Genomic DNA, 107,863 nt, shown 5'->3' with positions numbered 1-107,863 from the left:
CTAGCGTAACCTTGATACCGTTCGGCATTTTTTCAACTGAAGTCACTTTAGTATTTAGGAAAACTTTCCCCTTCAGGCTTTGCTGAATATTTTTTAAATAAACGTGAATTCCACCTTTTAGCTTCCGCCAGTGGGAAGGCGTAAAAAAAGAAAGTAAATTCATATTAAAAGATAAAGCAAAATAGGTTAATGAATAATCAAGCGATACTTTCTTACACCCTGAAAAAGTACTCATTAACGCCAATAATGCTTTTTCTCTAAATTCATTGGAATATCCTCGACTATCTAAAAAATCTTTCATACTCATTTCTTTAGATTGCTTATCGTTTATGACTTCAATCATGTCTAAGTGAAAACGATTCATTTCATCATACAATTTACTTTTGAGCTTTCCGCCACAATGATTATTACTCCAGTAATCGGTATTAGGTTCGAGAGGATTAAATGCTCTAAACGAAAGTGGTGCGATATAGCTTTCAAGATTAAAGTATTTCAATAACGCTGAAAAATTTGGCGATAAACGCTCATGGTAATATTCAACACCCATATCAACTGATATCTTTTCACCATCAATCGTTAATTCATGCGTATAAGCATGCCCACCCAGATAAGAACCTGCTTCATAAAGTGTGACATCATATTTTTTATTTAAAATCCAGGCAGCAGCACTGCCGGCAGCACCGCCACCAATAATCGCAATTTTTTTCACGCTTCAAATCCTTTGATTATATTTTTCGCAATTAAATTTTTGTCTGTGAGTCTATTTATTAGTTTATTTGATTGTTTAGTCTATGAAGTACAGCCCCGGGACCTATCTCTTTAAATTCTATTGATTGCCATTTTTTCTTAAGATAGGAAACTACAGGCTGCCATCGCACCGGCAATATCAACTGATAAGCTAATTCCTCGATTAAATGACTCGTTGTTAATACCTCACCATTAATTGAGGAGATAACTTGCAATTGAAAGTCATTAAATGTTTTTTTAGATAAATAATCTAAGAATGCAACTGAAGCAGGTCTCATATAACGCGAATGAAAAGCCCCACTAACCGGTAATAAAACAGCTTTATAGGATAAATTTTCTAAAAGCGGCTGCAGTTCAATCAGTCGCGCTTGACTTCCGCTTAAAACGATTTGATTGTCAGAATTATAGTTCGCAATATCAATATCATAAAATTCTAGTTTTATTAATTCATCTTCAAACTTGATAAGATCATCGCCCATCACAGCCATCATAGAACCGTTATTGGCTTCCGACATCAATTTCGCTCTTTTAAGCACGATTTCTAAACCTTCTTCAAGTGAAAATACACCTGCGGCCATCAGTGCAGCATACAAACCTAGACTATGTCCCAATAAACAATCCGGTTTATCATCTTCAGAAAGAAAAGTGAGTGCCGAAACAAAATAAAGCGCTGGCTGAGTATAGTAAGTCTGGTTAAGTTGATTATTGCTATCATTCAAGCATAGATCAACGATATCATATCCTAATAGCTTAGAAGCACTATCACACTGTTCTGGAAAACGTCCAAATACTGATTTTCCCATTCCTTTTGCTTGTGAACCTTGGCCTGGAAACATGTAAATACGCATCAATACATCCTAATTAAGCTCATAGATTTGTGCTTCCATCATAGACGTTGTATCGCTAAGCTTATTCATAAAATTATTGATTGACGTCTGCACAGAAGTCACTCCTAGCAATTGAATGAGAATCCGTCCATAAACATCACTGAGCTCAATATCAAAGATAAAACTGAGATCACTCATCTGTTTTTTAGGTTTACAGAGACAATAAATAGGTTCATTTTCAGGAAAGCGAAAAATAATGATCTTTTCAATATAATAAGGCACCATGATCGTATTATTTTTGTCGTGCGATGGTTTCCTAGATAAAATCGCGCTTTGCAACCCCGCATCAATAATAACGGGTGATAATTTGTAGTTCCAATCTTGATTGACTTCAATTAAAGAATAAATATTATCTTGACTCACATAGGCCCATTTAATCGCTTGAAAGTAATTTCCATAGTCATAACCCATTTCATGGAAGTATTGATATATCTCTCGATTCGTCATAAATCTGCTTTGATTGTCATAGTGACTATTAACTCTATAATCATTCAGTATTTCTTTGCTTAACAGGCCTTCACAATAAATTTTCGTAGCGACTCGTTTATCTTTCAATTGAAAACTAGAATCAGTTATCGATAATTCAAATTTATTTATATCTAAAATGATATTTTTCCATGTGACGGATTGTAAAACATTCGCACTGCTAGTTTCAAGCAATTTTGTAATTGAAAAAGCAGCGGGGGCCATAGGTTGGCCTAAAATAGTATGCTGGCTAACAATACTTTCGTGACGATTAAAACCCGATTCTTTAGCGTCAACCCAATGCCGATGTGTGTCAAAAGCATAGTTTGGAATAGTTGCAATCATTCTATTGGTAAAAAGTTTATCAAAAGGAATAGAATTTCCAGCAACATAAGCATTCATTAATCGCTTTGCTAAAGATAGATCGCTTCGCTGACGATGTAAAAATTCATTCAACACCTCATTACAATCTATAGTCTCAAAGCGTGTACGATCATTATAGAGTTGCTGTAGACTGACATTTAAATTTGAAATTAAGCTGGCTTTGTCCTTCGCTATGAAACCTGTACGATACTTCAGTTGGCTGCGCACATTACAATAACCGTAACTGATTTGAGCTATACTCGCCTGAGTCGTTAAAACAAATTGCCGTAAATCATTAATTTGTGTTTGCAATGACTTCATGCTATGCGCTGAGAGTGGGAATAAATAATAAGATTCTTCTTCTTGTATCGTATTTATAGCATCGCACGCTTCGATGATGACATGTGCATTAGCCCCGCCTGCACCGAATGAACTCACACACGCTCGCATCGGTAAGGTTTCTGGCCAGGTTGTTAGCGATTTGTTGACATAAACAGGACTATCACTTAATTGAAGATGAGGATTTTCGTTAGCACACGCAATACTCGGCACAAGCATTTTATTTTTAAATTGAAGTAATACTTTAACAACCGCTGCCAACCCTGCCGCTGATTCTAAATGACCTAAATTACCTTTCAGCGATCCTATCGGAATAGATTGTTTTTTAAGCTTAGAAAACGCTTTTGTCAAACCACGAATTTCAATGGAATCACCTAATACTGTCCCCGTACCATGCGCTTCGATATAGCCAATATCACTTTCCTCAAGCTTAGCGCGTCGTAACGCTTTTTGAATCATTGTCGCTTGCGCATCTGGATTGGGAGCCGTATAACCATTTGCTTTGCCACCCGCGTTTACAGCGGAACCCCGTATGACGCCATAAATTTTATCTTGGTGAGCTATCGCATCTTGATACCGCTTGATAACGATAGAAACAATACCTTCTCCATCCACCATGCCATCACTACTTGCTGCAAAAGGTTCACACTGTCCACGAGGTGATAACATATGTAGCTGACATAAATCTTCATATTGCCGCGGATGCACAATTAAATTAACTCCTCCCACGACAGCTATTTCACAGTCACTATTTTTTAAACCTAATATTGCGGTATGCAATGCAGTAAGCGATGAAGAACAGGCGCTATCGACTGCAAAACTGGGACCATTCCAGTTAAATACATAAGAGGCTCGATTGGCAATAGACCAAAACAATGAACTAGGGTTCCCTTGTGTTTTATCGAGCAATGAAAACCACGAATACCCGTGATTCATGACACCAACATAACAACCGACTTCTTTTCCAGATAAAGATTCTAGTGATAAACCGGCATCTTGAATGGCATGATAAACGGTTTGTAAAAATAACCGCTCTTGGGGATCCATACGCTCTGCTTCAATGGGCGTAATATTAAAAAATGCATGATCAAACGCATTGATATCCTCAAGAAATGCACCCACTTGGGTATAGCATTTATCACTTAACGATTCATGCCAGCGTTCTTTCGGTACGTCTGTAAAAGTGCATTTTCCTTCTTTCAGTAAAGACCACAAAGTGTCACAATCTCTCGCCATAGGAAATTGCCCAGAAATTCCTATTATGGCTACATCGTCCTTTAAAAACGCATGCTTTCCCTCATCAATCATTTTGTTTGTAGCCGTGACTTGTACCTTATCCAAAGCTTCAGAGGTTTTAGCTTCATTGCTCGTTGACTCAATTTTAATCTGGGATAAATAATCCGCTAATAGGTTAATAGTTGGGTATTCGAATAATAACGTCGCTGGGACATAACCAAATTTTTTACTCATCGGTGTAATCAGCTCAATGGCAATCAACGAATCAATACCATATTGATTAAACGGCAAATCATCTTCAATTTCATTGGTTGGTAGCAACATAACCGTAGAGATTAATTCTTTTAACCAGGTTTTAATTGGATGCTGATCGATAGTTTGATGTTTGTTGGTAAGCGGTTTATTTACGTTGCTTAAGAGTGAATAAGCGATATCATGATCTGTTTTTATATTTTTTTTATCGACATAACCTACAATAATATGCTGTCCGTTATCGCCGTGTGTTGCAAGCTCATCAAAGCAACAAGAAGTTAAAACTTCTTGCCATGTCTTTATAGTCAGTAATGGACTATTGGGGATTCGAAAGGGATCATGACTTAACCACCAACCTTCTGTGAGACCAAAAGTTAGCGTCGCAAAATCTTGACATTCCGTAATTTCATTTAAAATAAGAATACCTTTACTACGTAAGGCATGATAAAGATTAGTGATGGTCTTATGGATATCACGAGTCGCATGAATAACGTTTGTCGCAATGATAATATCAAAATAGTTACTTTCTTTATAAGGTTCTTCAACATTATAAATTTCATAATTAATAAAATTATAATTAGAAAAGCGACGCATCGCCTTATTTAAGAAGGCTGCTGATAGATCGGTGTAATAATAACTGACCTTATAGTCAGCAATGGTGGGTATGACGATTTGACTCGTACTGCCTGTGCCTGCACCTACTTCTAATATTCTGATCGTTTTATCGCTTAACTTTATTTTTTCACGAATATAATTAAGCACTGTCTCCGCAACTTGAACATTATAATAATCCGCAACCGGATTATTACGATAAATAGGCTCTACGAGCTCAAAGCTCCCGCCAGGAAATAGAATGGATAAAGCATCTTGCTCCCCTGTGAGTATTCGCGGTAAATGAGCTAAACACTTTTCAAGCAGTGCAATATGCGGTTTCAGTTCAGGATAGGAAGCTAAGACGGATGTTATAGGAGGCGAATAGGCTGAATCCATTATTGAAATAGCCGCTTGCAATGGTTTATAGCGCGGAATAACCTGTTCGGGTAACACCAATTGTTGCAATCGGTATTTAGTATAATTATCCAGCGCTTTTATTGAGTTTTTATTACGTATGACATCCGCATTAGTCGGATTATATTTATTTACTACTGAGGAGATAAATTGCGACGTATTATCATGGTTTGATTTTGTATCCAACAGAAAATGGCTTTGAAGATGTTCATCACTCAATTCAATCCCTAAACGCTGTAAGGCGGCACGCGAACCCTTCACAACCGAGATTTGACGAACATCACTTTGCAAAAAGCTTTCGATAATACGCATTCCTTCTTGAACTTCAATGGAAGCAATTTCAAGTTCTTTCATACGGTTACGATAAAAATCATCCGCAACAATACCTACACTTCCCCAAAACCCCCAATTAATTATTTTACTATTTACTAAAAATGCATCATTTAATAAATGCGCCATGGCATCTTTGCAAACACAAGCCGCTGTGTAATTGGCCTGACCTGAATTCGCGATAAAAGATTGGATCGACGAAAAAAATAAAACAAAATCAAGTTGTCGAAAACGAATGGCATTCATCAAATTAAAAGTACCTTGCACTTTAGGCGCAATAACCTTAATTAATTGCGATTCTGTCATTGTCAAAATAGAAGCATCATCGAGTACTAAAGCAGAATGGATAATGCCATTAATAGTAGAATGTCGAGAAAAAAGTTTATCTACGCAAGGTGACGAGCAAATGTCTACTGTTTCAAAAATAACTGAATGATCTTTGTAACGTACCTTTTGCTCTGGACTAGGTTCAGACCGACCCACTAAAATGAGATGGGCATGGTAACGTTGTATAAGATAATCTGCTAACGCAGAACCAATGCCCCCATTTCCACCGATAATCAGGTAGGTCCCTTTTTCTTTAAAATCTTTTTGCGCTAAATTGGGTTGGAATGTAAATGCCTCTAAACCACTGATATAGTATTTATTATTAACGATATGAATAGGTCCAGTTACACTTTTTTCAAACGTTTGATAAAGAATTCTATTAAGGTTTTCTTGATTAAAATGATCTAAATTAAATACTCTAATGGTCCAGTGTAGCAACTCTTTTTGCATGGTTTGAGCAAAGCCAATATAGATACCATCAAAAGGATGTACCACATGACTCCTATAGGGATTATAAAGTGCGCTAGTTGCGACAATATCAAAATGCAATGCGACTCGTTTATTAGCCAATTTTTGTATCAAGGCAAGAAACAAACGATAAGCGGTTTCATCGATCCCTTGGTGCCAACTGGTTTGGCAAGCAAAGAAAACATGAACTGCTTCCGTTTTGTCGATATGCTGTGAAATATCTAAAATCGATGATTCATTCGCTAATAAAAAAATAACCGCATTAGGTAATATTGTGGAAAGCCGATCTTTTAGATGAAACTGATCTCGAGGAATAATAAAAATTAATTCTTTATTGACAGATTTCTTATCTGAAGAAAAAGAATAAGCGGTCCATTTAGGCGTGAAAATGATCTTATCTGAACACTCAAAGTTCAGTATTAAATTATCAGTTACATTGTCCATTTTGATTTAATTTTTTGTCCATTATTTGTATTATTAAATCACAGTCTTGTAGAACCTGTCATCCTTTTATTAAAGTATTTAAGCAGTTGATGTGAACTAATTGTCCCTGTATTATTAAAATTAATTATATACTCTTCGCACTTGAATTTTTGTCTGCGTTGCCGATCAACTCGCAATCCTCATGTATCTTGCAATACACTCCGGTTGCTCATTTTCACAGCGCCTTGCCAAAAATCCAATTGCTCTGAGTGCATCCTGTTTAGCATGAGTAATAATTAAAAATGGAACATTTAATTAATAATATTTTAGGTGAACGATTCACTCCTTGTGATTTAATAACACCTCCACCTTTTTCAGCCACATTTTTTTTTACCAATGATGAAAATCTCTATAACCAATCTAAAAAAGCAACACCGACTTTAACTCGTTTTTATGTCAATGATACGGATGTCTTCTCTAGGGAAAGCCTGCATATTGCTTTAAAAAATTTTCTTTCTTCGCTTGGAAAAAATATAATCTTTGCTTACAAAGAGCAAACCTTGAATCAAAACACATGGCTATCTGCCGCAAAATTTAATTATCAATTACTCGAAATCTTACAATCATTTGCTTGTCGGCTATTATTAGTTTCATCTTCCGATAATATGGCCGCTAGTTTATTTCATGGCAGCGCATTATCTCTAACACAAGAAGTCCCGACGTTTCAGTATTGTCACTTAGAGATTGATAATAGTTTCTGGCAAAACTTCCCTACTTATTTTGAGACGTGTTTCTCGCACGGCTATAAGCAATTTAAATTACAACAAAATCAATTAGTTTACACACAATGGTCTAGTATCGCATTAGAACCCATTCATCCTCCCTTTCTTCAAGGAAATGTGATTATAACCGGTGGAAATGGTGCTTTAGGACAAATCTTAGCGACGTATTTAAAAAATGAATTTAGCTGTCGAGTTTTTTTAACCGGACGACGTGAATTAGATCCTGTCTTTTCTAAACAGCTAAAAATAACCGGCGCTAAAGCTTACTTTAAAGTAGATTGCAGCGACTTTGTTGCAATGAAAGAAATAGCGACTTACCTAGAAAAAAACTACGGAAAAATTACCGGAATCTTCCATCTTGCCGGAACGCTCAACGATAGTTTGTTTAGATCAAAAAAAATAGAAACTTATGTAAAAACATTAACACCAAAAGTCGGTGGTACTTTAGTCATAGAACAATTAGCCAAAGACTTTAAATTGGATTGGGTGATATTATTCTCTTCTCTTTCCGGCATCATTGGCAATATAGGTCAAACCGATTATGCCGCAGCTAACGCTTTTTTAAACGCCATCACCCGCCATAACAACAAAACTAATACGCTAAGCAAATGGTACTCCATCAATTGGGGACTCTGGCAATCAGAGTCAGGCATGCAAATGGAAAACACATCCTTGCTGGAAGCCATGTTACCTCAAAAAGCGTTAGCATCGATGTGCCAGCTATTAGCACAGCACGTTGAAATAGCCGCTATATACCAAGGAGCCTATAGTCTTGTTGACCAAACAAGTAAAAAAACAGCTTTAACATTAAAAACACAAGCGGATTCTAAATCGCTATCCTTGAAATCAATTGAAGCATGGGTTCACGAAATCATCGTAAAATGTACTAAGCTACGTGATTTAAAAAATCATGACTATCTCTTAGAAAAAGGGGTAGACTCAATCATTGCGATTAATATCGCTGTTCGCATTTCTCAATCACTTTCTCATCGCGAGAATCAAATCAGCATTACTAAAACCTTAGTATTTCAATATGGAACGATAAGCGCTATCGCACAATTTTTAATTGAAAATTATTATTCTGCTTTAAACGACGTTTTAATACCCACCAAGATGACGGATTCTTTCATAAGTAAGAAAAAAAATAGCTTGCAACCTTCGCTATCAGAAACATTAATAACCGACGATACGGATCGCGAAGAAGATATTGCTATTATTGGTATGGCCGGAGAATTTCCTAAAGCAGACAATATTATTGAGTTGTGGCAGCTCCTTAAGGAAGGTCAATCCGCTATTCAAGAAATTCCTTTTTCTCGATGGAATTGGCGGAATTACTTTACTAACGATCCACAAAAATCTGGCGCTAATTATGCAAGACATGGAGGATTCATCACACACGCTGAGATGTTTGATGCTCAGTTTTTTAAAATTTTACCGATCGAAGCAGAAAAAATGGATCCGCAAGCACGCCGTTTATTACATCAAAGCTATTTGGCACTCGCTGATTGTGATTTTTTTTCGAATTTTACCTCTAACGTCGGTGTCTTTATTGCGGCTATGTATGGCCATTATCAAATTTTAGAGTCTCAACAAAAGTTAATTAATAGCTCTTTTGCAGGAATAGCCAATCATCTTTCTCATTACTTTGATTTTAAAGGGCCCAGCCTATCCGTTGATACCATGTGTTCTGGTTCTTTAAGCGCACTACACCTAGCCATTAATAGTTTACGTTTAAAAGAATGCAAAGCCGCTTTAGTAGGTGGCGTCAATATCATGTGCCATCCGGGTAAATTTCGATTCTTGAGTGAGGGGAAATTTTTAAGCCCTACCGGTCGCTGCTATAGTTTTGGTATCGGCGCAGATGGCTATGTCCCTGGTGAAGGTGCCATCGCATTAGTCATCAAACCATTCAAACAAGCCCTCGTTGATGAAGATAAGATTTATGGGGTTATAAAAGGGAGTGCATTAAATGCAGTGGGTCGCGGGAGTGCTTTCACCGTTCCTTCTGCTCAATCCCAAGCCATCGTCATTTCTAACGCATTGGAACAAGCCAAACTTTCTGCGAATAAAATCAGCTACGTTGAAGCACATGGCACAGGAACTTCGTTAGGCGATCCGATTGAAATTGAAGGCTTGAATACCGCCTATGGAACAGAAACGCAAACACGATGTGGTATAGGCTCACTGAAAAGTAACATTGGTCATTTAGAATCAGCGGCAGGTTTAGCCTCTATTGTAAAAGTTCTTCTACAAATGCACTACCGCACATTAGTCCCTTCTCTTTTTTGTAGCATTGAAAATCCACAGTTACCTTTAAAAAATAGTCGTTTAAAGCTACAAAAAGAATTGTGTGAATGGAAAACTGAACAGAATTGTCTTTATGCAGGAATTAGTGCCTTTGGTGCAGGAGGATCGAATGCTCACGTCATTTTAAAAAGTCCGCCCCCGTCACATCAACGTAAAGTATTAGCAAAACCCAACAAACTATTTAATCAACAAGCTTATTGGGCAATCGGAATTTTTGATAAAACCGATCCTGTGACTATTAGGGAAAACATAAACATTAACCCACTATTGCTAACGCCAAATCGTAGCGAATGCCATACTCCCTTAGCGCTTGAACAGGATTCGCCAAAAATATATTTATGTCTTGCGGGTCAAACAGCAACTATCGAAGCGATACTTAATAACACTCATCATCACTGCATCCTATTGGATGAAAATAACGATTGGGAAAAAACATTACGGTCTCGTATAGCCAGCATAGATTCGCTCAATGTCTTTATTGTTAACCTATGCGCCTACGAAACCCAACCCGATATAAAACAATTTTTTAAATTACATTTTGAGTTCGCTCAATTTGTTTATTCTTTAAATCAAACCTTATACTACCAACATTGCACGCCCTATCGTAGCAATGCCGAACTTGCACACCTTAAATCACTCTCAGCTTTGTTCAGAGTCATCTCTTTAGAGAAGTCTAATTTCCATATGCTGTTGATAGAATCCGATAACTTATTAGCTGACTTAATAGAAAACACTCAAGGTTGCTTCAAAAAAAATGATATTCCTTATCAACACACTATTTTTTCAGAAAAAAGCTGGTATGAGCATCAGTACACTGAAATTCATGGGGTAGATACACATCCGTCAATAAGCTTACTTAAAAAAGGCGGTATTTATTTGCTCGCAGGAGGTCTAGGCGCTATCGGTCTATTAATTAGCGAAATGCTTTTAAAAAATTATCACGCAACCGTTATTATTATTGGCCGATCCAACCTAAGCACTCACAAACAGAAACTGTTTGCTCAATTAAGCAAGTCGCAAGGAAAGCTTGAATACTATGTCACTGACATTACCCAGCTTGCAAAAGTCGAACAATGCATTACCCATATCCTACAATCACATGGGCGCTTAGATGGGGTCATACAAAGCACTTCTGTATTGAACGATGGTCTTTTCAACAAAAAAAGTTTTGCTGATTTTAACGCCGTCATAGGCAGCAAAATTGATGGAACTATTCATCTTGATGAAGCAACAAAAAATTTAGCACTCGATTTTTTTATCTGTTTTTCTTCTGTATCAAGCGTATTTGGTAATGTCGGTCAAGCGGATTACTGTGTCGGTAATACCTTTTTAGATTTATTTTCAAATAATAGAGTCCAGCAGGTTAAGACCGGTTTACGATCAGGGACTAGCATTTCAATTAATTGGCCTATCTGGCAAGTTGAAGGCTTAGCCATTGATCAAGCGACGGTTGATTATATTACTGAAACCACAGGATTACGCCCATTGAAAAAAGAAGAAGGCGTTCATTTATTTGATAGCTTGTTAAATAAACAGATCCCCTCACAAATAATTCCCTTGCTAGGAAACCATCAAAAGATAAAAGATAATTTAATTTATAAATCAGTGACTTCTTCAGCGTCTGATAATCACACATTAGATAAAGAAAATGTACTTGAAAAATTAAAACAGATCATAACAAAAATAACAAAAATGCCTGCTGAAAATTTAGATTTAAAGATGCAAATAAGTGATTTAGGCTTTAATTCCCTATTGTTAACTGAAATGGCAAGCGAAATACGCCATTACTTTGACATTGTTATGGCACCCAGTGCATTCTTCACTTACAACAGCTTAGAAAAAATCACTGGCTATATTGTCAAAAAATCAGACTCTGCTATTAAACAGACTGCTCTTAACCGTGAATCCATACTAAGTACCCCTTCTATTTATGGTGAGTCAGAGGATGATTTTGCCATTATTGGTTTAGATGGTTTATTACCAGGAGGACCTGATATAGCCAGCTTTTGGCAAAGTCTACTGAACAATCAATCTGCGGTTAGAAAAGTAGAACGTTGGAAAAATGGAAACTATTATGCAGCAACGCTAGCCGATATACGGGGTTTTGATGCTAAATTTTTTGGTATTTCTAAGCGCGAAGCCACGTTAATGGATCCTCAGCATCGATTATTTCTACAAACGGCTTATAATACTTTATTAAATGCCGCTTATACTCCCTCACAACTACACCATGTCGGTGTATTTGTGGGTGTTCAATTTAATGATTATCAAGGCCTATTGCAGCAACAACAACGAAGTAATCATGCTTATGCAGCGACCGGTAACGCTCATGCGATGCTTGCAAATCGTATTTCGTATCTATTTAATTTTGATGGGCCCAGTCAAACGATTGATACCGCCTGTTCTAGCACCTTAGTTGCTATTAATCGTGGCTTGATCGCTTTAAAAAATGGTGAATGTGAAGCGGTTTTAGCAGGTGCTGTCAGCTTGCTCATTGACTCTGTCGTGACCGATGCTGCAAGCAGTATGGGGATATTATCTCCTAACTATCGATGTGCTACGTTTGACAAAAATGCCGATGGTTATGTCCGAGGTGAAGGGGTTGGATGCTTTTTGATTAAACGGCTAAAAGATGCCAAAAAAGCAAATGACCCTATCCACGCGATAATAAAAAGTTTTGCTGAAAATCACGGTGGTAAAGCAAACTCGCTGACCGCACCTAAACCTTTAGCACAAAAACAATTACTACTTAAAGCGTATAGTCCCTCATTAGCGAGACAAGTGAGTTATATTGAAACACATGGTACAGGTACCAAACTGGGCGATCCTGTTGAAATTGATGCATTAACTCAAGCTTTTGCTATTCTTAATCCTGATGCTGAAAAAGGATCCATTCAGCTGGGTGCCGTTAAAACCAATGTAGGGCATTTAGAACCCGCAGCGGGTATTCCCGCATTAATGAAAGTTATTTATGCATTAAAAAACAAAAATTTACCTGCAAATATCCACTTTAACCAGCAAAACCCTTACATTCAATTAGAAAATACGCCCTTTGAACTACTAACAGAAAATAAATCATGGCAGAGTAAACATCCCCTCGTAGCAGGAATTAGTTCTTTTGGTTTTGGCGGTTCCAATGCGCATTTAGTCATGATGCGCTATGAAGCAACGCCGACATCTGATCAATTGACAGAAACTAAACGCTATTTATTTACTTTATCGGCAGTTTCTGAAAATTCATTAGCTAAAATGCGGCAACAACTTGCCATTTTTTTAAAAAAAGAAGGGGGCAACTACTCACTGCTCTCCCTTTCATTTACGCTAAATACAGCACGAGAACATTTTAGACATCGCATGGCGGTAGTCAGCGATAATCTTAATGACTTCATTGAGGCACTAACGAATAGTCATTATAGCGGTATTGTGAATACCACGCTCAAACCCAATGATTTCTCTTCTCAAATGAATGCAGACGATGCAATGCAAGCTTATTTGCAAGGTAAACAATTAGACTGGTCTAAATTATACGGAAATACTTCTATAAAAAAACACCATCTACCGGGATATTGTTTTGACCTTAAACCTTATTGGTTTGATGATGAGATACCTGTTGCATTAAATGACATCGCTGAATTGACGGAGAACATTTAATGACGGCATTAGCAAAAGAACCCACTACTTTAGACACTTGGACAGAAAAAGATTTAAACAAAACCTGCATTGTTGGCATGGCATGTAAACTACCTGGCTCTGAATCTCTAGATACTTATTGGAAAAATTTAACTACAGGCAATGAATGCGCCAATCAAGTAAGAAAATGGCAGGATGGGTATGAGGCTAAAGCTGGATTTTTAACTGACATTAAATGTTTTGATCCTGCTTTTTTTAATATATCCCCTTACGAAGCCCTATGTATGGATCCCCAACAACGATGGTTAATGCAAGTATCTTGGCAAGCCATTGAATCGAGCGGGCTATCCATTGAAACATTAAAATCAATCAATACCGGTATTTTCACTTCTAGTCTTCCTAGTGATTATAAGAATTTATTACTATTAAACAAAAAAGCCTCTTCCAATACCTATAGTTTTTTAGGTAACGCGCCTTCCGCTTTATCAGGACGTCTTTCCTATTTTTATGATTTTAATGGCCCTTCAATTACCATAGATACCGCCTGTTCTTCTGGTTTGTCGGCATTAAATATTGCGCGTTTATCTATCGAAAGTGGTGAATGCAAGGCCGCATTAGTGGGTGGAGCGACACTCTTTTCTACGTCTGAATTTCATCAACTTGCATCCCAGGCAGATATGATTTCAGCGAATCAGCATTGTGCTGTATTTGATGAGAGCGCGGATGGATTTGTTCCTTCTGAAGGCGCTGTCATGCTTGTCATCATGAAACTCGAACAAGCCATTGAATTAAAACTCCATGTCTATGGTCTTATTGAGTCATTGTGCTGGAATCATGATGGTTTAAGTAATGGTTTGATGGCGCCCAATTCACGCTCACAACAATCTGTCATACAACGGGCGTTACAAAGCGAGCTTAGCTTCAATGATTTAGCCATGATTGAAACACATGGAACAGGGACTAAACTAGGTGATTTAATTGAGCTTAGAGGATTAGCTGGCGCTTTAGGCGATACAGTCATCAAAGGATCCTGTTATCTAGGCTCTTCAAAAACTATTATCGGCCATACATTAGTATGCGCAGGTCTAGCTAGCCTCATTAAAGTTTTGCTCAGCTATCAACACGCACTTATTCCACCTAACCCCTTATTCAAGAAAGCAAGTGAGCATGCCTCGATTGCTCCTTTTACGATTAATCAAACCACTGTCAAATGGCCAGACGATAAATACTATGCGGGGATCAGTGCATTTGGCTTTACCGGCTCAAACGCTCACTTAATTCTAAAGTTTCCCCATAAAAAAACCGTCAACCCATCTCATCTTTTCGAACATTTTTTTATTTTCAGTGCTGAAAATAATGAAAAACTTGAAATTATTATTAATCATCTACGCGATTTCTTAATCACAACCACTGAGATTTCGCTTGCTGATATGAGTGCTCGCTTGATTAGAAAACCGAAATATTTTTCACATCGAATAGCGGTCTATGCAAAAGACCATCATAGCTTAACTTTAAATTTGCAAAATATCTCTCTGCAATCATCAATCGTTCAATTTTATGCAGAGGGACAAGATAATAGTGCTCACGCTATTATCCAAGCATGGTTAAAGGGTGATAATACGCAACTCTCAACGTTATCTTTACACTTAAGCCCTCATGTATTACCTAGCTATCCTTTTTTAAAAGAGGAATATTGGATAACTCACTCGCTCACCCTCCCCGATGAAAAAAATGAACCGCTCGAAGCAATCTTAGAAGTCATTAAATCTATACTTTCTTCTTTACTACATTATGAAAAGCTTGCTATTGATGAAAATAAGTCACTGCTTGAATTAGGCATCGATTCATTAACGGCGATTCAACTTATTGACGCATTACGTGAGAAAAATATTGATGTCAAAATAGAATCCGTCTGGAATGCTCCTTCGCTAGCAAAATTTGCTGATAGTCTGAAAAAAAATAAGGCGATAATATCCTATAGCCCCTTTAGTGAAAAAAACTTAAACTCACTAGGCTTATCTTTAAAAGAATCACCACCCTCAGCGCTATGTTGGGTAGTCAGTCAGAAGCCTGGTATACCTATTATATTATTGCCACCATTAAATACGAATTACCTCGCTTGGTTAAGACAAATTCCCTTATTACATGCTCAAGCTTATCAGTTACATATTCCCCACTATCCCGGTCACTACCCTTCTGTATTCGATCCTAATCAGCCCTTTTCCTTGCAAAATATCGTTAATCAAATTATTCATTATCTCGATAAAAATAAGCTTCGTGCACATTTTATTGGTTGGTCTCTAGGCGGCATACTCAGTTTACTGCTTGCATTAACGAAACCAGATTTGGTGCAGAGTATGACTTTAGTCAGTAGTGCAACCTATTTCGATAGTGAATTATTTGGTAAAACCATAGCGATACAAAATGAACTTCAATCCCTACAAAATTTCCTTTCGATTGTCTATCAAACACAAGACGATATTGATAAACACATTGGTGCAAAATCTGAAATGAGTGTTTTAAGTTATTACTACCAGTCGTTGATGGAACTAAATATTTCAGCTTTTGATTTGCAAAAGATCAATATACCCACACTGATTGTCTATGGTGAAAAAGATCCCCTATTAAGTACAGAGCAAAATAAATTTCTCGCTTATATTAAAGGATCAAAAGTTAAGCCCTACGTTGATAGCGGCCATTTTATTCCTCTTACTGAAACCCATCAATTTAATCCTGATTTATTAGCATTCCTCTTAAAGGTCGAAAAACCCTATGCCTAAACTGAATCATGAAATTCTACATGCCAGTGAGTCGGAAAAATTAATCTTTGATAGCATGAAAAAAGAGGGGAATTTAGTATCCAATACCTTGTCATATCAGTTTCATATCACCGCTGCGATGAAAATAGACGAACTACAAACCGCCATTTATTTATTATTAACCGAAATTTGCCCAGGATTTACATATCGTTTTTTTGAAAAAGATTTGATTTTATTAAAGCAGCGGCAAGATCCCTCGTTAAATCCTGTGAGCTTAATTTTAGAACCTATTAAACCTGTAAAAAAACTTTTTACTATCCATAGTATTCCATTGTATTGCTTCGAGTGGAAAAAAAATTCTAAAAGTGGTTCGCTTATTGTTCATTTAAGCCATTTAATTTTTGACGGGGCTTGTTATTCTGATTTTTGTAAAGCCTTATCCTGTGTATTTGCTAATAAGCTTAATCAAATAAACTTTAACTCCGATTTTCAGATACAGGAAAATCAAAAAAATGCTATTAATTACTGGCAGAAGCAACTGAACTATAAATCGGTCTATCAAGCACTCCCCTTTTTACCAAAAATAACTAATAAAGCGTTTATAGCGACACGTTGGAATATTAGCCCCGCTTGTTTTTCACGCTTAAAAAAGTTCACAGAGCAACATAAATTTACACTCTTTCAAGTGATCACAGCGGCAGTCGCCATACTTATTCATGTTTATTCGACTAATGAAGAAACTACAGAGAACAATTTAGTGCTTTCTTACTGCGCTAGTCAGAGACTGCCACATCAAGCCATTGCCTGTTATCTTACCCTATTACCGTTATTTATTACCTGTAATAAAAAAAGCAGCGTATTAACCGTGCTAGAGGAAATTAAAACACAGAGAAAACAACATCGTTTAGCGGGAAGCATTTCCTTTTCTAAATTAATCTCAATGCTTGATGAAAAACTCAATCACCATCCCAATTTATTTAATGTACTTATCAATCATTCTCCGGGTCTATTGCCATTAGAAAGCCCTCGTATTAAAGGAAAACCTTCTTCAGTCACCCCTATCAATAGTCAAAGCAGCCTTAAATGCTTCTCACTAGTTTATAATTTTAATGAAAAAAAAATGGTCATTCAACTTGAATCAAACCGTGGTGAGTTTGCCATTGAATTATTCAATCAATTAGCTAAAAATTTTGAAAAAACGATCGATTTCATCACACAAAACACTCATAATTACATTAGTTCACTTAAATTTTCTACTCAAGCAACCCCTATCTCAGTGGGTCGTATCACTGCTCTGCCAAAAATAACACTCGCGGAACAATTGTTTACAATAACTGAACAATATGCATCAAAAATAGCGATTCAATCTGAAACACATCAAATGAGTTACTATGAGATTGCCTGCGCTGTGCAATGTATTGATCAAGAATTAAAAAAATTTGATGGCACAATACGAGATAAAGGCATAGGCATTTACCTGGCGCGCGAATATTATTTACCTGTCGCCATGCTATCTTGTATTTTTTCTTCTACCTTATTTATCCCTCTTGCCATCGAATTACCTGACTTTGTTATTAATGAAATAATTCATGATACCGATTTAAAACTTATTATTGTTGATGACCAAACATTACATCGAATCAAGAATGACACGGGTCAATACCAATTAATCCATATCAATGCGATCTTAAAATTAAAAACACAACAAAAACTTAGCAATGAGTCTTTTAATTCTACTTCTAAACAAGATATTGCCTATACACTTTTTACTTCTGGCTCTAGTGGTAAACCGAAAGGGGTAAGGGTCACGTATCAAAATCTTTTCAATTTTTTTAGATCCATGGCGTTTAAACCCGGTTTAACGGCAGTTGATTCACTCTTAGCGATGACACCTGTTAGTTTTGACATTTCTATTGCAGAATTGTTATTACCTCTTTTTTGTGGGGCTTCGCTTTATATCGTTAGCGAAAAATTAAGAAAAAATGCGGCGGAGTTAGCAAAAATAATAGAGACGCAATTTATCACGGTTATTCAAGCTACTCCATCAAGCTATCTACTCTTAAAAAACCATCAATGGTTTAGTAAAAAACGCTTAATACTCTGGATTGGCGGCGAACCATTGCCCTTTTCTCTTACAGAGTATTTTTTAAATCAAGGGCATACCCTTTTTAATATGTACGGTCCTACAGAAACGACTATTTGGGCTTCCGTCAATAGAGTAAAAAAAAATGAGCCTATTTGTATTGGTGCCGTTGTAGACAATAGCGAAATTTATGTTATCGATGAAGAAGGAAAAACACCTGCCTTAGGTATGCCTGGTCAATTACTCATAACCGGCGAGTGTGTAGCAAAAGGCTATAGCAACCGTGAGAGTAACGCGTTTACTATCTCAAAAGCAGGGATAAAAGCTTATTTAACGGGAGATAAAGTTGTTGCATTTGGTCAAGATAAAATTCAATACCTCAATCGAATGGATGAACAAGTTAAAATAAGAGGGCATCGGGTAGAACTCAATGAAATTAATGAAAAAGTTAGAACTATCTTACCAGGTATTGATGTTGTTACAGTCATGCGAGCACAACCCGAGACACACCTATGTTGTTTTTATACTAACAGCGAATATCGTTTAATTGATAATAACCACGTCTTATCTCAACTAAAACTCCAGTTACCTGATTATAAGTGCCCACACGCTTTAATCTACCTCCCTGCCTTTCCTATGACCCGCAGTGGTAAAATTGAAAAAAATGCTTTAGCCAATATGCCCTTATCGCAACTGGAACCACAAGTTCATTCTTCTAGAAAACAATTCACACCCGCACAGAGTGATAGTCAGGTGAACCGCTTGTGCAAGCTTATTAAAGATCATTTCGATATACTTATCGATGATACGAGCCTATCACTCACTGCTTATGGTTTCAATTCATTGAGTTTTACGCGTTTATCGATGTTGATAAAACAAATATTTTCTGTAGATTTTCCTGCACATCAGTTTTATAGAACAAACCATATCGCTGATATTGCTAAACGATTGCAAAATCAAGATAACATTGAACGATCAAGCTGCCATTTACCACATAAAAAGCGTTTGTCGAAAAAAATAGCGATTATTGGTTATGACTGTTTAATGCCTGGTGGACTGGATGCAAAATCATTTTGGCATTCACTCATCAACCACGAAAATCGAGTCTCCTCACACCATAGAAATTGGCTTAATAGTACTGATAAAGCAGGCTATATCGATAATATTGAACGCTTTGACAGACGTTTTTTTAAACTCTCTCCGCTTGAATCCGCTAGAATGGATCCAAGGCAACGTTTGTTATTACAATGTACCTGGAAGACACTTGAACAGGCGGGTTATTCCGCCGAAGCGTTGCGATCCTCTCCCATCTCCTGCTTTGTCGCTGCTACTGGCATGGATTATTTACTCGCACAAATTAAAGACTCACTGCAAGCAAACCCTTATTCGTTATCGGGTAATTCCACTGCCATACTTGCTAACCGTTTATCTTATTATTTTAATTGGCATGGGTTATCCATGACGCTGGATACCGCCTGCAGCGGCTCGCTGACTGCACTCATTCGAGCCTGTGATCAACTTTGTTTAACCCGCGATAAGATGGCATTTGTTGCTGCGGTTAATTTGATAGCGGATAATCATTTGAGTGAAGCACTGCAAGCCGGTAATTTTTTATCCGAACATAGCCGTTGTGCGAGCTTTTCGGAAGAAGCCGATGGCTATGTTCGAGGGGAAGGTGTTATTGGGTTCTTATTAAAACCTCTAGCGGATGCTGAAAAAGATAGAGATACCATTCACGCAGTCATTGAATCGGTTGCAGAAAACCATGGCGGAGAAGCACAATCGCTTAGTGCGCCAAATATAGAGGCACAATTAGCCTTATTATTAGAAGCCTACGATTCTAGCTTAGCTAATAAATTAAGTTATATTGAAACGCATGGCACAGGCACAAAACTGGGGGATCCTATCGAAATTGATGCATTAAAAGCATTTGCAAACAGTGCTCTCACTCATAATCCTAATCGGATAAAACTCGGAGCAGTAAAAACAAATATCGGTCACCTGGAAGCGGCCGCTGGATTTGCATCACTGCTAAAAATAATATTAGCTATGAGTCATCGACAACTCCCAGCTAACTTACATTTTAAAAAACTAAACCCGCTTATCGATCTTAGTGCTTCCTCTCTAGAAATTTTAAGCGAAAACCAAGCTTGGGTTGGTGATGAATTGGTAGCGGGAATAAGTTCGATGGGCTTTGGAGGATCGAATGCTCACGTGGTCGTATCCAATTTATCGATCCCTTCACAAAGTGAAACACCAAAAGATGAACAGGCATCACTCATTATTCTTTCAGCAAAAAATGAGAAGTCATTAAAAGCACGGGTTCTAAGCTTAATAGAAGACTTACACTCCTTATCGCCGTCAATTAGCTTAAAAGATATCGCCTATACCTTAGCCATAGGACGTGACCATTTTGTGAATTATCGCTTAGCATTTATCGCTTCGAATCGCGAAGAATTACAAAAACAGTTGTCGACAATAGAAAAAAAAGATAAGAAATTGACTGATTTTACTAAATTTCCCGAATTAGCCGCTTATTATCAGGCCTATCTCAATAAAGAAATTGTTAATTGGAAAACTTTATTCACAGATAACACATTCCAACGTATCAGCTTAACGCCTTATACATTTGATGAGCAAAATTACTGGTACACAAATTTATTAAGCAATAAAACTACCGTCAAACCTTTACTGACAAATATTAGTTTACATAAATTAAGTCCTCATGAGTACCGATTAACTATAGCCAATAACCACCCGTTTTTAGAGGATCATCGTGTTTTCAAACAAAAGATATTACCGGGGGTTGCTCATATTGAATTCGCCATGATGGTACTTCAACGCGCTGGCATTAAATCGCCATTAACTGCTGTAGAAAATTTTTATTGGATAAGGCCTATCACTATCAAAGCGGATGAGGTCAATTTATCTTTATCTATCACATTAAAACCCATACAAGAGGGGTACCAAATTGAGTTCAAGGACTTACAGGAAACAAGCTTTTCATTCGGTAAATTCATTGAAAAAAGTTCTTTAGTTTTGCCAAAATCATGGTTAGAGGAGGTAAAACACACATTAAAATCTAACCCTTTAACCCGATACTCTGCGTTACAAGTCTATAATGCTTTTTCTGAATTAGGCATTGATTATGGTCCCTACTTTCAATGCATTGACTACGTCGATGTGTATAAAAATACTTCTCGAGCAAAACTCTCTTTAAACACACAAGGAAGCATTGTCAGCTTATTAGACTGTGCACTACAAACAGGCATGGTTATTTCACTTAAATCTAGCGAAGCGGGATTAATGCCGTTTACATTAGGATCAATGGTTCTTAATGAGAGATTAAATATAGAATCTTTAAATAGTGTTCAAGTCTATACGAAAAAACTATCTTCCTTTCGAACCCATATACTCGTTTGCGACCCTAATGATATTCCACTGTTATCATTCATTGATTTAGGTGTAAAAGCAGCCAAATTTAAAATTGAAATTCCGGTACCTATAACTGAAAAATAAAACTCAAACCCTACTGAGAATGACTGTGTTATTCATGTAATATATTTAAATCAAAACCAGTTAAATAACATTGAAAAGCCGTTGCAACGACCGCAACCATGTAAGCATTACGCATATCCAACGTAAAAAGTTTCCATTGGGTATTCTCTGTTTTGCTAAGCGTCGGAACCTGTAACCAATCTTGCACTGAAAATTCGCTTAAATCCACAGAAATTTTAGAAATATCCTGCGTTAATCCAGTTCCTATGGCTTTTAAGTAAGCTTCTTTTCTGGTCCAGCAACGAAAAAAGACCTTCTTTCTCTCTTGCTGGCTTTTCAATTCTGAAAAAAATTTCCTTTCGAGAGGTGAAAAAATAATTTCAGCTAGACTCTCTATCGATAGTTTTTTTTTGTAATATTCTATATCGATACCTATCGAATCTGCTCGTGTTACCGCTATAAGAATAAGATTATGTGAGTGAGATAGATTGAATTGAATATTCAATGCGTTTTGTAAGCTAGCGAGTGATGGTTTTCCATAATTTCCAACTTCAAAACGTAAGTATTGTGCATCACAATCTAAATAATTGCCTAGAATCAAGCGTTTCATGCTATGTGTCACTTGATAGCGATAACTGTCACGCTCAAAAATAAATCGTTCGGATCGCTTTATCTCTTCGGGCGAAAGTAGTGAGATAAGATATTTATGTTGATCCTTAACCTGATCCAGATGGACTCGCCAAACATGTAACTCTGAGCGCGAAATCGATAATTTGGCGGGTGGTTTTTTCCATAAAATCGGATTCATATTATTGCATAAGCTAAAAAACATTGGTGTCGGTGGTTCGATTCCATTTTCGGCTACCCGAATAAATTAAACACTGACGCACTCTCTAATAAAAAGAATGCGTAAGTTAACTTAATAAAACTTAAGTGGTTTGTTTACAACTAAAATCTATAATCGTTGTGCCAGTACATTTTATTTTTGCTCCCAGACCTTGAATAGGCGTGGGCAAATGAAAAAAAGTAATAGATTTACCTAATACCGCTTTAAACTTTACTGGTTTATTGTATTCTACTGACACCAGTTTTTCACTATTCTTTAGCATATAAGTATTTTTTGGACCACATGGATTATTTTTTTGTGATACATCTAATACGTACCATCCTTTATTGGTGACTTGGAGATTATAACAAAAACCGATATCTGTATTTGCTCGGCTTAGATTAAAATGACTGTGTATATAGTTTAAAAGATGTTGAAAAATTATAAAATGTCCTTTCTTGGTAGGGTGTAAGGTATCCCAAAATAAATAACTATTACCACATTTTTTATCGACAAACTCTTTAAAACCACCGCTTCTATAATAATTGGGGCCCGATAAAGCGTCTCTGAATACAGGAATAACCGCATACATGGATAAAGGATTGTAACGATCCAGTGCCATAGATTCCCAAATAGCCTGCGGTTCCTGATTACGATACAAGCATGAATGAACAACATCGGTAATTTTGTCTTGAGCTTGCTCTGCTTTATTGTGAATCAACCCTTGTAAAAGCTTGTTTAAATCATAAAAGAGAATAGCATGACCTTGCGCTTGATTTTCCTTCACGAAAGTTTTTAGTTTGTCATTATAAGATTTAACATCGGCTTTTTTCAAAGCGGCTATTGCAGGTTGTTGAAAGATATATCGGGGAACAATCGAGAAGTCAGGTAATCCTATTAAAATAATGTGTTTTGCCCCATCTTTTTCCATCTTTTGCACTTGCCTTTGTACAACATGGGCTGCCCTTTGAACGATGATAGTTTGATCAGGCTTCTCTACCTGACCTTCAATACACGCTTTGGTCAGTTTTCCACAAAAATACATGTCCCCTGCCCACAATAAATCGTTCGCACCTATCCATACAATCACTAAATCATCCGGTTCAAATTTATGATAAGTTTTAGTAAATTGGTAAAGTTGGTTACCCAGAGAACCTACCAAATAATAGCCCCAATGAAAAATAGAAACCTGATTGACATAAGGAAACGCCGTGGCTCCTCCCACGGCATAATTTTTGATAAATTGGTTATCTTGGACGGTCGTGTGATAATTTTCTGCTAAATCATCAATCCACAGATAACCGTCAGAAAATCTACCCATAAAATAATTATTCGCATTGGGTAAAAAGGACAATGTGGCTGCTTCAAGATTCCCCGTATCTGATAAACTATCGCCGAATACATATATTTTGTGGATGGGCGGGAGTAACTTAATTGGCGTATTTAATTCCTGAGCAGCCGTGCTGCAAAAATAAAGATTGGTTAATAAAGGGAGCCCTATTAATACTATTTTTTTCATTTTTTATTTCTTCTTACTGTTAAGTACCACCATTCTAACGTTGCGACGTGAAAATTATTGTTTCTTGACAGAGGGGAAAGACAAGATAGATTCCAACATAAAATGGTCCGATAAATCTAAGTCACCAAACGGATTATGAAAAACTTGTAAACCACCATCATACATGAGGGGTATCGCTGGCTCACGAATCACTCTTATATGTGATTGTTGTGTCGTAGGCACCAAATACCCGATAGAAACCGGCAAAACATAATCTTCCATCTCACCATTCGGGTCAGTATTCATGAGGTTTTTACTCGGATCGCTACCAAAAGGTACGGTATTGATATTATTCCAACGAGGATAATTTTTATCCACCGACTGAATCGTTTTTTGATATTCTCCACAATCTTTATTCAGAAAACAGGCTTGATAATCAATATTGAGATCGCCCGCAATAACGACCGCTTGATTTTTATTAATTTTTTGCTTTTTTATAAATTGACGCAGCTGAATAAATTGTTGATCACGTGCTGCCCTATCCGCAGCAGCCGTACTAGCTCCCTCCGTTGCCTGTAAGTGGGTTCCAAAAATATTGTAAACGGTATTTCCTTTTTTTATTTTAATATAAAGCGCCCCTTTAGCCGCACCACAGTCAAGCTTATTACAATCCTGATAAATGATAGAATCTTTTTTTAGGATAGGCCAATGACTATAAATAACCGTCCCTCCACTTAAGGGTGCATAATCCATCGTCGGACCATATTGATATGGATAGTCCCTTTTCATGAGTGTATTCACCGTATCGCGATACTTCTTATCCATTAATTCTTCTAATACAACAACATCGTAATGCGTAAGGTTTAACGGGATAAGTTGTGCGCGCATTTTGGCTTCATTCATACGCATAGACGAATTGGCATAAAATGGCCATAGCTGAACATTGTAAGTCCCTATGGCAAGTTGATTGTCATGGTTACTTCTAAAAAAACGCGTTTGCGGTAATGAAAGTACATAATCTATTTCATTAGTGGATTGATCAGAAAAAAAATAGTGGATAGCCGCTGCATAAAAAGAATAATTCGAATCACCACCCAATTTTAAATTATTTAGTTGAGCTAAAGCCACTGGATGGGGATAAGGTTTTGAAGCAAACAATGGATAGTCTTGCTTATTTATAGTCAAGGATACTGATTTAATCTCTGAGCCCACTGAAGCGCCGGAAATCCGAGCTGTTGTTGTGGCACTGGAAGGATTATTTTTAGATTGGATAGTAAAATGAGATTGTAGGCAAAACAACTTTCCTTTACTCATGCCTTTACCATAATCAATGTCAAACAGTTTGACTTTTTGATACGGGTTCGCAATACCCGAATACGCATGATAATAATGCGGATCTAAACCAGAACAAATTGCGTTTTGTTTATTAAGCTTAAGAAAAGAACGATAGTTAACTTTGTTTGCTGTATTATTGTTAAAGTAAATCCCATAACTTGCTCTTGCAGCGGATCCATACAAAAGAAATGAGATAGAAAAAATAGAGGCCACTAAATAAGTTGTCCGCCATTTATCAATAGATTTTATTTTTCTAAGCTTATCTGATTTTGTTATTTTTTTCATAAGTAACCCATTTATTTATTAGAATTTTTGATACTTATTCGTCAACAACTCCCTCATTAAAATAAAATAGTTAAACCACACTAAAAGGAATAGGATTTCGGAAAAACCATGTCTTTAGTCACAGAAATATTAAATTCATATCCAGGTTGCACCTCCAGAGTAGGTTGAATGTTAAGATTTTTGGCAGTAACGCTCGAACTGATATTCACTAAATTGCTATTCAAACTTTGCGCTAACGCTTGTTTTACCGTTAGGGGCGTCAGCACATTATCGGGGATAGGCGCAGCAAGTTGCGCTCCTGTCCCAATAATGCTCATCAAGATGGCTGAGCCAAAAAGACGTAAATAATGATTATTTACATCGCCTTTAAATCCCGCATAACCCTGCCTATCGATACCAGGCATGCCTTGAAGATCAATGCTTTGCCCATTCGGAAAAATAATTCGCTTCCAAATAATCAAAATTCGTTGCTGACCATAGGTAATTTGTGAATCGTACTGACCGGTTAAGCGCGAACCTTGTGGAATTAATAAATATTTACCCGTAGGAGAATCATAAATATTTGATCGTACCTGTGCGATAATTTGCCCAGGCAAATCCGAGTTAACTCCTGTTATCATAACCCCTGGGATAATACTACCCGCTTGTAATTCAAAGGGAGTATCCAAATTTTGCAACCGAGAAACTAAAGAATTACTGACATTACTATCTGTCGCTTTGATTTGTATAAAAGCTTTTTTTTCACTTTGCCTATTCTGAACCGTACCGGATTTTTCTGTCGTACTATTTGTTGTGTTAGTCACAGAAGGTAGCGCCGCTTTGAGTTGATGACTGCTAATGGGTTCGGACATCGCTTTTAAATCCGCTTCAGAAAATTCGTTTTCCTGTTTCAGAATAGGCATTGGCAAGATGACCGGTGGAGTAGGTAACTCCGCAACCGTTTGTTGTTGATACCAACGGGTATTAGCGGGGCTGGAAGCCACCAATGTTTTATCCACCTCGGTGGATCGGTGAGATTGATGAGACGCTCGGTATAGGTTATTTAGGATTAAAGAGATAATGACGAGCAATAAAATAGTGGCAATCAAGATCCAAGTTTTTCTTAGAACGACTGTTTTTGGATGCTGTGGTGACATGTTATAGGGCTCTTGCATACATTTTATTAGTAATAAGTAATCGGGTTTGCGCTCTACCTACGCCCAATATCAATACGGCCTGTTTAAATAATTTATCTACAACAAAATAGGGTGATTGATAACGGTAATTAACTAATTCATTGCTTTTACCACGCAACACAAATAAAACGGGCATATCTGTGCTAGCCATCGTCGCTGGAAATTGAATGTACGTATGTGTTCCATCATCAAAGATGCGTGTGGGTTTCCAACTCGGTAGAGAGTGTCCTCTTGTACTACTTAACTGATAATCAAAATTCAAGTGGTTTAATGCAACATCCGCTGCCGTACTCATTGCATCACTTGTGCCTGCTGTCGCCGCTGCCTGCATTTCAGCCGGATACCAAAAGCGCACCATGCGCATGCTATTGCTGTCAGGATTGGATCCGGAGAGTAAACGCAAATTATAAATGCGTTTATTTGTTGTAATCACCATGTTAGTACTAATTCCAGGCGCAGAGGGTTTAATTAAAATATGCTGTTGCTGTAACGACCCCTGCCCCGATGTCGCTATCGCATAGGACCAACGACTTGGATCACCGGTGGAAATATTCTCAAATTTTTCTCCTGGTTCCAGTGAAACCACCGTTTCTTGTAAAGGGATGGTATTAATGATCGGCTCATCATTATCGCTATACGCAAAATTAACAAACCCTTTACTCACAATGTTAGGTGCTTTACCTGACTTTAAATAACGAGCAAACGCTTGTTCTAAAGCGGGATCAGTACCGTAACTTAAGTGATAATTAGACTTTTTTATTATCGCTGGCTGAGGTTGTAGCTGATTTTTTTTTGCTGGAATAAAAACCGGGGCGGGCTCAGCGAGGCTAGCACAGCCTGATATCAACATGAACAACAAAATGCTGCCAATCATTTTAATTTGCATTATTAGCTCCTATCTCATTCTTCGACCAAGTAATATGGGTGATATACAACCCAAAGGGATTATCATTAATAAAATTAGGATTAATTTTTCCGAATTGATGGGTTAACTGCGCCACCCAACGCGTGACATTGAGAATATGATGATCAAGACGACTATATTGAGTTTCATCCCATGTAACTTGCCAGGTATGCGGACTGAGCGGAAAGGAATTAATAATCTGGACGGCCACCGTATAGTGTGCACTTAAACGAAACGGATCATTTTTTTGGTAATAATCTTGTAGAAAAGGGATCGCTTGATCGGCCGAAAACGCATAAACCTTGTTCAGTAAACTTTTTTCTGCGGTTGTATCGTGAATAATACTACGTGCATTGATGATGTATTGATTGACTGCAAAATTAATAATGCGCGGATCGGAGGTAGAAACATTCCGCAGTGCACTTATCGCATAAGGCATACCGCGATTGGTCTCAACAATGAAAGGTTTTATCTGTGACTGTGTCGCAATCTTGGCAATGACCAGGGCAAAAATAATATTGATCAGTATGGAACAAAAAAACGCGCGCTGCCAATAACGACTGGATTGTTGCAGGTTGCTATAACGATCATTCCATTCTTTACGTCCTTCCGATCCTTTGGTATAAGGATTTTCTGCATCAGAATTAAGCATACATTATTTATTAACCTTAGATTTTTTATTATTTTTATGCGGATTTGTCATCCTTGATCGCGTTGCTAATTTACGAACAATCTGTCCAAATTGGGTCGATAAATTTCCGTTAGAAAGCGTCGTATGAAGGGTTGTAGACATAGGACTCAACTGGCTGCTTTCCGCTTGGACCAAAGATGGAATAACTATAGAGCCCGTTGTTTCAGTAGCGGGAGTCTGTAGTGTTTGCAACGTCTGACTACTGCTAGTCAGATTCGTCGTTGATGTTGCCGTGGGTGTTATCTCAATAAACCCAATTATAATGGCACTCAATTGTCTTGGCACATTTTTTGATAAAAGCCAGAACAGTAAGACCACTGCACTGATCCAAACATATGGATCGAGCTGAGTATATTGCATCGGTACGATGGCAGTTAATGGCTTCATGGCTTGCAAACCTACTGCGATCACTACATATAAGCCAAATAACTTCATACAGTTACGCAATATCGCATTCAAAGCTTGACGTCCCACCGTCTCACTTTGTGGAGCTAAGCCCAGAAAAAAACTAGCCATCGAAATTAATAGCGTGGCTGTAATCAAAGTCACCAGCAGATCTAAGCTCACCATAAGAAATACAAATAAAACCAGTAAAGAAACCAATAACGCCACGATAAATCCAACGCCACCGGTTAATAAATTCCCGCCTGCTAGTGGTATCATTATTTTATTACTGAGCTTAATACCCGCGAGAATAATCGCTTGTGGTGTTAAACTTATTTTTGTTAATGTTCCCCCCATATACTCTGACGTTTGGAGTAATTGTGTTAACCACTCAGGATGGATCATGATGGTGTAAAAAACACTAATAACAAAAAATCTTCTGATAAAAGTAGGCATCGTATGCGAAAAAGTATCCTGATCAAACGCATGCCATAAAGCCATCCAAACGAGATTAATAGTTAATAAGGATAGGAATAACCATTGTCCCCAATGTAACAATGGATTAATGTAACTATTAAAACTCGTTAAATAGTGTGTGATCGCTGTCGCAAAGAGCTTCATTTGCGCATAGGCAATAGCCCCTCCTGTTGTAACCAATGGTTTAACCAGTGACTGTGATAAGTTGCTTTACATTGCAGAAGTGCCTTGGTTTTTTCACGCGACAAACCCACCAACGCTAAAGTCAAATCTTCTAGAACTAAATCGAATAAACGGTTACCTTCTGGGCTAACTAAATAATAGTGTTGTTTAGGGATAGCATTAATGATAATTTCCAATTGCCGTTCAGATAATCCGATCTTTTGATACAAGGTTTTAATTTCTGCTTCCATACTGGGATGAGGTAAATAAATCTTGGTTGGGCAGGATTCCATAATGGTGGCGGTGGTTTCTGTCAAATTTTTGTTAGTCGGATCATAGAGATCCGCCAAAGATTGGGTCGCAAACACCACACGCGCATTCTTTTTTCTACAGGTTTTTAACCAATCTTTAAGTTGGCGAGAAAATAATTCATGCGAGACATAAAGCCAAGCTTCTTCTAATACGATTAAGCTAGGCCCGCATCTATTACTATCTTCTAAACTCGCGGTAATACGATCGAAAATCGTTCTTAATATCGGTACATAAACTTCCGGCTTCTGCGTTAAAACCCAAGACATCTCAAATGTCTGTAAATAAGCATCGGTACGCACGACGTCGTCACTTGCATCCAATAATTTAAGCGGGCCTTCGAGTGTGTAATAGTTTAAAGCGGAACGTACCGCTTCGTTTTGTACCTCGGCACGAAATACCGTCAACGTACGGCTCTGTGCATGAATATCGTCTGCTAATGAAACAATCGCACTTTGAATCGCTCTACGTCTCTCTGGAGTTAAGCTGACATTTTGTAAAAAAACGAGGTCTTCAATAAACTGTATGGCACGTAACTGTTTTGTTTCAGTGGATAAATCGGCTAAAGGACAAAAAGATAATGCTTCACTATGCCCTATATCATAATGATACCCTTCCAATGCAGCCGTTAATCCTTGCTGAGAATAATCTTTATCAAAAACAAAAATTTGTGCCCCTGGATAACGTAAAAATTGTGCGATTAAAAAGCCTAGATACGTCGATTTACCTGAACCAGTAGGCCCTAATATGACTTGATGTCCAACATCAGCAACATCCATATGAAAACGAAAAGGAGTTTTCCCCGTTGTTTCGGCATAAAACACCGGTGGAGAATCCGCAGGTAATAAAGATTCCGGAGAGCTATAGAGGGCTCCCGCCCATAAGGTATGCAAAGGTAAAACATGCGCCAAATTAATTGAATTAATAAATACACGACGCAGATTACAACTCCCATGGCCTGGAATAGTCCCCAACCACGCATCAAAAGCATGAACATCTTCACGTATACAAGAAAAACCGGATTGTTCTAAATAAGCAGATAGGTCTCGAGCCGCTTGTTCCAATAATTGAACCTCGGTGTGCATTAATACTAATGTACTCGACCAATAACCAAACCGCGTACTCCCACTGCTATTCAGTGTACTCGCTGTAGTGGCTTGTTTACTCATTTGCAACGCATCGTTGTTCACTTTATTGGATGGCTTACCAAAGATGGCTTCTTTGAAAACACCCGAAAATCCTTTAACTTTGTTGTTCCAATTGCGGACATAACGTTTTATTTCTCGTTCTGCGGTAACATCACTTAAAGGGATAAAACGATTCGACCAACGATAAATCAAAGGATAAGTACCTAATTCGTCTAATAATCCCGGCAAAGTTTCTTCATTGAGGTAGCCTACAATCGATAATAAATAAATAAAATTATCACCCACACGCGGTAAATACCCCGCCGTCACATTACGACTCGCTAATACCACATCCAGAAAACAACCTTCAGGAGGAACTGCTGCAGGGGCAACATCCCCGGTAATGCATAATTTTAAATAACTTAATAAATCAGCACTATTCAGTTTTTCTAAAATAAATTGCGTACTTAGTAAACTGATACAACGATCCGCCTGATTCAGGAACTGTTTTAATAATTGTGTGAGATCATGTTGTTGCTCATCAGGTAAGCCATCAATAAACCAATGTCGTGTTGTTTTTACGACACTTAAAGGAAATTTCCAAACTAAGCTTAAAAACTGTAGATTTTCATAATGGTTGCCTGCCGTTTCATACGTACGATGACGTTCTTGATCAATTAAGTCAGCAGCAAGATTAGGAAACGCACCTGCATCGGGATAATCTAAACTAGGAATACGTATTTCATCGACATGCAGCATCCAACCATCTTCTAAAAAGCTCGCCATACGATTAATAGTTGCCGTCAACGCATCTAATTGGGCACGACTGGCAGAATAAAGATCGGGGCCACGAAAACGATAGGCTAATAAAAAGGCACCGTCTTTATTAATGATAACGCCATCATCAATGAAGTGTGCATAATTTAATAAATCAGAAAATCCAGCTAAACGCTGGTAACGTTTATTATTCCACATTGAAAAAACCTCGTTTTCCTTGATAGATAGGGACGCTGGGTTTAATCAGAATGTTTTTGGCAGAGACACTCGGATGTGCTGGATAATAGTCTTGATAATGAATATGTCGGCGATAAATCGCTAACATTTGCTTATCAATCCGAGTGATATACACTCCCACTAGGTAAAGAATCATAAAAATAAATAACGCAATCAGATCCATTAACCAATTAAGATGGGCAGAAACTGCGATCGGCAGACATAAACCCACAAATAAATAAAATAATTGTCTATCAACGCCAAAAACGTGGAATTCACGATTAAGCGCTTTGAAATACACTGTCGATGTGCCCTGCATCAACAACTCACTTAAGCGCCGAACAAAGTGGTAACAAAACTCGTTGCGGAAAAGGCAATCGATAACCACAAAACGATATTGATTAGTTTTTTAAACCCATCACCCCACTCTCCAAAAGCCAGCATTAAACAGGTTACAACGATCATAATGATCGAAACCGACATGAGAAAAGGTCCGGTAATCGAATCTTTTAAAAGATTCATGGTTGAATTAAAAGGAAGATCAGAACCTGCATCAGCATCGGCTAGATTAATCCAACCTATGCTACCTCCAATAATTAATGACTTAAGCCAATTTCGTAAACGTAAATTGTTCATTTTGATAGGACCCTAAAGTTAATATTTCGTGAATAAAACCTTTTTGATGTCCCTTTCGATTGATTGAAACAATGGTATTAATGGTTTGAGAAACTAATTGTAATGGTGGGGCAGTGAGTCTATTTTCCATAGCCAGATCTAAAATCCGTTGGATCGCTTCTTGTGCTGAATTAGCATGAACGGTACACATACCGCCCGGACAACCGGTATTCCAGGCCTTTAACATATCCAACGCCTCGAAGCTACGTACCTCACCGAGCAAAATACGATCCGGTCGCATACGCATCGCCATACGCACTAAAGCCGTCATGGTAACCGACGAACTCGTCAACATGGCTACTTTATTCGACGAAGGACATTGTAACTCGGGTAAATCCTCTAAGATGAGCAAACGTTGCTTATCATCTTGGCGTAAAGCTTCTAAAATTAAGGCATTGATCAAAGTGGTTTTCCCGGAACCTGGTCCGCCACAAATCAAAATATTTTTTCGCTTTTGTACTAAATCACGTAACACAAAATCTTGTTGTTGGGTTAGACGTCCGCTATGCAAATAATCATTTAAGGTAAAAATAACCTCTGATTGTTTACGAATAGTAAAACTGGGAGCCGATACGATTGGTGGGACTTGTGCAATAAAACGTTGACCTTGCATGCTTTTAAAAAAAGGTAATCTCGCTTCAAGCTGTGGATTATGTTGCGTAATGACAAAATTATGAAAACCCGCTACCGCATGAATAATTGAAAATGCTTGTGTAGAAGGTAAATGAGCAACCGATAATAAACCGTCCTCATGGCTGTCCGTCCAAAGCTGACCGTCTGGATTGAGCATGATTTCATGAATTTTCTTATCATTTAAACAAGCAACGATAGCCTCACCTAAATCATGGTAAAGCTTTTCACACAAACGTCGCTGTGATTCAGGACTATTCATGGAGATATTTGTGGATTTTTACCGACACAAAGCCTTGCATTAATCAATAAATAACGATGGGATATAAAACCAAGCTTAAGCTTTTTTATGACTTGAGAAATGGCCTGAGTGCCAATAATAAGAAAAGGAACCGCAGGTAAGATAGCCTTAGAAACATACATAGAGTCGCCCCCTATTGTTTTTATTCTGACAGCGCACTAAAAAGAATTAGCCTAAACTAAATTTAAAATTTATGCAATAAGTAAAAATTCACGGAGTTTCAGTGCATATTATAGGAGGCAAGCCCTATAAAACTTAAAAAAACTGCATGCCCACTGAAAAAAACCTTCCTTCATTTCGAAATCAGTCTATTTTTTTAGGAAACTCACGAAAAATTGCTTTAGCCTAAGTAAAACACCTCCTATTATCCATCCACATTTTTTTCTGCTAATTAACAGAAATATTATCTGCCCTACTGACTGATTCTAATCACAAAACCCTTAGAAACCTCTATTTATCTGCAAAAGAGTGATGTAAAATTGACCCTATCAAATCACTTATTAAGGGTATTTATTATGTCCATCCTAGATTCAAAGGATAAACGTCATACTACCCTCCACTCCCAACAATATACTTGCCCCATGCATCCCGAAATTATTCGCGATCAGTCTGGGAGCTGTCCGATTTGCGGTATGTCCTTAGAGCCACGAATTCTCTCAAGCAAGATGACTCACCATACTTGCCATCATGAGTTAAATGACCTGACACGACGATTTTGGTTGAGCGTTATATTGACGTTACCGATTTTATTCCTGACCATGGGTTTACATCTTCCAGGACTCAAATCCCTCGTAGCATCTATCTCAGAAATTTTTTCTGCTTGGCTGCAGTTTATTTTAGCGAGTGTCGTTATATTCTGGTGTGGTTCCCCTCTTCTAAAAAAAGCTTGGCATTCCCTTAAACATCGGCATTTGAATATGTTTACACTCATTGGTTTGAGTATCAGCATTGCCTATGTTTATAGTGTTATTGCCTTATTATTTCCAAATCTGTTTCCCGCAGCATTTCAATCGGCTCATGGCCAAGCTAATCTTTATTTTGAAACGGCTACTGTGATAACAGCTTTAGTATTGATGGGACAAGTTTTAGAATTAAAAGGTCGCGAACAAACCGGTGGAGCTTTACGTGCACTACTGGATTTATCTCCAAAAACCGCACGAAGAATAACTGATCAAACAGAAAATGAAATTCCTTTCGATGAAATACAAATTAATGATGAATTAAGAGTACGGCCGGGTGAAAAAATTCCTACCGATGGTGTCATTATTCAAGGCCATAGTTCTATTAATGAATCCATGATTACTGGTGAATCCATTCCGGTTGAAAAACAAATAGGATCAAAAGTCATTGGCGGTACTTTAAATATGTCTGGCAGCTTTGTGATGCGCGCCGAACATATTGGAAAAGAAACTCTATTGGCTCAGATTGTCCAACTGGTTTCTGAAGCACAGCGATCGAAAGCACCTATCCAAAAACTTGCTGATCGCATTTCTAGTTATTTTGTACCGAGTGTACTCGTGATTGCGCTTATCACTTTTGTTGTTTGGTCAATTTGGGGTCCCTATCCCGCCCTGACTTACGGTTTAATTGCTGCCATTTCAGTGTTAATTATTGCTTGTCCTTGCGCCTTAGGTCTAGCAACTCCGATGTCGATTACGGTCGGCATGGGCAGAGGTGCGCAAGCAGGAATTTTGATAAAAAATGCTGAAAGCCTAGAACGCTTTGAAAAAGTCAATGCGCTCCTCGTCGATAAAACTGGAACACTGACCGTAGGAAAACCCATGGTCAATCACATCGTTGCCCTACCCGGCTTTACCGAAACAGCTATTTTATTAGTCGCTGCGAGTTTAGAACACCATAGTGAACACCCTTTAGCCAGCGCTATCATGAATGCCGCTGAACAAAAACAGCTTCATTTAGAAGAAATTGAAAATTTTTCTGCTGAAGTGGGTAAAGGCGTAACCGGTCTTTGGCAAAATAAACCTGTTGCTTTAGGCAATGAACAATTATGTAAGGATCTCAACATTTCCACCGCCGTTGTAGAAGAAAAAGCGATAAAATTACGTCAAGCTGGCGAAACAGTGATGTATTTACTCATTGCAACACAATTGGCCGGACTCATCAGTGTCAGTGATCCTATTAAAGATTCAACCCTACCTGCTCTAAATAGTTTAAGAAAGCAAGGCGTAATGATTGTTATGCTAACTGGCGATAATCCAATAACTGCCATGGCAGTGGCTAAAAAATTGGCTATCCATCAGGTACAAGCTGAAGTATTACCTGCGAAAAAAAGTATGATTGTGAAACAATTACAAAAACAAGGCTATATCGTTGCGATGGCAGGAGATGGGATTAATGACGCTCCCGCTTTAGCCCAAGCAGATATCGGTATCTCCATGGGAACAGGAACGGATGTGGCTATCCAGAATGCGGATGTTACGTTAGTTAAAGGTGATTTAATGGGAATAGTCCGCGCACAACAACTCAGCAAACACGTCATGAAAAATATTCGTGAAAATTTATTGCTAGCCTTTATTTATAATATTCTTTGCATTCCTATCGCCGCAGGTGTTTTATATGCCTGGAATGGTCGCTTACTTGATCCTATGCTTGCCGCGCTCGCAATGAGTTTAAGCTCAGTTTCGGTGATCGGGAATTCTTTACGCTTACGTACATTAAAAATTGATCGCTAAAAGTTGAGTGCACAAATCAAAGTGCGAAGAATATAGATTTATAGCCGCAAAGTTGACATAATGTTCCACCGTTTAAAAAGCATTGATGAATGCACAAGGTAGTTTTTAATTTATAACTAGGAAGGACTATGCTTTCCCCCCTGACAAAAAAACAATACGACTATCCAACTGTTTTTCAACTCTATCAGCACTTTAAAAATCCAACCCGAACTTCCCAAGCTATTTTCCAAATTACCTTAAAACAATTAAACATAAAAACATTTGATTTTGCGACTGCATTAAGCAGAATTCGTGATAAAGGCATGCTTAATTTAGAGAATTTCTCTCTCATCCTTCTACATCCTTCACCCTTTGAAATGGCCTCAGGCTTAATTCAACTGCAGAATTCAAACCTTTTAAATGTTGAGAATAAAAAAACTTTAGAAAAACATGCGTGTCCTTCAGGTGTTGCTTTAGTGCTACGTTTACTCCAGAGTGTTAAATTATTAACTTCAGAAAATAGAGCCGCCATTCAAGAAAAAAATGATCTACATTCGATAGCCAGTGTGCTGTTTAAGCTTTATTATGCGGGTCTTTTTACACAGAAAAATTTTGATCACGTTTTAGCACATTCTCATTTAATACCCATAAACAACTTACTGCGTGGATTTGATAAACATCCTATTTTGACACCGCTGATATTTGAAAAGCTCATGCACTCCCCACAAGAAAAAATTTCTTTATGCTATGACACAAACGAATTAAAAAAATTAACCCCTCTATCCAATCTATCCAAAAAAATTTCAAATTTATCTATTTATTCTTGTGGTCCTGCAAGCTTCTTTCCTATTCACCAGTGCAAAGAGGATAAAAAACCTCAAACTAAAATCGCCGAACTTAATAGGTAAATTGGCAAAAATTAAACTTATTTTTTAATTACTATTTTTCCAATTTACTGATTACATCCTATTAAAATTTTTGCTTCACTTCTGAAAAGACATGAATATCTAATTTTTTTAATTCTGCCAAATAACTTTCCAGTGAAATTAACTGCGTACAAGGTATCGCCCCTGTTTCAATAATTTCTTCTTGTAATATTCTTTTTGCTAACAGTATCGCCGGAATTGTCGGGATATAGAGACCGTCACCACTTTTGGCTACCATAAACCATTTGATACTTTTATGATTTCCTTTATGATCGGTACCTGACATCAGCATATGCATTCCGCCCGCGTCGCTACCAAAGGAATCAAAGTAATGGCTAAATTTTAATAAGGCTTCCGCATGTTTTTCTAATTTAATTGGAAACTTCAGTCGGATTAGCCAAGATAAAAAGCATAAACCAAGATGGGCTACATTACTTTCGATTCCCGCAGAAAATCGAATCGATTTAATAGGAAAAAATGCAGGTAATAAATCGAGATCCGGAACATCACAATTTGCCATCCACCGTTTTCCCAATAACGGATATTCTTGTCGATATAAATCTTGCCATCCATACATTTTCTTGGATATACCGCGAAAATCTTGTAACCGATGTCCTGCATAACTGAGGATAGATTTGAAGGTAGCTAACCCTCTTTCCGTTTTTTGGCCGATCGTAATTCCATACACCAATGAATCTATCGTTTTAAATTCGTCTTTATAATAGTTCAACACAGCCGATGATAAACAAGGAAGCGTACTTGCACCGGTAATCGCAATACAATTTTTCTTAATCGCTTGCTCTTCTAATATTGAAAAATCATTCACATATTCTCGCGCATCAGCTAAATCAATATAATTTACGCCTAAAAGAATACAATTAATTGCCGTAGTAAAGTCAGCTGTTTGAAAAGGGCCTGAAGCATTGATAACTAAGGGGGGTCTGAGTCGTAGTAATTCTTGTGATAATCGCTTTTTAAAATCAAAACAAAGTATATCAATGCATGTGTGCACAGCCGCTTTAGAAAGTTGTTTTTTTAAAGCGCATAAAGGTTCTTCATGGCGGCCTGTAATAATAATAGCAATATTCTTTTTCACTAACCCTTTTGCTATTTTCCTACCAAAATTTCCAGTAGCACCTAAGATTAAAACTTTATTATCTTCATCAGGTTTCATCAGTTATCATCCCTTTATTATGGTAAAAGCTTAAATAGTCATTATTATTTTCTTATTCATACTCGTCGCACTTTTAATTTTGGTTTGTTTTAGTGCTTATTCGTTCTGTATGCGATATACACTCCGATTGCTTCATGACACAATCCACTCCCCAAAAACTACGCTATGAATCTATGTTCTTTGAAAAATTTATTCGTTATTATTCTTTAGTGGTATTGATAATCTTCAGCAAATTTTTCTGAGTAGGTATAAGAAACAAATTTTGTCTTTTTTAATTTTTTGATTATTTCTGAATCTATTTTTTCTTTTAACACAGACTGTATTTTTCCTCTTGCAATTGGTATTCTTTTAGAAAATAAATGAAACCCATGCTTCTGTAATACACGACCAGTGGAATTCAGCCTAAAATCGATGAATGCAACAAAACCTCTTGAAAACAAGCTCGTTGACTCAAGATTTTCTAAATTTTTTTTCAAAGGCGCTTTTGTAGTAACCATTATTATTTTTAATAATTATTAAATTTTTTTGATGACTAATTTAAAATAAATTATAACATAATTATCATTTTTGATAATACCGATCAAAAAATCTAGTGCATAAGAATAATTAAAATAAAGAGTTTATTTTGAATTAAGGCGGGTCAATAATTTTTTACCTATCCCTATTAAGGTATGGCGCATCAGGAAAAACTGCCAACGCGAACCCCCTAATTGGCGCCATAATACGGCTGATCGAACTCCGGCTAATAGGGCAGCACGAATCTTACTGACCGTTTCAGCATGAGTTAAGTATTTGCTTTGTCCGACGACATGCAAACGAAAAGGTAATGAACCTAATGTAGTGACATAGATATCGGCTAAACTATTGATAATAAGCTGCGGTGAGGATGCGAAATAGTTAGCTTGGGAAATAGCATGCTTAATGCGTCGACTTAAATTTGTTTTGGTTTCTGGAGAACGAAGGAGTTTACGCTCGAGGTGTATTAATCCAATCAAGTAGCGTGTTAATTCGCGATCCTGCTTAATTTTAGTATAAGCCAGTAGATTAACGAGCTCTTGTAGACCTAAGCGTAAACCATCAATCGTACCACCATAGACTTGTTCCACTGTGTTGACGTCAATGGTGTAAATACTTTGAATACTCGTATCAAACGCAAGCTTTTCTGTTTTTCCAGTCCTAGCCAGATCGCGAACCAAAGCAGCCGATTGGAAAACACCCGCTAGAGCTAAACTTCGTTCGACATTTTTTTTTTCGTTATTGTGCATGACCCGTTAAAAATAAGTAAAGGAGGATACTTGTGAAAAAAAATATTAGCGTAATTTCAAGGTGGCTAAACCAAATAACACCAATATAAAAGTAATGATCCAAAACCTTACAATAATTCTCGGTTCTGGCCAACCCTTTAACTCAAAGTGATGGTGTATGGGCGCCATACGAAAAATACGTTTCCCCGTTAGTTTAAAGGAAGCAACTTGTAATATAACCGAAATCGTTTCCAATACAAAAACACCACCCATGATAAGTAATACAAACTCTTCTCTTACCACAACAGCAATGCAACCTAACGCGGCGCCTAAACCTAAAGCACCCACATCTCCCATAAATACCTGTGCAGGGTAGGTATTAAACCATAAAAAACCTAAGCCCGCACCGACAATCGCGCCACAAATGACCACCATTTCACCTGCGCCAGGTACAAAAGGAATCGCTAAGTATTTGGCATAAGTAATGTTTCCGGTGAGGTAGGCAAAAATACCTAAACCACTCCCCACTAATACGGTTGGCATGATGGCTAAGCCATCTAATCCATCGGTTAAATTCACTGCATTGCTGCTACCCACAATAACCATATAAACCCAAGGTATATAAAATATTCCCAAGGGAATCAAAAGATTTTTAAAAAAAGGTACCACTAATTGCGTTTCTATCGGTAATTCCGCGTTCATATAAAGCAGTATGCCAATGGTTAAGCCTAACAGCGATTGCCATAAATACTTCCAACGAGGAATTAATCCTCTGCTATTTTTTAACATCAGTTTTAGATAATCATCCGCAAATCCTATCAAACCAAATCCAACTATGCCTAATAACACTATCCAAATCATATGATTATTAAGGTTCGCCCAGAGTAAAGTCGTCATCACAATAGCAATTAAAATTAAAGCCCCCCCCATCGTTGGCGTACCCGCTTTGCTTAAATGCGCTTGTGGTCCATCATCGCGTATTGATTGGCCGATTTGCCGATGACTTAACGTACGTATCATTTTAGGGGCTAATAAAAGTGAAATAAGAAAGGCCGTTAAAGTCGCTAAAATAGCTCTTAAAGTTAAATATTGAAAAACATGAAAGGCACGATAATAATTTGATAAAAATGCAGTTAACCATAACAACATGCGTTTCGTTTTCTCCAGAAAATTAATGAGAGTTTAGGAAGTTATTGTTCACACATTATTAATCCATTAAAGCACGGGCTACTTTTTCCATTTGCGCAGTACGCGAACCTTTAATTAAAATGGTCACCTTCTCTTGCAAACGCAATTTTAGAGCTAAAATTAATTTTTGATGATTGGAATAATGCTTTCCATTGGCACCAAATGCCTTAGCCGTTTCTTTACTTAAATCACCGTAAGTATAGACCTCATCGATGTTTAATTCTTTGGCTAATTCTCCGATTTGACGATGATAGTCCACCGCATTTTTACCTAACTCACCCATATCACCCATAACAAAAATTCGTAGGCCTGTGTAATGGGCTAATAATTTCAAGGCCACGGCGACTGAGCTCGGATTGGCATTATAACTATCATCTATGAGTGTCACACCTATTTTTGTTGTACTCACTATCGCTCTTCCTGGTACCGGCTGAGCTTTTTCTAAACCTGATTTGATAAACGATAATTCAATGCCCACTTGACTTGCCGCGGCCACAGCCGCTAAGGCATTCATCACCTGATGCTGTCCAGGTAAGTTTAAGCGAATCATCATTTCTTTTCTGCAGGGAGTATGTAATAAAAACGTGGCTTCCCCGTCCGTATTTATTTGAATATTAGTCGCAAAAAAATCATAGGTCTCGGATAAACCAAAACTAACACAACGAAAATCGGTACAGGCTTTTTGTAATACGTCAGTAAACTTATCATCCGCATTAATAATAGCGACACCCTTCTTAACTAAACCAGAAAAAATCTCAGCTTTAGCTTGGGCAATACCGGCCATCGATCCAAATCCTTGCAAATGTGCCGGTCCAATATTAGTGACCAACGCAACATTTGGTTGGGTAATCTGGGTTAAATACTCAATTTCTCCCGCATGATTAGCACCCATTTCGATGACAGCATAATGGTGTTCGGCATTTAAATTCAGCAAGGTTAAGGGTAAACCAATCTCATTATTGAAATTTTTAAAATTAGTTAATACTGGACCCACTTCAGCCAAAATAGATCGGATCATTTCTTTGGTAGTGGTTTTTCCACAGCTACCCGTTAAGGCGATAACTGGAATAGAAAATTGACTACGATGTTGCTTAGCTAATTCACCTAAGGCTTTTCGTGTATCCTGAACGAGTACTAAAGGCAAATCAGTCTCTATAACCTGATCAACAATAGCCGCTGCAGCGCCGCTTTGTTTGACTCGTTCAATAAAATGATGTCCATCAAACTGCTCCCCGCGTATAGCAACAAAAAGTTCATGTGGTTTAATGCAACGCGAATCCAAACTTAGTCCGATATAATCGCCATCGGAACCTAATAGCTTTCCCTGAAGTCTGTTAGCCACTGTCGATAATTTCACTAAATTAACCATAAAAAAAGATAACGCTATATTAATCGATAGCTATAGATATTGCACTGATAAAACTGATAAATACATTTACATTTAGATAGTCAGGTTAGTGAATGAAAAGTTACTGATTTAAAAAACGTTGCACTTCGATAGCATCATCAAAAGGATACTTAATGCCATTTATCAACTGGTACGCTTCGTGTCCTTTACCCGCCACTAAAACCACATCAGTGGGCTGGGCGGTTGCTAAGGTATAAGCAATAGCACGCTGTCTATCCGGTTCACGATATACCGATTTTTTACCTGTAAACCCTTTTTGAATCGCTTGCAAAATTTGTAAGGGATCTTCATCGCGCGGGTTATCATTGGTTAGTATGATGTGATCCGCTTCCTGTTCAGCAATCTCAGCCATTAAGGGCCGTTTACCTTTATCTCGATCACCACCACAACCAAATAAACAATATAACTCACCAGCACAATGCGGTCGTAAAGCACGCAACACTTGCTGCAAAGCATCCGGCGTGTGCGCATAATCTACGACAACTAAGGCTTTTCCAGGTACATGAAAAGCTTGCATACGCCCTTTTACACCTTTTAACTTCGAGATCACTTGCGAAATTTCTGCTAAAGAAAAATGTAAATTTTTCAATATCGTCAAAACCAATAACAAATTACTTAAATTAAACGGTCCCATTAAAAATCGATTTTCGATAAATACTTCGCCCCAGGGCGTATCAATTTCTGCCCGTAAACCTTGCTGATTAAAATCAAATTTTTTTACTGTGATCTGTGGAATATGTGGCCATGCCGCTTGTGGCTTATGTAAAGAATAAGTATACACCGGTAATTGTTCAGCAAGCTCAGTTAACCATAATTGTGCGTAAGGATCATCGGCATTTAATATTGCCTGCTGCACACCCGGCAAATCAAAAATAGAACGTTTAGCTTGGGCATAAGCACTCATCGATTCATGATAATCAAGATGATCACGTGTCAAATTGGTAAATGCGGCAACAGAAAATTCTGTTCCATTTAAACGCTGTTGGGCTAATCGATGTGAAGACACTTCCATCACTACGGCTTGTGCTTGCTTATCCCGAAAATTTGCCAGCAATTGCTGTAACTCAATGGCATCCGGTGTGGTTAATTGACCCGGCTTTAAATCACCATAAAAACCATTTCCTAAGGTACCGATGACACCACAAGGTTTTTGTAACTGCTGCAAACTATCCGCTAAAAAGTGAGTACAGGACGTTTTACCATTCGTACCCGTAATGCCTATTACCGGCAAATAACGACTCGGATAATCATAAAATCGGGCGGCTATAGGTCCTAATTGTGCGGTTAAATGATTAAGCGGTAATATAGGAATGAATGACGAACTCCGCTCCACAGAATTCCCCTCCGATTCAAATAGAATAGCCGCCGCACCTTTAGCAATCGCCTCGGGTATGAAGTGACGGCCATCACGATCCAATCCAGGATAGGCAAAGAATAGATCGCCTGGCTTTACTTGACGACTATCTTGGCAAAGCCCTTTAATAATAGGATCTGCCGTTACTGAAAGACCAATCCCTATTAATAGTTGACTTAAATGCATAAAAAATACGAATGATAAGATGGCTGATTTAAATAGGTTGCTCGATCACGTCTATTCCCGAATGCATTTATTTCATGAGCCACTAAGTCTTGCTTCGCCACTAAAAAACCTCTATTATAAATAGTAATGATTCTCATTTAAAATATTTATGATCACGGAGTCTATACCCCTCACTCAATTGCGTCCGGGACAATCTGCGACTGTCGTAGGCTTCAGTTCTGATATCGCACCACCCTGTCGCAAACTATTACAACATTTAGGCATTACTCGACAAATTACCATTACCTTAATTCGACGTGCCCCACTGGGAGATCCCCTACAATTACAAATATTAGGTAGCCAATTTAGTTTACGCGCTAGTGAAGCCTGTCATATTTACGTAGAATATTCAAACTAAACTAAAAACTCATGCAAAAAAACAAGATCATTGCGATAGCCGGCAACCCAAATTGCGGTAAAACCGTTATTTTTAATGCACTCACCGGTAGTCGACAAAAAGTCGGGAATTGGGCTGGCGTTACCGTTGAACAAAAAAGCGGTTATTTTAAGGTCGGTGCACAAATTTATGAAATCGTTGATCTTCCAGGCACCTATTCCTTGAGTGTTGTTGCTAATCATTGTGCCATGGATGAAAGCATTGCCTGTCGTTATCTGGTCAATAATCGCCCTGACCTTGTCATTAACGTATTAGATGCAAGCAATCTTGAACGTCAACTGTATTTGACCGCGCAACTACTCGAAATGCAGATACCGGTTATTATCGCATTTAATATGATGGATATTGCTAAACGCCGAGGTATAAAAATTAATATCCCGCAGCTGAGCAGATTATTAAAGTGTCCTATCATCCCTTTAACTGCAATCCGTGGTATTGGAATGGCTGAATTACGCCAAGCTTTAACCACAACTCTCTCGACACAGACGACTCTTCCTTATTCTTTTAAACCTTTATTGCAAAGCGCCATACAAACACTTAACGAAAAATTATCTACAAAAACGGTACCCCGTCATTGGTTAGCGTGTCGATTATTAGAAGATGATGCACTCGCCCGTCACTATGCCACAGCAGAAGAACTTAACTTTGCACAATCATTGATTGAGATACTCAAAACACAATTAGGTGAAGAAATTGATTTGTTGATAGCCGATGCACGTTATACATGGATACAAACCATACTAAAGCAAAGCTTAATTACACACACGCCGGGCATAACTTTTACCGCGCGCATCGATCGTATTATTTTAAATCGTTGGCTAGGTATTCCTATTTTCCTTTTAGTAATGTACACACTCTTTTTATTTGCTATTAATATCGGTGGTGCTTTTCAAGATTTTTTTGATATCGGTAGCACTGCTTTGTTCATACACGGGAGTATCCATGTATTAACCCAATGGCATTTACCGGTTTGGTTGATTGCATTAATTGCCAATGGTTTAGGTAAAGGTATTAATACCACGATTAGCTTTATACCTGTCATTGGTGCGATGTTTTTATTTTTATCCTTATTAGAAGACTCTGGTTACATGGCACGCGCCGCGTTTGTGGTCGATAAATTAATGGGCGCTATCGGTTTACCCGGTAAAGCATTTGTACCGTTAATTGTTGGTTTTGGTTGTAATGTCCCTACAGTAATGGCTACGCGCACCCTAGCTTCGCCACGGGATCGTATTTTAACTGTCATGATGGCACCTTTTATGTCCTGCGGGGCACGTCTCACTGTTTATACCTTATTTGTTGCCGCTTTTTTTCCACAAGGCGGTGCTTTGATTATTTTCGCATTGTATGGCCTAGGCATACTCACAGCGATTTTCACCAGTTTATTATTACGTTCAACAACTTTAAAAGCCGAAATAACACCCGTGATCTTAGAATTACCCACCTATCATTGGCCGCATTGGGGTACTATTTTTAGAAGTACCTGGCAACGTTTGAAATTATTTTTATTTAAAGCTGGCCGTTTTATTATTCCTATTTGTATGCTGATCGGTTTTTTCAATACGATTAGCATCCATGGCAAACTCATCACCGGCGAAGCCAATCAACACTCTTTATTATCCAGTATTGGAAAAACCGTCACTCCAATCTTTGCTCCGATGGGCATACAAAGCGATAATTGGCCCGCCACGGTCGGTCTAGCGACTGGTTTATTAGCGAAAGAAGTGGTTGTCGGAACCTTAAATACGTTATATTCCCAAGTAGGTCAGCTGACAGAACAAGCCGATCAATCCACACTGCGCGACGAATTAAAAACCGCCGTATTATCTATCCCTAAAAACTTACATGCGTTGGGAAAAACCCTAATCAATCCCATGGCGCTTAAAGCACAAGCACCTGAAGTAACGCAAGGAGTTTACGGTGTGATGTCGCATTATTTCGATGGCAAACTCGGTGCTTTTGCTTATTTACTATTTATTTTATTGTACTTTCCCTGTATTTCGACCATGGCAGTGATGCAACGCGAAATCAGTCGAAGTTGGACTTATTTTTCGATGGCATGGAGTACCGGAATTGCCTATGCTATCGCTACTTTATTTTATCAAACAGGCACGTTTAGCCAACATCCCTTATCCACTATTTTATGGTATCTCATCGTTGCTATAGCGCTTTATGCTACCTATCTTTTCTTGCGTTTTAAAACAATCCCGCTAACTGAATCCGATCTCCCTATCTCATCCCATCGAGAAAATTGCCATGATTAGCTTACTCACTTTAAAAAAATTTATTGCTGAAAAAAAGTTGGTTAATTTGTCGCTTATTCTACAAACCTTTGGAACTCAGCAAGAAGAAACTTTAGCGATCTTAGAACTCTTAATACACAAGGGTTATGTAAAAAAATGTTTTAAAACCCCTCATTGCGCGACACGTTGCCTTAAATGCACACCCGATTCCTTTGCTTTATATCAGTGGGTAGAACCACCCGATCTAGCCCTAGCCCCCCATTCTCGCTAATTCAGGCACTCGGAACTATTTCTCGCAATACCTCTTTTATCCTAACTAACGGATTACCCTCCTGTAAGATTTCACTTAATTTTTGTCGCCAACGTCTGCCACCCGCAACACCATGAAATAAACCGAATAAAGGTTGGATTAAATGTGTCAAATTTTCACCTGACCGCAATGCTTCTTCTAGATAAGGTAAATAGTGTAAAACGAGAGATAATCGGCTCGGAATGATCCCCGTATCCTGTGGACTGATAAGCTGATCCAGCTCGGCAAATAAATAAGGATTATGCCAAGCAGCACGGCCTAGCATGACACCATCAACCTGTTGTAAATGTGCCTGCGCTGCGCTTAAACAAGCTATCCCGCCATTTAAAACAATATTTAAGTGAGGAAAATCACGTTTAATGTGATACACCCACTTATAATTTAAAGGCGGAATTTCACGGTTTTCTTTAGGGCTTAATCCTGATAACCAAGCTTTACGCGCATGAATAATAAACGTTTGACACCCCGCAAGACTGACTTGTTGAATGAATGCAGCGAGATAATCATAACTTTCATAATCATCGACACCAATTCGGGTTTTAACGGTAATCGGTAATTTAACCGCCGCACACATCTCGGCGATGCAATCAGCGACTCGTGCCGGATCTTTAAGTAATACCGCACCGAAACAGCCTGATTGCACTCTATCACTAGGACAACCGACATTCAGATTAATCTCTGAATAACCATAAGGTTCGACCATTTTAGCCGCCTGGGCAAGTTCAGAAGCGATGCCACCGCCCAATTGTATGGCTAACGCTTTTTCACTGGCATGAAAAGCTAATAAATGTTCACGCTGTGGATTGTTTAAAATAGCCCCTGTTGTTAACATTTCTGTATAAAGCTGGGCTTTTTTGCAAATTAGCCGGAAAAAATAACGGTAATGGCGGGTAGTCCAACCCATCATTGGCGCTACCATAAACGAACTAATCGGCTGTTTCTGCGGGTTTAGCATGATTTATTTCTGATAAGGGGCTTCCATGCGGGTTTTTTGCTGGTATGATAGCGCCACTGGCTTTGTTACACAAAGCCTGTTTTAAACAATAATAACAATTTGGAGACCTCGTCATGAAATTGAAACAAGCTCTCGTCATCGGTTTAAGCAGCGCGATTTTAGCTCTCCCAGCTATCGCAGCTGAATCAGCGAACCCTAGTAAAGATGCTAAAACCATCCAACCTATGACCATGGAAATGCCTGCTAGCAAAGAAGCTTTTCATCATAAAAAAGGGCACAAAAAAGTTTCTTTCGAAAGAAAAACAGACCCTAAACAAACCAAAGAAAATGCTAAACTGGATGAGCTAAACACGCTTAATTCCCACGCAAAAAAGGACCCAACAGAAAAAAACTTAATTAAGGCTTAATTAACAGCACTTAATTTTGTTAACTAAAAAGGCCGATTTCATCGGCCTTTTTTTATACTCTTCGCACTTGAATTTTTGCCTATGTTGTTGCTCAATTCGCAATCCTCATGTATCCCAATACGCTCCGGTTGCTTCATTCTCGCGACGCCTTGTCAAAAATCCAATTGCTGTGAGTATATTAAATTTTATACAGGTTCCAAATTCTCAACAATTAATTGCAAAGTTTTGTGCCCCTGATAATAGTTAACGCCTAAACGATAGCGAGCATTAATGTACTCAGCACGGTGATTAGGCCAATGTTTAAGATTGACATTGAATGCAATCGCTTCGATCTGCTTGCTACTCACCTCCTGAATCGCTAATGTCATCTTTAAATGTTTATCCCCCACCAAACGTTGCGCAAGTAAACGAAAACAACCTTCAAACAACGGTTCTGGAAAGTCTTGACCCCAGGGGCCTGCGTCATAACGTAATAGCTCGGCTAATTCTAAGCCTAGCTCTTGCTGTGTTAGTTCGCCATCAGTATAACAAGTAGCCTGTAGAATATCAGGTCGCAATTGTTGCTCGCATTCATGCTGAAAAAGCTTAGCAAACTCGGCAAACGAATCTTTTTTCAAACTTAATCCGGCTGCCATCGCATGTCCGCCAAATTTATTAATCAAATGCGGATGACGCGTTGCCAGCGTTTCTAATAGATCCCGAATATGCAAGCCGTTAATAGAGCGGGCTGAACCTTTTAATTCATTGGTTTGATGTCCATCGGCAAAAATAATCGTCGGTCGATGTAAACGATCGGTTAATCGTGAAGCCAATAAACCGATGACGCCTTGATGCCAACGGCTATCGTATAAACAAATTCCTTTTTCTAAAGGCTTTTTTTCGATGTGTTTTTCTAAAATAATAAAAGCTTCTTGCTTCATGGTATTTTCTATCAAACGACGCTCTTCATTTAATTGACTGAGCTGCAAGGCGAACTCGTGTGCACGGTTATGATCCGTTTCTAACAAACAAGCTATCCCTAAGGACATATCAGCCAATCGTCCTGCCGCATTTAAACGCGGTGCAATGCTAAACGATAAATCACTCGCAACCAGATACTCTACTTCGCGCTTCGCGATCTTAAGTAACGCAGAAATCCCTGGTCGCGCTTTACCGTTTTTAATCCATTGCAAACCTTGAGTAACTAATAAGCGATTATTTCGATCTAAGCTAACCAAATCAGCGACCGTCCCTAATGCCACTAAATCTAGAAACTGCCGCATATTGGGTACAGTAAGGTTAGTTTTTTCAAACCAAGCTTGGCTACGCAAATAGTGTCTGAGCGCCAACATCACATAAAAAATAACACCGACGCCTGCTAAGTGCTTACTTGGAAATTGATCGCCGGTTTGTTGAGGGTTAACCAACGCATCTGCAGTGGGCAAGCTGGCCGCTTGCAAATGATGATCGGTAATGACTACTTTTAATCCAGCCGATTTGGCAGCGATAACGCCTTCATGACTCGAAATACCATTATCAACGGTGACAATAACATCCGGTTTTTTCACGCGTAAAGCCAGTTCAACTATCTCGGGCGTTAAGCCATACCCATACTCAAAACGATTCGGCACTAAGAAATCAACCTGCTGCGCGCCAAAATGTCGTAACGCACTCACCGCTAAGGCACTACTAGTGGCACCATCACTATCAAAATCGCCGACAATCAGTAAACGCTGTTGCTCCATCACTGCTCTACCCAAACATTGTGCTGCAGCTTCAATGCCGGTTAATGATTGATAATGCAGTAAATGTTGTAAGCCATAATCCAACTCCTCCGTGGATTGAATACCACGTGCCGCATAGACCCGCTGTAAAACCGGGTGTAAATGATTTAAATCTTCAATTAAATTGAATTTGCGACGTAAGATGGTTTTATTCATGATTTAAATAGATTAATCCTTAAACCTATGTACACTCCTAGGCGGTACATAGCTGATCCTTAAGAGGGTTGTGAATTGATCAGCCACAGAGATAAAAATTCAAGTGCGAAGAGTATATAAGTATTTTTTTTATCCGTATATAATTTAATGTCACTATTTTTAACTTGTAATCCGTTATGGAATTAAACCTAGACACCGGCGCAGGCCATTATCAGATTCGCGCCTATGCGAAAGATTTTATTCAAGTGAATGAACAAAAAATCCGACATAGCCTTATCGTTATGCCCGATCAGCTGATAGCACCTTGGCCTCCTCACTCCATGGCTGACTTAACTGCCGACTCTTTACAAATAATTATTGATCTACACCCTCGTATCGTATTACTCGGCAGTGGCGAAAAGTTAGTTTTTCCCGATGCTGCGTTGTTAAACATTTTTTATCAACACAAAATAGGCATAGAAATCATGAATAACGGTGCTGCGTGTCGTACTTACACGGTGCTAATGTCTGAAGGGCGTAAAGTGGCTGCAGCTTTGTTGATTCCTTAGGAAACATAACTCCGTATTTACAAAATTTATTATTATTTTTACCGTTGCACTCTAAATTGTTCAGAAGATTTTCTGTCATTCCTTTCTCATCGATAGTTAGTGTTAAGGTATCAGAAAATTCTTTAAGTTTATTGTTAATTTTTACATTTAATTGGCTTTGTCGTTCTTCTAATTTTTTCAATTTAGTAATAGTTTTTTCTAGCTGAGCATACTGTTTATTTTCAGCTTTTATTTCAGCCGAACTAAACAAATCTCGCATCCACAAATAAGCACCATGCAATAATTTACTCAATGTAACAGGCCCTGCTATCATTAACGCTACCATTGACGTACTCGTTACAAAAAACGGCAATAGCGGCCCTAGCGATATGGGTGTAGATGCGATTAGCAACATAATGAAAGCAAAGGCATATAAACTAATTCCCACGCAGGAAATTATTGCCGAATATTGAAAAATTTTATTCCAACTCTGATCAGCCTTTTGCTTTCGGAAATAAGTAGGATGATTTTTCTTTTGTTGTTCTAATCGTTGTAGTTGATCTTTTAAGCCGAGCTGCATAAAGTCAGCGTTCCCTTGGACAAAAAGCTTAAACGGGAAACATTTAATAACATTATTCAGCTTAAAGTTTATTTTTGTAGATAAATAGTTTTTTTCAGCCGCTAATTCTTTTAATTCAATCAGATTTTTGCAGCATTGATCATACTCTTTATTTTGTATTTTTATTTTCTTAGCACTAAATAAATCACGTGTCCACAAATAAGCATTATAGAGAGGCAAAGCACAAAAGCCAATTGCAGCCGACAAAAGCAATACTGACTCAACAATAATAACAGATAAAACCGTTCCTAATAAAGCAACGGTCAACCAGCCCCCTACACCAAAAATAATAACTCCTATTAAGGCAGTAATGGCGAAAACTATAAAAAAAGTCTCGCTATTTTTTTTATCTTTTTTTCTTCGTGAGGCAGCCGGGAATGTATTAACTTCATATTCTAATGTTTTTATTTGCTTAGCTAAATTTTTTTCAAGTGTAGTTTTTTTTTGCTGGTTAAATGGCGACATAAATTTTTTTGGTAGAGAAAATTAATGTCGTAAATTTTAACATAACTGATTCGATTTTTACTCAAAATATTTCAATCACTTTTATAATTTATATTTTTCTTGATTTAGGAAAAAAACACTTTCACTTCAATCGATTGAAATATTTTTTGAATCATTCTCACATAAGTCTGTATTTCAAATTTTTTTGTACACTTTTGCAAAGAAGTAAAAAAGAAAAAGTGAAAAGTCCTTTGTTCATATTTATTTAAGTTTGCTTCTATATATTACGCACTCTTTTTTAGATAAAAGAGAATAATAAGAATGCGCTACTCCAATATCCGCAGCTGGTCTCTAGATAATTCACGTTCACCTGACACAACCCCTATCGATTTTTATCTTGATTTGACAGATGAAGTAAAACAAGCCCCTTCACTTGAACAAGCGATTCGCCAGGCCGCTAATAGTTTAAATCGACTTCTTTTTCCAATGTTCCAATTTAAGGTGGATATACAAGCCCCTTCAGTTAAAAAAACGCGCCATATTGTGGTCGATCATTCTGAATGCCAAGCGCTAATGGGGGCTCAAGAGGATAGGAATGGAAATAAAAATGGCTACATTTCGTGCTTTATTGGTGGAGGATGGAGAGGCGATTGGAAGACACATAATGTAGATTCTATCATTCACGAGCTTTTGCATACGTTAGGGAGAAATCACGAACAGGTACATCCCGATTCATTCGGTATGATTGAATATTTTAACAGTCCTACTAAATTACCATCGGAAAATTTTTTAGAATACTATGACCCATGGAGTCCTATGCACTATTCACTAGAATTAATTCGCGTGGTCATGGGAGGGGGAAGGGTTGCACCCAAAACTACCGTTATGGAAAGCTTAACCAATCAGGGTTATCCCCACAAATTAGCCATAGACTATTATGAAACATTATTAGGATTAAATGAGAATAGCGACAACTTTGATGCTTTTAATCTTGGTTTTGGTTTACTCACGCAACGTGATTTTCATACGCTACATAAAACTGCTCGGATCATTGATCCTAAAATGCATGCGTTAACGCAACCTACTCCACTTTTTGCGTTCACAACCAATAATAATAAGATCTCCTATCGCTATCTATTAAAGTTAACTAAAATTTTTGTTAATCCTTGGTATCAAAAGCAAAAACTCATTGTTGTTGCTGACACCAAGGAATTAGAAATCAATTCGAGTCATTGCTACATCGTGGACCTTAAGAGTCTTTTTCAGGTTTCTCCCAACGAGCGTAATATACATTGTGAAATTATCACAAGCGTTTTACAAGAGCGCAATGGCACACAGTTTTCAGGTTTTCCGAGGAAAGAAGGAGACAGCTGCACTTTGATGATAGGCAAAGGTTTTCTTGATCTTTGGCACTCCTCTATCCAATGCCGTATTACTTTTTATCCCGTCGATCAGCCTTCTGCTAACTCGTCAAGTACATTACAATTGTTGCGCCACAATACACAAAGTAATACTACATACATTGAATCCTCTCTTTGTCTCTCTGTTCCAAACAGTGAACCTTTTAATCGTATAGACAATACGACATGGATACCTTTCTTTAACTCGGAGACAGTACCCGGATCCAATTTATATTTTTACGAAAGAAACAAGTTTTTTTCTAGACTCGTATTGAATACAGTCCCTTTTTTTGTTGCGGGCCTAGTCACAGGCCTCAGTAAGCGTGCTGAGGGGTTTGTTTCTTCCTACTTCAATGAAAATCCTTTTAATGCTTCTGGCTATTGGAAACGCTTACCTCAATTGATTCAATTAGTCATCCATACCGGACTAACCAGTTATGCCATGCATCAACATATTACTGAGGAAAAGGCAAGACAATTATTGATACCCCTTTTGGATGAAAATAGACAGCTATTTCAAACAGCTGATCTCATGGACCGATTAAATAGTGATGAATTTTTACCCTTAGCGCTTCCTTATGCAGTTAATCTGTCTGCTCTACTCGCTTCGATATTCATAAAACCTATCCGCCATCACTGGATTACCCGAATTGGCTTAACCAATGCGTTGACTATTCTGACCGCTTGTATCGCTAATCAGGGTAACTCCTATAGCTATCTGGAGCTTGCTATCGGTATTAGTGTGTATACAGGCGGGACACTCATTGGATATTGTTTAACCGGGTGTAGTTTATCTATTTTACTAAAACTGAAAACTCACCTACCATTTAGTCAATTAAAAGTCATTGAGGATACCTCAGCAAAAAATAGTCATCGCGAGATTAGGGTATCGCTGATTGAGGAAGACCCAGCTAATTATGATAGCAGTCCAAAAGAAACTCTTTCTGTGGCAGAAGCAATAAGACACGCTTGGAATAGTGTTTCTCTCTCGAGATTTACAAGCGCCCTGTTACATTCATCTTTCTTTACTTATTGCCGATCATCAGAATATCAGACAATAGGTTTGGAAAATCATTCGCAGATACGTCTCATTCACGTGGCGAAAATCCAATAGAATGAGCGACTCTCTTCCATAATAAAAATGCAGCGGGGATACGCTCTACACACTAGAACAGTGATAGCAGAGAGTCTATCCTTAGATAGGTTCTGGCAAATCATTGGCTAATTGTTCTTTATCAGCGGGAAGCACGGGGTCACGACCATACACATCATCCCAAAAATGTAAGACATCATTTTTATCCACCCAAGCGGTAATGTAAGTCAGATGAATGGGTATCGGTGTTTTTAAATTAATCACCGTAGTACGTCCCGACTCCAAAGCCGCTTTGATAGACGAGGCCGCTTGTTGTAAAGAAGGATCAAGTTTTTCTAAGGCCTCAAGAAATTCAAACGGATTTTCTAAGCGGACACAACCGGAACTAAACAAACGTCGCTCAGCATCGAATAACGCTTTTGAGGGTGTATCATGTAAATAAACTAAATGTGAATTAGCAAATTCAAATTTAATTTGTCCCAATGAATTATAGGGGCCTGGATCCTGGCGTAAAATATAACGTTCAGGATTTTTTTTCACGGCAAGCCAATCCACTGCACGGGGATCTAATTCTTTATTCGGTTGATTCGCTGCAAAGAGTCGAATGTGATTGCGACTCAGATAATTCGCATCGCGCATTGCTTTTGGAATAATCTCTCGGCGTGCAATTCCAGGAGGCACTGTCCAATAAGGGTTTAAAATAATACGGGTCACTTTGGAATTAATTTCAGGTGTTTGTCGCGACGGTTTGCCGACAATAACCCGCGCCGTCAACACCGCATGATGATTTTTAACTAAACGTAAACGGTGATCAGGTACATTAATCCAAATATAAGCAGGATTTGCTAAGCCTATCAACCGTGCCCAACGCTGTAAATTGAATTGAATTTGATGTAACCGTTGTGTCACTGACACATTCAACGCTTGCCGTGTCGTTGCGCCGACTATCCCATCGTCATTTAATCCATGACGTTCTTGAAAGAAAGCAACCCCCTCTTCGACGTGTTCATCAAAATCATTCGGGTTAGCCACATGAGTGCAAGCACTTTCAACCAAATCTTTCGTTGCACATAAGCGCTGACGCAACACCGCAACCGCTGGACCCCGCATGCCTATCGATAATAGTTGATTCGTCTGTAAGCGCGGCCAAGGATGTTGAGCTGCCTGTTGATATACGCCTAATTTTTTTTCCAAACGTTGATACGCGGTTATAGATGACGACTTTGAATCGGTTTGTGCCTGCGTTAATGTCGCGACAGAAAATAGACTGAGCATCAAGCTCACTTTAAATTTCCTTAACTGTAAGTAATGCATTTTGTTATCCTTTTTCATCATAATGAGTCAGCACATACTCCTCTACAATTTGTTGAAATTGTTGCACAATCGTTTCACCGCGCAATGTGGCTATTTTACGCCCATCAGCAAAGACCGGCGCAATCGGATGTTCACCCGTACCCGGTAAACTAATGCCAATATTGGCATGTTTACTCTCGCCCGGCCCATTCACGATACATCCCATCACCGCCAAAGATAAATTTTCTACACCCGTATATTTTTTCGACCAAATCGGCATACGTTCTTTAATATAGCCTTCAACTTGGGTAGCCAATTCTTGGAAATAGCTACTCGTGGTACGTCCACAACCGGGGCATGCGGATACCGACGGCATAAAAGCGCGCCTACCCAGCGCTTGTAAAATCTGTTGGCAAATCACCACTTCACGACGTCTATCACCACCCGGTTCAGGTGTTAATGAAGCCCGAATCGTGTCACCGATACCTTCTTGTAATAACACCGCTAAAGCAGCCGTGGTAGCAACAATCCCCTTTGAACCCATTCCTGCTTCAGTTAAACCCAAATGTATTGCATAGGTGCAACGTGCTGCGAGATTGCGGTGGATGGCTATCAAATCTTGAACCCGACTCACCTTACAGGATAGGACCATCATACTGGCGGGCATACCAATTTTTTCAGCCAACTCGGCACTCAGTAAAGCCGATAATACTAAGGTTTCCTGTAATACTTCTGACGCAGAACGTGGGTGCGCAGACGCTGCATTTTTATCCATCTCACGTAAGCTCAGGTCTTGATCCAAACTACCCCAATTCACGCCTATTCGTACTGGCTTATTATATTTCAGTGCCACTTCGATCATCTGCGTAAATTGGGCATCTCGCTTTTCGCCATAGCCTACATTACCGGGATTAATACGGTATTTATCTAAGGCTTTGGCACAATCCGGATAAGCCTGCAAAAGACGGTGGCCATTATAATGAAAATCACCCACTATCGGCACCGAATACCCCGACTCACGGACTTTATCGCGAATAAAAGGGACTTGGTGGGCCGCTTGCTCCGTATTGACGGTAATTCGAACTAATTCTGAGCCCGATTGAGCTAATTCTATAATCTGCTGGGCCGTAGCCACCGCATTCTCCGTATCGGTATTGGTCATGGATTGAACAACAATAGGTGCTCCGCCACCGAGCTGAACCGAGCCCACTTGAACGGGGGTGCTGATGCGACGTACGACCGGGGTGAGAGGTTCAGATTCGGCCATAGAAAATTTCCTTTATTTTTTGAAAGTACGGATGAAAATAGGAATCTATTGCGGTATACTCTAGCACATTATGAAGTCAAGTGAACCTACTAAAACAAGTCTAAAAGACAACGGAGATAGCCATGAATACTCACTTACAAACACTTTATCAAACACTTCCCATCAACAGTACCGACGCCTATATTGCCCGGTTAAAACAAATCCCGGTATTAAGCGCTGAAGAAGAAACCGAACTCGCAGAACGCTATTACCAACACCAAGACCTGATTGCTGCCAAAAAGCTTATTATTGCTAACCTACGCTTCGTCGTACATATTGCACAAACTTATATGGGTTATGGCTTGGCACTCGCCGATCTGATTCAGGAGGGGAATATTGGTTTAATGAAAGCGGTTAAACGTTTTGACCCTAAAGTAGGCGTGCGCCTGATCTCATTTGCCGTTCATTGGATCAAAGCCGAAATTCAGGAATTTATCTTACGTAATTGGCGCATTGTTAAAATAGCCACTACAAAAGCACAACGTAAATTATTTTTTAATTTACGTAAAATGAAAAAACATTTAGGTTGGTTTAACCAAAAAGAAATCGAAGCGGTTGCGCGCGATCTCGGTGTTAAACCAGAAACCGTGCGTGAAATGGAATCTCGTTTGGCCTCCAACGATATGAGCTTGGATATCAGTCAGGATGACAATAAGGATGCCAACTCCACTCACTATCCACGACTCGATATCCATTTTGAAGATAATCGTTACGACCCAGCTCGTTTACTCGAAGCTAGTGACAGCACCGAGTCCAGTCAAGATCATCTGTATAAAGCGTTGGCCAAATTGGACGAACGAGAACAAAACATTATCCGGGATCGTTGGTTAATTGAACCTAAAATAACATTGCAAGAATTAGCCAATCGTTATCAAGTATCCGCTGAGCGAGTGCGTCAATTAGAACAAAAAGCAATTAAAGCGCTACGTCATGCGATCGAGGAACAAGCGGCATGAAACCCGTAAAAAAAAACCTTAACCCTGATAGAAATTTTGTCAGTGAGATTGATAAATTTCTCACCGCTTTTGATAAACGACATCCTGAGAAGTCAGCGTCACAAGAGCAAGAAATAGCACAATACCAAGCACTGATGATGAAACGTGATATAAAAACTAAAACTCACTCTTGAAGACGTTATCGTTATGTTTCTAGAAATTGAACTTAAACTCCGCATTGCCCCTCAAGATGTTAACCTATTACTACAACATCCTTTATTACAGCTCGCCAGTACGCAAGCGCTCTCCGTAGAACAACTCATCAGCCGTTATTTTGACACTTCCGACCTCGCTTTATGGAAAGAAGGATTGTCGATGCGAGTCCGTGAAGCCGGTGGCCGCACCATACAAACCTTAAAAACAGCGGGTGAGCAGATAGGTGATTTACAACATCGGCACGAGTGGGATCAACCCGTCACACAAAATAGTCCTAATATCGAGCAATTCACTGACCCAAGCTTAATAACCAAGCTAAAAACCATCCTTGGGGATAAGCATTTATTAGAATTGTTTCATACGGACTTTCAACGCAGTTCATGGAGTTTAAATACAGAGGGAACTCAAATCGAATTAGTTTTAGACCAAGGTCTGGTCAAAACCGTCACGAATCAAGCTGTTTTACATGAAATTGAGCTAGAATTAAAACAAGGTGATAGCCAACAACTCTATAAAATAGCCGAACTTCTCAAATCGACCATTCCGCTCAACGTAGAAACGCGTAGCAAGGCAGAACGAGGCTATTTACTCTATAATCATGACAATAAAATGTCATCTAATTATGTATAGTTAATTACCCTCAATTACGGTACTATCACTGCAACTTCAATAAAAACGTTAAATCTATGTTAGAAAATACTGCTACACATAAAAGCCAAAGAGAAAAACTCATTCTGATAGAAGGAGTCACCGAAACTGGCGAAAAATTCAGGCCTAGTGACTGGGCTGAGCGTATGTGCGGTTGTTTGGCCAGTTTTACTAATCGGCGCATGGTGTATTCTCCTCAACTGCGACCCTTGATGGATCATGAAAGCCGCACTAAATGCCTCGTTATCGACCCCAAACTAAAAGAAACTAATCCCGATATTTTTGACTGTATTATGAAATTTGCCGGTGAAAATCGCTTAAAAATCCACGAATCCTACACCGAATCTGAAGAAACAGAATAACTCTTTACTGCAGGCTTATTTTTTGCCTAGACTCTAATCATTTTTTGCAACACATGAGTTACCTAACTACTCATTTTTAGTGTACTGAAATAGATGCTATTTATAAAAACAAATCGATTCTAACTGACAAGTATGGCAAACCGGTTTAGTTTTTTTGCAATGCTGTTTGGCATGCTTAACTATCAGTGCATGGTATTGTTGATACCGATCGACACTTTTTGGTCGCTGTGTTTCAAATAGCTGACGACACTCCTCATACGTCTCGTGACCTTGAATCAAAGCTAAGCGTTGCAATAAACGTCGCGTATACGCATCAATCACAAAAACTGGCCGATTAAAGGCATAGAGTAAGATATCATCAGCCGTTTCGGGGCCTATCCCTTGTACCTTAAGAAATTGTTCACGCAGCTCGGTTGTGCTTAATTGATCTAAGCCGCTGTAATTCCCTTTTTCTAAATACCAACGACAATAATTCTGTAAGCGCTGTGTCTTAATCCGAAAATAACCACTCGGCTTTAAACAGCTTTCTAAATCGGCTGTCGATAGGCTTAAGAGTGCCTGGGGTGTTAAATGCACTCGCTGTTTTAAAAGAATTAACGCTTTTTCCACATTCAACCAATGAGTATTTTGCGTGAGTATTGCGCCGACCATCACCTCAAAAGGGCTGTCTGCCGGCCACCATGCCTGGCGACCGTATTGATTGAGCAGACACTCATAGATACTGAGTAGTTTTTGTTGCGTCACTGACATCACTTAAAAAGTGATTATTCTACGTCTAAGTTCCAAAATAAGCGACCCTGTTCTAGGACAACTGTATTTTTTCTCATGAAAAAATCCCCTTAATTTCTCCCTATTCTAATATTTGCATAAATAGGCTGTTGTCCATTTTTTTCATTATTTCGATCATTCATCTTCTCCAATTCTTCTGAGGGAGGAGGTGGGAAGCCTAAATCAGCCCTTTCTGGCATAAACCAAGAAATTTTTCTAAAACTAGAAAAAGACGGAATATAGCGTACAATTTCGCTACCCTCCAGCTGCTTACTGCCGCTTGTTAGATGATTTGAGGACATTAAGGGTTGCTCTTCAATCGTCCCACTAACCTGTGGAAGAGGATGTAAGCTTCTTAGTTCAACTAATATATTATTCGCTTTGTCATATAAGGAATTAAGCTTTAACTCCAATAAATTCACCTTTATCTTTTTTAAAAGAGCTAACACTTCTATAAATATTTTTTGATATTCTTCATGATTTTCTTGATCTCGATTAAAAAAACTGCTTGGATTCAAACCTTCTCTATTTTTAAGAATTAATAATTCGATATTATTTTTAATCGTTGAAAAGTCTATTTCCAAAAGAGTGTAAGCATCTTTAGAAACTTTACGCTTAATAGCTTCTTTTAAAGCGTTCAGTTTTACTTGGTAGTCTTGTAATTTTTCAACTTCAGAAGGAAGATCCTTTTTTAGACTCATTGAATGAGTAGGAGTTGCTTTTTTTCTTCGATATTGCCAAAAAGAAAGTCCTGCTATCACTAGCGATACCACACCCAAAAAAGCCCCTCCTAATAGTAAACCCGTAGAACTATTGATATCGCTATTATTTTCCTCGCAAGCATCATCATTCATATGGCTTATTTTGTTGGACTTTGATACTAAGGCATTTAAAATTAAACTGGAATTCGATATAAATAGGGTTAACGCGCCTAAAATTGACTCATTAATAACTAATGGCTGGTTTGTAGACCCCTTATTATCAGCAGGATTGTCATTCAGTTGATTAAGCCGATTTTTTAAAACACTACTTACATTGAATGATAAAACAAATTTTTGCATCATAAAACGAAAACAGTCATTTTCGTCAGAATTAATATTTCTAATCCAGCGATTAGAAACATATTCAAGCTCTACATCCAATATTTCCGCTATTCTATTTTCAGTATAATCTAATCTTTTTTTACGTAAGTAATTCTTGATAGAATAAATTTCTAACGCACTTTCAAACCAATGGAAATCTCCCCATGTAATCGGCTGTGGTGTTGTTGCAAGATCATAACGGCTTAAATCATCGATCGATAATACAAAAACAGTATCACTAAACGTCAATTGAATGGGTCCGAATTTTTGAATAAATTTCTTTAACGCTTTATTTTTATTTAAACTTCTTTGATAAAGCTTTGAGATGGCTTTATCTATTCTAATAGAATTAGATGGCGCATCGGATAACATCCCAACGGAACTAAACAATTGATTTTCAATATATTGGCTACAGGTTGATTCGCGATTAAATTTTGATTTCAAAATTTTTGTTAACGCCGCTCGGCTGATTTCACCTTCCCGATTAAAGGATCGTTTTAAATTTTTACTTAAATTAAAGTATTTTCCTAAAACAAACTCTTCAAGAAGGGGTTTTAAAATTTTTTTAGATTCCGGCGAGAGCTCTGCATCATTAATGTAAATCTTTACTATTTTTCGCCCAATAAATTGACCTTCTTTAGAATCAACCAAGCTTTCAATAATCGTCTCTTTTTCCTGAGATAGATTAAGATCAGTGAGTTTGTTATCTAACACATAAATTTCTAACGCACTTTTAAACCAATCATAGTCACTCATTGAAATTGTTTGTCGTGTTTTATCTCTAGAATGGCGGCTTATCTCATCATGGGTTAAGTTAAAAACAGTATCATTAAACACAAATTCAATTGATTTATGCTGAAGAAATTTTAATAATTCTCGATTATTCTTTAAATCCTCTTTATATTGGACTGACAGATCATTGACTCTCGTTTCTTTAATGAGATTATTTGTCTCTCTCAGTGAACAATCATTGATTATTTTATTTAACCAATCATTAAACGTTTCTTCATCCGCTTTCAATCCATCCTTGATATACCCATTGATTTCATGAATAGACGCTTCATTCTGTGCCTTTTTTATTATTTCCTTTAACAAACTAGGATTTTTTTCCAAGATAAAACGAAATAAAGCACTACCAAAATAATACAAATCGCCACCACTTGAATAACTCATGTTAATAATACGTTCTATTTTAGGGAGTCTATCCTGGAAGCTTTTAATATACTCCGCTTCTTCTTTAAAACACTTTTCATTACCTAAAGCATTAGCGGCTCCTTCTACCATCCATGACGGTAAACAATGTAATCCTTGTTGACCCAGTAAGGCATAAAATAAAGCATGCTGAATCTCATGACCTAAATTGCGGAAATTACCCCCTTCTTTAAAAGCTCCATTTCGAGTATCTCCTTTTTGTTGATAAATAAAGGTTTCATGCCATTGTTCGTTATCAGACAAAGGTCGGAAATAAATCAGGGGAAGATCATTTTCAGAAGGGGAACGTACCTGTGCATAGCCGCCACCTGCTGTATTGATCCCCCATAAAGGTCCATACTTAACATATTCCTCCTTTGTTTTAAAAATGTATAATCTAAAAATTTGATCTTTAATTGGTTTTTCAAACTCAATCGTTAGCCTTGTTCTTAATTTCTGTACACGTGAATACGTTGCTGAAATAGCTTGATTAATAATAGCTTTTTCATCTTTTGTCAGCTTTTGATATGAAATAGTCACGTTGAATATCGATTTTTGATAAACATATTCATTAGGAAAAACATATTGTTTATCCACTTTTTTATATAAATGAGTCAATAAGTTTTTTTCAAAATCCGGTAAATTTTTGACATATTCGATATAAGCACATTCTTTAATTTCATTCGCAGTCAAAGAAAAACATTGATGCTCCGTTAATTTAACTATCTTTGAAATATAATTCTTAGTCGTTTGATCCAAAAAGTGGCTTATTTCCTTATTCGCTTTAAAGTCGGTACGTAAGATACGATAAGTTCCTAACACCGTTCGGAAAGAAAAAATAGAATCTGAATCCCAACGACGAATTTCGTTATTCATTTTTTGTAAAGGATCAAAGACTTTTTTAAACGATAAATAATCTCTGTTTATTTTTACATAATGGCTAAAATTAACATTCAACACCCAAAAGAAATTACTAAAATGCCAATCAAGTTGATCGATATTTTTATCTAAGCGAATTCTAGAGTCTACAATTCGTTCAGCATATTCGGTGATCAGTGATAAAACCTTTTCGTCCCAATTTTCATGCTTCACTCTCAAAAAAATATTAAAACGTTCATACAACATTTTAAGATCATCAATATTCAAAAAATCATAGGTATTATCTGTTAATTCAGTTTCGGTTAATGAAAATAGTGTATTTTTTTCTTTATCCGTTAAGGTTTTAATTGCATCCGTTGAAAAAGCGGCTTTTAAAAATTTAAAAAAAATGGAGCGTTTAATTTTTTTATTGGATGAATGAGTAGATTGCGAATATTCAACGATCAATGATCCTATATTATCAAAAAATTTATACCAATCTGTTTCTGTCGCTGTCAGAAGATCAGTAAGCCCTTTTTTTTCCTGATAATTGAGTTTATTTTTAATTCTTATGCCAGGCATGCAAAACCCCCTTTATATTTGTATAAAAATAAGTGTGATCACTTAATCTTCAAATAATTTTTTTCTTATAGGGATTCCGTGTTTTAACTACGCTTGGGAAAACCTCACTGATTAAGCTTAACCCTTTCGATCAAAAAATATTTAAGACCCGATCAGACGAATACAGTGTCAGCATAGGTAGCGAATCTTAAGGATTTCTTAAGTTTGACTTATGTATTAAAGTAATTGATAACAAAATTATTATTCATACACTTTTAATCTTAGTCTGCTAAGAGGGTTAGGGTAGTTTCTTTTGTAAATCAAAAATATTTATTATATAAAAAGTAACTTTATTTTGGGGTTAAGGATCTCTTAAGCTTTTCCATTTACGATGAGGATCATTTTTTTACTTTTTTTATAGGTGTTAAATGACAGCTAACTCTTCGATTATTGATGACATCCTTGATGGAACCTTTACTAAAGAAAAATATCCCCGCTTAACTGACGAAACTATTTTTAAACTAGCGATAGATGATATTCTATTAGAATCGAGCAGGATTAAAAATCATCCAAATCAACGTACAATAGACAACGATTCTAAATGCTCTTCTGATTCTAATTCTGATGAAAAAAATAGTTGTATCCATTCTGACTTGCAAAAAAATTTAGAAACAGGCGGTCTTAATAGTTTATTAAACTTCTTAACAAAACATATAGCTAATAAAACTAATATGGCTAATGAAGAAAAAAAGAAATTAATTTCCTTAGTTAATCATTTTAGCACGCTGTATGAGGTTAAAATAACCGATGAAAATAGCAAATTTTCTGAAAATGATATTGTCACGTCTTCAAGTTTTCTGAAGTTTGTAACCAATTTACTACACATCTATAACATTTCAGCGTTTGCAGCGCCTGAGCTTATACATCAAAAAGGTGAAAATAATTCAATCAGTATTACATCGGGTGATCCGCAAGGAATCGATACATTGGTTACAGATACAAGTAAACTGAGTGAAACTGTCATACAGAAATTAAATTCTCAGAATTATACTGCTAATAAAGAAAACATAATGGATTTTCTTGAAAGCTTAGGTCAGTTTGGTTTTAAGCTCAAAATAAAAGAGGAGTTTCAAGGTGTTCACGATAAAATTCCTGAACTAGCGTCTAAGATTATTCATTCAAAAACGTTAAGTAATTTTAATACTGAAGATAAAGAACTGGCAGGTTATACTTTTCTAAATGAATTTGATGATAAAAATGAAGCGGCTATACAATCGGATTGCCAGGATTTATTAAACCTTGCTAAATGCTCTCGACCCATGACGGAAAATATTCAACTTTTTCAAAGCATAACTCAGGGAAATTACTCTAATAAAAAACCGTCTTTCACCCATTTTGAACAAGTTGAAAACGAAATATATAAAAATATCCATACACTTGATCGCATGCAATCTATTCATATTTTGGTTTTCTTAAACAATGTGTTAAAAACCAATAGAGAATTTACATTTAACTTTCTCAAGTTAGGTTCTATTGCTTTTAATATGATAAAAAATTTAATTAACGACCTAGAGGAAAAAAACAATCTGGATTCCAGCTTTGCTCAAGCTGAAAAAAAGTTAACTTCTTTTCTATTTAACATCATAAAAAATAACAATAATAGTCAAGAGTTACATAGTCAAATTCATATTCTAAAGCAATTTGGCAAGTTATACGAAGCGATTATCCTTAATAATTCGTCGGACTTAAAGAGCCTCAACGATACCATAGGTAATCATTTATTTAGTATTTTAGCTCGAAATATTGATAGAAAAGAGGCTTTGGAAACAGGCTATCACGATTTTATAGATATCATTCAAAGTGTAAATAAAGTGTGTAGCAAAAATCCTGCTGCTTGTAATATGCCAAAAATATTAACTTTATCATTTAAATGCTTGGGTCACATATACCATAAAAAATCGGTTAATTATAAGACCGAAGCGGTAGCAGCAGCTTCTAAACTTATTAAATCGAATTCTGACAAGCTAGACTCTCATCAATTAAATGATGCGGTATCCTTTTTTTTCAAACCAAATATTACTCAGCGCGATTTAAACAGTAAATGTAAACGACTATTCGGCTTAACGGGCTGCCGACCAGCAAGCTTAATAAATTTAGATAGCCAGATTGAAAATGAACCCTCTAACGATGTGATTGCAACCACTTTAAGACCCAAAGATTCAATTATAGTTCCCCCTCAGATAACTGCTATTCCGGTTAATACAAATGAAACGTTACAGACATCTAATAGTACGATCGCACCTCTCATCACTATGGCTACACACGGTCAAGCTGAAAAACCTTCCGTACAATTTGATAATAGTACGCTGACAGAAAACTCGACTGCTCTTACGAATTTAGATCATCGCGCTCATACCCCGCAAGTTACCTCCTCTGCAATCGAATTCGGCGCATCGGCAGCCCATGGAGCCGGATCGGGTATATTAAACGGCATCATCCAATATTTTGCTGTTAAGTATTCTCAACAAGAAGAACAAAAATCGACAACAAAAGCGATACTTCTCTATAGCAGCCTGTTTGCTCATGCATCACTTGCTGCCACGTTTCCATTGATACTATTTCAAATAAAAGAATCTATTAATCAAGGTAATGAAGAAGAGGCACAGCAGTTGTGGAACAACCTGCTATTACAAGCACTTCCCACTTTTATTAGTAGCGTTGGTTTCAGTCTAGGTTTGCAACTAATCAATGAATTTACGCAGCTGTTATCAAATCGATTCAAACTAAGATCAATCGCACAAAATACGCTTCCTCTTGTTGGAACGGCTGTCAGCGTGATAAAAAATCCGCTGGCTACCGGTATTCAAATCGGCACATCCATTACAGCAAGTTCACTCACGTATTTTGGCCTGAATCGGCTCTTTCCTGCCAAGCATCGGCATTCTGACCTAGAAGCAGCTGAGGTAACGAAAAGCTTTGAAATGGAGCCACTCAATACAGAAAAAGGGGTTATAGCCATTAATGGAACAATTGCAGAAACAGAAACTCTTGAAAAAACCTATCAATATATAACAGAGGAAAATTTTATTCAGATAAAAAAACAATCAGAAGAAATCTTAAGCAAACTTGAGAACCTGGTTCACTCATTGAATGAAAACATAGAAAAAATTCGAGCTAAAATAGATTCTGACACCATTCCCACTGTAGCAGACACCTATCAAAAAATCATAGAAGATAAATCTAAGGTATTACAAATAATACAACGGGAACGAGATTTCTGTCGTCTAGAAGTTAGTTTTTTACAAGATAATCATAGTAATGCTTACAAAAAATATAGGATTGAAACTAAACATACTTCAGAACAGAAAAAAGAAACAAAAGCCCTCTATACTTCTGCAATGGAAAAATTAGGCAATGTATTTAAGCGAATGGAACCCATGTTTAATAACATGAAGAGCAATTTAGGCAGAGCGGAGGGTTACATTATAGCTGCGAGTAACAGCTTTGCTGGTAGTGATCAAACTAAAGATTATTTAAATGAGATAATGGGGCAGATTCAATTTCCCTTGAGTCTAACTAAGCTTTATCTTAACACTTATAGTACATCACAGGCAGCTGAACAAGGAGAAAAACGTGGTGCGAAAAAAGCTTTAAGTAACCAGAAATTTTTTCAAAAAATTTCTGCGGAAAGTAATATGTCAAACCATCAACGTCCTACAAGAACTAGACAGTTTTCTGATAATCGCTGTCAATCCGCTTCAGATTCTAAAACACATTCTTCTAGTTCTGAAGAAAGTTCAGTCATCTCAACAGGAAGCTCAAAAGACAGTGAAAACGCTCAGATATTTCGCTCATTATTAAACTCATAATAGAGGTAAATAAAAAAGCCTGCAATGCAGGCTTTTTTTCGTCTATCGATTTAGCCCTGCAAAATATTTCGATAATCAATGGCAAGTTTTTTCAAGTCCAGTTTATTAAAAAACAGGGAAAAACACATCCAACAACTTAATGCGGCTAAATCACGAAACTGATGCGGCATAAAATGCGGTTTAACCAGTAATCCCTCTTCAAGTAAATGGGCTAATAAGCGTTGATCTTCTAAACTAGTTTTACCGACAAATAACAAATCAACTCTATCCACTAAACCTTGCTCAACCGCCAAACGGAGATAATTATAGATTAGAATAAAACCTTTAGTGTAAACTAAATCTTTCGTAAACGGGCCTAAATTCGGTAAACTACCCCGAAAAATCCTGACGCTGCTTTTATAACTTTCTTCCGGCGTATGCGCTTGTTCTAGAAAAAAATTAAACACTTGCAGAAAATCAGCGCCCTCTTCCGCCATGGCAATCCCGGTGACACGATCCGTTAATTTCTTAATCCGCATGGGTGAGGAAACAAAAAGAAATAATTCCGTGATGATCGCCAGGCCTTCTTGATTGGCAATCGCCGAAGGCGGACCTTTGCTGAGAAAAGTACATATCGGTTGCCGCATCCCATTCAGTGTGGTACCCATGTGTACCCACCCCTCATGCACTTCTAAAATTCGTAAATCACGCTCACTGAATAAGGCATCCTTGCGTACCTTGATCCGTTCTGAACCGGCCGCCGCATCGGCGACAATCCCATCACTGACTATCACCCAATCTTTTGCTTTACCTGCATGTTTAAAATACACTGATAAACGTCGATTCAGAATTTCTATCGCTTGTTGGCTGTCATAACGTTTCTCATCCAGTTCATTTTGGGTTTTGTCTTTAATATTCATCAGTGCTTGTGAAACGACGGGTACTAAATCCTTTAAGCGCGGTGCATTCACATAAAAAGCATCATCGGCACTGCCATATAATTCTTTGGATAAGGCACTAAACTCAGGGGTACCACGCGCCATCAATAAATTCAACAAATCCTGATATTCTCGACACATGCGCAACATAATACGACCGATCGAACTGAATTGGCCAACTTCGCGATTAATATCCCGTTCTAAAATTTGAAATTCTTCGCGTTTTTTACAGATATCAAACGACAAACTATTTTTCTGATAATATTCCGCATTGACTTTGGGTAATTGTTTGCATTTCTTTTTAAAAAAATCGGCTTGTATTTCGGGCCCCCATTTAATGCTTTCTAAAATTTTTATCGCATCTTGTGCTTGCACGATACGATCCGATAATTCACGTAATCGTGCGCGATACGCCTTTTCATTACTTTTCATGGGATCCCTTACTCCATTCGTTAATGGGACGTTGCGCCAAACTTGCTAGCAATTTCACTTGTTCAGCTGAATCATTCAATGCGGGAATGTAATTAAAACGTTCACCGCCAGCAGCTAAAAACAGTTCTCGATAACGTTTAGAAATCTCTTCCAAGGTTTCTAAACAATCGACTGCAAATCCAGGACAAATGACGCTGACATTTTTTATGCCACGTGCCGGAAGTTCTTGTAACACCACATCGCAATATGGTTTTAACCACTGGGCTGCACCGAAACGCGACTGAAACACCACTTGATAATCATCCACAGATAACTGTAAGCGTTCTGCTAGTAATCGTACCGTCATAAAACAATGTTGTTGGTAAGGATCACCTTTTTCGATGCACCGTTGTGGTAAACCATGAAAAGAAAACAGTAAATAGCTGTTTTTAGTTGGTTCTGTTCGCTGTGCTTTAAGCTTATTGGCCAGCGCTTCAATATACAGTGGATGATCAAAATAGGATGCAATAAAATTTAGATTCGAAACAACACGTGACGTTTGAAAAAATTCACTGCTTTGATCCCAACAACTTGCGGTGGTGACCGCGGAATACTGCGGATATAACGGTAAAATGGTGATAGATGAGACATCCGCAGCGAGTAATTCCTTGAGTGCAGCGTGAATACTCGGTTTACCATAACGCATAGCAAACACTAATTTGTATTCTTTACCTAAATTAGTTTGAACTTTGTCTGCTAAACGCTGTGTAATCACCGCTAACGGTGAACCTTCGTCCATCCAGATACTTTGATACAGTTTTGCTGAACGTCGTGCACGTATGGGCAAGATGACTAACTTCAACAATGGCTGCCAGAGCCACGCCGGTACTTCCACCACGCGTCTATCACTTAAAAATTCGACTAAATAATCACGCACCGCTTTGGGCGTCGGTGCGGACGGCGTCCCTAAATTAATGAGTAATACGCCGGATTTCATGTACGGATGCCCTTACCACGGTTCAGCAAATTAAGGTTAATAAAAAATAATACGACACAACTACAAAATATGATCATTAAGGCCGAGATGACCGGAATATCACTAATACCTAATAAGCCATAACGAAAGCTATTCACAATATACAAAATCGGATTAAACAAGGATAAATGCCGCCAAAAGCTTGGTAATAAATCAATGGAATAAAATATACCACCGAGATAAGTCAATGGCGTTAACACAAATGTCGGTACAATAGAGACATCATCAAAGGTCTTGGCAAATAAGGCGTTGGTAAAACCCGCTAGCGAAAATAAAATAGCGGTCATTGGTACAATAGCCAACAACACAAAAATATTAGTAACATGTAACTGCGTAAAAAATAAGGCTAAAACGGTTACTAATAAACCGACCAATAAGCCACGTGCAACCCCTCCTGCAACAAATCCGACTAAGAGTAAATAATTTGGCAACGGTGCAACAATCAGCTCTTCGATACTGCGTTGAAAACGCATGCTAAAAAAGGAAGTCACCACATTGGTATACGCTGCGGTGATTACTGACATCATGATTAAACCCGGTGCAATATATTGCATATAGCTATAACCTTCGATATTACCTAAACGTTGGCCAATCAAATTTCCAAAGATTAAAAAATACAACGTCATCGTCACCAAGGGTGGTAATAAGGTTTGCACCCAAATACGCAAAAAACGTTTAATTTCTTTGCGTAACAAACTAATAAATGCGATCCAGTAGACTTTTGCTTGCATAATAATTAATCTTTTTTAATTTGTCTCACTTTAGCTTGGCTTGATTCAATGATTGAAACTTTATTCGCTCTATTATTTATTTTTATTGGCAGCAATCAAATTCAAAAATAATTCTTCTAAACGATTCGCTTTATTGCGTAAACTGGTCACTTCAATATGATGTCCTTCTAAAAATCCAAACAAATTATTCAGTGATTGTTCTTTAGCGACATCGACTTCTAAGGTCACATTATCTAATAAACGCATTCCAAATGGCGATTGTGGTAATTCAACTAACGGTTTTTTTAAATCAAACACAAAGGTTTCCATATTTAAAGTCGCTAATAACTGTTTCATGCTGGTATTTTCTATAATGCTACCTTTATCAATAATGGCGATGTTTTTGCATAGATATTCTGCTTCTTCTAAATAATGCGTTGTTAAAATGATAGTAATACCTTGTTGATTAATGCTTCGCAAAAATTCCCACATTGAACGCCGTATTTCAATGTCGACACCGGCAGTAGGCTCGTCTAATATCAGCAAGCGCGGTTGATGCACTAAGGCGCGAGCTATCATCAAGCGACGTTTCATACCGCCCGAAAGTTGCATAGAAATTTGATTGCGTTTATCCCACAAATCTAATTTTTTTAAATACCGTTCCGCGCGCTGTTTTGCTAAACGCCTGGGCACACCATAATAACCGGCTTGATAAACAATCACGTCGATCACTTTTTCGAAGATACTAAAATTAAGTTCTTGCGGCACGATGCCGATACAGGATTTAGCGGATTCTAATTCGTTATCAATACTATGTCCGAAGATTTTAACTGTCCCTGCCGTCTTATTAATGAGTGAAGCGATAATACCGATGGTAGTCGATTTTCCAGCACCATTCGGACCCAACAATGCAAAAAAATCGCCTTCCTCAACAGTGAGATCGATGTTTTTAAGCGCAACAACTCCATTCTTATAGATTTTCCTGAGACCTTGGATGCTCAATGCTTGCATAAGTTTAATAGCACTTTAAAATAAATAAAATTTTAGCTTAAATAATAATGACTTCTTTTCATAAGCCTTTATTAATTAACCACTACGAGTATAACATGGCCAACACGCTACCTTTCCCTACTGATCGCCTAGCCAAATTGTTGTTACCCGGTCCCGCTGGGCAACTTGAAGTAATGATCACCTCGCCTGAAATACCACGAAATCCACCGACCCTTGTGGTTATTTGCCATCCACACCCTTTGTTTGGCGGCACCCTACACAATAAGGTCATCTATACCTTAGCGCGTTGCTTTAACAGCATAGGGCTTGCTGCCGTACGTTTCAACTTCCGCGGTGTCGGTCTAAGCCAAGGTGAATATGACAACGGCAACGGCGAAACCGACGATTTATTGGCCATACTCACCTGGTTGAAAGAAAGTTGTCCTGAGCGAGCGATATGGCTCGCGGGTTTTTCTTTTGGTGCTTATGTAGCGGCACGCGCCGCAAAGGTTTGGCCTGCGAAACAATTGATTTGTGTTGCACCCCCTATTGAAAATTTTCCTTTTAAAGAACTTCCCCCTTTTCCTTGTCCTTGGATACTGGTACAGGGTGATGAAGATGAAGTCGTCTCACCTACCGCGGTATTTTCTTGGGTAAACTCCTTAGAACACCCTCCAGAAGTGATTAAAATTCATGGCGCGACACATTTCTTTCATGGCCATCTCATAGAATTACGCGATTGCTTAGCCACTCTATTAAATAAAACTCATTAATGACACCTTTAACTGCTTACCAACAACAAGTATTACATCAAACTTTGGAAGAGGATGCACAACAAGCCTTAGCCATGCAACAATTTCAAGCCGTGTATCATGCAATCATCACACCCAGAAAATGGCTAGGCAAAAAAAAACCTATCCAAGGATTGTATGTATGGGGCGATGTCGGGCGAGGTAAAACCTATTTAATGGATTTGTTTTATAATCATTTACCGGTTGCTAAGTCTCGCTATCATTTTCATCAATTTATGCATCGCATCCATGCAGAGCTCGCACAACTGCAGGGAACCTCAAATCCATTAAAGCCTATTGCTAAACGTCTACGTAAAGAAGCTCACGTTATTTGCTTAGATGAGTTTTTAGTCCATGAAATTGGCGATGCGATGTTGCTCACGCAATTGTTAAAAGCCTTATTTTCCGAAGGAATTGTATTAGTCACTACTGCCAATACATCCCCTGACAATTTATATGCGAATGGCTTGCAACGAGAACTATTCTTACCTGCCATTAGTTTAATCAAAAAACATCTACGTATTTTTCATTTAGAAAGTGCCATCGATTATCGGCGTAATCATTTGGCCCAAGCAGAAAATAGCCCCGTGTGGGTCATGAAGCCATCACAAGTACACGCGTTATTTAATGAGTTAAGCAAAAAAGCGCCTGTTAATTATCAAGCACTAATGATTAATGGTCGTCTGATTTCACATTTAGGTTGTACCGAGCGATTAGTCTGGTTTGACTTCAGCTCCCTTTGTGCGATACCGCGCAGCCAATTGGATTATTTAGTCATTGCTCAACGTTTTTCAACTATTTTGATCAGTGACGTCAAACCTATCGGTGAATATGAAGATAATCTTGCCCGATTATTTATTCATTTAATTGATATTCTTTATGATGCCCATAGCCAGCTTATCCTCACCTCGGCATACCCTATCGAGAATATTTATGCTAAGGGCCGACTAAGTGTTGAGTTTGAGCGAACAAAAAGCCGCTTAGCTGCTTTTAAAGAAAAATGGCTCAATAATCATTAATCTTTTTAATCGAGTAAAAAAAAGGCGCTTAATGCGCCTTTTTTTGTTAAGAACTCTAAACAGCCGCTTTGAGTTTTTTTAATGGTTTTATTTTTACCACTTTTCGCGCAGGTTTTGCTTTGAAAGTAGTCGGTTCACCGGTAAATGGATTAATCCCTTTACGTGCTTTAGTTGCTGATTTTTTTACAACAGTGATTTTATACATGCCAGGATGTGCAAAAGCACAGCCGGCTTTTACATGCGCATGCATAATCATCTGTAGAGTTTCTAAAACCTCAGCAACTTTTTTCTTAGGTAATTCAGTACTTTCTACTAAACATTGGAGCAATTCAGTTTTAGTAAAAGACTTTTTCACAGCCGCTAGTTTTTTACTAGCCGATGTTACTTTAGTTTTTTTACGTGCTTTAGTGACTGGGGACTTTTTTTTAGCTAACTTTTTAGCCATGGTTCATATTCCTCTAAATATATAAGGAGTAAACAGAAGGTTAGGATTATATAAAATAGCATATTTCTAGTTTTTTGCTAGAGGCCCTTATAAATATTTTATGTTTATTCGTTATATATAAGAAACACTCTTTCATACATGTTGTAAAATTTGCACGACTATTTCGATAAAAATTAATAAAATGATCACAAATTCTAAGATACTGGAATAACGGTGTTGTAATTGGCTATTTAACATCTCTAAAATTTCATGCGCGACATCCAGTTTATGATTCAAAGCCGCTACTCTTTTTGGGATGTCTAAAAATTTTTCAGTCATTTCATAATAAGATTCGAGATTCGAATAACGCCAAAAATATTCAGGTACATCTAAATACTCGCTACTCAGATTGACTGAGCTTCGTGTCAAGAAAATTTCACCGATGCGTTTAGAAATTTCGGAACGTGATAGAGAAATTTTGCCATAGCGGGCTAATTCTTTAGGAAAATGGCTATTCGCAAGAACCGTTTTATTCACTGATTCTTCATACGATTCTAATTTTATGGATTGTGCTAAACCATAAGAAATAGCCAGTTTAATTTGCACATTATCTGATTCATTCTTTTCTAAAGTAATGACATCGACGTTAAAGCGTTGATGAGGAAAAAGCCGCGTTTCTTTGTCGAGATAATAAATAAAGAGATCCATTTCGATTTTTTCTAACGGATCGATAGAAAAAGGCTTAATATCCTCGATTAATTTTTTCTCTTGTTTTTTACTGAGATTCCAAGTAACAAAACAACCATGATTAAAGAAAAAGATATCAATAGGTTTATCCTGCTTAGTCACATACAGGACATTACGAAATAATTTGGCAATATAACGCTTAGTACGAAAAAATTCCGCGAGTAGACTTAATTTATAATTAGCTGCTGTACAAAAAGAAACACAACGCATAAATGTTCACTGTCGTATTAAGATAGATTGACTACCCATGATCTTGATTCTTCACCTTGAATTTTTGTCTGTAGGCGCTCAACTCGCAATTCCCTGTATATTAATACACTCCGATAATCATTTTCGCGGTACTTGCCAAAAATTACATTGCAGTGAGTATATAACAGATCACGTATTTTTTTTGTTTTTTTGACGACGCTGCGGTGCAACATGCTCTAAAGGTGTCGTAGGATATCCGATAACTTGCGGTATTCCACTTTCTCGTAAACTAATGCGCTCAACCGATTGCCACTGAATTTTAGCAGCTTTTGAGTTATTTGCTGCTCGAAGCAGTTTTTTCGCCGTTAGTCGATTAAATAAGGGTTGTTTTTGCAATGGTACGTGCGCTTCTAAAAAAAGTCTATGTTTTTCCCAACCGAATTTATAAGGTAAATCGATAATCGTGACTTTTTCTTTACGTGCCACTTGTGCAAATAAACTTTCTATATCTTCTGGAAAAAGCCGAATACATCCTGCGCTACTGCGCCGCCCGACGCCTTGCGAGTCATTGGTACCGTGAATTAAATACGTGGCCTGTTTAAGCCGCATGGCATAACCTCCTAATGGATTATCCGGACCAGGCGGAACTTTTACGGGTAAATAGACACCCTCTTTCGCGCGATCCTTACGTATTGATTCGGGCACTGTCCAAATAGGATTACGCATTTTTTCAGCAATCCATGAAGGACCTAAAGGAGTATCCCATCCCTCACGACCTATTCCAACAGGGTAAGTGATTACCACATGACGATGTGGTGGATAATAATAAATACGTAATTCAGCTAAATTAATGACTAAACCTTGCCGCTTAGGCGGTAAAATAAAACGGCTTGGAATAACGATAATGCTCCCCGGCTCTGGATGCTCAGGATTTATCATTGGATTTGCTTCTACCAATTCAAAATAACCCATATCATAACGCCGACCAATTTTATTAAATGTATCACCGGGTAATGCTTGCGTCCATTGCACATGCCCGACGATATCCTCTCCATGAGGAGGTAACACAAACGTTAATGCCGAAACTGGTGTAACAAAACTCAAAAAGAAAAAAAACCCTATGACCAAACACATCGCTCGTTTTTTAAAACTTTTAAACTTTGCAATAGAAATAGAGAGTGTTGACATAATTATCAATAAAAAAAGCTGCTTTTCTTAAAACTTGGGTATTGTACATCGAATTAGTGATTACGCAAACGCAGCACCTAGCCAAAAATCGACACGCTTATCCTAAACAAACCCGTTTTTTATCTCTAGTTTAACGTAAGTTTGGAGATTTTATTCTATACTACAGCTATTTACTTTTACTAGGCTGCGATTATGCTCGCAATAAGCAAACACCGTCCACGATTTTCATTACAAAAAATATCGCAGTTTTTTCGAGTGGATAAACCTTTGTTAATCGGTTTACTCAGTCTAGTCTGCATCGGTTTAATTATACTTTATAGTGCGAGTAATCAAAATTTAGTCATTATCGGCAAACAAGCATTGCGGATGATAATTGCTTTTTCTGCCATGTTGATGCTAGCGCAAATCTCACCGTCTGTTTATCGTGCTTGGGCGCCTTGGGTATTTATTTTTAGCTTTGGCTTACTTCTTGCGGTATTAATTTTAGGCGTTGTCGGTAAAGGGGCTCAACGCTGGTTGAATCTAGGACTATTAAAATTCCAACCTTCTGAGCTGATGAAATTATCGGTACCTATGATGTTAGCCTGGTATTTACATGATAAATCATTGCCGCCTTCTTTTTTCGATTTATTCATCGCGCTCATTATAATCGCAGTCCCTACCTTATTAGTGATTAAGCAACCGGATTTAGGAACGGCCTTATTAATTGTTGCATCAGGTTTTAGCGTTATTTTATTATCGGGCGTGAGTGGCCGTTGGTTGTTACTCGGAGGCTTACTCATGTTGATCATCGCTCCGCTTGGTTGGCATTTTATGCACGAATACCAAAAATTACGTGTACTCACCTTCTTGAATCCAGAAAGAGATCCACTCGGTGCCGGATATCACATCATTCAATCAAAAATTGCCATTGGTGCGGGTGGACTTTTTGGCAAAGGTTGGCTGCATGGCACACAATCCCATTTACAATTTTTACCTGAACATACCACCGATTTTATCTTTGCCGTTTGTGGTGAAGAATTTGGCTTATTCGGAGGTATCGTACTCTTGAGCCTTTATCTCTGGATCGCTGCACGGGGACTTTATATCAGTATGAAAGCCCAAGATACTTTTTCGCGTTTACTGGGTGGAGGATTAAGTTTAAGTTTTTTTATTGCCGCCTTCGTTAACATCGGGATGGTCAGCGGATTATTACCTGTAGTGGGGATACCATTACCTTTGATTAGTTATGGTGGAACATCATTAATTACTTTAATCGCAGGTTTTGGTATTCTAATGTCTATCCAAACACATAGAAAACTAGTCGGTAACTAAGGAAAGCAACATGATGAAGAACAAAAGATCGCGTGGTCACTTACTTGCTTTGCTGTTATTAGTTACACTGTCTCTGACTTCTTGTACCGCTTATGCCAACAAACCCGATGTACGGTTATTTATTGATAAAATGGTGGAAAAATACCATTTTGATCGTAAACAACTGCAACAACTCTTCAATACCGTCAAATCAAATCGCTCAATTATTAGTTCTTTTATTTCACCTAAAGAACGTTTAACCTGGTCAGAATATCGACCTATTTTTGTCACGACGAAAAGAGCGAAAATGGGCGTAAAATTTTGGGACGCGCATGCTAAAACCTTAGCTGAGGCAGAAAAACGCTATGGCGTTCCCGCGTCGATTATCGTTGCCATTCTAGGTGTCGAAACTCGCTATGGCGAGGTCACTGGTAAATACCGCGTCATTGATTCGCTGAGTACTTTAAGTTTCAATCATACGCGCCGATCGAATTTTTTCAAACACCAACTCGAGCAGTTTTTATTACTGAGTCGAGAAAATCCCGTTATAAATCCAAAAGTCACTAAAGGTTCTTACGCAGGCGCTATCGGAAAAGTACAATTTATGCCGAGCAACTACCGCCATCTCTCGGTAGATGCCACTCATAAAGGTTATAGTGATCTCATCAATAACTCCGATGACGCTATTCTTAGTATTGCCAATTACTTAAAATCCTTTGGTTGGATCAAAAATAATCCTATCGCTATTCCAGCGCGATTTTCACCCACAGCGCTACTCCACTTACCTAAGTCGCAAGAGAATTTCACCGTAAAAGATTTTGAAAAGTATCACATTTACGCTAAAAAAAAGATACCTTCATACCTTAAGACCTTTTTGATTGTACTACCACTCAAGCAGGGTAATGAATACTGGTTGGGATTTAATGACTTTCAAACCATTAAACACTATAATTCCAGCTCACTTTATGCAATGGCGGTTTTTCAATTAAGCGAATTAATCCATCATCTCCATCAACAAGAGCACCCACGCCATGTTAATAAAAAATAATGCTAAGCAAGGACGCTTATTTTTTAGAATTATTTCTGGACTTACTTTCTGCTTACTGACACTGTCTCTAGGGGCTTGTTCCTCCACCTCCAGTAGTACTAATTATCGTTACCATCTAAGACAAGATAAAGCACCTTGTTTTAGAATCAATACTCATCGGATTCCTAATGCGATACCTAAAGCAGAACCTTTAAGTAAACGAGGTAACCCAAAATCCTATGTGGTTTTCGGACGTCGTTACTATGTCATGAAAAACGCTAAAGGATATCATGCACGAGGGATTGCCTCCTGGTATGGTATGAAATTTCATGATTTTAAAACCTCAAATGGTGAAATTTACAATGTAGCCGGCATGACTGCAGCCCATAAAACGCTGCCATTACCCACCTATTTACAAGTGACTAATCTCCGTAATGGAAAAAAAATCATTGTCAAAGTCAATGACAGGGGTCCATTTGTTAATAATCGTTTGCTCGATCTTTCTTATGCGGCGGCAAAAAAATTGGATATGATCGGCAGAGGCACCGCACCGGTTTCCATCGTTGCCATTACACCGGGTATTACACGTTTAGCGGCAAATTCTAAATCCCTACACAAAAAAAAGTATCCTGGTTATTATCCAGAAAAAAAACAAGCCCCTTATATTCAATTAGGATTGTTTAAACAACGCGCATCGGCACAAAAACTCGCCTTGTTAGTTAAACAATGGACTCGCTCTCCGGTCAATGTAAAAACCACTTTTATACATAAACGCCATTATTACCAAGTCGTCATTGGACCTTTACGTAATAGCAAGAGTTCACAACAACTCACGCATAAACTGCAACTTGCTGGATTGAGTCATCGTTACAAAGCGCTTAAGCCCTGACAATCTACGCTTCACACTTGAATGTATGCCATTTAAAAAAACTTATCATTTTCTACTTTTTTTCAGTGGAGTCATTCTACTTGGGATCCTATTGATACTTAACTTTATTTATCCGTTAACACTGGGAAAAACTAATATTCTCTATAGTGACTTTGGAAAATTCTATCATTCTCAGCAACTTTTTATCCAAGGAAAAAATATCTACACACCGATTTATTTTGTAAAAAATAAACTAAATAGCGATTCACCTACTATCCAAACTAAACCGACACACTCCAAACTCATTAAATTAGGTGGCAATTTAAATCCACCTTTTTTTACACTCATGAGCTTTCCGTTAGCCTACCTTAGCTACCCCCATGCTTTAGTGTTGTGGACCTCACTCTCGATAATCGCTGGCGCGTTAGGAATTTTATTATTGCAACAAAAACTTGATCGACAGACTTTTTCGGCATCCTCTGGATTATTGTTGTTAATCGCCTTATTTAGTTATTTTCCTAGTTTTGTGAGCTTACAATTTGGTCAAGTCAGTTTATTGTTGCTTCCGCTATTAGTATTAGGGTGGTGTGCCGCGCGTGATAAAAAAATTATCCGCGCTGCTATTCTTTTAGGTTTAGCAAGCAGTTTAAAACCTTTTATTGGTTTATTTTTATTTTATTTTCTGATGCGTAAAGAATGGCGCGGCTTATGTGCATTTTTGGTCACATTACTCAGTTGTGGCTTAATTGCAGCATTTTTTTTAGGGCTAGAGAGTTATGTCGCTTATTACCATGCCTGTCAACAAATAAAATGGGCCGCTTCCAGTTGGAATGTCTCATTTTATGGTTTTTTATTGCGCTTAGGGGGTGGCATAGAAAGTAATGTTGCTCTGTTCGCTGTCCCTGGACTCGTTATCTATCTTTATCCTTTCGTTACTGGATTATTTTTTCTTGCCATCATTCGATTTTTACGGCCATCGGTTGATATGCCTACTAAACTAAAAGTGGATCTTGATTTCTCAGTCCTCATTGTCGGCATGTTATTGCTTTCCCCCTTGGGTTGGATATATTATTTTCCTTTATTGAGTATTCCGATGTTAATTTTATGGCAATTAGCAAAAAAAGGGGTTTATCCTATCGCTTTGCCTCTATTTTTAATGGCCTGCATTTTTTTTAGTAATATCCCAATTAGTTTATTTGATAGTGCTCAAATCAATACGACCAATGTGCTGCGCATATTTTTAGTTTCCTCACTTTACTTTTTAGTTTTGATTAGTTTAATTGGCTTAATATTTTGGCTGCGTTATCGTTTAACAAGGAATTTTGAATTATACTCACAACAAAAGAGTATACATTTTGAAAGAATACCCCCAGCCCTGTTATTATTAATCGGTATCGTGGTTTTTTTACCCTCCTACCGAGGGATAGGCAAAGCCACTGTTGATTGGATACTTCACAGTACACACTATAGCCAGCAATACTCAACCATTGCTCATCATCAGGATTAAATTATGTTGATCTACCCTTCGATAAATCCGATTGCCTTTAGCCTAGGACCACTCAAGGTTCATTGGTATGGCCTTATGTATGCCGTTGGATTTATAGGTGCTTGGTTACTGGCCATTTATCGCATTAAAAAACCGAATAGCGGTTGGACTATCGATCAAGTCAGTGATCTGCTTTTTTACACCGCGCTGGGTGTTATTTTAGGTGGCCGCGTCGGCTATATGTTGTTTTATGATTTACCTAATTTTCTAAGTCATCCTTGGATTGTTTTTCAAGTTTGGCAAGGCGGTATGTCATTTCATGGCGGTCTTTTAGGTGTTTTATGCGCTTTCTATTTATTTAGTCGAAAAACAGGAAAACACTTTTTTGATATTACCGATTTTGCCGCTCCTCTCGTCCCAATAGGATTAGGTGCGGGTCGGATTGGTAATTTTATCAATGGTGAATTATGGGGCCGAGTCACTAATGTGCATTGGGGGATGGTTTTCCCACGTGCTGGCGGCCTACCGAGACATCCCTCACAACTTTATGAGTTCTTTTTTGAGGGCGTCGTATTATTCGTTATCCTCTGGGTTTATTCGAGTAAAAAAAGACCGCGCATGGCCGTTTCAGCCTGGTTTTCCCTTCTATATGGTATTTTCCGTTTTGGACTGGAATTTTTCCGCCAACCGGATCCACAATTAGGTTTCCTTGCTGACAATTGGTTAACCATGGGTCAATTACTATCTATTCCAATGATCCTGTTCGGTTTATTTTTGTTATACAAAATACATAGCAACCCAATGAGAGCGTAATTAAAATTTAATTTCGAGGAGAAATACACCCAATAAAAAAGAATTATTAGATGTATTGCTGGTTATTTCATTGACACACAATCGAATGATTTTGCCGTTCCTAAATTGGACTGATTATCATCTTTCGATTGGTGCTTAGGGAAAAAAGATGCAAAGCTTTGACTTCTACAAAGCTTAGGTTTTGCTAAAAAAGACTCTTCATTTTTGGCTTTGGTACTCTGTGAAGCTTGAGGAAAAACACCCAATTCTTTTACGAGCTTTTCCAATTCTTCTTGCAATTGAACACTCTGATCTTCAAGAAAGTGTAGATAGTTTCTATCGCTTAATTTAACTTCTTTCAAAGCTAAAATTTTTTCTTTTAATTCATCTATTACCTTTTCCAAATTTTTGTTTTTTTCTTCTAAATCCTTTCTCTCATCATTCAATAACTCTGTTTTTTGTTGTAAATTTTCTTCAGACCTCGCTAATCCCTCTATTTTTTCAGAGAGTAATTCTTCTTTTTGGGATAGTATTTCTTCCCTTCTTGCAACGCTTTTTTCTCGTTCAATAATCCCTTCATTTGCAAGACCTTCTAATTGCGAATTGATCAGCTTCTTTTCAAATTCTACAAGCACCTTACTCAAAGACGTTCTAAAATCGACATCCACACTATTTTCAACATAAGACTTCTTGTTTAATGAAGTTTTAATATGTTTCACTGAATCAGCCAGTGAACTGCTTTCGGGATTAAATTTATAGATGGATTTATTGGATAATTGACGAAACCAGTAACCTATTAGCTGGCACCAATAAGCGATTCTCGAAGCATGATCAAAATATTCAGGCCTATTTTCCTTTTGAGATAAATTTTGTGTTAAAAAATAGCGTAATAAATCACTTTCTGAATACTTTTCGATAATACAAGTGGCTATAAAAGATAAGACTTCTTGGTATTTTTCATTATCTTTCTCATCACTACTATTAAAATAATTATATTTAAAAATCTCCGCAAACTCTTCTTCACCTATTTTACTGAGATCCCTAAATAATTGTTTAGTTTGTTTTAGAAGTTGATGGCGTTGGCTAAAGTCGCTTAGGGTAAGCTTGTCAATTTCAATGAAAAATACATCTAAAATACGGCTAGCTTGAGGATGAAGGCTGGTAATCTTGGACATAAACACCTCATGTATTATTAACTCTTTCGGAACAGCGAATCAATTAATCCCACTTAAATAATAGCAAGTAAAACTTAAGTAAAAATTAAAGTGTCGAAAAGTTTGAAAATTAACGCGGTAAAAGCGTTATTTTTGGATAATTTCCTAGACTTTAGGTTTAAATCTAGCCAAAATGGTAGAAACCTCTGTCAAATATAAATTTTTCATCTCATGCCCATCGTTCATTATTATTCCAAAGCTTTTTTTTCAGAAAGCAAAATTCTACTAGTTTTATCTATTCCGCTGATTATGAGCGGTATTATCGAAACATCAGTCGGTTTTTTTTCAAATATATTTCTGGCTCATCTTGGTGCAACAAGTCTAGCGGCTGGGGCCTTAGTGAACTGGGTATTCACGACATTAATGGTAATTATTTGGGGCACACTGTCAGCGATCACCACGTTAGTTGCTCGGTATTATGGTGCAAAAAAAAATGCTGAGATATCCTATGTATTTTACGCTGGCCTATTACTTGCTATCGTTTTAATGTTGCCGGCCATGCTATTATTATGGAATCTTTCTCCGCTATTTTTATTTTTTGGCCAAGCACCTGAAACAGTTAAATTGGCCCAATTTTATCTCCATGGTCTTACGTGGGCAATCATTCCTGATTTTATTATTACTGTATTGTTACAATTTGTTGCCGGTTTAGGCCGAACCAAAACCAATTTAACCTTTAGTTTGCTATTTGTTCCACTCAGTATCTTTTTCAACTATAGTTTGATGTTCGGAAAATTTGGCTTTCCTGATTTAGGTATTGCTGGAATTGGTTGGGGGGCTGCAATGACTTTTTGGATCATCACGCTAGGATTTAGTGTCTATTTTTGCTTAAATAAAAGTTATCGCATTTATTTTAAAATTCCTCGCTGGAAAAAAATAGTTCCGCGACTCTATGAAATTTTTCAAGTCGGCTTACCGATGGGTTTAACCTATTTTTTCGAAGTCGGTTTTTTTCTAGCCATGAGTTTATTGATGGGCCGCATTAGTGCAGATACACTGAGTGCCAATCAGATTACGCTACAATTTTTTTGGCTATTTTCGATAGTGACGTTTGCATTGGCTCAGGGTATTACTATTCGCGTCGGTCATAGTGTGGGTCAAAATGATAAAAAAGCAGTGAATAACTCGACGTATGTCGGTATTTTTTATGCCAGTGCTTTTATGTTTTTGGTTGCAATAATTTATTGGGTTTTTCCAGAAAAACTGATAGCCATTGATTTTAATTTACATGATCCGAATAATGCGGTAATTGTGCGTTTAGCAAAAGAATTTTTAGCCTTAGCCGCTTTGGTACAACTCTTTGAAGCCCCTCGCTTTGCTCTATTTGGTGCACTGCGTGGTTTGAAAGATACACGATTTACTTTGTTGACTTCTATTTTAGTATTTTGGATCATTGCTTTACCCTTAGGGGTTATCGCGTTATCTTATGGTTTTGCTGGCTATGGTATTTGGTGGGCAACCCTCTTAGCTGAAATCATCGGTATATTTTTATTGGTATGGCAATACCGTCGTAAAGTAAAAGAGTACCTTTTTGAACCCAACCATCAGACCCGTTACATTAAAAAAACCACAGGTTAACATTATGTCTCAACTCAATCCACGTCCTATCTTATTACTCATATTGGATGGCTGGGGTTATCGGACAAAAAAAGAACATAATGCCATTGCCATGGCGAATACACCGCATTGGGACCAACTGATGCAAACCTGTCCACACACACTGTTGGATGCATCCGGTTTGGCCGTAGGCTTACCGGCCGGTCAAATGGGTAATTCAGAAGTGGGTCATCTCACTATGGGTGCCGGCCGAGTACTCTATCAAGATTTAAGCCGCATTAATAAAAACATAGAAACAAGAGAATTTTTTAAAAATCCTTGTTTGCTAGCAGGATTTAAAAAAATCCAAACCAGTCAAAAATCAGTACATATCATAGGACTTTTATCACCAGGGGGTATCCATAGTCATGAACAACATTGGTATGCCTTACTTGAATTAGCTGCTAAACAAGGGATTAAATCGTGTTATCTGCATCCTTTTCTCGATGGCCGCGATACATCGCCAAAAAGTGCTGCCATATTCCTAAAACATCTCGAAAAAAAATGTGCACTATTGGATAGGGGTAAAATTGCCAGTCTAATGGGTCGTTATTACGCGATGGATAGAGATAAACGCTGGGAACGTACGCAAGTAGCTTATGATTGTTTAACTTTAGGTGAGGCACGTTACAATGCCACTACCGCTTTACAAGGTTTGCAACTGGCCTATGATCGAGGTGAAAGTGATGAATTCGTTTCGCCTACTATGATACACGATGCAGATAAACCCCCGGTAAAAATTCAAGATGGCGATCTAGTTATTTTTATGAATTTTCGCGCAGATCGCGCACGCCAATTGAGCCATGCTTTTCTTGATACGCAGTTTTCAGGTTTTGATCGACACACACAACCCCATTTAGCGGGATTTATTTCTTTAACGGAATATGCAAGCGATATTCCCAGTCAAATTGCTTTTCCGCAACAAACTTTACGTCATGGTTTAGGTGAATATCTCGCTCAACATCATTTGAAGCAATTACGCATTGCAGAAACTGAAAAATATGCCCATGTCACCTTCTTTTTTAATGGTGGAAATGAAGTTCCTGCAAAAAATGAAACCCGCGTTTTAATCCCTTCAAAAAAAGTAAGTACTTACGATCTCACTCCGGATATGAGTGCTGTCGAAATTACGCAACATCTGCTAGAGGCTATTAAAGAAAAAAAATATGATGTTATTATATGTAATTTTGCGAATCCTGATATGCTAGGACATACTGGAAATTTATCGGCGACTTTACAAGGGATACGCTGTATTGATGACTGTATTGGAAAAATTAGCATGTACTTGCAAGAATATGGTGGCGAAGCCATTATTACCGCTGATCATGGTAATGCTGAATGCATGTTTGATGAAAAGACTCAACAAGCTCATACGGCTCACACGAATGAACCCGTCCCATTTATCTATATCGGTCGACCTGCGAAAATAAATCCAGTCAAACATCCGAGCTTGGCAGATATCGCCCCTACTCTTTTAACCTTACTCAATTTACACAAACCAAAAGAAATGACCGGCCAAAGCTTACTCACACTGCAATAATTTAGGTTTCACTACTTCGTTCATTGCTCAATAAAATAGCTATTTCTTTGCCTCTCTTCTCGCAAATTCATCAAAGTGAATTACACTATAAATAGAATAGACAAGAAAATGGGCCAATTGAGGCACGTACTACGCTGATTTTCGGAAGAGTAAATTTTTTGTACAAATACTAAATAAAAGGATAAGCTCGTATGAAATTAAAACCGTTATTTTTTTTCTTCCTCACCTGTTCCTTATTAGGTTTTAGTATCTCACTTTTTTCAAGTCAACCCAAAACGCCCTCTTTTCCGGAAGATAAACTTTCTCAAGATGTGTTACGTTTTAATCGTGAATTAGAAATTATCAAAAATGAATATGTCCAAAAGACTTCAGAACATGAGCTTCTACAAAATGCGATGCAAGGCATGGTGAGTGGACTCGATCCACATTCTAGTTTTTTAGATGCCGACGATTTAAAAGATTTACACACCGCTACAACCGGTGAATTCAGTGGTTTAGGCCTTGAGGTAGGTATGGAAGAAGGCTTATTACGTGTAATAACACCGATTGATGATGGGCCTGCACAAAAAGCGGGTATTAAACCAGGAGATTGGATAATACGTATTAATAACACCCCTATTCAAGGCCTGAGTTTACGCGAAGCGGTAAGAAAAATGCGTGGTCAAAAAGGCAGTTCCATACAATTGATGTTAGTCCGACGCGGTCTACATAAACCGCTCTTAGTTAATTTAAAACGGAGTATTATCCATATCCAAAGCATCAAGGGACGCTTGTTAGAGCCTGATTATGCTTATATTCGGATTAATAGTTTTCAGGCCAGCACACGTCATGATTTAGATCGCATGATCGCAAAATTAAAACACCAACAAAAAACACCGCTCAAGGGTTTAGTATTGGATTTAAGAAATAATCCCGGAGGATTATTAACTTCTGCTGCAGATGTCACTAATGCTTTTCTTGATGCTAAGCAAATGCTCTACAACCAAGTAATCGTCTACACGCAAGGCCAATCATCCGAAGCCAATATGAAAATTACTGCCAAACCGAATGATCAAATCTACGCTGGTAGATTAATTGTTTTAATCAATCAAGGGAGCGCATCCGGAGCCGAAATCGTTGCTGGAGCATTACAAGATAACAAACGCGCCGTTATTTTAGGAACAAAAAGCTTTGGGAAAGGATCTGTACAAACAGTTATTCCGTTGGATGAGACCACTGCACTTAAATTAACCACTGCATTATATTACACCCCTTCGGGTCGTTCGATTCAAGCGTCAGGTATTTCTCCTGATATCACATTGGATGAGTTAAAGATAAATTCCTTAGCTGAAAATCCTGCTGAACCTATCTATCTCCATGAATCCGAGTTAAAAGGCCATTTAAAAAATGGCAATGGTAATGACAAAACTATTTTTTCATCCACAACTGACAACAATAATTTAGTGAAAAATGATTATCAATTATTTGAAGCATTAAATTTATTAAAAAGCATGACATTATTACAAACTACAAAAAATATCCCATAAAAATCTTAAAACTATCCGATCATTGGAAAGAATTAAATTTAAAAAATCATCCTGATTATTTTCAATAAAATATAGTTTATCCAACTAGATTATCTTGCATTCTTTTTATTTTTCATTTATAATTTCTTTGTTTGATAAGCGCCGATTTGAGCTACAGCTTGCTGGCGCTATATTAAGTTTAGCTAAAGCGTCATAAAAACCACCGAAGCTTTAGCCGGTGGTTTTTTTTCGCTACTTATTTTTAGTCGTTAGAGCAACTAAGAGTGAATTGTCATGGATGACTATTGTTGTGACTTTAAAGATTTCATATCTATTCAGCACGCCTCACAAGCGCTGCTTTTATTCTACTTATTTTTGCCGCCTATAATTAGCCTGTTTTAATGCATTAGAGTTTCTCTCTAACATTAAAACAGGCTTTCCAGATTATTTAACATTCTTATTGTTTAAAGAATAATTTTTTAACTTTTTAGGGAAAATGTCATGTCTATTTCTTCAAATCCATCCCATGTACTTGGTTTACCACGCATTGGCGCACACCGAGAAATGAAAAAAGCAGTTGAACGCTATTGGCGTATGGAAATAACTATCGATGAATTACAACAGATAGGTCAACAAATTGAAGAAAAAAATTGGCACATGCAAGCTAAGGCTGGACTTGATTTCATTACGGTGGGTGATTTTTCTTGGTATGACCATGTATTAGATCATAGTGCACTGTTAGGCGTCATTCCAGAACGTTTTAAAGATGAGAATAAAAAAATTGATCTCAATACGATATTTTGCATGGCACGTGGCCAAGCTCCTGAGGTAAAAGAAACTACGGCATGTGAAATGACAAAATGGTTTAATACCAATTATCACTACATTGTCCCTGAATTTAATTCAAACCAAGTTTTTCAATTAAGCACCGATTATTTTTTTTCAGCTATCGATAGAGCCATCGCCAAAGGTTATCGAGTAAAACCGGTTTTACTCGGACCCTTAACCTATCTCTGGTTAGGAAAAACTAAACCCGCAGAATTTGATAAATTAAGCTTATTAGAAAATTTATTGCCTGTTTACAATCAAATTTTTGCTGAATTTCGTTCCAGAAAGATTGAATGGATGCAAATCGATGAACCTATTTTAGTATTAGATTTAACGCAGAATTGGCAACAAGCCTATGTTAAAACGTATCAAGCATTAAATTTCAATCAAGTCAATTGTTTATTAGGTACTTATTTTGGTTCCATCAGTGATCAATTATCCCTTATCAAACAATTACCCATTGAGGGTTTGCATATCGATTGTTGCACAGCGCCTGAACAACTATCTCACTGCTTAGAACAATTTTCAAAAGATAAAATTATTTCTTTAGGATTGATCAATGGTCGTAATATTTGGCGCGCCGATTTAAATGAAATATTAACTCAACTACGTCCTATTCATAAAGTTTATGGTGATAAATTATGGATAGGGAGTAGTTGTTCCTTACTGCATACACCGGTTGATTTAGATAACGAAACTAAATTAGATCCCGAAATAAAAACATGGCTTGCTTTTGCTAAACAAAAATTAGCTGAAATAGCTTTATTATCTCGTGCTTTAAATGCAAATGAACCCGCTATTACGGATTTGTTGCAGGAAAATCAAATCGCTTTACAAAACCGAAAAACATCACCGCGTATCCATAATCACTGGGTACAAAATAGGATTAAATCCGTCAGCAACGATCTTGCCAAACGCAACACGGATTATAGTTCGCGTGCCAAACAACAAAAATTAGCGTTACAATTACCTTTATTACCCACTACGACTATCGGTTCTTTCCCACAAACAACGGATATCCGAAAAATTCGTCAAGAATATAAATCAGGAAAAATATCGTATGAAACCTATCAACAAGAAATAAAACAACAAATCGCCGATGTGATAGTCCAACAAGAAGCTTTGGATTTAGATGTTTTAGTCCATGGTGAAGCCGAACGTAATGACATGGTCGAGTATTTTGGTGAGTTATTAAATGGTTTTGCTTTTACTAAAAACGGCTGGGTACAAAGTTATGGATCACGTTGTGTTAAGCCCCCTATTATTTATGGAGACGTTAGTCGCCCGCAAGCAATGACCGTTGAATGGGCCGCTTATAGCCAAACCTTAAGCAAACGTCCGGTCAAAGGGATGTTAACGGGTCCTGTTACTCTATTAGCTTGGTCTTTTGTTCGAGATGATCAACCACACCAAGCGACGGCTTTGCAAATTGCTTTGGCCTTACGCGATGAAGTCGTCGATTTAGAAAAAGCGGGTATCCAGATTATTCAAATTGATGAACCCGCTTTTCGTGAAACCTTGCCCTTACGTCATAAAGATTGGCAAAATTATTTAGATTGGGCCGTATTTTCATTCCGCATTGCTTCCTGCGTTGTCCAAGATAGGACACAGATTCATACACATATGTGTTATTCCGAGTTTAATGATGTCATCGAAGCAATTGCTGCACTGGATGCGGATGTCATCACGCTGGAAAGTTCCCGTTCCAAAATGGAACTCTTACAAGCATTTGAAAATTTTTCCTATCCGAATGAAATCGGTCCGGGTATTTATGACATTCATTCACCACGCATTCCCTCAAAAGAGGAAATGATCCAGCAACTACAACAGGCATTACATTATATTCCCATTGAACGTCTCTGGGTAAATCCTGATTGTGGCCTAAAAACTCGCCATTTGCCTGAAGTAATTGAAGCATTACGCAACATGGTCGGCGCTGCTAAATTCCTCCGTGAGGAGAGTGCTCTTCTTGTTATCCCACCCTCCGCTAACAAGGAGATCTCGCATGCCGTTACGTCAAAAATTTAGTTTTAGTTTTGAGGTTTTTCCGCCTAAGACAAAAAAAGGCTCCCAGGATTTGAATCAGACACGACAGGAATTATCTCAACTCAAACCAAACTATTTTTCTGTCACGTTTGGTGCCGGTGGATCGCTACAACAAAAATCATTGAATGTGGTGCGGCAATTCGTCAACGATGGAATGCCTGCAACACCACATATTTCCTGCGTCAATATGACTCATCAGCGTTTACACGATTTACTCACTGAATATAAACAATTAGGCATTAAACAATTGTTGGTGATTCAAGGCGACTTACCTAGCGATAATACGCCAATAAATATTGAATTCAATTATGCAAGTGAATTAATTACTGCCATTCGTAAAATGACCGGCCATTATTTTCATATCATTGTGGCCGCCTATCCGGAATTTCATCCGCGCGCTACTAGCCCGGCTATGGATATCGAAAATTTTAAACGTAAAATTGAAGCCGGTGCTAATAGTGCGATTACACAATTTTTTTTTAATAGTGATGCGTATTTTCGTTTTATAGAAGCTTGTGAAAAATCTTCTATTCGTATCCCGATCATTCCGGGCATTACACCGATTATGAATTATCAGAAACTCATGCGGTTTTCAACCGCTTGTGGCGCAGAAATTCCTTTATGGTTACATAAACATCTTAAAACCTATTGCGATGATCCGATTTCCTTACAAGAAATCGGCATTGAATTTGTCACTAAACTTTGCCATAGTTTATTGCAAAACGGTGTTAAGGAATTTCATTTTTATACCTTAAATCGCACAGAACCAACGCATCGCATTATCCAAAATCTAAACTCTACCTACATCCCGAAAGGAAAATAAAATTCATATCCGATGAAACCGATCTTTATATTTATTTAAAACTTGTCGTTCTGTTAAACCAATATCTTCCCCCCAAAGTTTAAGATTTTTTTTGATGAAGGTTAACATCATTGTGACACATTTTGCATAGTTAACGACGATAATTTCTGTTTGATTTTGTTTTAGCCACTCCTCAGATTGTTCGAAGGTTTTATTTTCTCCGATAATCACTCTGGGTATTTTGTTTAATAGAATGGCGCCGGCACACATATAGCAAGGAGATAAGGTGGTATAGAGGGTTGCGCGTTGTAAATCTGTCGAAGAAACTTTACGATGAGTATTTTCTATACAATCTGTTTCGCCATGTTTGATCATACTTTGCTCTTGGATACGCTTATTGTGTCCTTTTGCAACCACTTTATCTCCTACTACTAAAACAGCCCCCACTGGAATACCTCCTTCCTTCAAACCTATTTCTGCTTCCTGATAGGCGAGATCCAAAAATTTTCTTTCCTCTTTATTTAACTTAATCATCGTATCCTTGCGCTGTATAGATTTAAAACTATCGACTACGGATAATAAATTTTTTGATTAACACAGTCTACCTATTTCTTGAAATTACCTTAAGTAAATCTTTGAAAAAATTTACCGTATCATTAGAACGACCATTCACTGGCTGAAAAAATCTGCTTTGCGTGGTTTTTTCTATTAATAGGTTGCTTATCTTTTGTTCTGCTTCTACCCATGTGTAACTAGCATTTTCTGATTGCTCTGATTTATAGGCTTTAGCAACCTCTGCTGCAAAAAAAACAACGGTACGGGGTACCGGCTTATTTTTTATCCGAGTGCCACTACCCAACGGTCCCAGTTGCCAATCATTTTTGTTGAGTGCTTTATTTAAAATGGTTAAAACATTTGATTTACTCACTTGCTCGCGAAGTGAACACACCTTTAAGTTCTCTGCCCAAGCACGCTGATCATCTTGTTGCTCGCTCAAGCTATAATGTCGCAAAGACTGGAGTGATGAAGTATAAAAGATAATCGGTAAATCGATAGCAAATTTTTCCATCACTTCCGCGTGACGTTCGATAGCGATATGTCGAGCCTTCGGTGTATCTCGAGCAATCACAATAGCACGCATCGCTTCCTTACTCACTTTGGCTAACACTTCATTATGGTGAGCCCTTTCTCTAAGCTCTTCCAAAAACAAACCCCAATCAGTCTGATTAATATTCGCCATTTGAAGCTTAAAATTATTGACATTTCTTTTATTACCCAACCAATCATGGTTTAGGGTTGAGGCATCTGTAAGCAGCATGGCTTTTATATGACATTGATCGAGATCAAACAATAATCCCACGAGCACACGAGTTTTAGACAGGTTTTCTCCAAATACACCTGTAGCCATTTGCGGAGAAAGCAACGTGGTTGAAGTTTTTTTGGTATGAGTATAGTTGGTTTTTTGTCGTCGTTTTTTTTGATAAGGAACGATATCGCCCGTCAGATGAACAAATTTATGCGTAGGCGAATCAACTTCCCTACGTAATTTAGGACGTTCGTTTAAATTTTCTAATTGATCAACAAAAAACGGCCACGCCTCTGGTTTGATTATTTTTAGGAGGCCTTTGAATTCCTGAATACAAACTGACGCTCGTTGGACTGCATCAAACTCATTACGAGCGGCCGATTCCAGGTTATTACTAAGAAAACCAGTAAAAACGGCATCGCTACCATTAAATAGTAAATCAGCCCTGAATAGCTGATCCAATACCGATTGCAACCGCCTATGCTTGAATTGCATACGAAGTTGTCGGTAATGATGCCAAGATAAAACGCCATATCTCCCGATGTGTTGTGGGTCGGGATTCAAATCGACAGACTTTGATGTAGAAGGGGTTTCATTATCCGAAACAGCGTACATCGAAGTAGTGGGAATAGTGTCTTGTAAAACCTCTAAAAAAGCCATTCCCTTTTTAGATAGGCTAACTTTCGCCCGCAATCCTGCAATAAATACTCCCCTTAATTCCGGTGGTATGTCACCTTTTCCTTCAAAATAAAAATCGATACAGTTGGCTAAAAGCGGATCATCATGAGACTTTAATTTATCTTTTAACGGTTGATACCCTTTTAAATAATTATAAAAAGCATTAGAGAGTGGTGGTACATGTAAGTTTTTAGATAATAAAAAATAAGGTAAACTTTTTTCTAGTTCCGGTAAGTCTAAAGGTAAAACAATTTCCTGAAGCTGTTGTTTAGAAAGTTTGGCAAAAAATTCAATAAACACCTCCGGTGATTGATATAAGCATATTTTCTTCAAAACACCTGTCAAACTACGTTCTTTTATTTCTAATGTTGAGTTATTTATTCCTTTTCTAATGACTCCCAATGGATTTAATACGATAGCCATGAATTTAGTTAGATTAAATGGACGAAATCCAAATTCTTTTGCGTAGATAGCTAGTTTAGCTTCTGGTCTCAAAGGAACATGAGGAATATGGCCAAGTTTCTTTAACAATGCTTTACAAATCACTGAAGATTTGGTCTTTAAGACCGAATTGAATTTATCCGCAGATAGTTTAGCTAATACTTGTTCTAGTACCGATGAACCCACTCTGTTAATTAATGCTAAACTCACTTGTGTCGATTGATACTTAATAACACTGTATAAAAAAAGGTGGCCTTGAGTGTGTTTAAGAAGAATATCATCCCATTGTGAAGAACTTATTTTTCCAATTAAATCTAAACAATCTTTAACTAATCCATTTTTGAAAACATTCAGTAAACCATTCCAACTCAGTGGTTCTTCCTGAATCAGTAGAAGTTTCATAATCAAAATAAAATATCTCAGTTAAATATTGTTTAATTAAAGTCTCATCAAGGACGTATTCTTTATCCTGCCAAATACACTTCCCTCCTAGATAAGGCTTTAAAAAATCCTGAGCTGTAACAAATGCGCTTTCACTACTATTTTATAAAAATTCACATTGTCCCATCAGATCATCTAAATTATTGTCATTAGGATTATTTTTTTGAGGATGATGCATAACATAAAGTTCCTTTAATTTTATTTATCGTTGAAATAACTAAAGCTTAAAAGTTAGTTTGCAAGTCCCATCCTATCGCAGAATCTTAAGGAAATATTTACAGTGGACAATTCAGTGCTCGATTTATCGATAAGATTGGGAAAAATTACTCGCCATTTTGTAATAATTCGTGACTATAGCCGTTTGGCAGCTAATAGTGAGATTTTCACAAAACGTCCTAGACGAATGATTGATAAATACTATAATATAAACGCTTATTTAATTCTAGAAGCTAAGGTTTAAACGATTGTCATCCTTCACTTCCACTGATATTCGAACAAATAATGCGCTACTTTACTTTCTTGTAAGTATGAGTAACCCCTGTGAATTTTGCTAAGCTATGAGTGGCAAAATAAAGTACGGTAATTTTATGAATCGAAATTAAATGTACTAGGAGAAATTTATGAGAAGCAGTATTCGAAGCCTAATTGCCGGCGTAATAGGTTTTCTGGTGGGACTAACCGCTATGCTTATTGTCTATCCGTTCATTTTTCCTCCGCCTACGGTAAACGAAAAAATTGCCAATATCGAGACTAAAACCAAAGTCGCAACCGGCATGTTTATCCATCCCAATCCTAAAGATCGGGCTCATTATGGCAAGGGCTCAGTGAGTGTTTATAAATCAAAAAATCAATACGAGGTTCTTCTGGGTAAGGATTTCAAAGTGGGTCCAGGACCTGCTTTTCATGTTTTCTTGTCGGATGCTAGAAACATCACAACCAATGCTGCTTTTAAAAATTCAAAAAAAATTGATATAGGGATATTAAAAAGCTTTCAAGGAAGCCAAGTTTATCCTGTTCCAAGTCAAGTTAATATGTCAGAAATGCATTCCGTTGTAGTTTGGTGCGTTTCATTTTCGCAACTTATTACCTCAGCTAATTTAAATTTTAGCTAATTAATAAGGTTCTTTAATGAAGTGATGTGCACAAACTAACATTGTCTTGCTTTAAAGTTTTCTATATGCAGTTTATTAGAAAGGCTGGATTTATGAAGTCATCAATAAAATCAAAAAATAATTAAAAAATTTTTAAGTTGATTTAATTAAATTTTTAGTATTCTTTTAAAAAAAGTATTATAATTAAACCCAGCTATAGAAAAAACTAAAATTAGAGGGAAAGCTAATTATGGAAAACTTTAATAACACAATAAATAAATTCGAAGAAGGATTTGACGCTTTAGCTAAAAATAGCACCGAATTTAATTTAACTGATACAGAAAGAGAACCCACCCAATATGTACAATTCGATCATGCAAATAGTTTAGCTTCGCAAAAACCATTAAAACCACCACGGCCTCTGCCACGTAAAAGTTTATCTGTACCTAGCCCAGAATATGTCAATATTGGCTGTGGAGACGAAAAGCTACTCAAATATTCCCATTTAGATAGATCAACTCGAAAAAAAAAACCTAAAAAATCAAGAGCTAGGCCGTGTGAATTATTGCCTAGAATTAATGAAAATTTATGTGAAAATTTTTCTCAACTTGGTTTATCTAACCGAGAGCCTGAAACTATTCAGCCTGGAGCCATAGAACCCACAGGATACTTTCTCTCAGATACTAATATTGCTGCTGAAACGCTCTTGAATCGAAATTCGTCTGAAGACTATGCTGAATTTGTTCTACAAAACAATTTGTATATAGATTTTTTGCGAAGGATTGGAGAATCACCCACAGAATATTTTTCCTTAGATGCCGATAATACACTAACTCCTCAGAAGCCACTAACTCACAATAAGCCTAATTCATCTGTAGACTATAATGAATTTTTTTTATCTAACCCAGACTATGTCAGTTTTTCGCAGCGGATTAAAGAGCCCGCAACACAACATTTTTCCTTGGGTGCCGACAATACACTCACCTCTCAGAAGCTACTCAATGAAACATTACCTCGCGCAAAAAAAAAAATGTGTGTAAATTTTGCTGATCCTGAAAAATCAACACTGGATTCATTTTCTAACAAGAAACTTAAAAAGTTTAAAAAAAATCAACCCGAATCATTATTTCCCTTAGAAGAAAAAAAAGAACCCCTATTTGCTTATAGAAATCCTGATGGCACCATTGAATGGGGAGATCAACCTAATGATACATCTCAATCCGATTCGATCAAATCCAAACAGCCACATGGATTAAATCTTTCTAAGTACTTACCAAAAAATCTTTTATTTTGGCCACATTCACCTGAAAAAAAGGAACAGGACTTAGAAGAAGAAAAACCACAGACTACTCAGTTAAGAAAGTAATACAGAGTGAAGTGTCCTATGACTTCAGAAAAATAGATAATAGTGAGCAACGATATACGCAAATTTGACTAGAGGCCCATTTTTTAATGATTGAAAATTTCAGTGTCTCAAATGAGTATAGCTACTATCATTCTGTAATCTTTCATAATAATCAATCGCTTTGTATACCTGATTTTCATTTTCCATTTCGACAGAAGGTCTGAAGTTTAATAATTTTGGGTTTTTTCCCCATAGCCTATGATATATCCAAGTTAAAAATACTGACTGACTATTAATGTCGGTATTATTCGTTAGAAAAGGAGTAACATTGGAATGCGAATAACTCTCATTATAAGAAAGCGAGGGCTTAGCGAGTGGAAAAGACGGTTGCGTGTCTGAAGTTATTGTATCAAAGAAGCTCACATTTGATTTCCCCAATCTGAAGTGAAGTTGACGATTAGTCTGCTTTTTTGACAGGTTGTTTTTAGTTTTTGCAAGCTTTTGTTTTGTTTTTACTTGTCGTCTAATCCGTACCTGACCCTCTGATTGCTCTTTATTGAATAATTTTTGTCTATTTAGAGTTAAATTGATTTGATTAAAATCAAACGGAGCGGCATTAATAATATTTTCTTCTTCTTTTTTGAGAATAACTTGCTGATCAAGGAAAGTCAGTTTTGTCGTTAATACCTTCTCGCGCATTTCGGGTACTTGATAAAATTGACTGTATACGACGGTACAAAATTCATCGACTGGAGTCAGCGGGTCAAATACATTGGTTAAGATTAAATCTGTTTCATTATGACAAAAAAAACTATATTTCCTATGATTCATGTCTTTAAGCACAAGAATATTAGCGTCTGGCATGAAATCGTTTTTAGTGAGAATAATAATGGCTTTCTCATGACCAAAAATCAAAGGGTAAGCTTGTAAATGCCAATGGATTCGTTCATCGAAAGCAATGATAAGCGGACTATTATCTAAAATAACTTCTAAATTCTGGTAACTATTATCCATTAACGCATTGTGTAATCTTATCGTAACAATAGGCCAAATACTTTCTAATGGCGCACATTCAGTCATTGATAACCAATAATAGTCAACCTTTAAACTGAGTATTAAACTCTGATTCTGCTCAATTATTTCGGTTGTTATGTTTTGCCTAGGGCAAATACGCCGGGCTTGCTTCCATACTTCACTTAGATCTAATGTATTTAAAGCATTTTTTTCACCTAAAGAAACAATGACTATTTCAGGCATAGGAAATTCTATTACTTTCAAAGGAGGCTTAATTAAGTAGATCGTTTTATCGCCTTGACTGATTAAATAATTTTTTATCGAGGGTTCATTATAAAGTATGATCGGTTGGCCAGCATAACCAACCTGCAGCATTATTTTGCTAGGCACCGCAAAGATTCGTAATACCATCTGTAAACGCTGAGAAAAAGTACTATAGTAGTTTACTAATTTATTAACCGTATAAGTATTTAACTCTCGAATATAGAGATAGTTTGACTTTGCTAATTTCAACTCTTGTTGAGAGGAAAAAGAAAATTGAATAGTACGTAATAGTAACCTAGAAAATGGATCAGAAATGCGCAAATTAAAAAAATTTTTTTTATGTAAAAAAATGAAATATATTTCATTCTCTGAAAAAACTATTTTATCGAGTTCATTTAAAGAAAATTCAACAGTAAATCGATGTTCAATGGCTTCATTAGAACGGACGAGTATGGACACATTACCAACTTGCTGACTCAATCGATAATTTATTAAGGATATTTTTAATAAAAAATTATCGTCAAAAGCATAAATAATGGTATCAGGTCTCAGTACTAGCTCCAAATAGCGTGTTACATAACGAGTCAAATAAATATAATCACATTCGTCCTCATTTTTTCCAGAAAAACCATCAACATACTCGATACCTTCACTGACAAAAACAATATCTTTTAATTGCTTTCTACCATAGACATGCTGAATATGTTTCAATTGAAGACCTTCTTTACAATGGAGGTCGATCGCTTCACTTTGTTCACAGAGCAAACCCTGTTTATCAAATAAAATGTAAGCGGCATGAGGTAAAAAATTTTCTAATAGAATAATATTCTCTCGGTTTCCTCCCTCTAGAGTTCCCTTAATTTTATCTCCTTGTATAAAGAATAAATTCCCTGCATGTCCACCTGTATAATTTTTATCACCATTATTAACTAGAAAAATATTGAGCCGATCAGGAACGCCAATAGCGATATCGCTTCCTGTATCTAAAGCAATTAACGTCGCATTTCCCGTTCTGTTTTTAGTCAATTCAACCCCTAATGCACCCTCACAAAGGTATGTAGTCACTAAATTAGGGTGCATAAAAGGTGGATAAGGCTCTATATAAACCCATTCTGAAGATTTTACATAGGATTTATTCCCTAATATACCCGATAAACAAAAAAGATAGCCTTCTTCATGGGTTAGCTTGTCTGGCATTGTCGAATCGAGTTTAATTGACTGTTTTTCTTGTAAAAAAATCTGATTATCTTTAACTAATTGTGACGATGAATAGGCGGATGGAAAAACATAATTCTGAATAGAGTCTATATTTTTTAAAAAAGCTAGCGCATTTTTAACTAGCTGGTTATTAATGGCCTTAGCTTCCAAATAATCAGAAGGGTTAAGGTGCATTAAAGCACGTAAACTTTCTGTTAACTTTTCTTCTTTATTAAGATGTACATAGCGCTCAAGCTGATTAACTTGACGAATAGTCTGATTAATATTGTTTTTTGCCCAACTCCAAATATCGATAATGATCATTGGATCATCTTCGCTGAGCAGTGAAATGTCCTCGATAAGATTTAAAAAAGTTTCTATGTCAAGATTCGATTGACCTCTTCTATCCGTTTCTGATAGAGCAAAACCAGTTAAATCACTCAACGATGAACTCGCGTCATTGCCCTGGAGCGCTTTTAATTTTTTAAAATCTTTTAATTCCTTTGCAACAGTATAGCCATTACCTATTGAAGAAGGACCGCGCTTTCTAAAAGACCTCGTTATTTTCATAACATGAGTTAAAAAAGATTTAGCTTTATTTAGAGTCATTTTTTTAGTTTGAAGCGTAGTAGGCACTTGTGTTCTATTAAATAATAAATTTTTTTCCAGCAATCCTTTTTCAGCTAAAGCAAATAGTTCTTCAGATACCCACGTGCTATTAAACGCGTCTGCCAACAAATTATTTTCTATACCTTTTTCAAGATTTAACGCAACCTGACTCCATTCTTCTTGCAAAAAATTAGGTAAATTAATTTTATTCACCCATTTTTCTGATGTTAAATTTATAGCTTGTCTTAGCAAGTGTAAATGATGTTGAATTAAGCCTATTTTATTCGCTTGATTATCGGATTCTCTGGATCGACAACTCACCTCTCTAGACTGACGTTTTCCAAGCTCACAAATCGAGAATTTTTCAGTAAATCTTTTTTGAAACGCTAATGTTAAATGTATACTGACTATTTGTCTTTCTTGTAAATCATCATCGGATGAGGCTAACCAGCCAGGGTAGTTAATAGCTGTTCGGTAACGATAATCAAGTATGGCCCATGTATTCGTTGCAGTGAGCAACCCTTCCTCTAACTGTTTTTCCAAATAAAAGATTGTTTCAGACAGAAAAAATAATAATCCATTTTTAATATATAAAAATAAAGCCTCTCCTATAAATTGAGCATAATCTTTTTTAGTTAATATTAAGTACGCGGCATCGTAAAAATAAACTAAATCAATATTATAATTGGATAAAATAAAGACATCGATGGCAGAGCTTCTAGTACTACCTAATTTAAGGCGAGAAACTAAGTGATCGTGCTTAACCATGTGTAATAAAAAGTAAATATAGTGTAACCCTATATCATGATTTATATAATAGTCTTGTGTGATAAAAATTATGTTTTCAGCATTTTTTTCTAACGCGACAAAATGCTTTTCTAGATTGATACGAACCACTTTTTGTACTAAACGATGAACTATAGAAATATCTGTTTGACTCCCTGTATTAATCATGGAATAACTTTTAAGTAGATGAATGGCACGGCTGACCTCTTCAAGAGGATATAAATTTAAAAATAAATCATTTTTAATATTATCAGGATATAAATACGCCATGATATTTAAAATATTTAAAGCTGTTTTCCCAGTAGGTTTAACGTTTTTTATTGTACCCAAACTAATTTCCCAGGTAATAAACACTGCTTTAAAATAAGGATCATTACTATATTCTGAAAATTTGAAATTAAGTATTTTTTCCGCATTAGTTTTAAAATATTCAATATAATTATCCACTCCAAAGGAGCTATCAACGTTTTTTTGCATCGTAATATAAGCAACGGCTTGCTGCAGCGCCAAAGGTAAACCTTGTACTAATCTAGTGAGTTCTTTTATTTTGGCATCTTGCTGAGATGTATTTATATTTAATTCTTTTTTTATAAATTCTAGTGCTTCTTGATCATTAAATACGTTGAGTAATAAGACTTGAAATATATTCTTCCAATGATTAAAACGTGAAGTGATTAATATAATCGGTGTATTTCCAATTAAACTTTTTGGTAAAAATTCCTCAAACTCTTGATAGTTTTCCACATTATCAAAAATAAATAGGCTTTTTCTATTAGAAAAATACTGATAAATTTCAGATAATAATTCAGCAAATTCTTTATTAGTACCCAATGTATTTTTGTCGGATAAGTTTAATTTAACAGCTAAGTTCTTTAAAGAGTTTATAACGTCACCTTTTGTATCCGCATTAATCCAGATCACATTATTATCATAATCAGATGCATATAATTCGGCGTAACGCAAAGCGAGCTGTGTTTTTCCTATACCTCCTAAGCCGCTTAAAGCAGTTTGAGCTGCCGTGGTACTTGAGCTAACAGATTCATCCAATGTTAAGTCAGACAAACCCTGTGAAATAACAGCTAAATTATCGTTTGATATTAATAACTGGTGTAACTTATGTAAAACCTCTTTCCTGCCACTAAAATTACTTATCGGTTTTCTCAAGTTAAAAAGTATAGACTCCTGTGGTTGCAGTGTATTTTTTAGAGTGACATGAGAAAGAAGTTGAATTTGATCGGTTTTTTTTAGTTTATCTAAAATATCCTTTGCTTCTTGATCAATCCTATTATCTTTTAAAACATAGTGATAATTCCATAACGTATATTCAAATTGATTTTTTAATTGCGGTAGTGACAATTCTTGTTGCTGATAATCCTTTATAAAAGTTTCTTTAAGCTCGCCATTTGTTTGTTTTTCCCAAGACAGCAGTAAACGATAACCATAAAAACTATTAAAAAATTTCTTTAACTTATAAAAGCGTGTCTGTTGAGTTTTGATATAAAAAACACGGACACCAGTTTGTTCATATAAATTAGCAGTACTCAGTGTTTTCCCGTGCGGGTCTAATACACTGGCACCCGCTACACGAAAACGCATTTTTTTAATGCTTGGGTCAAAAAAGTTGTCTGAATGACCTAAAATAACGCCTGTACTGAGTAATTCTCGAGTAACGAAAGGAGGAATATTTTGCGAAGTAGTTGCAATAATATAATTGAGTGATCGAGCCGCTGCATCTTCTGCTAACTTTTCTATCGCTATTTTATATCCCGCTTTATCCGTTACAGACATAAATTGACTTTCAAAGCTATGAAAAATCTCTACTGCGACTACTGCTAATAAGCCACTTAACTCACCCGACAGTACATTTTCAAAAGCCTTTGTAATTTTACACGCTTTATCTTTGGATAATAAATAATAATGCGCGCTCATTGATCTCACTGTGGCTACCAAAGAAGGGATAGATCCTGCTACGCCTTGAGTTACCGTCATTCCTAACAACGCAGCGGTTGCTCCTATCTTTAATTCGGTTTTTAAGCTTTCTAAACTTAATCTATCTCCTTTAGCGATGATATGATAAACACCTAACATCTTACAGGTATAGCTTATATAGGTTTCAACAAATAAGCTTAAACGAAGTTTAACGGCTTCACCTTCCCATTCAATTCTCGCTTTTTTTAACATCGGCTCCTCTACGCTTGCAAACGAAAAGGGATCAATGGTCGGACTAAGATCTGAGGTCGACGATCCCACTAACTTTAAAAAGTGAGTATACTGGCTGAGTTTTCCTGCTAACACTTTTCTTCTTTCGTTAAAATAATTAGCATCATATTGATGAGGCAGATAAGAAAGGATTACTTTCATCGTTTCTAAGCTGAGATGTTTATCTAACATGGTATTCAGATTTTCAGCAATTTCTAAAGTCCACAACCCGACATTACTATTATTCATGTCCTGAAATAAATACTCGCTTAAATTATTCAATAAAATATGCTGCGCTTCTAAAAATTGTTGGATTTCTGCTGGTAATCGATAATTTAATGAATTGACATAATAGAGTGTAAACCTTTCTTGCTGATAAGAAAGAACCATCGTAATCCAGTGCGCATAACCAATATTAAAAATCAACGTTTCACGGGCTGTATTGGTTTGTTTAGCACGTATTTGAAAACTCGTTATTTTATCAATTAAATGGGCTAATGAATTAGACGATTGAAAATCTGAATGGGGTCTTTGACTTGAATCTTTAAAATTATTGTATTCCAAATGAGCAATATCAGTCACCTCTTCCAAAGTCAACCAATAATTATAAAACCCTTGGCGAGTTGCTTCGACAAAATTATCTTCATCTGAGCGATGAACCCGAATGTTTGAAAAATAGGGTGCGTGAAAGGAATTATTTTTTTTTAATCCATCCCACCAATACTGATTTTTATTCGCTACTGGCGCAAGAAAATTATTGGATGCTGATTGAGCAGACTTCATTATTATTAACTCCTTTTAAAAAAGGTAACTCAATTATTTAACAAAATAATTACTTACTTATTAAAACATAATATTTTAATTTATACAAAAATAAAAAGGGGGGAATAAAAACTCGCTGAATATATAAAATCAGCGAGTCTAGAGATATAGAACTATTTTATTTTCGTGAGAAATAAGATACTTTATTAATGTTTGAACTCGCTATAGCTTCTTGTGAAGATGGCTTGTCTCCTTCACTTTTAAGACGAGCATTCTCTTCGATAGCAACTTTGTACTTCTCAGCAATCTCTAGAAGTACTGCAATGGGATTTTCATTAACGTTCTCAGAAAAAGTATTTCCAAATCCTAAGCCAGCAATTTCTGCTAAATAATGATTACTTTCTTCTAAACCTATTCTCTGTGTATAAATAAATAATTCTTTTTTCAAACCTAAACGTTTCGTTTCATCACTAGTTTTTAGCTGATTCATACGTAGTAGCGTTAATTCAAATAAAAGCTTATCTATTTCTTTTTGCATCTCACTTTTCAATGGCATCGTGCTAACTAAAGACTTACAAACTTTTTCTATCGTTGCAATTGTATTTTTCTGGGCTTCTTTTTGTAAATTATCTCTGGCATGGTAGTACAAGCGTATCAGCAACTCCGTATAATCTATCTCCACTCCCATTTTTACTTTCAAATTAAGTAAAAACTTTAATTCTTTATCTAGTTTTCCCCACATTTGATGATGAATATAATAAGTTAATTGATGCCACCTTTCATTAAAACACTTCTCGCCTTTTATTTCTTTAAGCGCAAGTAACAATTTCTGATAATTGTCCTTATCATAAACATAAATCTGAGTTCTCTCTGGTGCATCCCCATTAGGCCGATAGGGCCGCGATAATTCTTTTATATCGTATTTTTCTAAAATCTTTCTTTCTGCATAGTGATAGCCGAGATCGATTTCATAATGACATTCTGTATTAATAGAAAAAAAGCGATGATATTTTTTTTCAATAAATTGGCTTATCTCGGCTGGAGTAATGAATTCTTGTAAAGTGATATCGTGGATAAAAAATTTATCGAGAGTCTCCCCCGCTAGTGTTGTCACTATTTGATCACGAGTCATCGCTATTTCGTTTTTTTCTCCATTTTCCTCATAGATCAATGTGATTTTTGGAAAATTATTAACATCGACGGATACTTTTTTTTCTAAAAATTTTACATTGAAATCTTTTCTCGTTTCCTTTTGGATGATAGCGCTCCATACCTCATCGAGGGTCATCTGAGGATAGTGTAATAATTTTTCACGGGCTAATTCTTCAATGCGCATCATAGTTAAAGCAAATCTAAATTTTATAGCGTGGATATTCCAATAGCAATAAAAATTCATTTTTAATGGATCGGCCAATATCTTATCAATACTTTGAAATATCCCTGATAAATGAGCATCAATCAATGGGTAAGGAATAGATAATCGAACACAAAATCCCTGGTCTGAATTAGGATTAATTTCTTCAATGCGAATAGCTGAAAAGCCCCCTGTAGCACAGATTCGTAAAGCATCGATAAATTCGCTATTCGCTATGTTATAGGGTGCTTTCAAATAAATAGATAAACTATGGTTAGGCTGATTATCTTTAAATAGACATTTTTCCGGCACAGACTGATAACCTAAAAAACGCAGAAAAGCATGCTCAAAAATATCGGTATGCGTAGTAACATCAGGATATTGCTCACTTAAGTAACGGTTTAATCGCACTGTTAAAATTTCGTAATTAACTAACATAGGAAAATCTTCCGTCAGGATAATAAGAGCAATGATTATAAGCACTTTTTATTATCAATTTATTAAATATTAATTTTTAATAAAAATATATTTTTTAGATATAAAAAATATTACGCAAAATAAAAAGGGCAATGTAACCTCCAGATTCATACGATTAGATGATGCCATAAATCATTGGAGGTTACATAATGAAAACTGTCAATTTGGAAGAGACTGTGCAAATGCCACAGTCGATATAAGCTGAAATATAATAAGGTTAAAAATTATAAAGTTTTTTTACTTTTCTTTAATTTTAATATTCATCTACGAAGCGAAGTTAATGACTTAACTAATTTTTTGGACACTACTTTGGCTGCAGCATTCCAAGCTACAAATAGGTTATGTGGATCTTGTAACAATTCTGACGCTTCAAAGTCAGGCAAATTTTTGAAAGATCGAATACTCTCACTGTCTTGCCATAAGACCTTACCATCATGATTAATGAGTCTACCCACAACCATTAAAACTGGCTTTAATTTATTTGTGAATCCTGTTGGAATAGTCAAACCATAGATGCGAATCTCAAGATATAAAATAGCATCTGAATAGTCTTTATTTGCAATTTTAAAGCGTGCAGTTTGTTTTAATTGGTTTATAAATTCATTTCTGACGATTTCTGTAATTTGAATTTTTTCTTTAAGCGTTGCTTCTTTGATCTGTTGTTCATCATAAGAAGGGATTGCACAAGCTAAAACGCCTATACAAGCTCTTGCCCATATTTGTTTTTGATCTAAATAATACATTCTTTTGGCAGGAATAACTTTTTGACTCACTTCTATCGTTTTAATAGAGTTTGCTTCTCCAGGTGTCATTTGGATAGTTGATACGCAACCCGCCAAGAAGAAACCTATATACATCGCTATTAGACTGTTAAATATTTTTAAAACCCGATTATTATTAAACATTGATTACTTTATTATTATTATTTTTGAAAGCTTGGGATGTATTAACATCCCAAGTGATTGAAAGATAAAATATTCGAACGATTACGAAATTTATTGATCTTGAAATTTAATGGCTGGAGGTAAATCACCGCATTTTTTCTTGATATAAAGAGTTCGTAACCAATTATCACGCAGTTGATAGGATTGGATTTCGATGCGTTCAGCATCAGAGAAATCCATGAAAAACCAAGGCACAATAATAAACGCACCGGCAACACCTAGCGCGATATTTTTCCCTATTTTGTTTTGCTGTGGAATGAGATTTGTAATTTTAGATTGGTTATTCATTAATTCCAGTTTCAAAGCATTACAGGTAAGGCTTTCATCACCGGGTTGGTGCAGAGGAATGGGATTTGGAGTTCTTCCCGCGCAAGCAGAAAGTAATATAAGACTAGCCAATAAACAGATTAGCTTTTTCTTCATGGTTTAACGTTCCTTTTTTATTGTTGTTTAAATACTAAGGGGGCAGATAATACTATTAATTTAATTTAAATTAAAGCACTAGTTTGAAAAAATTTTCGCCAACTAGAATCTTATTTAATTTACGGAAATAAAGATAAATAAATTAAATTTCAATAATAAATTCCGTTGTTCTTAGCTTTTTTACAGATAAGAAAATAAAAATTTATAACCGACGGTAACGACGTAGTCGCAGTAAATTCTGCATCGTTAATTAAATTCGAGTCCCCTTGTTGGTCTATCGTTGTTTGCGTAATACTTCCTGCACCGCGACTCGCCTCAATTAACTTTTACTAGCCAACCCCTCTAATAAACTAATTGTTTTTTTATTCTTTTTGCGTCATTAACCTCCTCCAAATACGATAATAATTCTACAGTATAAAAATAATCTGAGTTCCATATTTCTGGTGATCCAAAGAAAAAGTTATGAATTAGCGGAAGTTTCTGGGTAGCACTTTCAAAATTTTCATTTTCAATATCTGGTTTACAATTTTTGATCGCATTAATTGCTATTTCTTTAAAGATACTATTTCCTTTATTTATTTTGTTTTCTATTTCAAAATAATTCAGCATCATTCTCACTAAATTTATGCAAAGCTAAATGATTTCTTAGCTAATTCCAAAATTTTATATATTTTACTTTCATTATTTTAAAAAAATGTCGTTCTAAAGCATTCCTTCTTCTTGATAAATAAAAGTAGCTTCACGTCTGTAAATCTTTAATGCTTCAGGTTCGTGATCATAAAAAGCCTCCATGATGCCAGGTTCGCACCATGCACTAGGCAGAATAGAAAATAATGCAAGTTCATCAGGTACTATTTTCCAATTAGATGGAATTTTTCCATTTATGATTTCAAATTGTATAGCATTTTGCAACACCGGCATCTGTTCAGAATCACTTGCAATGAGATAAGAAACTTCATTTTTACGTATTTCAATTCCTAAAATAATATATTCTTTTCCTATGGTTATCCAACTACTTTCTTTCACATATTCTTTTGTAAATTCATTGTAGATAGTTATACATTTAACTTTCATTTTTTTATCTCCTTAATTTAAAACGTAAAACGTGGTGGTTCAAATTCAAAATTTGGTGAAAGTGGGAGCTTCCATGAACCTTCATGATTAAACACCGCTTTGTAATCCATATCATAATAAACATCATTAGTAACTGAATTATGATAAAAATGCATTCGAAAATTACCAGAAGGACTAGGAATGGATTCTGTTACATATTTACGCCAATCAGATAAATTTCCAGCTCGGCCAGATAACGCCTCATTTAACTCCGTATTGCGAAACGGATTTATCTTTAAACGAGTTGAGCTTTGAATTACTTCAGGCAACAATCCACCTGTTTCATCAAAAATAGACTTAGCTTGCTCAATAGTAAATGATCGTTGCAAACGTAGTGCATTAATATGATTACTTGCTTCATTTTCTACTAAATTTAAAGGCTTTTCTGCGATATTTCTTTCAAAAAATCCCCATTTATTTTCAGCCAGAAACCTTGTTGCTTGAATTCCTAATCGAATAGTTTTAGTAGCAGGTATTTCTGACATTGCTATCAAGCCTGCTCCATACTGAGCATTACTGTCGGCATAGCCTAAATCCAAGTAGTTTTGTTGATTAGCTGCTGCATGTCCTAAACTTTCATTCATCACTTCACTATTAGCTGCCGCTCGACCTTCGGCTATTAACGCACGATGTTCGAAAACACTTTCATAACGTTGTTCGAAGCGCTGCCAGAATCCATTGGGATTTCTTGGTGGTGGTGTGGGATGATAAAAATGACTCACTTCTTCGC

Annotated in this window: 76 protein-coding genes; 30 read left to right on the top strand and 46 right to left on the bottom strand. The window is 37.1% G+C overall.

Translation table 11 applies throughout. From position 1 onward, the window contains the following. The 3 genes from A1D18_RS02180 to A1D18_RS02170 all read right to left on the bottom strand — a co-directional run. Positions 1–709 (bottom strand): NAD(P)-binding protein (locus A1D18_RS02180; protein WP_143750416.1); only part of this gene is annotated, 709 nt, incomplete at its 3' end. Between the two features lie 58 nt (positions 710–767). Further along, positions 768–1,595 carry an ACP S-malonyltransferase gene (locus A1D18_RS02175; RefSeq protein WP_071662188.1) on the bottom strand — a complete coding sequence of 276 codons (828 nt, stop codon included), beginning with the start codon at positions 1,593–1,595 and terminating at the stop codon, positions 768–770. A gap of 9 nt (positions 1,596–1,604) precedes the next feature. Further along, positions 1,605–6,866, bottom strand: a complete 5,262-nt coding sequence (locus A1D18_RS02170) for an SDR family NAD(P)-dependent oxidoreductase (protein ID WP_071662187.1) — start codon at positions 6,864–6,866, stop codon at positions 1,605–1,607. A 281-nt stretch (positions 6,867–7,147) separates the two neighbouring features. On the opposite strand from A1D18_RS02170, the gene A1D18_RS02165 reads away from it, so the two are divergent. Genes A1D18_RS02165 through A1D18_RS02155 form a run of 3 tightly spaced genes read left to right on the top strand, consistent with a single transcriptional unit; the run spans position 7,148 to position 21,925 of the window. Continuing rightward, positions 7,148–13,585: an SDR family NAD(P)-dependent oxidoreductase gene (locus A1D18_RS02165; protein WP_071662186.1), complete on the top strand. Its 6,438-nt coding sequence runs from the start codon at positions 7,148–7,150 to the stop codon at positions 13,583–13,585. Next, positions 13,585–16,344 (top strand): alpha/beta fold hydrolase, encoded by a 2,760-nt coding sequence (locus A1D18_RS02160; RefSeq protein ID WP_071662185.1) that lies wholly within the window; start codon positions 13,585–13,587, stop codon positions 16,342–16,344. Before A1D18_RS02165 ends, A1D18_RS02160 begins: the two co-directional genes overlap by 1 nt. Beyond that, positions 16,337–21,925: a beta-ketoacyl synthase N-terminal-like domain-containing protein gene (locus tag A1D18_RS02155; RefSeq protein ID WP_071662184.1), complete on the top strand. Its 5,589-nt coding sequence runs from the start codon at positions 16,337–16,339 to the stop codon at positions 21,923–21,925. Before A1D18_RS02160 ends, A1D18_RS02155 begins: the two co-directional genes overlap by 8 nt. A gap of 28 nt (positions 21,926–21,953) precedes the next feature. Here A1D18_RS02155 and A1D18_RS02150 read toward each other — a convergent pair whose 3' ends face one another. From A1D18_RS02150 to A1D18_RS06850, 12 genes are all read right to left on the bottom strand, one after another. After that, positions 21,954–22,712, bottom strand: a complete 759-nt coding sequence (locus tag A1D18_RS02150) for a 4'-phosphopantetheinyl transferase family protein (RefSeq protein WP_071662183.1) — start codon at positions 22,710–22,712, stop codon at positions 21,954–21,956. Positions 22,713–22,833: 121 nt separating this feature from the next. Beyond that, positions 22,834–24,249 carry an SGNH/GDSL hydrolase family protein gene (locus A1D18_RS02145; RefSeq protein WP_071662182.1) on the bottom strand — a complete coding sequence of 472 codons (1,416 nt, stop codon included), beginning with the start codon at positions 24,247–24,249 and terminating at the stop codon, positions 22,834–22,836. Positions 24,250–24,303: 54 nt separating this feature from the next. Beyond that, complete coding sequence (locus A1D18_RS02140; protein ID WP_071662181.1) at positions 24,304–25,848, bottom strand: sphingomyelin phosphodiesterase; 1,545 nt, start codon at positions 25,846–25,848, stop codon at positions 24,304–24,306. 80 nt (positions 25,849–25,928) lie between these two features. Continuing rightward, entirely contained in the window at positions 25,929–26,984 is a 1,056-nt protein-coding gene (locus A1D18_RS02135) for a TraB/TrbI/VirB10 family type IV secretion system protein (RefSeq protein ID WP_071662180.1), read from the bottom strand. 1 nt (position 26,985) lies between these two features. Beyond that, a complete protein-coding gene (gene trbG, locus A1D18_RS02130; protein ID WP_071662179.1) occupies positions 26,986–27,909 on the bottom strand; it encodes a P-type conjugative transfer protein TrbG in 924 nt (307 codons plus the stop codon). Further along, complete coding sequence (locus tag A1D18_RS02125) at positions 27,899–28,579, bottom strand: VirB8 family type IV secretion system protein (RefSeq protein ID WP_071662178.1); 681 nt, start codon at positions 28,577–28,579, stop codon at positions 27,899–27,901. Before A1D18_RS02125 ends, trbG begins: the two co-directional genes overlap by 11 nt. Before the next feature lie 3 nt (positions 28,580–28,582). Next, entirely contained in the window at positions 28,583–29,623 is a 1,041-nt protein-coding gene (locus A1D18_RS02120) for a type IV secretion system protein (protein WP_071662177.1), read from the bottom strand. Beyond that, on the bottom strand, positions 29,620–32,052 hold the full coding sequence (locus A1D18_RS02115) for a VirB4 family type IV secretion/conjugal transfer ATPase (protein WP_071662176.1): 2,433 nt from the start codon (positions 32,050–32,052) through the stop codon (positions 29,620–29,622). The genes A1D18_RS02120 and A1D18_RS02115 overlap by 4 nt, the downstream gene beginning before the upstream one ends. Next, complete coding sequence (locus A1D18_RS02110) at positions 32,042–32,389, bottom strand: VirB3 family type IV secretion system protein (protein WP_071662175.1); 348 nt, start codon at positions 32,387–32,389, stop codon at positions 32,042–32,044. Before A1D18_RS02110 ends, A1D18_RS02115 begins: the two co-directional genes overlap by 11 nt. 11 nt (positions 32,390–32,400) lie before the next feature. Then, positions 32,401–32,706: a TrbC/VirB2 family type IV secretion system protein gene (locus A1D18_RS02105; protein WP_071662174.1), complete on the bottom strand. Its 306-nt coding sequence runs from the start codon at positions 32,704–32,706 to the stop codon at positions 32,401–32,403. Beyond that, entirely contained in the window at positions 32,675–33,637 is a 963-nt protein-coding gene (trbB, locus tag A1D18_RS02100) for a P-type conjugative transfer ATPase TrbB (RefSeq protein WP_071662173.1), read from the bottom strand. Before trbB ends, A1D18_RS02105 begins: the two co-directional genes overlap by 32 nt. After that, the gene (locus tag A1D18_RS06850; protein WP_171910808.1) at positions 33,634–33,798 is read right to left on the bottom strand and encodes a hypothetical protein; all 165 of its coding nucleotides are present in this window, start codon (positions 33,796–33,798) and stop codon (positions 33,634–33,636) included. The genes trbB and A1D18_RS06850 overlap by 4 nt, the downstream gene beginning before the upstream one ends. 393 nt (positions 33,799–34,191) lie before the next feature. Between A1D18_RS06850 and A1D18_RS02095 the strand changes: the two genes are divergently transcribed. After that, complete coding sequence (locus A1D18_RS02095) at positions 34,192–36,369, top strand: copper-transporting P-type ATPase (protein WP_071662172.1); 2,178 nt, start codon at positions 34,192–34,194, stop codon at positions 36,367–36,369. A 128-nt stretch (positions 36,370–36,497) separates the two neighbouring features. Beyond that, on the top strand, positions 36,498–37,256 hold the full coding sequence (locus tag A1D18_RS02090) for a hypothetical protein (RefSeq protein WP_071662171.1): 759 nt from the start codon (positions 36,498–36,500) through the stop codon (positions 37,254–37,256). Positions 37,257–37,317: 61 nt separating this feature from the next. Here A1D18_RS02090 and A1D18_RS02085 read toward each other — a convergent pair whose 3' ends face one another. From A1D18_RS02085 to A1D18_RS02060, 6 genes are all read right to left on the bottom strand, one after another. After that, a complete protein-coding gene (locus A1D18_RS02085; protein ID WP_071662170.1) occupies positions 37,318–38,448 on the bottom strand; it encodes an SDR family NAD(P)-dependent oxidoreductase in 1,131 nt (376 codons plus the stop codon). Positions 38,449–38,654: 206 nt separating this feature from the next. Then, positions 38,655–38,945: a hypothetical protein gene (locus A1D18_RS02080; protein WP_071662169.1), complete on the bottom strand. Its 291-nt coding sequence runs from the start codon at positions 38,943–38,945 to the stop codon at positions 38,655–38,657. A 123-nt stretch (positions 38,946–39,068) separates the two neighbouring features. After that, the gene (gene hflD / locus A1D18_RS02075; protein ID WP_071662168.1) at positions 39,069–39,713 is read right to left on the bottom strand and encodes a high frequency lysogenization protein HflD; all 645 of its coding nucleotides are present in this window, start codon (positions 39,711–39,713) and stop codon (positions 39,069–39,071) included. A gap of 45 nt (positions 39,714–39,758) precedes the next feature. Continuing rightward, positions 39,759–40,841, bottom strand: a complete 1,083-nt coding sequence (mraY, locus tag A1D18_RS02070) for a phospho-N-acetylmuramoyl-pentapeptide-transferase (protein WP_071662167.1) — start codon at positions 40,839–40,841, stop codon at positions 39,759–39,761. 58 nt (positions 40,842–40,899) lie between these two features. Next, positions 40,900–42,249: a UDP-N-acetylmuramoyl-tripeptide--D-alanyl-D-alanine ligase gene (locus A1D18_RS02065; RefSeq protein ID WP_071662166.1), complete on the bottom strand. Its 1,350-nt coding sequence runs from the start codon at positions 42,247–42,249 to the stop codon at positions 40,900–40,902. 100 nt (positions 42,250–42,349) lie between these two features. Continuing rightward, positions 42,350–43,828, bottom strand: coding sequence for a UDP-N-acetylmuramoyl-L-alanyl-D-glutamate--2,6-diaminopimelate ligase (locus tag A1D18_RS02060; protein WP_071662165.1), 1,479 nt, complete (start codon positions 43,826–43,828; stop codon positions 42,350–42,352). Between the two features lie 148 nt (positions 43,829–43,976). On the opposite strand from A1D18_RS02060, the gene A1D18_RS02055 reads away from it, so the two are divergent. Genes A1D18_RS02055 through A1D18_RS02045 form a run of 3 tightly spaced genes read left to right on the top strand, consistent with a single transcriptional unit; the run spans position 43,977 to position 46,778 of the window. After that, complete coding sequence (locus tag A1D18_RS02055) at positions 43,977–44,225, top strand: FeoA family protein (protein WP_084028697.1); 249 nt, start codon at positions 43,977–43,979, stop codon at positions 44,223–44,225. An 11-nt stretch (positions 44,226–44,236) separates the two neighbouring features. Then, entirely contained in the window at positions 44,237–46,528 is a 2,292-nt protein-coding gene (feoB, locus tag A1D18_RS02050) for a Fe(2+) transporter permease subunit FeoB (RefSeq protein ID WP_084028696.1), read from the top strand. Beyond that, positions 46,521–46,778, top strand: coding sequence for a FeoC-like transcriptional regulator (locus A1D18_RS02045; protein WP_071662164.1), 258 nt, complete (start codon positions 46,521–46,523; stop codon positions 46,776–46,778). Before feoB ends, A1D18_RS02045 begins: the two co-directional genes overlap by 8 nt. A 1-nt stretch (position 46,779) precedes the next feature. Here A1D18_RS02045 and dusA read toward each other — a convergent pair whose 3' ends face one another. Beyond that, a complete protein-coding gene (gene dusA / locus A1D18_RS02040) occupies positions 46,780–47,772 on the bottom strand; it encodes a tRNA dihydrouridine(20/20a) synthase DusA (protein WP_071662163.1) in 993 nt (330 codons plus the stop codon). Then, positions 47,744–47,887: a hypothetical protein gene (locus A1D18_RS06845; RefSeq protein ID WP_171910807.1), complete on the bottom strand. Its 144-nt coding sequence runs from the start codon at positions 47,885–47,887 to the stop codon at positions 47,744–47,746. The genes dusA and A1D18_RS06845 overlap by 29 nt, the downstream gene beginning before the upstream one ends. Between A1D18_RS06845 and A1D18_RS02035 the strand changes: the two genes are divergently transcribed. Further along, complete coding sequence (locus A1D18_RS02035) at positions 47,886–48,179, top strand: hypothetical protein (protein ID WP_071662162.1); 294 nt, start codon at positions 47,886–47,888, stop codon at positions 48,177–48,179. The two genes, A1D18_RS06845 and A1D18_RS02035, sit on opposite strands and share 2 nt — an antisense overlap. Before the next feature lie 185 nt (positions 48,180–48,364). Here the strand turns inward: A1D18_RS02035 and recJ are convergent, their stop codons facing one another. Beyond that, the gene (recJ, locus tag A1D18_RS02030; protein WP_071662161.1) at positions 48,365–50,098 is read right to left on the bottom strand and encodes a single-stranded-DNA-specific exonuclease RecJ; all 1,734 of its coding nucleotides are present in this window, start codon (positions 50,096–50,098) and stop codon (positions 48,365–48,367) included. Positions 50,099–50,274: 176 nt separating this feature from the next. Here recJ and A1D18_RS02025 point away from each other — a divergent pair, with 176 nt between their 5' ends. Beyond that, complete coding sequence (locus A1D18_RS02025; RefSeq protein WP_071662160.1) at positions 50,275–50,646, top strand: Mth938-like domain-containing protein; 372 nt, start codon at positions 50,275–50,277, stop codon at positions 50,644–50,646. Here A1D18_RS02025 and A1D18_RS02020 read toward each other — a convergent pair. Then, entirely contained in the window at positions 50,561–51,709 is a 1,149-nt protein-coding gene (locus tag A1D18_RS02020; RefSeq protein ID WP_071662159.1) for a YgaP family membrane protein, read from the bottom strand. The genes A1D18_RS02025 and A1D18_RS02020 overlap by 86 nt on opposite strands. 300 nt (positions 51,710–52,009) lie before the next feature. Here A1D18_RS02020 and A1D18_RS02015 point away from each other — a divergent pair, with 300 nt between their 5' ends. After that, complete coding sequence (locus A1D18_RS02015; RefSeq protein WP_071662158.1) at positions 52,010–54,202, top strand: hypothetical protein; 2,193 nt, start codon at positions 52,010–52,012, stop codon at positions 54,200–54,202. Positions 54,203–54,283: 81 nt separating this feature from the next. Here the strand turns inward: A1D18_RS02015 and A1D18_RS02010 are convergent, their stop codons facing one another. Further along, on the bottom strand, positions 54,284–55,495 hold the full coding sequence (locus tag A1D18_RS02010) for a L,D-transpeptidase family protein (RefSeq protein ID WP_171910806.1): 1,212 nt from the start codon (positions 55,493–55,495) through the stop codon (positions 54,284–54,286). A gap of 4 nt (positions 55,496–55,499) precedes the next feature. Continuing rightward, positions 55,500–56,741, bottom strand: a complete 1,242-nt coding sequence (ispG, locus tag A1D18_RS02005) for a flavodoxin-dependent (E)-4-hydroxy-3-methylbut-2-enyl-diphosphate synthase (RefSeq protein ID WP_071662156.1) — start codon at positions 56,739–56,741, stop codon at positions 55,500–55,502. Between the two features lie 122 nt (positions 56,742–56,863). Between ispG and rpoH the strand changes: the two genes are divergently transcribed. From rpoH to A1D18_RS01990, 4 genes are read left to right on the top strand one after another with little or no spacing between them, the layout of a single operon-like run. Further along, on the top strand, positions 56,864–57,736 hold the full coding sequence (gene rpoH / locus A1D18_RS02000) for an RNA polymerase sigma factor RpoH (protein ID WP_071662155.1): 873 nt from the start codon (positions 56,864–56,866) through the stop codon (positions 57,734–57,736). Continuing rightward, complete coding sequence (locus A1D18_RS06840; protein WP_171910805.1) at positions 57,733–57,909, top strand: CBU_0585 family protein; 177 nt, start codon at positions 57,733–57,735, stop codon at positions 57,907–57,909. The genes rpoH and A1D18_RS06840 overlap by 4 nt, the downstream gene beginning before the upstream one ends. A 13-nt stretch (positions 57,910–57,922) precedes the next feature. Next, a complete protein-coding gene (locus A1D18_RS01995) occupies positions 57,923–58,561 on the top strand; it encodes a CYTH domain-containing protein (protein WP_071662154.1) in 639 nt (212 codons plus the stop codon). Between the two features lie 56 nt (positions 58,562–58,617). After that, positions 58,618–58,941, top strand: coding sequence for a DUF3579 domain-containing protein (locus A1D18_RS01990; RefSeq protein WP_071662153.1), 324 nt, complete (start codon positions 58,618–58,620; stop codon positions 58,939–58,941). 96 nt (positions 58,942–59,037) lie between these two features. Here the strand turns inward: A1D18_RS01990 and A1D18_RS01985 are convergent, their stop codons facing one another. Together A1D18_RS01985 and A1D18_RS01980 are read right to left on the bottom strand one after the other, a co-directional pair. Next, a complete protein-coding gene (locus A1D18_RS01985) occupies positions 59,038–59,691 on the bottom strand; it encodes an endonuclease III domain-containing protein (protein ID WP_071662152.1) in 654 nt (217 codons plus the stop codon). Positions 59,692–59,780: 89 nt separating this feature from the next. Further along, complete coding sequence (locus A1D18_RS01980) at positions 59,781–63,422, bottom strand: hypothetical protein (RefSeq protein WP_071662151.1); 3,642 nt, start codon at positions 63,420–63,422, stop codon at positions 59,781–59,783. A gap of 407 nt (positions 63,423–63,829) precedes the next feature. Between A1D18_RS01980 and A1D18_RS01975 the strand changes: the two genes are divergently transcribed. Continuing rightward, positions 63,830–67,270, top strand: a complete 3,441-nt coding sequence (locus tag A1D18_RS01975) for a hypothetical protein (RefSeq protein WP_071662150.1) — start codon at positions 63,830–63,832, stop codon at positions 67,268–67,270. A 50-nt stretch (positions 67,271–67,320) separates the two neighbouring features. On the opposite strand, the gene A1D18_RS01970 is transcribed toward A1D18_RS01975, so the two are convergent. The 4 genes from A1D18_RS01970 to A1D18_RS01955 all read right to left on the bottom strand — a co-directional run bounded on the left by A1D18_RS01970 (position 67,321) and on the right by A1D18_RS01955 (position 71,355). Continuing rightward, positions 67,321–68,619 (bottom strand): flavohemoglobin expression-modulating QEGLA motif protein, encoded by a 1,299-nt coding sequence (locus A1D18_RS01970; RefSeq protein ID WP_071662149.1) that lies wholly within the window; start codon positions 68,617–68,619, stop codon positions 67,321–67,323. Beyond that, positions 68,609–69,595, bottom strand: a complete 987-nt coding sequence (gene hemH, locus A1D18_RS01965) for a ferrochelatase (RefSeq protein ID WP_071662148.1) — start codon at positions 69,593–69,595, stop codon at positions 68,609–68,611. Before hemH ends, A1D18_RS01970 begins: the two co-directional genes overlap by 11 nt. Next, positions 69,592–70,365: an ABC transporter permease gene (locus tag A1D18_RS01960; RefSeq protein WP_071662147.1), complete on the bottom strand. Its 774-nt coding sequence runs from the start codon at positions 70,363–70,365 to the stop codon at positions 69,592–69,594. The genes hemH and A1D18_RS01960 overlap by 4 nt, the downstream gene beginning before the upstream one ends. Positions 70,366–70,437: 72 nt before the next feature. Next, the gene (locus A1D18_RS01955; RefSeq protein WP_071662146.1) at positions 70,438–71,355 is read right to left on the bottom strand and encodes an ABC transporter ATP-binding protein; all 918 of its coding nucleotides are present in this window, start codon (positions 71,353–71,355) and stop codon (positions 70,438–70,440) included. Positions 71,356–71,402: 47 nt separating this feature from the next. Here A1D18_RS01955 and A1D18_RS01950 point away from each other — a divergent pair, with 47 nt between their 5' ends. Together A1D18_RS01950 and zapE are read left to right on the top strand one after the other, a co-directional pair. Beyond that, positions 71,403–72,107: an alpha/beta hydrolase gene (locus tag A1D18_RS01950; protein ID WP_245756768.1), complete on the top strand. Its 705-nt coding sequence runs from the start codon at positions 71,403–71,405 to the stop codon at positions 72,105–72,107. After that, entirely contained in the window at positions 72,107–73,144 is a 1,038-nt protein-coding gene (gene zapE / locus A1D18_RS01945) for a cell division protein ZapE (RefSeq protein ID WP_071662145.1), read from the top strand. The genes A1D18_RS01950 and zapE overlap by 1 nt, the downstream gene beginning before the upstream one ends. 55 nt (positions 73,145–73,199) lie before the next feature. Here zapE and A1D18_RS01940 read toward each other — a convergent pair whose 3' ends face one another. The 3 genes from A1D18_RS01940 to A1D18_RS01930 all read right to left on the bottom strand — a co-directional run bounded on the left by A1D18_RS01940 (position 73,200) and on the right by A1D18_RS01930 (position 75,692). Then, on the bottom strand, positions 73,200–73,589 hold the full coding sequence (locus A1D18_RS01940; RefSeq protein ID WP_071662144.1) for an HU family DNA-binding protein: 390 nt from the start codon (positions 73,587–73,589) through the stop codon (positions 73,200–73,202). A gap of 132 nt (positions 73,590–73,721) precedes the next feature. Then, positions 73,722–74,525 carry an RMD1 family protein gene (locus tag A1D18_RS01935; protein ID WP_071662143.1) on the bottom strand — a complete coding sequence of 268 codons (804 nt, stop codon included), beginning with the start codon at positions 74,523–74,525 and terminating at the stop codon, positions 73,722–73,724. A gap of 168 nt (positions 74,526–74,693) precedes the next feature. Next, positions 74,694–75,692, bottom strand: a complete 999-nt coding sequence (locus A1D18_RS01930) for a L,D-transpeptidase family protein (protein ID WP_071662142.1) — start codon at positions 75,690–75,692, stop codon at positions 74,694–74,696. Positions 75,693–75,884: 192 nt separating this feature from the next. On the opposite strand from A1D18_RS01930, the gene rodA reads away from it, so the two are divergent. From rodA to lgt, 5 genes are read left to right on the top strand one after another with little or no spacing between them, the layout of a single operon-like run. Further along, on the top strand, positions 75,885–77,006 hold the full coding sequence (gene rodA / locus A1D18_RS01925; RefSeq protein ID WP_071662141.1) for a rod shape-determining protein RodA: 1,122 nt from the start codon (positions 75,885–75,887) through the stop codon (positions 77,004–77,006). A 10-nt stretch (positions 77,007–77,016) separates the two neighbouring features. After that, positions 77,017–78,033, top strand: coding sequence for a lytic murein transglycosylase B (gene mltB, locus A1D18_RS01920; RefSeq protein ID WP_084028694.1), 1,017 nt, complete (start codon positions 77,017–77,019; stop codon positions 78,031–78,033). Then, positions 78,017–78,901 carry a septal ring lytic transglycosylase RlpA family protein gene (locus A1D18_RS01915; RefSeq protein WP_071662139.1) on the top strand — a complete coding sequence of 295 codons (885 nt, stop codon included), beginning with the start codon at positions 78,017–78,019 and terminating at the stop codon, positions 78,899–78,901. Before mltB ends, A1D18_RS01915 begins: the two co-directional genes overlap by 17 nt. 25 nt (positions 78,902–78,926) lie before the next feature. Beyond that, positions 78,927–80,387: a glycosyltransferase family 87 protein gene (locus tag A1D18_RS01910; RefSeq protein WP_071662138.1), complete on the top strand. Its 1,461-nt coding sequence runs from the start codon at positions 78,927–78,929 to the stop codon at positions 80,385–80,387. Between the two features lie 3 nt (positions 80,388–80,390). Then, positions 80,391–81,179, top strand: coding sequence for a prolipoprotein diacylglyceryl transferase (gene lgt, locus A1D18_RS01905; protein ID WP_071662137.1), 789 nt, complete (start codon positions 80,391–80,393; stop codon positions 81,177–81,179). A gap of 62 nt (positions 81,180–81,241) precedes the next feature. Here lgt and A1D18_RS01900 read toward each other — a convergent pair whose 3' ends face one another. Beyond that, positions 81,242–82,333, bottom strand: a complete 1,092-nt coding sequence (locus tag A1D18_RS01900) for a hypothetical protein (protein WP_071662136.1) — start codon at positions 82,331–82,333, stop codon at positions 81,242–81,244. A gap of 210 nt (positions 82,334–82,543) precedes the next feature. On the opposite strand from A1D18_RS01900, the gene A1D18_RS01895 reads away from it, so the two are divergent. The 5 genes from A1D18_RS01895 (at position 82,544) to metF (ending at position 90,710) form a co-directional block, all read left to right on the top strand. Beyond that, a complete protein-coding gene (locus A1D18_RS01895; protein ID WP_071662135.1) occupies positions 82,544–83,950 on the top strand; it encodes an MATE family efflux transporter in 1,407 nt (468 codons plus the stop codon). 4 nt (positions 83,951–83,954) lie between these two features. After that, entirely contained in the window at positions 83,955–85,508 is a 1,554-nt protein-coding gene (gene gpmI, locus A1D18_RS01890) for a 2,3-bisphosphoglycerate-independent phosphoglycerate mutase (protein WP_071662134.1), read from the top strand. Between the two features lie 191 nt (positions 85,509–85,699). Then, complete coding sequence (locus A1D18_RS01885; protein ID WP_071662133.1) at positions 85,700–87,034, top strand: S41 family peptidase; 1,335 nt, start codon at positions 85,700–85,702, stop codon at positions 87,032–87,034. A 480-nt stretch (positions 87,035–87,514) separates the two neighbouring features. Beyond that, positions 87,515–89,869 carry a 5-methyltetrahydropteroyltriglutamate--homocysteine S-methyltransferase gene (gene metE / locus A1D18_RS01880; protein ID WP_071662132.1) on the top strand — a complete coding sequence of 785 codons (2,355 nt, stop codon included), beginning with the start codon at positions 87,515–87,517 and terminating at the stop codon, positions 89,867–89,869. Beyond that, entirely contained in the window at positions 89,847–90,710 is an 864-nt protein-coding gene (metF, locus tag A1D18_RS01875; protein ID WP_071662131.1) for a methylenetetrahydrofolate reductase [NAD(P)H], read from the top strand. Before metE ends, metF begins: the two co-directional genes overlap by 23 nt. Positions 90,711–90,713: 3 nt before the next feature. Here the strand turns inward: metF and A1D18_RS01870 are convergent, their stop codons facing one another. Further along, a complete protein-coding gene (locus tag A1D18_RS01870) occupies positions 90,714–91,223 on the bottom strand; it encodes a nucleoside deaminase (protein WP_071662130.1) in 510 nt (169 codons plus the stop codon). A 67-nt stretch (positions 91,224–91,290) separates the two neighbouring features. Continuing rightward, the gene (locus tag A1D18_RS01865; protein WP_071662129.1) at positions 91,291–93,516 is read right to left on the bottom strand and encodes a hypothetical protein; all 2,226 of its coding nucleotides are present in this window, start codon (positions 93,514–93,516) and stop codon (positions 91,291–91,293) included. Between the two features lie 659 nt (positions 93,517–94,175). Between A1D18_RS01865 and A1D18_RS01860 the strand changes: the two genes are divergently transcribed. Further along, a complete protein-coding gene (locus A1D18_RS01860; protein WP_071662128.1) occupies positions 94,176–94,667 on the top strand; it encodes a DM13 domain-containing protein in 492 nt (163 codons plus the stop codon). Positions 94,668–94,896: 229 nt separating this feature from the next. Further along, complete coding sequence (locus A1D18_RS01855) at positions 94,897–96,012, top strand: hypothetical protein (protein WP_071662127.1); 1,116 nt, start codon at positions 94,897–94,899, stop codon at positions 96,010–96,012. Between the two features lie 99 nt (positions 96,013–96,111). Here A1D18_RS01855 and A1D18_RS01850 read toward each other — a convergent pair whose 3' ends face one another. The 7 genes from A1D18_RS01850 to A1D18_RS06835 all read right to left on the bottom strand — a co-directional run. Further along, entirely contained in the window at positions 96,112–102,843 is a 6,732-nt protein-coding gene (locus A1D18_RS01850) for an NB-ARC domain-containing protein (RefSeq protein WP_071662126.1), read from the bottom strand. Positions 102,844–103,000: 157 nt separating this feature from the next. Continuing rightward, positions 103,001–104,614, bottom strand: coding sequence for a hypothetical protein (locus A1D18_RS01845; protein ID WP_071662125.1), 1,614 nt, complete (start codon positions 104,612–104,614; stop codon positions 103,001–103,003). A gap of 299 nt (positions 104,615–104,913) precedes the next feature. After that, positions 104,914–105,558: a hypothetical protein gene (locus tag A1D18_RS01840; protein WP_143750414.1), complete on the bottom strand. Its 645-nt coding sequence runs from the start codon at positions 105,556–105,558 to the stop codon at positions 104,914–104,916. 90 nt (positions 105,559–105,648) lie between these two features. Next, a complete protein-coding gene (locus A1D18_RS01835; protein ID WP_071662123.1) occupies positions 105,649–106,020 on the bottom strand; it encodes a hypothetical protein in 372 nt (123 codons plus the stop codon). 342 nt (positions 106,021–106,362) lie between these two features. Then, positions 106,363–106,632 (bottom strand): hypothetical protein, encoded by a 270-nt coding sequence (locus tag A1D18_RS01830; protein WP_071662122.1) that lies wholly within the window; start codon positions 106,630–106,632, stop codon positions 106,363–106,365. Between the two features lie 90 nt (positions 106,633–106,722). After that, positions 106,723–107,094: a hypothetical protein gene (locus A1D18_RS01825; RefSeq protein ID WP_071662121.1), complete on the bottom strand. Its 372-nt coding sequence runs from the start codon at positions 107,092–107,094 to the stop codon at positions 106,723–106,725. A 17-nt stretch (positions 107,095–107,111) separates the two neighbouring features. After that, the coding region (locus A1D18_RS06835) for a hypothetical protein (RefSeq protein WP_216095014.1) at positions 107,112–107,863 on the bottom strand (752 nt) is incomplete at its 5' end.

The organism is Candidatus Rickettsiella isopodorum (genome assembly GCF_001881495.1).
GTDB lineage: Bacteria > Pseudomonadota > Gammaproteobacteria > Diplorickettsiales > Diplorickettsiaceae > Aquirickettsiella > Aquirickettsiella isopodorum.
This window is presented reverse-complemented; position numbering and strand designations above follow the sequence as displayed.

Coding starts and splice junctions, on each gene's coding strand:
- A1D18_RS01985 (WP_071662152.1), bottom strand. CDS start 59,691: ATGTCAGTGACGCAACAAAAACTACTCAGTATCTATGAGTGTCTGCTC.
- A1D18_RS02175 (WP_071662188.1), bottom strand. CDS start 1,595: ATGCGTATTTACATGTTTCCAGGCCAAGGTTCACAAGCAAAAGGAATG.
- A1D18_RS01980 (WP_071662151.1), bottom strand. CDS start 63,422: ATGCCTGGCATAAGAATTAAAAATAAACTCAATTATCAGGAAAAAAAA.
- A1D18_RS01990 (WP_071662153.1), top strand. CDS start 58,618: ATGTTAGAAAATACTGCTACACATAAAAGCCAAAGAGAAAAACTCATT.
- metE (WP_071662132.1), top strand. CDS start 87,515: ATGTCTATTTCTTCAAATCCATCCCATGTACTTGGTTTACCACGCATT.
- A1D18_RS02085 (WP_071662170.1), bottom strand. CDS start 38,448: ATGAAACCTGATGAAGATAATAAAGTTTTAATCTTAGGTGCTACTGGA.
- A1D18_RS01915 (WP_071662139.1), top strand. CDS start 78,017: ATGTTAATAAAAAATAATGCTAAGCAAGGACGCTTATTTTTTAGAATT.
- A1D18_RS01845 (WP_071662125.1), bottom strand. CDS start 104,614: ATGTTAGTTAATTACGAAATTTTAACAGTGCGATTAAACCGTTACTTA.
- A1D18_RS01895 (WP_071662135.1), top strand. CDS start 82,544: ATGCCCATCGTTCATTATTATTCCAAAGCTTTTTTTTCAGAAAGCAAA.
- A1D18_RS02150 (WP_071662183.1), bottom strand. CDS start 22,712: ATGAATCCGATTTTATGGAAAAAACCACCCGCCAAATTATCGATTTCG.
- A1D18_RS02025 (WP_071662160.1), top strand. CDS start 50,275: ATGGAATTAAACCTAGACACCGGCGCAGGCCATTATCAGATTCGCGCC.
- trbB (WP_071662173.1), bottom strand. CDS start 33,637: ATGAATAGTCCTGAATCACAGCGACGTTTGTGTGAAAAGCTTTACCAT.
- A1D18_RS02015 (WP_071662158.1), top strand. CDS start 52,010: ATGCGCTACTCCAATATCCGCAGCTGGTCTCTAGATAATTCACGTTCA.
- A1D18_RS02105 (WP_071662174.1), bottom strand. CDS start 32,706: ATGAACAATTTACGTTTACGAAATTGGCTTAAGTCATTAATTATTGGA.
- A1D18_RS06840 (WP_171910805.1), top strand. CDS start 57,733: ATGAAACCCGTAAAAAAAAACCTTAACCCTGATAGAAATTTTGTCAGT.
- A1D18_RS01860 (WP_071662128.1), top strand. CDS start 94,176: ATGAGAAGCAGTATTCGAAGCCTAATTGCCGGCGTAATAGGTTTTCTG.
- dusA (WP_071662163.1), bottom strand. CDS start 47,772: ATGCTAAACCCGCAGAAACAGCCGATTAGTTCGTTTATGGTAGCGCCA.
- A1D18_RS06845 (WP_171910807.1), bottom strand. CDS start 47,887: ATGACGAGGTCTCCAAATTGTTATTATTGTTTAAAACAGGCTTTGTGT.
- A1D18_RS02055 (WP_084028697.1), top strand. CDS start 43,977: ATGATCACGGAGTCTATACCCCTCACTCAATTGCGTCCGGGACAATCT.
- metF (WP_071662131.1), top strand. CDS start 89,847: ATGCCGTTACGTCAAAAATTTAGTTTTAGTTTTGAGGTTTTTCCGCCT.
- A1D18_RS01885 (WP_071662133.1), top strand. CDS start 85,700: ATGAAATTAAAACCGTTATTTTTTTTCTTCCTCACCTGTTCCTTATTA.
- A1D18_RS02160 (WP_071662185.1), top strand. CDS start 13,585: ATGACGGCATTAGCAAAAGAACCCACTACTTTAGACACTTGGACAGAA.
- rodA (WP_071662141.1), top strand. CDS start 75,885: ATGCTCGCAATAAGCAAACACCGTCCACGATTTTCATTACAAAAAATA.
- A1D18_RS02170 (WP_071662187.1), bottom strand. CDS start 6,866: ATGGACAATGTAACTGATAATTTAATACTGAACTTTGAGTGTTCAGAT.
- A1D18_RS01975 (WP_071662150.1), top strand. CDS start 63,830: ATGACAGCTAACTCTTCGATTATTGATGACATCCTTGATGGAACCTTT.
- A1D18_RS01940 (WP_071662144.1), bottom strand. CDS start 73,589: ATGGCTAAAAAGTTAGCTAAAAAAAAGTCCCCAGTCACTAAAGCACGT.
- A1D18_RS02020 (WP_071662159.1), bottom strand. CDS start 51,709: ATGTCGCCATTTAACCAGCAAAAAAAAACTACACTTGAAAAAAATTTA.
- A1D18_RS02010 (WP_171910806.1), bottom strand. CDS start 55,495: ATGCATTACTTACAGTTAAGGAAATTTAAAGTGAGCTTGATGCTCAGT.
- A1D18_RS02080 (WP_071662169.1), bottom strand. CDS start 38,945: ATGGTTACTACAAAAGCGCCTTTGAAAAAAAATTTAGAAAATCTTGAG.
- A1D18_RS02125 (WP_071662178.1), bottom strand. CDS start 28,579: ATGCTTAATTCTGATGCAGAAAATCCTTATACCAAAGGATCGGAAGGA.
- zapE (WP_071662145.1), top strand. CDS start 72,107: ATGACACCTTTAACTGCTTACCAACAACAAGTATTACATCAAACTTTG.
- hflD (WP_071662168.1), bottom strand. CDS start 39,713: ATGCACAATAACGAAAAAAAAAATGTCGAACGAAGTTTAGCTCTAGCG.
- A1D18_RS01900 (WP_071662136.1), bottom strand. CDS start 82,333: ATGTCCAAGATTACCAGCCTTCATCCTCAAGCTAGCCGTATTTTAGAT.
- A1D18_RS01840 (WP_143750414.1), bottom strand. CDS start 105,558: ATGTTTAATAATAATCGGGTTTTAAAAATATTTAACAGTCTAATAGCG.
- A1D18_RS02110 (WP_071662175.1), bottom strand. CDS start 32,389: ATGCAGGGCACATCGACAGTGTATTTCAAAGCGCTTAATCGTGAATTC.
- A1D18_RS01935 (WP_071662143.1), bottom strand. CDS start 74,525: ATGCGTTGTGTTTCTTTTTGTACAGCAGCTAATTATAAATTAAGTCTA.
- A1D18_RS01910 (WP_071662138.1), top strand. CDS start 78,927: ATGCCATTTAAAAAAACTTATCATTTTCTACTTTTTTTCAGTGGAGTC.
- A1D18_RS01950 (WP_245756768.1), top strand. CDS start 71,403: ATGACTTCTTTTCATAAGCCTTTATTAATTAACCACTACGAGTATAAC.
- A1D18_RS01835 (WP_071662123.1), bottom strand. CDS start 106,020: ATGAAGAAAAAGCTAATCTGTTTATTGGCTAGTCTTATATTACTTTCT.
- A1D18_RS01930 (WP_071662142.1), bottom strand. CDS start 75,692: ATGTCAACACTCTCTATTTCTATTGCAAAGTTTAAAAGTTTTAAAAAA.
- mltB (WP_084028694.1), top strand. CDS start 77,017: ATGATGAAGAACAAAAGATCGCGTGGTCACTTACTTGCTTTGCTGTTA.
- gpmI (WP_071662134.1), top strand. CDS start 83,955: ATGTCTCAACTCAATCCACGTCCTATCTTATTACTCATATTGGATGGC.
- A1D18_RS01850 (WP_071662126.1), bottom strand. CDS start 102,843: ATGAAGTCTGCTCAATCAGCATCCAATAATTTTCTTGCGCCAGTAGCG.
- A1D18_RS01995 (WP_071662154.1), top strand. CDS start 57,923: ATGTTTCTAGAAATTGAACTTAAACTCCGCATTGCCCCTCAAGATGTT.
- A1D18_RS01855 (WP_071662127.1), top strand. CDS start 94,897: ATGGAAAACTTTAATAACACAATAAATAAATTCGAAGAAGGATTTGAC.
- A1D18_RS02120 (WP_071662177.1), bottom strand. CDS start 29,623: ATGAAGCTCTTTGCGACAGCGATCACACACTATTTAACGAGTTTTAAT.
- A1D18_RS02090 (WP_071662171.1), top strand. CDS start 36,498: ATGCTTTCCCCCCTGACAAAAAAACAATACGACTATCCAACTGTTTTT.
- ispG (WP_071662156.1), bottom strand. CDS start 56,741: ATGGCCGAATCTGAACCTCTCACCCCGGTCGTACGTCGCATCAGCACC.
- lgt (WP_071662137.1), top strand. CDS start 80,391: ATGTTGATCTACCCTTCGATAAATCCGATTGCCTTTAGCCTAGGACCA.
- A1D18_RS02145 (WP_071662182.1), bottom strand. CDS start 24,249: ATGAAAAAAATAGTATTAATAGGGCTCCCTTTATTAACCAATCTTTAT.
- A1D18_RS06850 (WP_171910808.1), bottom strand. CDS start 33,798: ATGTATGTTTCTAAGGCTATCTTACCTGCGGTTCCTTTTCTTATTATT.
- A1D18_RS01830 (WP_071662122.1), bottom strand. CDS start 106,632: ATGATGCTGAATTATTTTGAAATAGAAAACAAAATAAATAAAGGAAAT.
- A1D18_RS02065 (WP_071662166.1), bottom strand. CDS start 42,249: ATGGTTAATTTAGTGAAATTATCGACAGTGGCTAACAGACTTCAGGGA.
- A1D18_RS02115 (WP_071662176.1), bottom strand. CDS start 32,052: ATGTGGAATAATAAACGTTACCAGCGTTTAGCTGGATTTTCTGATTTA.
- A1D18_RS02045 (WP_071662164.1), top strand. CDS start 46,521: ATGATTAGCTTACTCACTTTAAAAAAATTTATTGCTGAAAAAAAGTTG.
- feoB (WP_084028696.1), top strand. CDS start 44,237: ATGCAAAAAAACAAGATCATTGCGATAGCCGGCAACCCAAATTGCGGT.
- A1D18_RS02140 (WP_071662181.1), bottom strand. CDS start 25,848: ATGAAAAAAATAACAAAATCAGATAAGCTTAGAAAAATAAAATCTATT.
- A1D18_RS02165 (WP_071662186.1), top strand. CDS start 7,148: ATGGAACATTTAATTAATAATATTTTAGGTGAACGATTCACTCCTTGT.
- A1D18_RS01955 (WP_071662146.1), bottom strand. CDS start 71,355: ATGCAAGCATTGAGCATCCAAGGTCTCAGGAAAATCTATAAGAATGGA.
- A1D18_RS01970 (WP_071662149.1), bottom strand. CDS start 68,619: ATGAAAAGTAATGAAAAGGCGTATCGCGCACGATTACGTGAATTATCG.
- A1D18_RS02155 (WP_071662184.1), top strand. CDS start 16,337: ATGCCTAAACTGAATCATGAAATTCTACATGCCAGTGAGTCGGAAAAA.
- A1D18_RS01825 (WP_071662121.1), bottom strand. CDS start 107,094: ATGAAAGTTAAATGTATAACTATCTACAATGAATTTACAAAAGAATAT.
- A1D18_RS02135 (WP_071662180.1), bottom strand. CDS start 26,984: ATGTCACCACAGCATCCAAAAACAGTCGTTCTAAGAAAAACTTGGATC.
- A1D18_RS01870 (WP_071662130.1), bottom strand. CDS start 91,223: ATGATTAAGTTAAATAAAGAGGAAAGAAAATTTTTGGATCTCGCCTAT.
- A1D18_RS01865 (WP_071662129.1), bottom strand. CDS start 93,516: ATGAAACTTCTACTGATTCAGGAAGAACCACTGAGTTGGAATGGTTTA.
- A1D18_RS01960 (WP_071662147.1), bottom strand. CDS start 70,365: ATGCAAGCAAAAGTCTACTGGATCGCATTTATTAGTTTGTTACGCAAA.
- A1D18_RS02095 (WP_071662172.1), top strand. CDS start 34,192: ATGTCCATCCTAGATTCAAAGGATAAACGTCATACTACCCTCCACTCC.
- recJ (WP_071662161.1), bottom strand. CDS start 50,098: ATGAATAAAACCATCTTACGTCGCAAATTCAATTTAATTGAAGATTTA.
- trbG (WP_071662179.1), bottom strand. CDS start 27,909: ATGCAAATTAAAATGATTGGCAGCATTTTGTTGTTCATGTTGATATCA.
- mraY (WP_071662167.1), bottom strand. CDS start 40,841: ATGTTGTTATGGTTAACTGCATTTTTATCAAATTATTATCGTGCCTTT.
- A1D18_RS02060 (WP_071662165.1), bottom strand. CDS start 43,828: ATGCATTTAAGTCAACTATTAATAGGGATTGGTCTTTCAGTAACGGCA.
- A1D18_RS02035 (WP_071662162.1), top strand. CDS start 47,886: ATGAAATTGAAACAAGCTCTCGTCATCGGTTTAAGCAGCGCGATTTTA.
- hemH (WP_071662148.1), bottom strand. CDS start 69,595: ATGAAATCCGGCGTATTACTCATTAATTTAGGGACGCCGTCCGCACCG.
- rpoH (WP_071662155.1), top strand. CDS start 56,864: ATGAATACTCACTTACAAACACTTTATCAAACACTTCCCATCAACAGT.